The organism is Streptomyces tateyamensis, from assembly GCF_003205575.1.
Classification (GTDB): Bacteria; Actinomycetota; Actinomycetes; order Streptomycetales; family Streptomycetaceae; genus Kitasatospora; species Kitasatospora tateyamensis.
The window spans coordinates 56,061-139,166 of sequence record NZ_PYBW01000010.1 but is presented as its reverse complement, the minus strand read 5'-3'; the positions used below and the strand labels follow the sequence as shown (position 1 = coordinate 139,166).

The 83,106-nt window shown below is 73.7% G+C and carries 79 protein-coding genes, 1 tRNA gene and 1 pseudogene (1 of these 81 cut by a window edge); 44 read left to right on the top strand and 37 right to left on the bottom strand.

The features are described 5' to 3' along the window. Nucleotides 1-355 precede the first annotated feature (355 nt). The 8 genes from C7C46_RS02740 to rfbB all read right to left on the bottom strand — a co-directional run bounded on the left by C7C46_RS02740 (nt 356) and on the right by rfbB (nt 11,688). Complete coding sequence (locus C7C46_RS02740; RefSeq protein ID WP_110665237.1) at nt 356-1,609, bottom strand: TIGR02679 family protein; 1,254 nt, start codon at nt 1,607-1,609, stop codon at nt 356-358. A 14-nt stretch (nt 1,610-1,623) separates the two neighbouring features. Then, nucleotides 1,624-5,727 carry a TIGR02680 family protein gene (locus C7C46_RS02735; RefSeq protein WP_110665209.1) on the bottom strand — a complete coding sequence of 1,368 codons (4,104 nt, stop codon included), beginning with the start codon at nt 5,725-5,727 and terminating at the stop codon, nt 1,624-1,626. Further along, complete coding sequence (locus C7C46_RS02730) at nt 5,724-6,998, bottom strand: TIGR02678 family protein (RefSeq protein WP_110665207.1); 1,275 nt, start codon at nt 6,996-6,998, stop codon at nt 5,724-5,726. The genes C7C46_RS02735 and C7C46_RS02730 overlap by 4 nt, the downstream gene beginning before the upstream one ends. Next, entirely contained in the window at nt 6,991-8,589 is a 1,599-nt protein-coding gene (locus C7C46_RS02725) for a TIGR02677 family protein (protein ID WP_110665205.1), read from the bottom strand. The genes C7C46_RS02730 and C7C46_RS02725 overlap by 8 nt, the downstream gene beginning before the upstream one ends. A gap of 159 nt (nt 8,590-8,748) precedes the next feature. Continuing rightward, nucleotides 8,749-9,207 (bottom strand): PIN domain-containing protein, encoded by a 459-nt coding sequence (locus tag C7C46_RS02720; RefSeq protein WP_110665203.1) that lies wholly within the window; start codon nt 9,205-9,207, stop codon nt 8,749-8,751. Next, nucleotides 9,204-9,470: an AbrB/MazE/SpoVT family DNA-binding domain-containing protein gene (locus C7C46_RS02715; protein ID WP_146258970.1), complete on the bottom strand. Its 267-nt coding sequence runs from the start codon at nt 9,468-9,470 to the stop codon at nt 9,204-9,206. The genes C7C46_RS02720 and C7C46_RS02715 overlap by 4 nt, the downstream gene beginning before the upstream one ends. A 423-nt stretch (nt 9,471-9,893) precedes the next feature. Beyond that, a complete protein-coding gene (gene nshR, locus C7C46_RS02710) occupies nt 9,894-10,706 on the bottom strand; it encodes an NshR/TsnR family 23S rRNA methyltransferase (protein ID WP_110665198.1) in 813 nt (270 codons plus the stop codon). Nucleotides 10,707-10,716: 10 nt separating this feature from the next. Beyond that, a complete protein-coding gene (gene rfbB, locus C7C46_RS02705; RefSeq protein WP_110665196.1) occupies nt 10,717-11,688 on the bottom strand; it encodes a dTDP-glucose 4,6-dehydratase in 972 nt (323 codons plus the stop codon). A gap of 168 nt (nt 11,689-11,856) precedes the next feature. Here rfbB and aroA point away from each other — a divergent pair, with 168 nt between their 5' ends. Then, nucleotides 11,857-13,098 carry a 3-phosphoshikimate 1-carboxyvinyltransferase gene (gene aroA / locus C7C46_RS02700; RefSeq protein ID WP_110665194.1) on the top strand — a complete coding sequence of 414 codons (1,242 nt, stop codon included), beginning with the start codon at nt 11,857-11,859 and terminating at the stop codon, nt 13,096-13,098. 44 nt (nt 13,099-13,142) lie between these two features. On the opposite strand, the gene C7C46_RS02695 is transcribed toward aroA, so the two are convergent. Further along, entirely contained in the window at nt 13,143-14,054 is a 912-nt protein-coding gene (locus C7C46_RS02695) for an esterase/lipase family protein (RefSeq protein WP_110665192.1), read from the bottom strand. Between the two features lie 146 nt (nt 14,055-14,200). Then, nucleotides 14,201-15,013, bottom strand: a complete 813-nt coding sequence (locus C7C46_RS02690; protein WP_110665190.1) for an ABC transporter ATP-binding protein — start codon at nt 15,011-15,013, stop codon at nt 14,201-14,203. 146 nt (nt 15,014-15,159) lie between these two features. Here C7C46_RS02690 and C7C46_RS02685 point away from each other — a divergent pair, with 146 nt between their 5' ends. Further along, nucleotides 15,160-16,650, top strand: coding sequence for a protein kinase domain-containing protein (locus tag C7C46_RS02685; RefSeq protein WP_181442151.1), 1,491 nt, complete (start codon nt 15,160-15,162; stop codon nt 16,648-16,650). Nucleotides 16,651-16,695: 45 nt separating this feature from the next. On the opposite strand, the gene C7C46_RS02680 is transcribed toward C7C46_RS02685, so the two are convergent. Together C7C46_RS02680 and tatA are read right to left on the bottom strand one after the other, a co-directional pair. Beyond that, a complete protein-coding gene (locus tag C7C46_RS02680; RefSeq protein WP_110665185.1) occupies nt 16,696-16,893 on the bottom strand; it encodes a double zinc ribbon domain-containing protein in 198 nt (65 codons plus the stop codon). A gap of 96 nt (nt 16,894-16,989) precedes the next feature. Beyond that, a complete protein-coding gene (gene tatA / locus C7C46_RS02675; RefSeq protein ID WP_110665183.1) occupies nt 16,990-17,259 on the bottom strand; it encodes a Sec-independent protein translocase subunit TatA in 270 nt (89 codons plus the stop codon). Nucleotides 17,260-17,553: 294 nt separating this feature from the next. Here tatA and C7C46_RS02670 point away from each other — a divergent pair, with 294 nt between their 5' ends. Further along, a complete protein-coding gene (locus C7C46_RS02670) occupies nt 17,554-17,817 on the top strand; it encodes a hypothetical protein (RefSeq protein WP_146258969.1) in 264 nt (87 codons plus the stop codon). A gap of 9 nt (nt 17,818-17,826) precedes the next feature. On the opposite strand, the gene C7C46_RS02665 is transcribed toward C7C46_RS02670, so the two are convergent. Together C7C46_RS02665 and C7C46_RS02660 are read right to left on the bottom strand one after the other, a co-directional pair. After that, the gene (locus C7C46_RS02665; protein ID WP_110665179.1) at nt 17,827-19,530 is read right to left on the bottom strand and encodes a class I adenylate-forming enzyme family protein; all 1,704 of its coding nucleotides are present in this window, start codon (nt 19,528-19,530) and stop codon (nt 17,827-17,829) included. A gap of 123 nt (nt 19,531-19,653) precedes the next feature. Continuing rightward, nucleotides 19,654-20,811 (bottom strand): acyl-CoA dehydrogenase family protein, encoded by a 1,158-nt coding sequence (locus C7C46_RS02660; RefSeq protein WP_110665176.1) that lies wholly within the window; start codon nt 20,809-20,811, stop codon nt 19,654-19,656. Nucleotides 20,812-21,000: 189 nt separating this feature from the next. On the opposite strand from C7C46_RS02660, the gene C7C46_RS02655 reads away from it, so the two are divergent. Next, nucleotides 21,001-22,215, top strand: coding sequence for a TetR/AcrR family transcriptional regulator (locus C7C46_RS02655; RefSeq protein ID WP_110665174.1), 1,215 nt, complete (start codon nt 21,001-21,003; stop codon nt 22,213-22,215). Between the two features lie 76 nt (nt 22,216-22,291). Here C7C46_RS02655 and C7C46_RS02650 read toward each other — a convergent pair whose 3' ends face one another. Beyond that, a complete protein-coding gene (locus C7C46_RS02650; RefSeq protein ID WP_110665172.1) occupies nt 22,292-22,609 on the bottom strand; it encodes a hypothetical protein in 318 nt (105 codons plus the stop codon). A gap of 250 nt (nt 22,610-22,859) precedes the next feature. On the opposite strand from C7C46_RS02650, the gene C7C46_RS02645 reads away from it, so the two are divergent. From C7C46_RS02645 to C7C46_RS02615, 7 genes are all read left to right on the top strand, one after another. Next, nucleotides 22,860-24,755, top strand: coding sequence for an ATP-binding protein (locus tag C7C46_RS02645; protein ID WP_110665170.1), 1,896 nt, complete (start codon nt 22,860-22,862; stop codon nt 24,753-24,755). Continuing rightward, the gene (locus C7C46_RS02640) at nt 24,752-27,220 is read left to right on the top strand and encodes a hypothetical protein (RefSeq protein WP_110665168.1); all 2,469 of its coding nucleotides are present in this window, start codon (nt 24,752-24,754) and stop codon (nt 27,218-27,220) included. Before C7C46_RS02645 ends, C7C46_RS02640 begins: the two co-directional genes overlap by 4 nt. 231 nt (nt 27,221-27,451) lie before the next feature. Continuing rightward, nucleotides 27,452-29,182: a threonine/serine exporter family protein gene (locus C7C46_RS02635; RefSeq protein WP_110665166.1), complete on the top strand. Its 1,731-nt coding sequence runs from the start codon at nt 27,452-27,454 to the stop codon at nt 29,180-29,182. An 11-nt stretch (nt 29,183-29,193) separates the two neighbouring features. Continuing rightward, nucleotides 29,194-30,165: a hypothetical protein gene (locus tag C7C46_RS02630; protein ID WP_245984045.1), complete on the top strand. Its 972-nt coding sequence runs from the start codon at nt 29,194-29,196 to the stop codon at nt 30,163-30,165. Nucleotides 30,166-30,564: 399 nt separating this feature from the next. Further along, a complete protein-coding gene (locus tag C7C46_RS02625; protein ID WP_146258968.1) occupies nt 30,565-31,869 on the top strand; it encodes a C40 family peptidase in 1,305 nt (434 codons plus the stop codon). A gap of 41 nt (nt 31,870-31,910) precedes the next feature. Beyond that, on the top strand, nt 31,911-32,945 hold the full coding sequence (locus tag C7C46_RS02620; protein ID WP_181442150.1) for a GNAT family N-acetyltransferase: 1,035 nt from the start codon (nt 31,911-31,913) through the stop codon (nt 32,943-32,945). Nucleotides 32,946-33,040: 95 nt separating this feature from the next. Beyond that, the gene (locus C7C46_RS02615; protein WP_110665158.1) at nt 33,041-34,294 is read left to right on the top strand and encodes a GNAT family N-acetyltransferase; all 1,254 of its coding nucleotides are present in this window, start codon (nt 33,041-33,043) and stop codon (nt 34,292-34,294) included. Nucleotides 34,295-34,327: 33 nt separating this feature from the next. On the opposite strand, the gene C7C46_RS02610 is transcribed toward C7C46_RS02615, so the two are convergent. Further along, nucleotides 34,328-35,128 (bottom strand): TetR/AcrR family transcriptional regulator, encoded by an 801-nt coding sequence (locus tag C7C46_RS02610; protein ID WP_245984043.1) that lies wholly within the window; start codon nt 35,126-35,128, stop codon nt 34,328-34,330. A gap of 256 nt (nt 35,129-35,384) precedes the next feature. On the opposite strand from C7C46_RS02610, the gene C7C46_RS02605 reads away from it, so the two are divergent. Continuing rightward, complete coding sequence (locus tag C7C46_RS02605) at nt 35,385-35,915, top strand: GNAT family N-acetyltransferase (protein ID WP_110665156.1); 531 nt, start codon at nt 35,385-35,387, stop codon at nt 35,913-35,915. Nucleotides 35,916-35,924: 9 nt separating this feature from the next. Here the strand turns inward: C7C46_RS02605 and C7C46_RS02600 are convergent, their stop codons facing one another. Both C7C46_RS02600 and C7C46_RS02595 read right to left on the bottom strand, forming a co-directional pair. Beyond that, a complete protein-coding gene (locus C7C46_RS02600) occupies nt 35,925-36,407 on the bottom strand; it encodes a macro domain-containing protein (protein ID WP_110665154.1) in 483 nt (160 codons plus the stop codon). A gap of 186 nt (nt 36,408-36,593) precedes the next feature. Next, entirely contained in the window at nt 36,594-37,835 is a 1,242-nt protein-coding gene (locus C7C46_RS02595; protein ID WP_181442149.1) for an MFS transporter, read from the bottom strand. 126 nt (nt 37,836-37,961) lie between these two features. Between C7C46_RS02595 and C7C46_RS02590 the strand changes: the two genes are divergently transcribed. After that, entirely contained in the window at nt 37,962-38,933 is a 972-nt protein-coding gene (locus C7C46_RS02590; RefSeq protein ID WP_110665152.1) for a LysR family transcriptional regulator, read from the top strand. A 26-nt stretch (nt 38,934-38,959) separates the two neighbouring features. Here the strand turns inward: C7C46_RS02590 and dmpI are convergent, their stop codons facing one another. The 3 genes from dmpI to C7C46_RS02575 form a co-directional block, all read right to left on the bottom strand. After that, on the bottom strand, nt 38,960-39,142 hold the full coding sequence (dmpI, locus tag C7C46_RS02585; RefSeq protein WP_110665150.1) for a 4-oxalocrotonate tautomerase DmpI: 183 nt from the start codon (nt 39,140-39,142) through the stop codon (nt 38,960-38,962). A gap of 113 nt (nt 39,143-39,255) precedes the next feature. Then, nucleotides 39,256-40,188, bottom strand: a complete 933-nt coding sequence (locus C7C46_RS02580; protein ID WP_110665148.1) for a LysR family transcriptional regulator — start codon at nt 40,186-40,188, stop codon at nt 39,256-39,258. Nucleotides 40,189-40,294: 106 nt separating this feature from the next. Beyond that, complete coding sequence (locus C7C46_RS02575) at nt 40,295-40,915, bottom strand: YceI family protein (RefSeq protein WP_110665146.1); 621 nt, start codon at nt 40,913-40,915, stop codon at nt 40,295-40,297. A gap of 124 nt (nt 40,916-41,039) precedes the next feature. Here C7C46_RS02575 and C7C46_RS02570 point away from each other — a divergent pair, with 124 nt between their 5' ends. The 6 genes from C7C46_RS02570 (at nt 41,040) to C7C46_RS02545 (ending at nt 47,187) form a co-directional block, all read left to right on the top strand. Then, entirely contained in the window at nt 41,040-44,273 is a 3,234-nt protein-coding gene (locus tag C7C46_RS02570; protein WP_220040545.1) for a DEAD/DEAH box helicase, read from the top strand. Continuing rightward, a complete protein-coding gene (locus tag C7C46_RS02565) occupies nt 44,273-44,458 on the top strand; it encodes a hypothetical protein (RefSeq protein ID WP_110665142.1) in 186 nt (61 codons plus the stop codon). The genes C7C46_RS02570 and C7C46_RS02565 overlap by 1 nt, the downstream gene beginning before the upstream one ends. 124 nt (nt 44,459-44,582) lie before the next feature. Then, the gene (locus C7C46_RS02560; RefSeq protein WP_110665140.1) at nt 44,583-45,683 is read left to right on the top strand and encodes a DNA polymerase III subunit beta family protein; all 1,101 of its coding nucleotides are present in this window, start codon (nt 44,583-44,585) and stop codon (nt 45,681-45,683) included. Nucleotides 45,684-45,809: 126 nt separating this feature from the next. Further along, nucleotides 45,810-46,172 (top strand): helix-turn-helix domain-containing protein, encoded by a 363-nt coding sequence (locus tag C7C46_RS02555; RefSeq protein WP_110665137.1) that lies wholly within the window; start codon nt 45,810-45,812, stop codon nt 46,170-46,172. Then, nucleotides 46,172-46,711 carry a hypothetical protein gene (locus tag C7C46_RS02550; RefSeq protein WP_110665135.1) on the top strand — a complete coding sequence of 180 codons (540 nt, stop codon included), beginning with the start codon at nt 46,172-46,174 and terminating at the stop codon, nt 46,709-46,711. The genes C7C46_RS02555 and C7C46_RS02550 overlap by 1 nt, the downstream gene beginning before the upstream one ends. A gap of 110 nt (nt 46,712-46,821) precedes the next feature. Then, nucleotides 46,822-47,187, top strand: a complete 366-nt coding sequence (locus C7C46_RS02545; RefSeq protein ID WP_110665133.1) for a DUF2516 family protein — start codon at nt 46,822-46,824, stop codon at nt 47,185-47,187. Nucleotides 47,188-47,229: 42 nt separating this feature from the next. Here the strand turns inward: C7C46_RS02545 and C7C46_RS02540 are convergent, their stop codons facing one another. After that, nucleotides 47,230-48,813, bottom strand: a complete 1,584-nt coding sequence (locus C7C46_RS02540; RefSeq protein WP_245984041.1) for a PP2C family protein-serine/threonine phosphatase — start codon at nt 48,811-48,813, stop codon at nt 47,230-47,232. A gap of 362 nt (nt 48,814-49,175) precedes the next feature. On the opposite strand from C7C46_RS02540, the gene C7C46_RS02535 reads away from it, so the two are divergent. Continuing rightward, the gene (locus tag C7C46_RS02535) at nt 49,176-49,742 is read left to right on the top strand and encodes an O-acetyl-ADP-ribose deacetylase (RefSeq protein WP_110665131.1); all 567 of its coding nucleotides are present in this window, start codon (nt 49,176-49,178) and stop codon (nt 49,740-49,742) included. Between the two features lie 156 nt (nt 49,743-49,898). Here C7C46_RS02535 and C7C46_RS02530 read toward each other — a convergent pair whose 3' ends face one another. After that, nucleotides 49,899-50,621 carry a class I SAM-dependent methyltransferase gene (locus C7C46_RS02530; protein ID WP_245984057.1) on the bottom strand — a complete coding sequence of 241 codons (723 nt, stop codon included), beginning with the start codon at nt 50,619-50,621 and terminating at the stop codon, nt 49,899-49,901. A gap of 310 nt (nt 50,622-50,931) precedes the next feature. On the opposite strand from C7C46_RS02530, the gene mshA reads away from it, so the two are divergent. Next, nucleotides 50,932-52,317 carry a D-inositol-3-phosphate glycosyltransferase gene (gene mshA, locus C7C46_RS02525; RefSeq protein ID WP_425470009.1) on the top strand — a complete coding sequence of 462 codons (1,386 nt, stop codon included), beginning with the start codon at nt 50,932-50,934 and terminating at the stop codon, nt 52,315-52,317. 112 nt (nt 52,318-52,429) lie between these two features. Then, on the top strand, nt 52,430-52,945 hold the full coding sequence (locus C7C46_RS02520; protein WP_110665129.1) for a YbjN domain-containing protein: 516 nt from the start codon (nt 52,430-52,432) through the stop codon (nt 52,943-52,945). Between the two features lie 33 nt (nt 52,946-52,978). Here the strand turns inward: C7C46_RS02520 and C7C46_RS02515 are convergent, their stop codons facing one another. Beyond that, complete coding sequence (locus tag C7C46_RS02515) at nt 52,979-54,256, bottom strand: MDR family MFS transporter (protein ID WP_110665127.1); 1,278 nt, start codon at nt 54,254-54,256, stop codon at nt 52,979-52,981. 146 nt (nt 54,257-54,402) lie between these two features. Between C7C46_RS02515 and C7C46_RS02510 the strand changes: the two genes are divergently transcribed. Continuing rightward, entirely contained in the window at nt 54,403-55,161 is a 759-nt protein-coding gene (locus C7C46_RS02510; RefSeq protein WP_110665125.1) for a phosphoglyceromutase, read from the top strand. Nucleotides 55,162-55,248: 87 nt separating this feature from the next. On the opposite strand, the gene C7C46_RS02505 is transcribed toward C7C46_RS02510, so the two are convergent. Together C7C46_RS02505 and phoU are read right to left on the bottom strand one after the other, a co-directional pair. Then, nucleotides 55,249-55,428 (bottom strand): hypothetical protein, encoded by a 180-nt coding sequence (locus C7C46_RS02505; protein WP_110665124.1) that lies wholly within the window; start codon nt 55,426-55,428, stop codon nt 55,249-55,251. A gap of 150 nt (nt 55,429-55,578) precedes the next feature. Then, nucleotides 55,579-56,256, bottom strand: a complete 678-nt coding sequence (gene phoU, locus C7C46_RS02500) for a phosphate signaling complex protein PhoU (protein WP_110665121.1) — start codon at nt 56,254-56,256, stop codon at nt 55,579-55,581. 275 nt (nt 56,257-56,531) lie between these two features. On the opposite strand from phoU, the gene C7C46_RS02495 reads away from it, so the two are divergent. Both C7C46_RS02495 and phoP read left to right on the top strand, forming a co-directional pair. After that, complete coding sequence (locus C7C46_RS02495; protein WP_110665119.1) at nt 56,532-57,818, top strand: sensor histidine kinase; 1,287 nt, start codon at nt 56,532-56,534, stop codon at nt 57,816-57,818. After that, a complete protein-coding gene (gene phoP / locus C7C46_RS02490) occupies nt 57,815-58,510 on the top strand; it encodes a two-component system response regulator PhoP (RefSeq protein WP_110665116.1) in 696 nt (231 codons plus the stop codon). The genes C7C46_RS02495 and phoP overlap by 4 nt, the downstream gene beginning before the upstream one ends. 97 nt (nt 58,511-58,607) lie before the next feature. Here phoP and C7C46_RS34160 read toward each other — a convergent pair whose 3' ends face one another. Further along, nucleotides 58,608-59,291 (bottom strand): DUF461 domain-containing protein, encoded by a 684-nt coding sequence (locus C7C46_RS34160; protein ID WP_146258967.1) that lies wholly within the window; start codon nt 59,289-59,291, stop codon nt 58,608-58,610. Nucleotides 59,292-59,690: 399 nt separating this feature from the next. Here C7C46_RS34160 and C7C46_RS02475 point away from each other — a divergent pair, with 399 nt between their 5' ends. From C7C46_RS02475 to C7C46_RS02450, 6 genes are all read left to right on the top strand, one after another. Beyond that, nucleotides 59,691-60,173, top strand: coding sequence for a CarD family transcriptional regulator (locus C7C46_RS02475; protein ID WP_030244332.1), 483 nt, complete (start codon nt 59,691-59,693; stop codon nt 60,171-60,173). A gap of 398 nt (nt 60,174-60,571) precedes the next feature. Continuing rightward, nucleotides 60,572-61,306, top strand: coding sequence for a 2-C-methyl-D-erythritol 4-phosphate cytidylyltransferase (gene ispD, locus C7C46_RS02470; RefSeq protein WP_342775359.1), 735 nt, complete (start codon nt 60,572-60,574; stop codon nt 61,304-61,306). Nucleotides 61,307-61,367: 61 nt separating this feature from the next. Further along, the gene (gene ispF / locus C7C46_RS02465) at nt 61,368-61,850 is read left to right on the top strand and encodes a 2-C-methyl-D-erythritol 2,4-cyclodiphosphate synthase (RefSeq protein WP_110665112.1); all 483 of its coding nucleotides are present in this window, start codon (nt 61,368-61,370) and stop codon (nt 61,848-61,850) included. A gap of 67 nt (nt 61,851-61,917) precedes the next feature. Then, nucleotides 61,918-63,312 (top strand): cysteine--tRNA ligase, encoded by a 1,395-nt coding sequence (gene cysS, locus C7C46_RS02460; protein WP_110665110.1) that lies wholly within the window; start codon nt 61,918-61,920, stop codon nt 63,310-63,312. A 136-nt stretch (nt 63,313-63,448) separates the two neighbouring features. Further along, the gene (gene rlmB / locus C7C46_RS02455) at nt 63,449-64,441 is read left to right on the top strand and encodes a 23S rRNA (guanosine(2251)-2'-O)-methyltransferase RlmB (RefSeq protein WP_110665108.1); all 993 of its coding nucleotides are present in this window, start codon (nt 63,449-63,451) and stop codon (nt 64,439-64,441) included. A gap of 285 nt (nt 64,442-64,726) precedes the next feature. Beyond that, nucleotides 64,727-66,487, top strand: a complete 1,761-nt coding sequence (locus C7C46_RS02450; RefSeq protein ID WP_245984039.1) for a DoxX family membrane protein — start codon at nt 64,727-64,729, stop codon at nt 66,485-66,487. Nucleotides 66,488-66,619: 132 nt separating this feature from the next. Here the strand turns inward: C7C46_RS02450 and C7C46_RS02445 are convergent, their stop codons facing one another. The 3 genes from C7C46_RS02445 to C7C46_RS02435 form a co-directional block, all read right to left on the bottom strand. Next, nucleotides 66,620-67,414, bottom strand: coding sequence for a nucleotidyltransferase family protein (locus C7C46_RS02445; RefSeq protein ID WP_110665106.1), 795 nt, complete (start codon nt 67,412-67,414; stop codon nt 66,620-66,622). Between the two features lie 74 nt (nt 67,415-67,488). After that, on the bottom strand, nt 67,489-67,947 hold the full coding sequence (locus C7C46_RS02440; RefSeq protein WP_110665104.1) for a hypothetical protein: 459 nt from the start codon (nt 67,945-67,947) through the stop codon (nt 67,489-67,491). A 183-nt stretch (nt 67,948-68,130) separates the two neighbouring features. Next, nucleotides 68,131-69,222, bottom strand: a complete 1,092-nt coding sequence (locus tag C7C46_RS02435) for an ABC transporter ATP-binding protein (RefSeq protein ID WP_110665102.1) — start codon at nt 69,220-69,222, stop codon at nt 68,131-68,133. Between the two features lie 256 nt (nt 69,223-69,478). Between C7C46_RS02435 and C7C46_RS02430 the strand changes: the two genes are divergently transcribed. The 5 genes from C7C46_RS02430 to C7C46_RS02410 all read left to right on the top strand — a co-directional run bounded on the left by C7C46_RS02430 (nt 69,479) and on the right by C7C46_RS02410 (nt 71,727). Then, nucleotides 69,479-69,552: transfer RNA gene (locus tag C7C46_RS02430), tRNA-Thr, on the top strand. 160 nt (nt 69,553-69,712) lie between these two features. Beyond that, nucleotides 69,713-69,988 carry a hypothetical protein gene (locus C7C46_RS02425; RefSeq protein ID WP_110665101.1) on the top strand — a complete coding sequence of 92 codons (276 nt, stop codon included), beginning with the start codon at nt 69,713-69,715 and terminating at the stop codon, nt 69,986-69,988. Next, a complete protein-coding gene (locus C7C46_RS02420; RefSeq protein ID WP_110665099.1) occupies nt 69,988-70,383 on the top strand; it encodes a PIN domain-containing protein in 396 nt (131 codons plus the stop codon). The genes C7C46_RS02425 and C7C46_RS02420 overlap by 1 nt, the downstream gene beginning before the upstream one ends. Before the next feature lie 386 nt (nt 70,384-70,769). Continuing rightward, nucleotides 70,770-71,063, top strand: coding sequence for a hypothetical protein (locus tag C7C46_RS02415; protein WP_110665097.1), 294 nt, complete (start codon nt 70,770-70,772; stop codon nt 71,061-71,063). 208 nt (nt 71,064-71,271) lie between these two features. Then, complete coding sequence (locus C7C46_RS02410; RefSeq protein ID WP_110665095.1) at nt 71,272-71,727, top strand: cupin domain-containing protein; 456 nt, start codon at nt 71,272-71,274, stop codon at nt 71,725-71,727. A 19-nt stretch (nt 71,728-71,746) separates the two neighbouring features. Here C7C46_RS02410 and C7C46_RS02405 read toward each other — a convergent pair whose 3' ends face one another. Beyond that, nucleotides 71,747-72,364, bottom strand: coding sequence for a TetR/AcrR family transcriptional regulator (locus C7C46_RS02405; RefSeq protein ID WP_110665092.1), 618 nt, complete (start codon nt 72,362-72,364; stop codon nt 71,747-71,749). A gap of 442 nt (nt 72,365-72,806) precedes the next feature. On the opposite strand from C7C46_RS02405, the gene C7C46_RS02400 reads away from it, so the two are divergent. Beyond that, entirely contained in the window at nt 72,807-73,628 is an 822-nt protein-coding gene (locus C7C46_RS02400; protein WP_110665090.1) for an alpha/beta fold hydrolase, read from the top strand. A 116-nt stretch (nt 73,629-73,744) separates the two neighbouring features. Here C7C46_RS02400 and C7C46_RS34705 read toward each other — a convergent pair whose 3' ends face one another. Next, nucleotides 73,745-74,203, bottom strand: coding sequence for a hypothetical protein (locus tag C7C46_RS34705; protein WP_181442148.1), 459 nt, complete (start codon nt 74,201-74,203; stop codon nt 73,745-73,747). A 213-nt stretch (nt 74,204-74,416) separates the two neighbouring features. Between C7C46_RS34705 and C7C46_RS02390 the strand changes: the two genes are divergently transcribed. Further along, on the top strand, nt 74,417-75,097 hold the full coding sequence (locus tag C7C46_RS02390; RefSeq protein ID WP_181442147.1) for a response regulator transcription factor: 681 nt from the start codon (nt 74,417-74,419) through the stop codon (nt 75,095-75,097). An 8-nt stretch (nt 75,098-75,105) separates the two neighbouring features. Here the strand turns inward: C7C46_RS02390 and eccD are convergent, their stop codons facing one another. The 5 genes and pseudogenes from eccD to C7C46_RS02365 all read right to left on the bottom strand — a co-directional run bounded on the left by eccD (nt 75,106) and on the right by C7C46_RS02365 (nt 79,672). Continuing rightward, a complete protein-coding gene (gene eccD, locus C7C46_RS02385) occupies nt 75,106-76,491 on the bottom strand; it encodes a type VII secretion integral membrane protein EccD (RefSeq protein ID WP_110665084.1) in 1,386 nt (461 codons plus the stop codon). After that, nucleotides 76,491-76,805 (bottom strand): WXG100 family type VII secretion target, encoded by a 315-nt coding sequence (locus C7C46_RS02380; protein ID WP_110665082.1) that lies wholly within the window; start codon nt 76,803-76,805, stop codon nt 76,491-76,493. Before C7C46_RS02380 ends, eccD begins: the two co-directional genes overlap by 1 nt. Nucleotides 76,806-76,878: 73 nt before the next feature. After that, complete coding sequence (locus C7C46_RS02375; RefSeq protein ID WP_110665080.1) at nt 76,879-77,235, bottom strand: WXG100 family type VII secretion target; 357 nt, start codon at nt 77,233-77,235, stop codon at nt 76,879-76,881. Nucleotides 77,236-77,736: 501 nt separating this feature from the next. After that, nucleotides 77,737-78,663 (bottom strand): annotated as a pseudogene (locus tag C7C46_RS02370) (ADP-ribosylglycohydrolase family protein); the annotation flags it as partial. Nucleotides 78,664-78,718: 55 nt separating this feature from the next. Further along, complete coding sequence (locus tag C7C46_RS02365) at nt 78,719-79,672, bottom strand: aldo/keto reductase (RefSeq protein ID WP_110665078.1); 954 nt, start codon at nt 79,670-79,672, stop codon at nt 78,719-78,721. A gap of 112 nt (nt 79,673-79,784) precedes the next feature. On the opposite strand from C7C46_RS02365, the gene C7C46_RS02360 reads away from it, so the two are divergent. The 6 genes from C7C46_RS02360 to C7C46_RS02335 all read left to right on the top strand — a co-directional run. Continuing rightward, complete coding sequence (locus C7C46_RS02360; protein ID WP_110665076.1) at nt 79,785-80,666, top strand: carbohydrate kinase family protein; 882 nt, start codon at nt 79,785-79,787, stop codon at nt 80,664-80,666. Nucleotides 80,667-80,733: 67 nt separating this feature from the next. Next, a complete protein-coding gene (locus C7C46_RS02355; protein WP_110665216.1) occupies nt 80,734-81,144 on the top strand; it encodes a VOC family protein in 411 nt (136 codons plus the stop codon). Nucleotides 81,145-81,167: 23 nt separating this feature from the next. Next, complete coding sequence (locus C7C46_RS02350; RefSeq protein ID WP_110665075.1) at nt 81,168-81,626, top strand: helix-turn-helix transcriptional regulator; 459 nt, start codon at nt 81,168-81,170, stop codon at nt 81,624-81,626. Between the two features lie 248 nt (nt 81,627-81,874). Continuing rightward, a complete protein-coding gene (locus tag C7C46_RS02345) occupies nt 81,875-82,126 on the top strand; it encodes a hypothetical protein (protein ID WP_110665073.1) in 252 nt (83 codons plus the stop codon). Further along, on the top strand, nt 82,126-82,518 hold the full coding sequence (locus C7C46_RS02340) for a DNA-binding protein (protein ID WP_110665071.1): 393 nt from the start codon (nt 82,126-82,128) through the stop codon (nt 82,516-82,518). The genes C7C46_RS02345 and C7C46_RS02340 overlap by 1 nt, the downstream gene beginning before the upstream one ends. 114 nt (nt 82,519-82,632) lie before the next feature. Next, nucleotides 82,633-83,106, top strand: partial view of a VOC family protein gene (locus C7C46_RS02335; RefSeq protein ID WP_110665069.1) — the 5' portion only. It continues 141 nt past the right edge of the window; only the first 474 of its 615 coding nucleotides appear in the window; the start codon lies at nt 82,633-82,635; the stop codon falls past the right edge of the window.

Below are 83,106 nucleotides of genomic sequence, written 5' to 3'. Positions count from 1 at the left end.
CTCAGCTGCGGAACTCAGGACCATGGGAATCGGGAAAATCGGACACCCGGACTCTATGCATCGCAATGCGTAGGTCGCCGGTTCGTTGAAGTCACCGAATCCCCGGGAAACCATCTTGACCTGGGGTTTTGTCGAGGAGGGCAAGTCGGGCTCTGTGCTGGCAGAGGGTTTCGGTGGACAGCCGGTGGACGAGCGTGCATCGAGGGTGCGGATGGATGGTCGTGAGCGGGCGCGTCGTTCTTGGATGGGTTGTCCGTCATCGACAAGTGAGGGGTCGGCTGTCCGCGATCTCTCAACCTGAAAACTGACCGCTGAACGGCGGATCAACGGTGACCCGTTCGGTAGCCAGTTCCGGCTATGCAGTCTGCCGACGGAGGTCGGTGAGTAGCTGGTCGAGCAGGTGCTCCTCCTCGACGCGGACGGTGTGCTCGGTGATGGCCGGGGCGAGGCCCGGGTCCCAGGGGGTGGGGGCTGGGGTGCCGGTGGTGAGCGGGGTGCCGAGGCCGCGTTCGATGGCGGTGAGGTAGGAAGCGCTGTCGTAGCGCCAGGGGAAAGAGCCGGGGAGGCGGAGGACGCCGGTGGCGATGCGGATACCGCCCCAGTCGAAGTCGCCGTGGTACGCGAGCCGGCAGCCCTGGTCGGCGAGGTGACCGAGCAAGGTGCGGGCGGCGACGGACAGTTGGCCTTCGACGCACACCAGTGGCGGGCAGTCGGAGCCCAGTTCGTCGGCGGCGGCCGCGAGGACGGCGGGGTTCTCGCAGACGTGTACCGTGCGCTCGGCGAGGTCGAGCTCGGGCAGCTGTCGGGTGAGCTGGCGCAAGGTCAGCAGGCAGGGTTCGCCGCCTTCGCGGGCTGCGGCGAGGATGCGCCCGGTGGTGTTGGTGGTGGAACCGGGCAGGCCGAGGACGAGGACGCGGGAGGAGAGTTCGTCCAGGGCCACGCCGACGGCCGCCCAGGCCGCCCGGCGGCCTTCGGCGCCGCTGGGCAGCTCGGTGGCGGCCAGGGCGCGGACGGCGGAGTGGACGAGCGCGGTGAGCGGACGGCCCTGGTCCAGGGCGTGGGCGTCGCCGAGGGTGCGGGCGGCGAGGACGGGCAGCGTGAGTCCATCGGCGGGGAGCTGGGCGAGGACCCGTACGGCGTCGGCGGCCAGTCGGCGGGCGGCGTCGGGGTCGCCGCCCGCGAGCCGTCTGAGGAGGCCGGTGGCCGCCACCTTGGCCCGCCAGGAGGCGAGTTCGGGCCGCTCGATGACGGCGGGGTGCTCGAGCTCGGAAAGCACGCGCTGCCAGGCGGTGGCCAGGGCAGCGTCCTGTGCACGCTTGTCGGTGACCGGGCCGGTGAGCGCCACCACGGCCGCGGCGAGCCCGTCCGGGCAGGCGCCGCTGGCCCGGAGCGTGCGGTCGACGGCGGCCAGCGAGACGGACAGTGACCGGCCGGGGCGCGGGGACCGGCCCAGCAGGCGGGCGACGGCCGCCCGTGCGGCGTCGTCGGCCTCGGCCAGGGAGACCGTGCCGTCGAGCGGCTGCCCGGCTTCCAGGCGTCGGCGGGTGCGGTCGAGGAGCCAGGCGAGCTCGGGCGCGCCGAGCAGACGCTGGAGGCGGGGGAGGTCCATCGGGAGGCCCATCGTCAGACGAACAGCCCTTCCTGACGTTGCGGCGGAACCTCGCCGTCGGTCACCAGGGTGCGGTGCCGGCCGTCCCACTCCCAGCGGGTGACCAGGACGGCGGTGATCTCGTCGACGCGGGAGAGCTGGGCGATGGCGAGGCCCGGGACCTGCGGGTAGCAGCCCCACTCCCGTTCTGAGGTCATCACCACGTCCAGGTCGAAGGCGGTGAGCAGCCCGAGCGACTTGGCCCGGGAGTCGTCGTCGACGCCCGCGAACGCCTCGTCCAGGGTGACCAGGCGCGGTGCGTGCGGGTTGCCGGCGGAGGCGTAGTGCGAGGACGCGGCGGCGAACAGCGGCAGGGAGACGGAGAGCACCCGCTCGCCGCCGGAGGCCGGGCCGGTGGCGGACTGCCACCTGCCGTGCTGGTGGCGCTCGATGCCGAACTCGTGCCAGGAGCGGTAGTCCAGAGCGGTGGTGAGGTGTTCGAGCCATGTGCCGGCGGGGTTGTCGGTGCGGGCGCGGTCGATCTGGGCCTGGAGGAACTCGCCGAGGGCGGTGCGGTCGGCGGCGGTCCAGGCATCGGAGGACTGGCGCAGCAGGCGGTCGCGGGCGGCGGTCAGGCCGCCGGGCGCGTTGCGGGCGGGGCGCCAGACCAGGCGGAGCAGCATGCCGGTGCTGGTCGGGCGGTCCTTCAGTTCCTCGTTCATCTTCAGCACCTGGTGCTCGGCGGCGCTGACGAGTTCCTGGAGGGTTCCGGCCACCTCGGTGATCAGGTGGTTCTCCAGGATCTCCTGCTCGCGGGCGGAGAGCAGCTGCTGGCGGTCGGCCACCTCGGAGGTGAGGGCGCCGGAGAGCGCGGGGACGGAGCGTTCCCGGCCCTGGAAGACGACGTCGACGACCAGGCCGTCGTCCATCAAGCGGGCGGCGGCCGTGTGCCCGTGGCGGGCCAGGGCGTCGGAGAGGTCCTTGAGCTCTTCGGTGATTCTGCGCTGCACGCGCTCCCAGGCCGGGTCGGAGTCGTCGACGGACTCCAGCTCGCGCTCGACGGCGCGGGCGAGCCGGACGGCCGGCTCGGGAGCCCAGGAGTCGGAGGCATGCTCGATCTCGGGCAGGGCGACAGCGAGCAGGCCGGTAGCGGCGAAGCGGCGCAGCGCGTCGATCGCCTCCTCCCGGGTACGGACAGTGTCCTCGATCTCACCGCGTACCCGGGCGCGCAGGGCGTCGGCGGCGGCCTGGCGGCCGGTGGCGGCGTTCTGCTCACGGCGGGTGGCGCGCTCGGCCTCCTCGCAGTCGCGCAGGGCGGCCTTGACCTCGTCGAGTTGGCGTTGCAGCTCGGCGACGGCCGCGCCCACGGTGGCCTTGAGCGTCTCGTGGCGCTCACCGGCCGCGACGGCCTCCCGGGCCGCCGCGCGGGAGCGCTCGGCGAGTTCGGCGGCGTGCTCGGCGGCGCGGGTGTGGTCGGCCTCCTCGGTGGCCAGCGCGGTACGGGCCGCGCGGGTCTCGCGCACGGCCGGCCAGAGTGCCGCCAGGGCCTCACGGTAGGAGCCGAGCGCCTCGCGGATGCCGCGCAAGCCGGTGCTGCTGGTCGGCAGCCCCAACTCGTCGGCGATGGTCTGGAGTTCTTCCGCCGCCCGGTCGGCGTCGGCGGCGGCGTCGGCGGCGGCCCGGTCGGCGGCGGCGCGGCGCTCGGCGGCTCGGGTGTGCTCCTGCTGGGCCGCCGCGACTCCGGCCTGGGCGGCCCGCAGGGTGGAGTCGTCCGGCAGCGCGGCCTGCTCCGCCACGAGGGTGCGTGCGTCGGCCGCCAGGCTCTCGGACCGGGCCGACAGGTCCTGCAACCGCTCAGCGAGGCGGTCGAGTTCGGCGTTGACGGCGGCGATCCGGGCGCGCCTGGCCTGTTCGCGGGTGCTCTCGCCCAGGTACTCGGCGGTCGGCTTGGACCAGGCGCCGGTGAGTGCGCCGAGACGGAAGCGACCGTCCAGGCCCACCCAGCTGCCGGTGTCCGGGAGATCGTCGTCCGCGTCGAGCAGGCCGATCCCGCTCAGCAGCCGCGAGACCAGTTCGTCCGGCAGGGCGGCGGCGGCCGGGTCGGCGCGGTCGACCGCCGGGCGCAGGACGCCGGCCAGCGAGCGTCCGGCCGCTCGCGGGCCGGCCGTCAGCAGGGTGTCCCAGGTGCCGGCGGCGGTCAGTGCGCCGTCCGGGCCGACCCAGGCGTCGAGCAGACCGGACGCCTCCATGGCGGCCTCCAGCCCAGCGGTCTGGTGGTCCGGCAGGTGATCCGTGAAGTCGACCAGGCGCCAGAGCGGCGCGCCCGGCCGGTCCTGCCGGGCCTGGGGGGAGCGGGTGTGCGGCGCCTGCGGACCTCGCTGGCCGCCGGAGCTCAACTCCGCGAGTTCGGCGCGCAGTTCTTCCGCGCGGGTGTGAAGCTCCCGCTGCTGGAGCTCCAGTGCGGCCCGCCGGGAGGCGAGTTCGGCGCCGACTGCGGAGGCGGTCTGCTGCGCCGCCGTACGGGAGGGGTCAGGTCCGCTCAACGTCTCGACCCACTGGGCGAGTTCGTCGAGCATGCCCCCGGGGTCGGCGGGGCGCAGCAGCGTGCAGGAGGCGAAGTAGGCGCGCGCGGCTGAGAGGTAGTCCCGGCCTGTCTGTGCGGCGTTCTCCTCGGCCTCGGCCCGCAGGTCGGCCCGGCGGGTCAGGTCCTCGTCGGCATCCGCCAACTGCCGCCTGGTCCGGTCGAGTTCCCGCATCGACTCCTGAGCGGCGGCCAGCTGCTCCTCGACCAGGACGACCGAACGCAGCCGCCGGTCGGTGAACTCGGCGGAGCTCCGCTGCGCGGCCTCGGGCGGCTCCCCCGCCGCGAGCGGGCGGCTGACCCGGTCGATGTGCTCCCGCTCCACTCCGGCGGCCGTAGCCGCCTCTCCGGCCCTGGCCATGGCGGCGTCCTGCGCCCGGTCGGCGGCCTCGGAACGCGAGCGCGCCGCGCCGAGCCGGGTGACGTACCGGGTCAGCTCACCCTCGGCGCGGGTGCGGTCCGCCTCGGCGCGTTCGGCGTCCCGGGCGGTGCGTCCGGCGAGGTCGGCGGCCTGCTCCAGCTCGCGGGCGCTGCGCATCTCCGGGCCGGCCCGCAGCGCCTCGTCCCGAGCCCGCAGGCCGGAGCGCAGCTGGTCCAGCTCCTCCAGCCGGGCCTCGGCCGCCTCCAGTGCCACCCCTGCCGCCGCGAAGTCCTGCTCGGCAGTGTTCAGTTCGGTCCGCAGTGCCTCGTAGCGGGAGTGCTGCGCCCGGGGCGCGCGGGCCTTGCGTCGCGCGGCCACCCGGGCGTACCGGCGGTAGTGCTCCAGGAAGCCGGTGGCGGCGCGCTCGGCGGCCACCATGGCCGCCAGCTGCTCCTTCTCCTCGTCCAGCGAGCGGAACGCCTCGGCGACATCCGCGACCACGGCCTGGTCCATCGGCGGCAGCGACTCGGTGAGCGCCTGCGAGAGCGCCTTCTCGCTGGGCCGCTTGGACAGCTGCGGTTGGCGCAGCTGGACCAGCAGGTCGACCAGGGCCGCATAGCGCTGCTCGCCGAGGCCGAACAAGGCCTCGTCCACCGCCCGGCGGTACGCCCGCGCCGAGTCGTACACCAGGCCGCGCCCGTCCAGCGCCTCGGCCAGCCGGTCGCGGGTGACCGCGGCGCCGGTGGAGTCCAGCAGCCGCAGCTCGGGGCCGATCCGTCGGTCGGTGACGAAGTACCAGTGCCGGGCGATGCCCCGACCGCTGACCGCCTTGAGGCCGCAGCCCAGGGTGGTGTAGTGCGCGGTGCCGTCCTCGTCCAGGCGGCCGAACTCGATCCAGGTGTAGCCGAGCCGTTCGGGGTGCGGGTGCTCGCCGCCGAGCAGGAGGTTCCACTCCATGCGCTTCTTCGGGTCGGCGTCCGGCTCGACCCGGTGCGGGGAGAGGTCGCCGTCCAGCAGGAAGGGCAGGGTCAGGGCGAGCACCTTGGACTTGCCGGTGCCGTTGTTGCCGCGGAACAGCAAGCGGCCGTCGCGGAAGTGGAACTCCTCGACGTCGTAGTAGAAGAGGTCGACCAGGCCGACCCGCAGCGGCTGCCAGCGGGTGCGGCCGGGGGACGGCAGCGCGACAGTCGGGTTCATCGGGTCCTTTTGCCCTTCGTGCTCTTCGCGGACTTCTGGGTGCTCTTCCGGGGAGCGCTCTGGCCCGGCTCCAACAGGATCGTCTCGCCGACCCGGTAGCGGTCCAGCGCCGGGCGGGGACGGACGGCGGGAGTGTCGTCCGGAGTCGCCGCGCGCTCCAGCAGCCCGAGCGCGACCAGCCGTTCGACGGCCTGTTCGGTCAGCTCGGTCTCGGCGCCGGGGGTGGTCGCGCTGCGCCGCCAGAACCCGGCGTGCTCCAGCGCCCAGCCCGCCACCTGGCGGTGCAGCTCGGCGAGCGGGACGGTACCGCCCTTCCCGGCCAGGTACTCGGCGAGCAGGAGTGCCACATGGCCGTCGGTGCCCTGCTCCGGCATCCGGAGATCCGTCAGGTCGTCGTCCGGGTCCACCATGGCGATGCCCTCGGCGCGCACCTCCGGTACCAGCCCGGTGAGTTCACTGATCCGGCGGGTCAACGCACCGCGCTGGGAAGCGAGATAGGCGCTCTCGGCCTCCGACAGCCCGTCGGCGTACAGCACCGGATCGTCCAGCAGCCGCCGGGTCAGCGTGTGCCGCAGCGCCCGGTTGCGCAGCTCGTCGCTGTCCGGCAGTACCTCGGCGTTGAGTTCGGCCAGCCGCTCGGCGAAGCCGCCGGCGCGTACGGTGCTCGGGCCGCGCCGGGACACCAGCAGCCCGGCCAGCACCCGGCGGTCCACGTCGTACAGGGCGTCACCGGCCGACTTGAGGAACGCGTCCTCGTCGCCGGCGACCTTGGCCAGCACACCCCACTCCAGCAGCAGCCGGACCACCGCCACCAGGTCGGTGCGCTGCTCGCGGTCGGAGAGCGTGAAGTCGATTCCCGCTGCCCCCAGCGCCGGGTCCGCCGCCGCGAGGACCACCTGCTCGGCCAGCCGCCCCAGCGCGATCTGGTGCTCGGCACGTTCCAGCACCGCCAGGCACAGGCAGACCACGACGTAGCGCCGCCGGGAGAACGGGAGTCCGGTGCGCTGGTCCCGTGCCGGGTGGGTCGGATCGCTGTCCCGGCCCGGAATGCGGCGCAGCCGTGCCACCTCGGAGTCCACCAGCAGAGCCCAGCCGGTGTTCCGCTCGAACCAGGTGCGCAGTTCGGCCGCGTGCTGCCGGACCAGGCGGAACTCCTCGGAGTGGGGACCGCCCGCGCGCAGCAGCGGCCGGCGCAGCAGTGCCCGTGCGGCCCGGCGGAACTCCTCCGCCCGCTGCGCGGCGAGGACGTCGCCCAGGCGGTTGTCACTCATGGCCCGCTCCCGCGCGGTCGGTGGTGAGGTCGACGATCTCGACCAGGTGCTGCGGACCCCGCAGGACGCCGTCGAGGGTGTGGATCTCGGCAGTCCCTCCGCCGGGGAGGCTGGTCAACCTGATCTCCATCGTCCCGTCGTTGGTGGTGGTGGACACCGACTCCGTGCCCGGCCGCCACTTCGCCAGGGCGTCGCCGAGTAGTTGAAGGAATAGTCGGAAGGAATCCCGGTCCAACTCGTCGAGGTCGCTCAACCGGACCTCTCCCCGGGTGGCCAGCCGGGCCCGGGCAGCGGCGGCCTGCTCGGCCTGCTTGCGTGCCAGCTCGGCCAGGTACGCCTTGGCCTCGGCGCGGTCCTGCACCGCCCTGGCCCGGCCGCGCCGCTCGTAGGAACCGGTCCGGCGCAGTTGCGGGCTGATCCGCACGCCCGGTGCGTCGTACCAGGACGCGGAAGCCGGCACCGGCTCGGCGTCCCGTTCGGCGAGCGCCTCCTGGTCGATGGTCAGATGACGTGCCGAGTACAGCCCGAACGCAGACCGCCACAGTCGGTGGCGCGAGTTGTCGTCAGGCGCCTCGGCGAACCACCGGGCCAGCTCCCGGAAGTCGGCCGAGCGGTCCGACCGGCCGGCCCGGCGTTCGTTCAACGCCTGGACGACGGCGAGTAGTTGGGGAATCGCCTGGCGGGCGGCCGAGCGCAGGAGCTTGGCCTGGGAGTTGCGCCCCGGCACGCTCAGGAACCACGCCCGCAGGCCCTCCCAGCGCCCCTCCCAGCGGCGTTCGGCGGCGGCCAGGGCCTCGGCAGCGGCGTCCGGGGCCGCGTCGGAGGCCTCGCGCTCGGCGGCCAGCCGCAGCAGCGGCCCGACCGGGCCTGCCTGGGGCGTGCCCAACTCAGTCAGCAGACCGGCGATCTCGGCTCCCCGGGTGACAAGGTCCTCGATGAACCGCTCCAGGTACTCGATCAGCCGCTGCTTGTAGGCGAGGAACACCTCGACCTCGGCCTCGTGCAGGTCGACCGTCCGTTGCAGCGAGTTCATGAACGCCCGCGCGTTCTCCGCCAGGCCCGAGAAGCGGTCCACCAGTGCCAGCAGCGACAGGTGCACCACGGCCGGGTCGGGTCCGGGCTGCCCGGCCAGCGCCAACAGCGCCCGCAGCTGCACCGTGATGTCCGCCAGCGCGACCGCCTGCAGCTCACCGCGCCGGCCGAGCGCCGCGTCGTACGCGGCCAGCGCCTCCTCGGCGGCCTCGCCTGCGCGGGTGAGCTGGTAGATGTGGCGGGCGCGGTAGAAGTCCTCCAGCGCGGTGACCCGGCTGGTGTCCGGGTCGGCCCGCAGGTTACCCCACCTGGCGAGCCGCTCCAACGCGGTCGCCACCCCTTCGAGCGGCGGACGCCCTTCCGGTGGCAGCCCCAGATGTACGTCCTCCGGGCGCAGATGGACGGTGAACTCCTGCTTGGCCCGGACGAACGCCCCCATCACCTGGCGGTAGAGGGCGCAGTGCTCGGTAGTGAGGTGGGCGAACGGCTGGTACGGCCCGTCACCGCGGCCGGTGTCCCCGACCGGCGAATTCGCTTGCGGGTCGGCGATGCTGGTCATGCGGACCATTGTGTCGCACGGCCGAGTGCGCTCGGTCGGCTTGGCCGAATCGGACGGCTCCGTGGCCTGGGCTGCCGTACCATGCCGTTTGCTCCAGCCGCTGCCGCACAGGAGGCCGATGGCGCAACGGCTGACCGCCCGCCGCCAACTCGGCCGTGTTCAGCGGATGCAGGTCGTCTTGACGGTGAATCCGCCGATGAGGTGCTCGATGACCGACCAGGCCCGGTCGGTGGTCAGGACTGGGAGACCGTGACGTTCGGCGACGGCGATGCACAGCGAATCGGCGGTGGACAGGGTGCCTGGCTTGGCGGTGCGGATGTGGCGGAGATCTTCGTCGGTCCAGCGGGAGCGGGCGGTGTACGAGAAGTGGCGGAGCTCGGAGGCTCGGACCGCGTCGGCGCTGGTGAGGTCCTCCACGAGGATGAGTCCCGTGCCGACAAGGTCCTCCGCCATGCGCCGGGGAGAACTGGGGTGTCCGTACGCCTGCGCACGGCGAAGGATCTCGGTGAGGCATACCGTGGGCAGCAGGGAGCCGTCGAGGACCTTCTCCACCTGATCGGCCCCGGTCTCGTCGGCCATCCAGGCGAGCACTGCGCCGGCGTCGAGGATGTGGGTCACGCGGCGTCGCGCTCCTGATCCTCGTAGGCCTCGGCCCGGTCGTCGGCCGAGAGGTCCGTGCCGGCGGGCAGGCGGAACTTCAGTCGGCGCTTGATGTCGTCCGTAGTCTCGATGATCACTCCTCCGTGCTCGAGCACACGCAGGTGGACACGCGCGCCCTCCTGCATGTGTGCGGCCCGCTGGATGGCCACGGGGAGGATGATGCGTCCGCGATGCCCCACAGTGGTGGTGGCTTCCACCGGATGCTCATGTGTGACACTCATGGCTCATAGGTTACCTCTCGCGATGATGGTGCGCACTACTGCATTCTGCGCACCTGGATGGTACTGGCGACTCGCCAGAGCCTGGCGTCTCCACTGCGCCTCCGAATGAGCTGTGGAGAGGCTACAAATTCCCCGGGCCTGCCTTCGACATCGGGGCACGGGGCGCCCGGTGGACAGCCGGTGGACGGATGCCTTGGGACGGTGCAGTACGAGATAACCCGGCCCAACCTGCCGCATGTGCTCTGATCAGGAAGAACGACATCAGACGGCACCACGCAACACGATCCCGGATGATCTCGTAATGCGTAGGTCATGGGTTCGAATCCCATAGGCGGCTCACCAGTCGAAGGCCCGGTCAGGAATCCTGACCGGGCCTTCGTCGTGTGTCGCCCCGCTGACGGTGTGTTGGTGGGGCTGAGTTGATCAGCGCTGCGGGAGGTTCCGCGCCAGGCGTTCGTGGAGGGCGATGCCGGCGGCGACGGAGACGTTGAGGGACTCCGCGGCGGGGTTGATGGGGATGGCGACGGTGTCGGCGGCCAGGGACTCGAAGGGGGTGGAGGCGCCGGTCTTCTCGCTGCCGAAGAGGAGGGCCAGGCGCTGGTCGAGGGTGCGCAGGTCGGCGGTGGTCAGGGTGCCGTGGGCGTCGAAGGAGACCAGGCGCAGGCCGGCGGTGCGGAAGTGGGCCAGTGCTTCCTCGCGGGAGGTCAGCACGATCGGCAGCGAGAAGACGTAGCCGCGGCTGGCCCGGACCAGGCGGCGGTCGGCGATCGTGGTCAGGTCGCTGTCGATCAGCACGATGCCGGCCGCGCCGAGGGCGAAGGCGGTGCGCACGATGGCGCCGATGTTGCCGACGATCTTCACGCCGTCCAGCACGATCAGGTCGGCGGTGCTGCCGGCCAGGTCGGCGAAGGTGCGCGGGCGCGGCACCTTGGCGATGCCGAACTGCTTGGGGCGCTTGTCGGTCTTGAAGAGCTGGTTGACCAGGGCGGTCTCGATCAGCCGCACCGCGATGCCGCGCTCGCGGCAGGCGGCGAGCAGCGAGGGCGGGAACTCGGCGGTGTCGATCCCGTAGACCTCGGCGAACTCCAGGCCGGCCCGGATGCACTGCTCCAGTGGCTCCGCGTCCTCGATCAGCGCGGTCTTCACGACGGCCCGCGAGTGCTTGGTGACGTCGGCGATCCGCTGGATGGCCGGGTCGGACTTGGAGCTGATCACGTCGAGCGAAGCGCTGGTCATGCAGCGGATTTTAGTCGACTCGGGGACGCCACCAGTGCTCGTGCTCGCGGTACCACGCCACGGTGTCCGCCAGCCCGGCCTCGAAGGGCACCTCGGGGCGGTAGCCGAGCGCCCGCAGCTTGGTGTCGTCGAGCGAGTAGCGGCGGTCGTGCGCCGGGCGGTCGGCCACCGGGCGCACCGCCGACCAGTCGGCGCCGCACTGGTCGAGCAGCCGGGCGGTGAGCTGACGGTTGGTCAGTTCGGTGGTCCCGGCGATGTGGTAGACCTCACCGGGTGCGCCGTGGTCCAGTGCCACCTGCAGGCCCCGGCAGTGGTCGTCCACGTGGATCCAGTCCCGCACGTTCAGCCCGTCCCCGTAGAGCGGGACCTGGCGGCCGCGCAGCAGGTTGGTGACGAACAGCGGGACGACCTTCTCGGGGTACTGGTACGGGCCGTAGTTGTTGCCGCACCGGGTGATGGTCAGGTTCAAACCGTGGGTGCGGGCGTAGGCCAGCGCCAGCAGGTCGGCGGCGGCCTTGCTCGCGGCGTAGGGGGAGTTCGGGTCCAGCGGCGCGTCCTCGCGCCAACTGCCCTGCGCGATCGAGCCGTAGACCTCGTCGGTGGAGACCTGCAGGAGGCGCGGCAGGCCGGTCTCCAGGGCGGCCTGGAGCAGGGTCTGGGTGCCCAGCACGTTGGTGGTGACGAACGGGGCGGCGCCGGTGATCGAGCGGTCCACGTGGGTCTCGGCGGCCAGGTGGACGACCGCGTCCACCCCTGGCAGCAGCTCGGCCAGCAGCGCGGCGTCGGTGACCGAGCCGTGCACGAAGCGCAGCCGCGGATCGGCGGCGACCGGGGCCAGGTTGGCGCGGTTCCCGGCGTAGCTGAGGCTGTCGAGCACGGTGAGTGCGGTCAGGCGGGCGCCGGCCGGCTCGGCGCCGCCGAGCAGCCGCCGCACGTACGCGCTGCCGATGAACCCGGCGCCGCCGGTGACCAGGAGGTGCATGGTTCGCAGTGTGCCAGGACGGGGAACGACCGTCGTACTGACGGAGAGTCACCAGGCGTCGTTCCAGTATGCGAATATCGCGCGTCGCTTCGTGGTCGCACCGGCTAGCGTGATCGACGCCGGCCGCCGCACCCGGCTCTCCGTGCCCCACGCCAGCAAGGAGCCGCCATGACGACCACCACCCAGCCGCTGCTCGCCGAGATCCCCGGTTCGAAGAGCATCACCAACCGCGCCCTGCTGCTCGCAGCGGCCGCCGAGGGCACCAGCCTGCTCACCCGGCCGCTGGTCAGCGAGGACACCGTGGCCTTCCGGGACGGTCTGCGCGCCCTGGGCGTCGCGGTCACCGAGCACCCCGAGGGCTGGCGGGTGCGGGGTCTCGGGCGCGGGCCGGGCGGGCGGGCCGAGGTCTGGTGCGCGGACGCGGGCACCGCCGCGCGGTTCCTGCCGGTGCTGGCTGCCGCCGGCTCCGGCGAGTTCGCCTTCGACGGCTCCGAGCAGCTGCGGGCCCGTCCGCTCGGCCCGCTGACCGCGGCGCTCGAGCTGCTCGGCGCCCAGGTGCTGACGGCCGAGGGCGGCGGGCTGCCGCTGCGGGTGCGCACCCGCGGACTGCGCGGCGGCCAGCTGGTGGTGGACTCCACGACCAGCAGCCAGTACCTGACCGGTCTGCTGCTGGCCGCGCCGCTGATGGAGCGCCGGCTCAGCGTGCACGCCCCGGGCCTGGTCTCCAAGCCGTACATCGACCTGACGGTGGCGCTGATGCGCACGTTCGGCGGACAGGTCGCCGTCGGTCCGGACGGTCTGATCCAGGCCGGCCCCGGCGGCTACCGGGCCTGCGACCTGCGGATCGAGCCGGACGCCTCGACCGCCTCCTACGTCTTCGCGGCCGCGGCGGTGACCGGCCGCTCGGTCACCGTGCCCGGGCTCGGCAGCGCCGGCCTGCAGGGCGACCTGCGCTTCGTCGAGGTGCTGCGGACGGCCGGGGCCGAGGTGGAGATCGGGGCCGAGGCCACCACGGTGACCGGGGCCGGGCAGCTGCGCGGCGGCTTCGAGGTGGACATGGGCGATATCTCGGACACCTTCATGACGCTGGCCGCGATCGCCCCGCTGGCCGACGCCCCGATCACGGTGCGCGGCATCGGGCACACCCGGTTCAAGGAGTCCGACCGGATCGCCGCGACGGCCCAGAACCTGCGCCGGCTCGGGGTCGAGGTGGCGGACGGGCCGGACTGGCTGACCGTCACGCCGGGCCCGGTCCGGCCCGGGCTGGTGCGCTGCCACCGCGACCACCGGATCGCGATGGCCTTCTCGGTGCTGGGCCTGCGCGTCCCGGGGATCGAGCTGGACGACCCGGCCTGCGTCGGCAAGACCTTCCCGGACTTCCACCAGGAGTTCGGCCGGCTCTTCGGCTGAGCGGTGCACCGGTGGCCGCGCGGGGCGGCCACCGGTGGCAGCTGTCACCCCGTCAGGTTGGCCCAGCAGTCCGCCTCGCCGACGTGCGCCGGGTCCAGCGCGTGCCGGATCTCGTGCCGCACCACCGGGTCCACGGCCACCAGCACGTGGTCCGGCACGTTGGCCGGGCACAGGTCTTGGACCACCACGTTGTGCACGTCCGGCCCGGACAGGAACTGCGACCGGTACGGGGTGACCACCTCGTCGAACCGGGTGGCGATCACCGTGTAGGAGACCCCCGGCACGGTGTCGCCGCCCGCGTTGAGCCGGTTCATGGTGTCGGAGCCGGCCACCTGGTCGGCGCAGGCGGGGCACGCGCTGCCGACCAGGTCGAGCGCCCCCGGGTACGACTGGGCCAGCGTGGCCAGGCCGTCCAGGGTGGTGCCGTGGTTGCTCGGGGCCACCCCGACCAGGGTGTGCACCTTGGCCGCGCCGCCGTCGAACTTGAGGTAGTAGCGCGGCATCATGCCGCCCTGGCTGTGGCCGACGATGTCCACCTGGCCCGCGCCGGTGGCGGCCAGCACCCCGTCGACGAAGACGGACAGCTGCCGGGCCGAGTCGGCCACCGGGGCGATCGCGCGCAGCACCGGGACGCCGGGCTGCTCGCCGTAGGTCAGGACGAAGACGCAGTACCCCTCGGCGGCCAGCACGGGGGCGGTGGTGAGCCAGTTGACCGAGCCGTTGGCGAAGGTGCCGTGCACCAGCACCACCGGGCGCGGGTGCGCCGCGCCCGGGCGGCAGTTCCAGTCGTTGGCCCCGGGCACCAGCGGGGCGGCCAGCGCCTGGGCGGCGGCGACCGGGTCGGGGGTGGTGGCGGCGGCAGGGGTGGCGGCCGCGGTGGTCAGGGCGGTGGCGAGCAGTGCGCAGCCGGCGGCCGCGGCGGCGAACCGGGAGCGGGCAGGGGTGGTTCCGGGCATGGCTGTCCTCCGGGTGGGGGTGGGAGGTGCACGGGAACGCGGACGGCGCGGTGGGGGTGCGCCGTTGACTGGCCGGTAAGTTACTGCCGGGTCGAGGACTTGCCCAGACACCGCGCGGCAAGTGGCACCGGAACCACCCGCAGGTGTCAGCGCGGTACGGCCGCCCGGGCGGCCCAGCGCCCGTCCTCCCGGGTGATCCGGACCGGGTGCGCGAAGCAGGAGCTGATCAGCTCGGTGGTCAGCGTCTCGGCCACCGGCCCGCGCGCCACGCACTCGCCGTCGCGCAGCAGCAGCGCGTGCGTGGTGGAGCCGGGCAGCTCCTCCAGGTGGTGGGTGACCAGCACGCTGGCCAGCTCGGGGTGGTCCCGGCGCAGCTCGTCGAGGCCGGCCAGCAACTGCTCGCGGGCGGTCAGGTCCAGGCCGGTGGCCGGCTCGTCGAGCAGCAGCAGGCGCGGACGGGGCATCAGGGCCCGGGCGATCAGGGTGCGCCCGCGTTCGCCCTGGGAGAGCGTCGGCCAGGCGGCGTCGATCCGGCGGCTGATGCCGAGGGTGGCGATCAGCTGCTCGGCGTGCGCCACCTGGTCGGGCGTCGGGTGGCGGAAGGGGTCTGGCTCGATGCTGTTGGTCAGCCCGGTGAGCACCACCTGGCGCACCGTCAGCGGCGAGTGCAGCGGGTGCCGGGGGTTCACGTGGCCCAGGTGCGCGCGCAGCTCGCGGATGTCCACCCGGCCGAGCCGGCGGCCGAGCACCCGCACCGTGCCGTGGGTGGGGTGGGACAGCGCGCCGAGCAAGGCCAGCAGGGTGCTCTTGCCGGCCCCGTTGGCCCCCAGCAGCGCCCAGTGCTCGCCGGGCTCGATCCGCAGCGAGACACCGCGCAGCAGGTACCGTCCGTCCCGCACCACGTCGACCGCCTCGGCTTCGAGCAGCGGGCCGGACGGAACCGGTGCGGCGGAGTTCATCGTCACGCTCCTGAGGGGCGGTGCGGCGGCTGCCGGCACGCTAGCAGGCACCCGACTGTGCCCGGGGTACGGGGATGCCGGATCATGGCGCGGGTGCGCGGGCCCCCACGGTGAGTGCGGGCCGACAAGGTGAGGAGCGGGACCAGGTGATCGGTAGAGCGCTGAACGGCCGCTACGAGCTGGTCGGCACCCTCGGCGCGGGCGGCATGGCCACCGTGTACCACGGGGTCGACCGGGTGCTCGGGCGCGAGGTCGCGGTCAAGGTCCTCAACGGCGGCCTGGCCGAGGACCCGCGGTTCGCCGAGCGGTTCGGCCGCGAGGCCCAGCATGCGGCGATGCTGGTGCACCCGCGGATCGCCATGGTCTTCGACTCCGGGATGGACCAGGGCTCGCCGTACATCGTGATGGAGCTGATCCGCGGCCGCTCGCTGAGCTCGCTGCTGGCCCAGAGCGGGCCGATGCCGGTGGAGCGCGCGGTCGGCATCGCCGCGGCGGTCTGCGAGGCGCTCGCGGTGGCGCACGCCGCCGGACTGGTGCACCGCGACATCAAGCCGGGCAACGTCATGATCACCGACGACGGCGGCGTGAAGGTGGTGGACTTCGGCATCGCCCGGGCCTCGGCCTCGGGCCAGCAGCTGACCCAGACCGCCACCGTGCTCGGCACCGCGGCCTACCTGTCGCCCGAGCAGGCCACCGCCGCCGAGGTGGACGGGCGGGCCGACCTGTACGCGCTGGGCTGCGTGCTGACCGAGATGCTCACCGGCGAGCCGCCGTTCACCGCCGACACCCCGGTGGCGATCGCCTTCATGCAGGTCACCGAGGAGCCCGCGCCGGTCAGCCGCCGCCGGCCCGAGGTGCCGGCGGCGCTGGACCTCGCGGTGGCCAGGCTGCTGGCCAAGCGCCCGCAGGACCGGCCGGACTCGGCCGCCGCGGCCCGGGCCGAGCTGCTGGCCGCGGTGCCGGTGCCCGGCTCGGTGGACCGCACCTCGGAGCTGCTCGCGATGGCCGGCGACTCGCAGCACACCACGCTGCTGCCCCCGACCGCGCCGGCCGGGCCCGCCGCCACCTCGCTGCTGGCCGCGCTGCCCGGCAAGGAGTACCAGGACGGGGAGCGCCCGCGCCGGCCCCGGCGCGGGCTGGGGCTGCTGCTGGGCGGCGCCGGGCTGGCGGTGGCCGCGGTGATCGGGGTGCTCGCCTACGCGGGGAACTCCGGCAACGCCGCCCGGCACCCGCAGGCCGGACAGGCCGGGCAGTCTGCCCCGGCCCAGCCGGCCCCGACCGCCGCCCCCGCCGCCACGACCGGCCCGACCACGGCCGCTGCCTCGCCGAGCAGTACCCGGCCCAGCCCCGGCACCCCCGGCGCTGCGATCGCCGCGCTGCGCGCCGAGGTCAACCAGTCGACGCTGCCCCGGGACCGCCAGGTGGCGCTGGCCAAGACGCTGGACGTGGCACTGGTGGCGCTCGGCCAGCAGCAGCCGCAGGACGCCGTGGACGCGCTCAAGTCCGCCCAGCGCCAGGTCCACGACGCCGCCAAGAAGCACGCCCTCGACCAGGCGCAGGCCAACTCCTGGCAGCACCAGCTCAGCACCGTGCTGGCCACGCTGAACGCCGACGACGGCGGGGACAACGGGAACTGACCCGCCGACCCGCCCGCACCGGGTGGGCAGGCGGGTCGGCCGGCGCTACTGCCGGTTCCCGCAGGTGGGACAGAACGCCGCCCCCTCGGGCACCGGCTGCTCGCAGGAGCGGCAGGCCCCGGGGTCGGCCAGCTTGTGGCCGCAGGAGGCGCAGAACGCGCCCCCGTGCGTCTCGGCGTGGCCCCCGGGCACCACCGGGCGCCGGGCACTACCAAGCCCCGCGCACCACCGAGCACCGGGCATGACGAAGCCCCTGACACTCCGTGCGGCGACGGTGTGTCAGGGGCTCGGGTCGGCAGCTCGCATCCGCTTGCGCGGCTGCGGCGGGCCGGGTGGGCCTCAGCTGGCCTGTGGCTTGGTGACGTCCTCGACCTTGGTCACGGTGATCGGCTCGACGGCCGGGCGCGCCTGCTCGGTGGCGGTGGACTGCGCCTTGATGTTGTCGGCCGGCGCGTCGTCCTCACGCATGGCCTTGGTCTCGGCCTTCAGGATGCGCATCGACTTACCGAGGCCGCGCGCCATCTCCGGGAGCTTCTTCGAGCCGAACAGCAGGATGAGAACAGCCAGCACCACCAGGAGGTGCCAGGGCTCCAGACCGTTGCGGAACATCCCTGACCACCGGTCCCTTCGGATTTCTAGCCGTGTGAGGAGCCGGGCGGGCCGCCCGACACCGCCAGTATGCCTGGCTACGTCAGGCATCGTATACACCGGTCTGGAAACCGTGGTCAAAAACGGAGTGGCGCTGCGGCCTTCATGCGGTTTCGCCCGGGTGTGCCCGGGCCTGGCGAGACCGATTCGGGATGTTCGTTGCGAAATGTGCACCGCCGCGCGGCGGCCGCCGCGACGGCACCCGGTCGGACCTGTCCGGGTGCGCCGGGGTCGGGCGTGGCGCAGGGTGGCGGCATGGTTACTGAGATGAAGTTCTTCGGCGGGTTCGAGGTCAACCGCAAGATGCTCGCGGCGGGGCTGGTGCTCGGCGGCGTCGGTGCGGCCGCCGGGCTGCTGGGCACGGCGCTGGTGGGTGCGGCGCTGGTGACCGCGGGCCGCAGCTGGGTGCGTCGGCTGGAGACGGCCCCCGGCGAGCGGGCCGCCCGGACGCTGGCCCAGGCCAAGGCGGCCTCGCAGGCCGGCCTGGACGCCTGGCGCAGCAGCGCGCCGGCCAACTGACGGACCGGCTCAGCCCAGCTCGGCCTGCAGGGCGGCCCGCAGCTCGGCCTTGAGGATCTTGCCGGTCGGGTTGCGCGGCAGGTCGTCGGCGCGGAAGACCACGTGGGCGGGCACCTTGAAGGCGGCCAGCCGGCTCGCCACGTGGGCGCGCAGCTGCTCGGCGTCGGCCGTGGCGCCCGGGCGCAGCCGGACCACCGCCGCCACCTCCTCGCCCAGCTGTGGGTGCGGCACGCCCAGCACCGCGGCGTCCAGGACCGCCGGGTGCTCGTGCAGCACGCCCTCGACCTCGACGCAGAAGACGTTCTCGCCGCCGCGGATCACCAGGTCCTTGATCCGGTCGACCACGTAGACCTCGCCCTCGTGCACCCGGGCCAGGTCGCCGGTGCGGAACCAGTGCTGCGGGCCGAAGGCGGCCGCGGTGGCCTCGGGCTGGTTCCAGTAGCCGCGGAAGACCGCCTGGCCGCGCAGCCAGAGCTCGCCCACCGCGCCCTCGGGCAGCGCCCGGCCCTCCGGGTCGGCGATCCGCACCGCGATCCCGGGGGAGGGGCGGCCGATGCTGTCCGGGTGCTCCAGGTAGCGCGCGCCGACGTTGGCGATCACCCCGCCGCAGGTCTCGGTGAGGCCGTAGCCGTTGCGGGCCTCGACCCGGCCGTCGAAGCGGCGGGCGATCCGCCGGGCCAGCTCGGGCGGGGCGGCCGCGCCGCCGGTGTTCACCGTGGTGAGGCTGCCGAGCGCGGCCGGCCCGGCGGCGTCGGCCGCGTCCAGCAGGCCCAGCGCGGTGGCCGGCACCCCGGAGTAGGTGGTGATCCGGTGCTCGGCGATCAGCTCCAGGGCCAGCGCCGGGTCCCACTTGCGCAGCAGCACCGCGCTGCCGCCCGCCGCCATCAGCGGGAAGAGCGTGGTGAAGGCGGCCACGTGGAAGAAGGGGAAGGTCAGCAGCACCGTCTGCGGCTTGGCCTGGCTGAGGTCCCGGCCCGCGGTGAGCGCGGAGGTGGCGGCGAAGAACCGCGGGGAGAGGGTGGCCGCGCACCAGGCGGCCTGGGTGGCCACCACGCCCTTGGGCCGACCGGTGGTGCCCGAGGTGTACATGATGGTCGCGTCGTCCTCGGGGCGGATCAGCACCTCGGGGGCGGGGGTGCCCGGGGCCGGCGGCGGCAGTTCCTCGAACCGCTCGGTCCGCTCCCGGGTCACCGGGCCCGACACGCCGACGGTGAGCAGCCAGGGTCGCTCGGCCTGCGCGTCCAGCCAGGGGAGCACCCGCTCGGTCCGCTCCGGGTCGGTGACCAGCAGCGCGGGGGTGCAGTCGTCCAGCGCCTGGGCCAGCTCCGCGGCCTGCCACCAGCCGTTCAGCGGCACCGCGATCAGTCCGGCCAGCTGGGCGGCCCAGAACACCACCTGCCACTGCGGCAGGTTGCGCATCGCGATCGCCACCCGGTCGCCGGGGCGCAGCCCGTACTCGTCCAGCCAGCGGTGGGCCAGCGCGGCCGCGGCCGCGTGGTGCTCGGCGTAGCTGTACCCGGCGCCGTCCAACCGCAGGTAGGGGCGGTCGCCGTGGGCCAGGGTGGTGGCCAGGAAGTCCCGCAGTACGGCGGGGCCGGCGGTGTAGCGGCGGCCCAGCGGGGTGTCGACGGCGTGGAACGGGGTGCCCGGGGCCGCGAGGGCGGCCTGCACCCGGGCGACGACGGCGAGCGAGCTGCTGGGCGGGGTGGTCATCGGCGCGTCCTCGGTCCTGGTGGAGCCCGGAAACGGGGGACGGCGGCGGGCCGTTGGTGTCGGCGGCCCGCCGCCGGAGGGGACCGGACGAGCGTGGGGGCGGTCCCCGGGGAGGGGAGCCGGTTACATGCCCATCGACTTGGCGATGATGGTCTTCATGACCTCGCTGGTGCCGCCGTAGATCCGGAAGACCCGGTTGTCGGTGTAGAGGCGGGCGATCGGGTACTCCAGGATGTAGCCGTAACCGCCGTGCAGCTGGAGGCACTTGTCGATCACCACGGAGGCGGCCTCGGTGCAGAAGAGCTTCGCCTCGGCGGCGTCGGCCACCGACAGGTCGCCGGTCTGGTAGAGCTCCAGGGCCTGGTCCACGAACGCCTGCATCGCGGTGACCTGGGACTTGCAGTCGGCCAGCACGAACTTGGTGTTCTGGAAGTCGGCCACCGCCAGGCCGAAGACCTTGCGGTCCTTGACGTACTGCAGCGCGAAGTTGACCGCCGCCGCGGCCGCCGCGTAGCCGCCGACCGCGATTGCCAGGCGCTCCTGCACCAGGTTGTGGGTCAGGTAGCTGAACGCCTTGCCCTCCTCGCCGAGCAGGTCCTCGACCGGGACCTTGACGTCCACGAAGGAGAGCTCGGCGGTGTCCGAGGTGCGCAGGCCGATCTTGTGCAGCTTGCGGCCGACCGAGTAGCCCTCCAGCGTGGTGTCCACGCAGAGGATCGACAGGCCCGCGCGGCGGTTGGCCGGGTCGTACGGGCTGGTGCGGCAGACCACCAGCACCATGTCGGCCAGCGCGCCGCCGGTGATGAAGGTCTTGGCGCCGTTGAGCACGTAGTGGGTGCCGTCGGCGGAGAGCTTGGCGGTGCTGGTGATGCCGGCCAGGTCGGAGCCGGTGCCCGGCTCGGTCATGGCGATCGCGGTCATCATCTCGCCGGTGACGAACTTCGGCAGCCAGCGCTGCTTCTGCTCCTCGTTGGCGTACTCCAGCAGGTAGGGCAGCACCAGGCCGGTGTGCACGCCCGAGGAGCCGAAGCTGACGCCGGCCCGGGCCACCTCCTCGGTGATCACGGCCTGGTACTTGAAGCCGCTCTCGCCCGCGCCGCCGAACTCCTCCGGCACCTCGATGCCGAAGACGCCCAGGTCGCCGAGCTTGTTGTAGAACGCGCGCGGCGGGTGGCCCTCGGCCTCCCAGCTCTCGTAGACCGGGACGACCTCCTTGGCGATGAAGTCCCGGATGGTGGCGCGGAACGCCTCGTGGTCCTCGTTGTACACAGTCCGGCGCACGGCGGCGCTCCCTTCGGGCAGAGGGTGATCGCTGGCTAAGTTAATCCCGAGTAGCTTCGCTGTCCAGAGCCCACGCGCAGTCGCAAGATCACTGGTTGCGACGGACAGCGGCCCCGTGGCGGTGGACCTGCGGCGGCTTTATGTGAATGATTGGTAGCTGGGATCGAGCCGGTGCGAGGAGGTGGCCCGATGCAGCGCACGGCCGCCGAAGCGGCCCGCCGGCCGCGTGGGCGGCGCGGGCAGATCCTGCTGGCCGCTGCCGAGCAGTTCCACCGGCGCGGCTACCACCAGGTGGCGATGGCCGAGGTGGCCGCCGCCGTCGGGATCACCGCGCCCGCGCTCTACCGGCACTTCCGGGGCAAACCGGAGCTGCTCCGCCAGGCGGTGCGGGACGGCCTGGCCGAGCTCGCGGCGGCGGTCGCACGGGCCGCCGCGGACGCTGCGCCGCCCGCCGTCGCGGCGCCTGCCGCTGTGCGGCTGGGCGGTGCCCGGCCGCTGGCCGAGGCGCTGGCCCAGGTCGCGCTGGAGCGACGGGAGTTGGGCACCCTGTGGCAGCGCGACGCCCGGTTGCTGCCCGCGCCGCAGCGGGCCGAGCTGCGCCGCTCGCTGCGCGCCACGGTCCGTGCGGGTGCTGAGCTGCTCGGTCGGGCCCGGCCCGAACTGGCCCCGGCGCAGGCCGAGTCGGCGGTCTGGGCGGCCCTGTCGGCGGCCGGCAGCCTGTCGTACCACACCTTCGCGCCGCCCCGGCGGCTCTTGGTACAGCTGTTGCTCGACCTGCTGGAGACCGAGCTTGACGCGCCGTCAGGAACGGGTGCGGGCGCGGCTTCGGCCCGACCGGCGGCCCTGGCCGGGCGGCGCGAGGAACTGCTGGCCGCGGCGGTCCGGCTGTTCGACGAGCACGGCTTCGACAACGTCAGCACCGACCGGCTCGGTGCGGCGGTCGGCATCGCCGGGCCCAGCCTCTACAAGCACTTCCCGACCAAGGCCGACCTGCTGGCCGCCGCCCTGGTCCGCTGCCGGGAGCGGCTCTGGCACGAGGTGGCCGAGGTGCTCGCGGTGCCGGGCGAGCCGGCCGCCGCCCTGCGCCAGGGGCTGGACGCCTACCTGGAATTCGCCCGCCGGCACCACCACTACCTGGGGGCCATGGTCAGCGAGACCGAGCGGCTGGCCGAGCCGGACCGCAAGGCGGCGCTGGACTTCCGGCGCGACTTCCTGCGGATCTGGGTGGAGTTGTTGCAGCGCCTGCACCCGGAGTACGACAAGCCCGAGGCGCGGGTGCGGGTGCACGCGATGTTCGCCGTGGTGAACGACGGGGTGCGCCGCCCCGAGCAGCGGCAGAGCGGCCGACTGGAGCCCGCACTGGGCCCGCTGGCCCGCGCCGCGCTCGGCCTCGGGTCCGGCTGACGCCGAGGGGGTGGACGGGACTGACGCTGCGGGGCGGACCCGGCCGGGCCCGCCCCGCAGCGTCAGCACGCGCTGGTCACTCGCCGGCGGGCACGCCGTGCACCGCGTGGAGGTAGCCGAGGTTGCCCTGCAGGGCGCCGATGTTGCCGGAGTTCCCGGCCACCAGGGCGGAGTTGTTCTGGTTGCTGCCGCCGGCACCGGTGGCCACCTGCTGGGCGGCGTTGTTGTTGCCGGTCACGCTGCCGACCACGTTTCCGGAGCCCCAGTTGCTGACCACGCCGGCGTTCGAGTTGTTGGAGGCGCCGGAGCCGTTGTCGGCCTGGGCGCTGCCGATGCCGAGGACGAGGAAGGCGCCGAGCGCGGTGATCGCGGTGAGGGCACGGGTACGGGACACGATGACTCCTGGAAGTGCTGGTACTGCTGCGAGTTGACGCTGCCGGGGTGGCCGCCCCGGATCGCGTCGGTGACTGACGTCGCTCCGTCAGGATCACCCGGCCCGCCCTGCCGCAGCCAGCAATTCGGCCCCGATTAGCTCAATGGGGTTATTACCGCAGGAAATCCACCGGAAAAGGTTTGGTCCACCGACCGGGACGGCGCCGATAAGTGGTGGTCCGTCGATTGTCAGACTGGCAGACTGGGGCACCATGTCTGAAGGTCAGGAGAACCTGCGCAGTACCGAGGTCGACCTGGGCGGTCTGGTCAGCGTCCTCGCCACCCACCTCTATTCCACCCCGCTGGTCGCGCTGCGCGAGCTCGTGCAGAACGCCCATGACTCGCACACCCGGCGCCGGCTGGAGGATCCGCACACCACCGCGCGTCCCCGGATCACCGTGCGCGCCGACCAGGCGGCCCGGACGGTGGCGATCGAGGACACCGGGGCCGGCCTGACCGAGCCCGAGATCCACGCCTACCTGGCCACCGTGGGCACCGGCTACACCCGGCTGCTGCGCGACCTGACCGGCAACGAGGAGCTGATCGGCGCCTTCGGCCTCGGCTTCCTGTCCGCCTTCTCGGTGGCCGACCAGGTCACCGTCACCACCACCTCGCACCGCGAGCCGGGCCTGGGCCACCGCTACCGCAGCCGCGGCGGCGAGCAGTACACCGTCGAGCCGGTGGCGCCGCGCCCCGAGCCGGGCACCGTGGTCGAGCTGGCGCTCAAGGCCGAGCACGCGCACCTGGCCGACGAGGGCGCGCTGCGCGAGGTGCTGGCCCGGTACTGCGTGCTGCTGCCGATCCCGGTCTTCGTCGGCGAGGACGCGCGCCCGGTCAACGACATCCCGGTGCCCTGGCGCGAGGAGCCCGGCCCGGCCCGCGGGCACGCCGCCCGGATGGAGTTCGCCGCCACCTTCGGGCGCCGCTTCGAACCGCTGACGGCCTTCCCGTTCGAGCCCGCCGAGGGGGCCACCGACGCGGTCGGCCTGCTCTGGGTGCAGGACGGCGGCAGCTACGGCAGCTCCGACAACCGGGACCTGTCGGTCTACCTGCGCGGCATGCTGCTCAGCGAGGACGCCCGCGATCTGCTGCCCAGCTGGGCCGGCTTCGTCGGCGGGGTGATCGAGTCCAACCGGCTCACCCCCACCGCCAGCCGCGAGGACCTGCAGCGCGACGAGCACTACCGGGCGCTGCAGCGGGCGCTGGCCGACGCCGTGGTGGACGGCCTGTACGAGACCGCCCGGCTGCACCCGGCCGCCTGGCGCCGGATCCTGACCCGGCACGGCCAGGACCTGCTGGGCGCCGCGCTCTGCGACGAGCGGCTGTTCACCCTGCTCGCCGACGACGTCCCGGTGCCCAGCTCCCAGGGCGAACTGACGGCGGGTGCGCTGCGCGCGGCCGGGGACGGCGCGGTGCACGTCGCGCTCGGCTCCGGCGGCGGCTTCGAGGAGATGCTCTACCGCGCGATGCGGGTGCCGATCGCCCGCGGCGACCGCTACGCGGTGCTGCCGTTCCTGCGCCGCTACGCCCAGCTGCGCGGCTGCCGGATCGTCGAGCTGGGCAGCGAGAGCGGCAACCGCGAGCTGTTCCGCGAGCCGGAGCAGCCGCTGCCTGCCGAGGAGGTCGGCTGGCTGGCCGCCGCGCTGGCCGAGCCGGGCGAGCAGCTGGTGCCGGCCAGGTTCGACCCGCCCGGGCTGCCGCTGGTGCTGGTCCCGGACCGGGAGGCCGAGCTCAAGGCCCGGATCGAGGACGACCAGGCGGACGCCCGGATCCCGTCGGCCGCGCTGCGGCTGGCCCGCGCCTTCACCGCGCGCACCGACGGCAGCGTCAAGGCGCGGCTGTACCTGAACACCGCCTCGCCGGCCGTGCGGGACCTGCTCGGCGCCTACCGGGCCGGGCACACCGGCGCGGCCACCGCCGCCGGGCTGCTCCGCTCGCTGAAGGTGATCATGGCGGCGGCCGGGACCGACCAGGGGACCGGGGACCTGACCGCCGCGCTGGCCGGGGTGGGCACCGCGGTGGCGGCGCTGACCGCACCGGCCGGGCCGCTGTCGGTGGAGCTGGGCATGCTGTTCGACCAGGACGGGGCCGGGGAGGAGCGCGGATGAGCACGGACGTCTGGGGCTGGGTCTACGACACCCACGGCCAGCTGGTGGCGGCCGGTCAGCACCGGCTGGCCACCGCCCTGGTGGAGATCGCCGGGCACGCGGTGGACGGGCGCAACGAGCAGTTGGACGCGCTCTACCCGGAGGCGGTGGCCTCGGCCCGGGCGCTCGGCCTGCCCTGGGTGGAGGTGTTCCTGCGGCACTGGCGCCTGCAGAACCTGCTGAACAAGCGTCACCAGGGCGAGCAGGCGATGACCGAGGCGGTCTCGCTGCTGGAGTTCGCGCACCGCGAGGAGACCGCCGGCTGCCCGCAGTCGGTCTGCGCGGTGCAGGACTTCACCATCTGCCACGCCAACATCGACGGCCCCGGCTACGTGCCGGAGCGGCTCGCGGTGCTGGAGGAGACGCTGGAGCGGGTCGAGCCGTCCCGGGCCTGCTTCGACTGCCTGTCCCGGGAGTACGCCGACACGCTGGAGGACGACGGGCGCCCCGGCGAGGCGCTGGCCCACCTGGACCGGGCCAAGACCCGGATCCAGGCGGCCGGGGAGAGCGTCTCGCTCTCCTTCGGCCACGCCCGCTGCTCGGCGCTCTACCGGCTGGGCCGGCTGGAGGAGGCGCTGGCGGCGCTGGCCGCCGCCGAGCAGGCGTACACCAAGGCCGGGCACCAGCTGGACGAGGACGACCGGCGCAAAGGCGGGGTGATCCGGGCCCGGCTGCTGGCGGCCCTGGGGCGCTACGACGAGGCGCTGGAGCAGCTGCCCGAGGGCGCCGAGGCGGACGAGTTCCCGGACGTGCGGCACCGCTGGACCGAGGCGGTGGCGCTGCTGGTGGCCGCCGGCCGGTACCCGAACGACGCCCGGCTGGGCGTACGGCTGGCGCACTGGGTCTCCTACCTGGACGCGGCCGGCTCGCACCGGCCCTGCCTGGACCTGGCGCTGACGGCCGGTCGGCTGGCGGTGGCGCGCGGTGCCCGGGAGGTGGCGCTGGCGCTGCTGGCCACCGCCGAGCGCAAGCTGGCGCTGCTGCGCCGCACCGAGGCGGTGGCCGGCCAGGTGGCCGAGCTGGCCGCCGCCGCCCGGGCGCTGCCGGTGCCCCGGCTGCCGGTCCCGGCCGCCGAACTGCTGGCCCACCTGGGCGCACGGCCGCCGGAGCAGGCCGACCCGGAGGCCGAGCTGGAGCTGCTCGCGGCCGGCTGGCACGAGCTGGCCGCCGCGGAGGGGGAGGCCGCCGAGTCGGCCGCCGCGGAGGGAGAGGCCGCCGAGTCGGCCCCCGTCGAGGGGGCGGCCGGCCCCGCTGCCGGAGCCGGCCCGGCGCCCGGCGCGACCGACCTGCTGCTCGCGCTGGCCGGCCTGTTCGCCTCGCTCGGGCACGAGCAGGCCGCCGCCGCCCTGCTCTGGGGACGGCTGGAGCAGGACCCGGGCCACCAGGGCCTGGTCGGCATGCTCTGCTCGGTGCTGGTCGAGGCCCGGGACGGCGAGCAGCTGGCCCGGCTGGCCGAGCGGGTGGCCCCGGCCGACCCGGCGGGCGCGCACTGGATCCGGGCCCGCTGGGCGCTGGCCGAGAGCCGCTGGGCCGAGGCCGTCGAGCAGGTCGAGGCACTGCTGGTGCTCGACCCGGACCGGATCAACCCGCGCCGGCTGGCCGCCGCCGCGGCCACCGAGCTGGGCGACTACCCGACCGCCCAGCGGCTCTACCAGGAGCTGCTGGAGCACGCGCCGGCGCCCGAGCAGGCCGGGCCCGAGGAGCAGTACCGCACCGTGCAGGTCCCGGACCTGTGGCACCTGATCACGGTGGCCAGCGCCAACCGGGACTGGGCGGTGGTGCGGTCCACCGGCGCCCGGCTGGGCATCGAGTTCGACCGGCCGGACGGCCCGGTGGACGAGGAGTGGCAGTACATCACCGTCCGGGCCCGCCGGTCCGACGGCGGGCAGAGCGACGTGCCGGCGCTGCGCACCGGGCCGGCCACCGCGCGGATCCTGCCGGTGCTCGGCGAGGACGTCCCGCTCAACCACCGCGACCTGGTGGTCTTCAGCCCGGCGCTGCTGGAGCCGGCCCCGGCCGAGGGCGCCCCGGAGGCGGAGAAACAGCGCTGGCGGCCCGCCTTCGAGCTGCTGACGCTGCTCGACCCGGCCGGGTACACCACCTACTTCCTGGACGGCGCCTGGCCGGGCCCGCAGCGCTGGGACCAGCTGCGCGACACGCTGGGCGGGCACGGCTACGGGATCTGGGCGTACAGCGGTCAGCAGTACCGGATCCTGGACCCGACCGGGCCCGAGGAGGGCGAGGGCCTGCCCGGCATCTACGCCGCCCTCGGCGTGCCGCCGACCGCCTCGGCCGCCCAGGCGGACGCCCTGGTGGCCGAGTTGACGGCGGGCTGGACGCACCCGCTGGCCTGGCTGGAGCTGGCCAAGGCGGCCGGTGCGCAGACCGCCCGGCACGAGGAGGTCATCGAACGGTACGGCCTCTGACGGCACGTCGGCGGGCGTTGGACAGACCGGGGCCGCCCGCCGGACACTCGCAAGTCGTATCGTCGGCTCGACCGCGCCTTTGGGTGCATATGGCCTTTGTGTACATATGCGGTACCGGGTGCGGTCCGGCATGGTGGACACGAAGATCACCATGCCTGATGGCGGAGCGGACGAGGAGTGGCAGTGCCTAAGCGGGGCCGAGCGGGCGGCGGCAGGAAGCGGCAACCGGAGGTGGGGCGTGGTGCCGTCCCGGTTTCCCCCGCCGCCGCGCGGCCGACCGAGGGCCTGCTGGGCCCGGGGCCGGTCGCGCCGGCCGGATCGGTGCTGCCGGCGGCCGCCGCCGGGCTGGACCAGGACCGGGGCGAGTTCCCGATCCCGGGCGCCGATCCGGACCCGGAGCACACCGAGGAGTTCGCCGTCTTCGCCGAGCTGGGCGGCGGTTCCGAGGACACCCTGACCCCGGAGGTCTGGCGGGCCGTCGGCTACAACCCGCCCACCGGTGCGCAGGCGCTGCTGTCGCCCGGCACGGTGGGGGTGGCGCCCTGGCCGGACCGGATGCGCACCCTGCTGCGCACCCCCATGTCCGAGCGCCCGGTCCCTGAGCGGACCCCGCACGAGCCCAAGTCCGAGGCCGGCGCCCGCGGCGTCCCCCGGGTGCTCGACCTGACGCTGCGGATCGGCGAGCTGCTGCTGGCCAGTGGCGAGAGCGCCGAGGACGTGGAGGCCGCGATGCTCGGCGTCGCCCACGCCTACGCGCTGGACCGCTGCGAGCCGCAGGTGACCTTCACCCTGATCTCGATCTCCTACCAGCCCTCGCTGGTGGAGGCCCCCGTCACCGCCGCCCGGGTGGTGCGCCGACGAACCTCGGACTACACCCGGCTGGCCGCGGTCTACCGGCTGGTCGCGGACATCACCGGGGCGCAGGTGTCGATCAACGACGCCTACCGCCGGCTCGCGGTGATCCGGCGCAACCGGCACCCGTACCCGGCCTGGCTGCTGGCGCTGACCGCCGGGCTGCTGGCCGGCGCGGCCACCTTCCTGGTCGGCGGGCGGGTCGACGGCAAGGCCTGGCTGGTCTTCGTCAACGCGCTGGTGGCGGCCGTGATCGGGGACCGGCTGGCCTCCGCCGTGGCCAAGCGCGGGCTGCCGGAGTTCTACCAGTTCGTGGTGGCCGCGATGCCGGCCGCCACCTCCGGCATCCTGCTCTCCTTCAACCACCTGGGCCTGCGCGGCTCGGTGGTGGTCACCGGCGGGCTGTTCGCGCTGCTGCCCGGGCGGGCCCTGGTGGCCGCGGTGCAGGACGGCCTGACCGGCTTCTACATCACCGCCGCCGCCCGCCTGCTGGAGGTGGTCTACCTGGTGGCGGGCATCGTCATCGGGGTGATGCTGATCCTCTACCTCGGGGTCAACTTCGACGCCCAGCTGAAACCGGACGAGTCGCTGATCAGCACCCGCAACCCGCCGGTCCAGCTGGTCGCGGCGATGCTGCTCACGCTGGCCTTCGCGATGCTGCTGCAGACCAGCCGGCGCACCCTGGCGATGGTGACCCTGAACAGCGGGATCGGCTGGGCGGTCTTCGGCGTGCTGGCCTACAACGCGAAGATCTCGGCGATCGTGGCCACCGGGATAGCGGCCGGGGTGGTGGGTCTGTTCGGCCAGCTGATGGCGCGTTACCGGTACGCCTCGGCGCTGCCGTACGTGACCGCCGCGCTCGGGCCGCTGATGCCCGGTTCGGCGCTGTACCTGGGGATGCTCTCGTTCGCCCAGGGCCACCCCTCGGCCGGGCTGGTCTCGGTCAGCCGGGCGGCGGCGATCGCGATGGCGCTGGCGATCGGGGTGAACCTGGGCGGCGAGGTGGCCCGGCTGTTCATGAAGGTGCCCGGGCCCGAGGCGCTGGGCGGGCGGCTGGTGCCGTACCTGACCGGCCCGCGCCGGGCGGCCAAGCGCACCCGCGGCTTCTGACCGACCGTTAGGTGAACCGGAAGGAGGAGGGTGCCGTGCCGCTGGCCGGGCTGGTCGACAGCTACCACGAGCACATCGTGGCCGCGCACAAGCAGCCGCTCTTCCTGCTGCTGGTGGGCTTCATCTGCTCGTTCCTGCTCATCCGGTTCAGCGTGCGGATGATCCGGGCCCAGGTGCGCTGGTGGCCCGGGAACATCACGCCCGGCGGGCTGCACATCCACCACATGGTGTTCGGGGTGGGCTGCCTGCTGGTGGCCGGGATCGGGGTGTTCGCCACCAACGGCGGGCACCCGTGGATCGACTGGTTCGGGCTGCTGTTCGGGATCGGCTGCGGGCTGGTACTGGACGAGTTCGCGCTGATCCTGCACCTGGAGGACGTCTACTGGAGCGCGCAGGGGCGCAAGTCGGTGGACGCGGTGATCCTCGGGATCCTGTTCACCGCGCTGCTGCTGACCGGGTACGTGCCGCTCGGCGTGGTGCCGGGCCCGGGCACGGACGGCGGCGGGCGGTGGGGCCTGGTCGCGGTGATCTCGGTGAACGCGCTGCTGTCGGTGGTCGCGCTGTTCAAGGGCAAGATGTGGACCGGCCTGCTGGGCATCATGGTCCCCGGCATCTCCTGGATCGGGGCGATCCGGCTGGCCCGCCCGTCCAGCCCGTGGGCCCGCTGGCGGTACGCCGAGCGGCCGCGCCGGCGGGCCCGGGCGCTGCGCCGGGAGCGGCTGCTGCACGCGCGGGCGGACCGGGCCCGGACCTGGCTGTTCGACCTGATCGCGGGTGCGCCGGACAAGGTGCCTGCGCACCACACCACCACCCACCGGGTGGCGGAGGCGGTGGCGGCCCGGGCGGCCGCGCACCTGGACCCGGCGCGCTCGGCGCACCGGTCGGCCCCGCCCACGGAACGCGCCGCCGACCAGCGCCGGCGCACGGTGCAGGCGGGACGGGCCCGCTCCTACCGGTCCAGGACCGGGCGCCGCCGGGGCTGAGCCGGTCGGCTGCGAGCCGGGCCCGGTGACGTCCGGGTGCGGCCCGGTGGCGTCGGGTTGTGGCCGCTGGCCCGGGCGGCGTGGTGGGCCCGGGCCCGGCGGTGCACTGGCTGAGCCGCCGTCGGCGGACGCTGGGCCGTTCGGTCGGTTCGCCTACGATCTCACTCGCCCGGCGGCACCCGGCTGGCGCCGACGACTTGTCAGGTTTGACACTATTACGTCGAGCGACTGAATAGTCACGTCATGGGATATTTCGTTGATCTTTGAACGGCTTCTGGTGAGGGGCTGCCCGGTCGTTGGGGACCCGGCCGCCCGGTCGTCCAGAGGCGCCGCGACGACGGATGCGAGGCTGTCTTGGGTTGTGCACGAGGGGCTGTCTGGGTGCGGGTGGCGCGGCCGGTGTTCTCCTTCGCGGCGTTGGCCGGGCTGTTCGCCGGACCGGGCGTGCCCGCGGCCGCGGCCGCCCCGGTGCCGGCGCCGGTCGCGGTGCGCGGCGTCGCCCCGGCCCTGGCCCTGGGCCGGCCCGCCGCGGTGCGCGCCCTGGCCCCGGCCCTGGGCCGGCCCGCCGCGGTGCCGGCTGACGACCCCGCGCCGGACGGTCGGCCCTACCCCTCCGCCGCGGAGGTGGACCGGGCCAGGGCCGAGGCGGACCTGAAGGCGGGCGCGGCGGGCGCGATCGAGGCCCAACTGGCCGGCGCCAAGTCCGAGCTGGAGCGCACCGCGCTGCTGGCCGAGCAGGCGGTGGAGGCGTACGACGGCGCGCAGGTGCGGCTGACCGCGGCCCGCGGTGCGGCGGCCGCCGCCGCCGAGGCCGCGACCCGGGCCGAGGCGGCCCGCGCCGAGGCCGCGGAGCGGGCCGCCGGGCTGGCCGCGGCCACCTACCGGGCCGGCACCACTCCCGAGCTGTCCGCCCTGGACGCGCTGCTGAGCGCCCGCGGCCCGCGCGCCGCGAGCGAGCAGGCGGCGGCGGTCGGCGAGGCGGGCCGCAGCACCCGGCAGATCCTGGACGCCGCCACCAGCACCGCCCGGGAGGCCGCCGAGGCGGCCCGCACCTCCCGGGACTGCGCGGACGCCGCCGAGCGGGCGGTGCTGGCGGTGGCCCAGGCCAGGTCCCAGGCCCAGCAGCGGGTGGCCGAGCAGCAGTCCCAGGTCGGCCGGCTCGCCGAGCGCCGCGAGCAGCTGTTCGGGCAGCTGGCCGCGGCCCGGCAGACCACGGTCGACCTGGAGCGGCGCCGCCAGGACGCGCTGGACGCGATCGCCGCCGAGCAGGCGGCGGCCGCCGCCCGGGCCGCCGCCGAACGCGCCAACGCCGCACCGCCGCAGCCCGCCCCGTCCGCCGGGACCGGCGCGGAGCAGGCCCTCGCCTTCGCCCAGGGCAAGCTCGGCCTGCCCTACATCTGGGGCGGCGAGGGGCCGGACGGCTACGACTGCTCCGGCCTGACCATGCTCGCCTGGCGGGCCGGCGGCAAGCGGCTGACCCACTTCGCCGCCGACCAGTACGCCGAGTCCACCCCGGTGAGCTACCGCCAGCTGCGCCCGGGCGACCTGGTCTTCTGGTCCACCACCGGCCGCCCCGCCGACATCCACCACGTCGCCCTCTACCTCGGCGACGACCAGATCATCCAGGCCCCCCACACCGGCGCCACCATCACCCGGTCCAGCCTCTGGGCCCTGGGCACCCCGGATTTCTACGCCAGGCCCTGACCGGCATGATGGGTCGTCAGCCTACGTACCACGGAGATCCGGTGACCCTCGACATACGCCCGCTCGACCCGTACCGCGCCGACCAGGAGACCCTGGACGGCTACCACCTGATGCGGGCGGCGGCCTGGGCCGCCGACTTCCCGGAGGATCCGCCGATGACCCGCGAGGCCGCGGTCGGCCGGTTGCGCACCCCGCCGGTGCACGAGGGACCCGGCCGGACCTGGACCGGCCACCTCGGCGGGCGGCTGGCCGGTTCCGCCCGGGTGTCGCTGCCCGAGGCCCCGAACGAGGGGATCGCCTGGGTCGAGGTGCACGTCCACCCCGAGCTGCGGCGGCGCGGGTTCGGTACCGAGCTGCTGCGGTCGGTGCTGCCGGCGGTGCTGGAGTCCGGGCGCGGCACCGTGTTCGGTCTGCCGATGAAGCCCGACGCGGCGGCCGCCTCGTGGGTGGCCGGCCTCGGGTTCGACGTGACGCACAGCACCGTGATGCAGCTGCTGCGGACCACCGAGGTCCCGGCGCGCGGGTGGGAGGTGCCGGTGCCGGACGGCTACCGGTTGGTGCAGTGGACCGGCCCGACCCCCGAGGAGCTGGTCGAGTCGTACGCGCTGGCCCGACGGGCCGTCAACGACGCGCCGCAGGGTCGGACCAGCTACCGGGCGCCGCGCTGGACCGCGGACCAGATCCGCACCGAGGACCGCGAGGTCGCCGAAGCCGGCATCGAGCCGTGGGTGGCGGTCGCCGTCGAGGAGGCCACCGGGCAGGTGGCCGGTATGCACGTGGTGCACCACTACCAGCACCGCCCGGCGCACGCCTTCGTCCAGGACACCGCGGTGCTGGCCGCGCACCGCGGCCGCGGGCTCGGGCGGGCGGTCAAGGCGGGCCTGATGCGGCAGTTGCTGGCCCGGCGCCCGGACCTGGAGCTGGTCTTCACCACCACCGCGGCCACCAACACCCACATGATCGACATCAACCACGCGCTCGGCTACCGGACGGCACGGACGATGAACTGGGTCGAGATCCCGACGGCGCGGCTGGTCGAGCGGCTGGCCCAGCCCCTGGACGAGCGGTCGTCCTAGGGTCTTTCCGACCGCTGGGCGAGCGGCCGGGGGGCGGTGTCCGCCGGGTCGGAAATCCGGATGCCTTCGACCAGGCGCGTCCCTAGGCTGGGCGGATGAGCCAAGACGGTGCGATCGAGATCAAGGCTGTCACCGAGGAGACGCTGAGCGCCTGGTGCCATGCGGTGAACGTCGGTTTCCTGCGGGCCGGTGCTCCGCTCGCGGAGGAGGTGCGCCGGCAGCGGCTCTTCCCCGGGCGCACCCTGGGCGCCTTCGAGGGCGAGCGGGTGGTGGCCACGCTGCGCAGCTTCCCGCTGCAGCTCACGCTGCCCGGCGGCGCGTCGCTGGCGGCCTCCGCGGTCACCGCGGTGACCACCACGCAGACCCACCGGCGGCGCGGGCTGCTCACCCGGATGATGCGTCAGGACCTGGCCGCGGCCAAGGACCGCGGCGAGGCGGTGGCCATCCTGATCGCCGCGGAGTACGGGATCTACGGCCGGTTCGGCTTCGGCCCGGCCACCCGGATGGTCGGTCGGAAAATCGACCTGAAGCGGGCCGGCGGCATCCGGGCCGAGCTGGCCGGCGCGGTCGGCGGGCGGCTGGACCTGGTCTCGATGGCCGAGCTGGGCAAGCTCGGTCCCGAGCTGCACGAGCGCTGGCGCCGGCAGCAGCCCGGTGCGATCAACCGCGATGAGCAGCACTGGAAGACGGTCACCGGGGAGCTGGTCCTGCCGGTGTCCGACGGGTGGAAGGAGCCGTTCGCCGTGGCCCACCGGGACGCGGCCGGCCAGGTCACGGGTCTGGCGGTGTACCAGGTCAAGAGCGACTGGGACGGCGTGGTGCCGGACGGCACGGTGCAGGTGAAGGACTTCCTGGCACTGGACCTGCCGACCGCGGTGAGCCTGTGGCGCTACCTGACCGAGGTGGACTGGACGACCAAGGTGGTGGTGGAGAACCTCGGTCCGGACGACCCGCTGCCGCTGCTGCTGACCGACCCGCGGGCCGCGACGATCACCGAGACGGCCGACTTCACCTGGCTGCGGGTGCTGGACGTGCCGACCGCCTTCGCGGCGCGCCGCTACGCCGCGGCCGGGCGGGTGGTGCTGGAGGTAACCGATCCGGACGGCTTCGCGGCCGGGCGCTGGGCGCTGGAGGCGGACCAGGAGGGTGCGGGCCGCGCGGTGCGCACCGAGGACGAGCCGGACCTGGCGCTGTCCGCGAGCGCGCTCGGCAGCCTGTACCTGGGCGCCGAGTCGGCTTCGCGGCTCGCCGCTGCCGGTCTGGTCGAGGAGTGCCGCCCGGGCGCGGCATTCGCCGCGGACCAGCTGCTGACCACGCCGCTCAAGGCCTGGAACCCGGACTCCTTCTGACGCCGGGTCCGGATCTGCCGGCGGATCCGGTCCTCACTTCGCGGTGCGGCCGATGGTCGGCAGGATGAAGTCCTGGATCAGGCCCTTGGCGTCGCGCACGATCGGGCGGAAGACCCGGTAGCGGGACAGGTTGATCACCCGGCCCGCCATCGGGGTGGAGCGGCGGACGAACTCGCGGGTCCGCTCGGTGTCCGGGGTGCGGTCGAAGACCCAGTAGAGCACCACGATCATCAGGTGCAACCAGAGGAGTTCGGGGAGCAGGTCGGCCAGTTCGGCGTCCAGCTTGGGGGCCAGTTCGGAGCCGGTCAGCACGTCGCGGAAGAGTGCCACGGCGGTGGCCCGGGCCGGGTGCGACTCGTTGGAGAACGGGCTGAGCGAGCTGGACGGGTCGGCGGCGGTGCGGAAGAACTGGGCCGAGAACTCGTGGTACGGCGCGGCGGTGTCGATCCAGGACTCCAGGGCGATCTGCAGCCGCTCGGCGAAGTCGCGGGTGTGCGCCATCCGGCGGGCGGCGTCGGCGGCGTGATCGTGGGTCATCTGGTCGTAGAAGCCCTGGATCAGGAACTCCTTGGCCGCGAAGTAGTAGTACGCGTTGCCGACCGAGACGCCCGCCTCGGTGGCGATCGCCCGCATCGTGGTCTTCTCGTAACCGCGCTCCTGGAACAGCCGCATCGCGGTGTCCAGGATCAGCGCCCGGGTCTGCTCGCTCTTGCCGGTCTTCGGGCGGGCCCGCCCGCCCGGCAGCTCGGCGGCCTGCGGCTGGTCAGGCCCGGTGGGCCCGGCGGTCCCCGCCTGCTCGGTGTCCTGCTGGTCCATCCCGGTCTGCTCGCCCATGGCTGTCGAGCCTAGCCGAGCGGTGGCACCGCAGATCCCCTCCGCCTGCGGTGCCACCACCCGCCGAGGTGAGGTGCCATCAGCCGGCGGCCCTTCGGGACCGGATCCAACTGGTGTCGATGGGCGTACTGGCGGACGACATGGGGACCCCTCGTTTCGAACGCGTTCAATCTCCCTTGGCAGCTAGACAGTAGCGATCATCTTGAACGCGTTCAAGTCTGTTGGGCGGATCGCAGGGCGTGCCAGGATGGGAATCATGATCGAAGACGAACTTTCGATACGGCCCGGCGGTCCGGCGGACGCGCCCGCGGTGGCGGCGCTCCACGCGGAGAGCTGGCGGACCGCCTACGCCGGGATCGTGCCGCCCGCGGTGCTCGGCGACGGGCTGGCCGCGCAGCGCGCCGAGCTGTGGGAACTGCGGCTGGAGGCGGACTACGGCGAGCCGGCCGCCCAACCGGTGCTGCTGCTGGCCGAGTCCGGCGACGGCGACCTGCTCGGCTTCGGCTACCTGGTGCCGCAGCCGGACGGGCGGGTGCTGCTGGACAACCTGCACGTGCGGCCGGGGCGCACCGGCGCGGGGCTGGGCGGCGCACTGCTCGGGGCGCTGCGGGCGGAGACTGCCCGCAGCCACCCCGGCGCCCCGCTCTACCTGGAGGTGCTGGCCGACAACCACCGCGCCATCGCCTTCTACGAACGGGCCGGCGGCCACCGCACCGACTCCCGCACCACCCACTTCCCGGGCGCCGGCGAACTGCCGGAGTACGAGTACACCTGGACGCAGCCGTAGCAGCCCGGATCAGTCCTGGTCGTACACCGTCACCGGGATGCCCCGGTCGGTGAGGCGGGCGGTGACCAGCGGTTCGACCAGCTCCCAGCGGCCGCCCGCCAGCCCGCAGCCGATCCGGGGGAGGTGGACCGAGGCCTGGAGCGGGAGGACCAGGTCGGCGAGCCGGTCCAGTGCGGTGCCGATCGCCTGGTAGCGGACCGGGGCGCCGGTGGAGCGGCCGGTGCGGATGCCGCGCTGGCCGACCAGGTTGGCCACCCAGGTGTCCGGGGCCACCTGGACCAGTTGCACGGCGCCGAGCCCGAAGTCGTTGCCGGCCCGCTCGCGGTACCAGCGCCGGTAGGCCGCCTCCGGCTCGGGCCAGCGGCGGGACAGGGCCAGCACGAAACCCTTGCCCCAGCCGCCGAGGTCGTTGCAGACGTGTCCGATCACTTTCGGCCCCTTGGCCTGCGGGCTGGTGGCGTCACCGCGCCGGTACGTGATCCCGTTCCCCATGCCGGCAACGGTAGCCGGGGCCACTGACGGGCGGTCAGTGCTCGAACCGGAAGCGGTGGGGGGTCCCGGCCATGGTGCGCCGTCAGGGCTCGGATTCCCGGCGGCGGCTCGGTGCTCGGGCGCCCGGCGGCCGGTCAGCGCTCCAACTCCCGGCGGCGGCTCGGTGCTCGGACGCCCGGCGGCTGGTCAGTGCTCGAACGCCCGGCGGCCGGTCAGTGCGAGCAGCAGGGCCAGGGCTGCGGCCGCGGCGGGCAGGGCGAAGCCGGTGCCGCCCGGGGTGTGCTGGGCCGCCAGGCCGCCCACTGCGGAGCCGGCCGAGATGCCCACCACGATCCCGCAGACCGCGATCGCCATCCCCTCGTTGAGGGCGGCGGCGGGCAGGACGCGCTGGAGCAGCGTCATCCCGGTCACCATGGTCGGCGCGGTGCCGGTGCCGGCCAGGAAGAGGGCCAGGCCCAGCGGCACCGGGCCGCCGCCCAGCAGTACCACCGCGAGCGGGAGCAGCAGGGCCGCGGCCATCGCGGTCAGCCCGAGCAGCAGGCGGCGATACGGCGCGCCGTGGGCCGGGCGCAGTCCGAGCACCAGGCCGGAGAGGCCGGAGCCGGCGGCCTGGAGCCCGAGCAGCAGCCCGGTGGCCGCCTGGTGCCCGTGCGCCCGGGACCAGGCCAGGGTGGTGATCTCCATGGCGCCGAAGACGATCCCGGTGGTACCGAAGACGGCCACCAGCAGCGCGGCGCCCGGGGCGCGGAGCGGGAAGCCGGTGCCGCCGGCCGGGGCCGGCGCGACGGGTGGCTCGGTACGCCGTTGGGCGGCGAAGAGCAGCGCGCCGGCGGTGCTGAGCAGCGAGACCAGCAGCAGCCCGGCGGCCGGGCTGCCGCCGCCGCAGAGCAGTGCGCCGAGGACCGGTCCGAGGGTGAAGCAGACCTCGTCGAGGGTCTGCTCCAGGGAGTTGGCGCTGTGCAGCAGGCCGGGGTCGGCGTGGTGCAGGTGGGTCCAGCGGGCCCGGGCCATGCCGCCCAGGTTGGGCGCGCAGGAGGCGGCGAAGGCGGCCAGGCAGAGCAGCCAGCCGGGAGCCGCGAAGTGGATCAGGAACGGCGCGGCCGTGCGCGGCAGTGCGGAGCACAGGGCGGCGGGCACCGCGACGCGGCGTTGTCCGTACCGGTCGACCAACCGCCCGAGCAGCGGCAGGCCGAGTGCCACACCCGCCAGTCCGGCGGCGCTGACGGCGCCGGCCAGGGCGTAGGAGTGGCCGCTGCTGACGATGGCGGTCAGCATCGCCACGCCCAGCATCGAGTAGCCGAGCCGGCCGACCAGGCCGGCCAGGGTGAAGGCCAGGGCGCCGGGTGGGTCGAACACCCGGCGGTAGGTGGTGAACAGGGGCAGCGCGGCGGCGGTGGCAGGGGCGGCGGCGGGGGCAGGCGAGGTCACGGGGCTCCAGGCCGGAGAGGGCGTGCGGGGATGCCCCAAGCCTCGTGGCCGGTGGCCGGCGGGGTCCAACACCTGTTCCGAACTATTGACGCATCCCTGTTGTCAATCGCTGCTACGGTGGGCCGCATGCCCGTCGACCTGCATCCACGCCTGCTGCGTGGCTTCGTCGCGGTCGCCGAGACGCTGCACTTCGGGCACGCGGCGTCCCGCCTGCACCTGGCCCAGCAGGCGCTCAGCCGGGACGTCAGGACCCTGGAACGGCTGCTGGACCGCCAGCTGTTCGCCCGCACCACCCGCAGCGTGCTGCTCACCGCGGCCGGGGAGCGGCTACTGCCGCAGGCCCGCCGCCTGCTGGCGCTGCAGGAGGAGATGCTGGCCCCGGTGGCGGACCGGGTCCTGCTGCTGGACCTGAACAGCGCGGTGACCGGCGAGGACCTGACGGCCGAGCGGTTGCTGACGGCCGTTCGGGCGGCGGATCCGGAGCTGCAGCTGATGGCCCGTTACCACGGCGGTCTGGCTGCCGGGGCCCGCGAGTTGCTCGCGGAACGGCTGGACGTCTCGTTCGGCTGGTTCGCCGGGCTGCCGGCGGCGCTGCGCGAACGCCTGGTGGGCCACCCGGTCCGGCTGGAGCAGGTGGCGCTGCTCCTGCCCGAGCGGCACCCGCTGGCCGGCCGGGCGGCGATCCGGCTGGCCGAGCTGGCCGGGCACCCGGTGGACGTCTGCGCGGGCAATCCGGCCACCTCTGAGTGGACCGCTTTCGGTGAACGGCTGCTGGCGGCACACGGGTTGACCGCAGCGCCGGCGCTGCCGCCGCCGGTGGGGGCGACGGAGACGGCGCGCTACCTGGACCGGCACGGGACGCCGATGCTGACCACGGTCGGCGGCCCCGAGCTGCCCGGCGCGGTCACCCGTCCCCTGGTGGATCCGGTGCCGGTCACCCTGGTCAGCCTGGTGCACCGCCCCGGCTCGACCCCCGAGGGGCTGCCGCTGCTGCTCGAGGCGGCGGCCGAACTCGGCGAGCGGGAGGGCTGGTTGACCCCGCCGCGGGCCTGCTGGCTGGCGGCGGAGGACGCGGCGGTGGTCAACGGACTTCGGTAGCAGGCTGGTTGTCGGTTGCCTGGCCGCTACTTGTCGGCGACGAGCTTGCCGGCCGCGCCCCAGCTGTCGGTCGGTACCTCGTGGATCCAGACCTGCACGGTCTCGGCCGGGATCTGGTACGCGTCGACGAAGGCGTCGGTGATCCGGGCGACCAGCTCGCGCTTGAGCGCGACGTCGCGGGGGCCCTGCTGCACGGTGACGATCGGCATGTCTGCTCCTCGGTTCGCGGCCTCGCCGCCGGGGGTTCCGGGGCGTCTCGCCGATGGACCAAGTCCACCAGCCGAGGGCTCGCCGACCCAGACCCGAAACCGTCTGGCAGCGATCACGAATCCTGATCGTCGCTGGTGGCAGCGGGTTCCGGGGCCGATCGGCAGGCGGCGAGCAGCAGCTCGAGGGCGGGCGGGCGCGGCCCTCGGCGCAGCATCAGCGCGGTGTCCAGGGCGAGGCCGGGGTCGGTGAAGGGTACGAAGGCCACCCGGGGGACCCGCATGATTCGGGCGTTGGCGGCGTAGACCACGGTCCACATCGGGGCGCCGGTGCCGAGGGCTGCCAGGGTGTCCTGCAGGTTGCCGGTGGTGGGGCCCGGGACGGGGTCGAAGCCGGCCGCGCGGCAGCTGCCGAGCACCAGGTCGACCAGGGCGGGGTGGTTGCCGCGCTCGGTCAACCGCAGCGGGAGCTCGGCGAGTTCGGCCAGGTGCAGGGCGGGGCGGCGGGCCAGGGGGTGGCGGGCCGGCACGGCGGCCACCAGTGCGTCCCGCCAGAGCGGGAGCAACTGCAGTTCGGGGCAGTGCTCGGGGAGCGCGCCGCGGACGAAGGCGGCGTCCAGGCTGCCGTCGGTCAGGCGGGCGAGCCGCTCGCGGACCGGGACGGCGGTCAACTCCACCCGGATGTCCGGGGCTTGGCGTTCGAAGGCGTCCAGGATGCGGTCCAGCCGGTCGCCGAGGCCGGTGATGGTGCCCAGCCGGAACCGTCCGAGCCGGCCGGCGGCGCCCGCGGCGGCCAGGTCGGCGGCCACCGCGCGGGCCGAGTCCGCGGCGCCGAGTACCGCGCGGGCCGCGGGCAGGAAGGCCTCCCCGGCCGGGGTCAGGCGCACCGTGCGGGGCGAGCGGTCGAACAGCTCGACCTTCAACTCCCGCTCCAGGCGCCGGATCTGCTGGCTGACCGCGGGCTGGCCGATGACCAGGCGGTCGGCGGCGCGGCCGAAGTGCAGCTCCTCGGCCACCGTCACGAAGTAGCGCAGCTGGCGAAGCTCCACCGCGTCCCCCTTCTCTCCTGGCCCCCGGTCATCCTGCCGCATCGGCAGGTCCGGGGGCCGTCGGGAGGGCGCTCGGGGTGGTGGTCCTGGGGCGGTGGGCCCAGGGTCAGGAGCGGACGGCGGAGATGTCGAAGCTCAGCTTGACCTTCTCGCCGATCAGCACGCCGCCGGTCTCCAGCGCCGCGTTGTAGGTCAGGCCGAAGTCGGTGCGGTCGACCGTGGTGCGGCCCTCGAAGCCCAGGCGCTGCAGGCCGTACGGGTCGGTGGCGGTGCCGGTGTACTCCAGGTCCAGGGTGACCGGGCGGGTGGTGCCCTTGATGGTCAGCTCGCCGGTCATCCGGTAGGTCTCGGCGTCCAGCTGCTCGGTGCCGGTGCTGCGGAAGCTGATCAGCGGGTGGGTCTCGACCTCGAAGAAGTCACCGGTGCGCAGGTGGCCGTCACGCTGCTCGTTGCCGGTGTTGATGCTGGCGACCTGGATGGTGAGCTCGGCGGTGGAGTTGGCCGGGTTGCTGCCGTCCAGGTGCAGGACGCCCTCCCACTCGGCGAACTCGCCGCGGACGTTGGTGACCATCGCGTGCCGGACGCTGAAGCCGAGCCGGCTGTGCGTGGTGTCGATGGTGTAGTCGCCGGACAGGTGCGCGAGGTCGGCGACCGGTGCCGGGGTGGGTGCGGCGGCGACGGCGGTGGTGGCAGCGGCGGTGTCGCTCTTGCGGCTGAACAGACCCATGACGAGCTCCTCGATCGTTTGTTTAGTCTTCAACTTCTTGGCTCCACCATAGTCCTAGGTGGTTCAAAGTTCAACCACAAGCGCCGGGGATGTCTTCCGTGCTGGTTAAGGTGCCTGTGAGGAGGTGGCCCGGGTGTTCGCGGTGCACGCGCTGTGGCGGTTGGGCGGTCGGGTCGCGCTCTGGGCCGAGGACGCCCGCGCCCGCGGCGCGACCGGGCGGCCGACGGGTGGTGCGCACCCGTTCGCCTGCTCGGCCGAGCTGCTGGCCCAGGTGCTGGGCGGGATCGGTCCGGGCCACGAGTGGCTGGCCGGTCAGGCGGCCGAGCGCTGGGCCACGCTGGCCCTGCCGGCGGCCGGCGGCGGGCCCGCCGCCTCGCCCGAGCTGCTCGGCCGCGGAGACCGGCAGAGCTTGCCCGGCCCGGGGCCTCGGCAGGCCGGCCCCGGCGGAGCCGCTGCCGTCGCGCCGGGAGTACGCCGGCCCCCGGGCGGGGTGGCACTGCGGTCCTGGCGGGTGCCGGTGCTGGAGTTCGGGGCGGCCGAGAGCGCGCAGCTGCTGGGCGAGCTGTTCGATCCGCGCTGGGCGCTGACCACCTCCGAGGTACCGGAAGTCTGCCGGGTCGACGTTGCGTACGGGGCCTCACTGCGCTGGCTGACCGGCGTGCACGACCTGGCCTGGCGGCTGGCGGGCGCGGGTCAGGTACTGCCGGGCCTGGCGCGCACCCCGGACGGGGGCGGCACGGCCCGCTGGCTGCCGGCGCCGGATGCGGCGCCGCGCCGGGAGGCGGCGGCGCTGGCGGCGGGGTGCCCGCGGGTGCTGCGCGGCGAGCGGTCGGGGGCGGAGCTGCTGGACGAGGTACTGGCGGCGCTGACCGACTGCGAGGTGCGGGTGCGGCTGGCGGCGCGGCTGGGCGACGGGGGCTCGGCGGCCGAGGAGTGGTTCGCCGCACTGGGCGGGCCGGACGGTGCCGTGGCCGGGCACCCCGCGGAACTCGACCGGCTCGGGATGCAGCTGGCCCACTGGTACGGGCCCGCCGACGCCGCGGTGCGGCTCTGCTTCCGGGTGGTCGAGCCGCTCGGCCCCGATCCGGCCGACCCCGAGGGGCGGGCGGTCGGCGAGCACTGGCGGATCGACTTCCTGCTGCAGGCCGTGGACGAGCCCTCGCTGCTGGTCCCCGCCGCCGGGCTCTGGGCCGGCGGGGCGGCGCTGGCGGCCTTCGAGCGGCACACCGCCGACCCGCGGGCCGGCTTCCTGGCCGAACTGGACCGGGCCGCCCGATGCCGGCCCGCGCTGTTCGCCGGGCTGCGCGAACCGCGACCCAAGGCGCTGACCCTGGACCGCGACGAGGTGCTCGACTTCCTGCGCGAGAGCGCGCCCGAGCTCACCGAGGCAGGCTTCGGCGTGCTGCTGCCCACCTGGTGGCAGCGTCGGCCCCGGCTCGGGATGGCGCTGTCGCTGCACGGGCCGGCCACCGCGGCCGTGCCGCGCGCCGAGCGGCTGGACCGGGACGCACTGCTCGCCTTCCGCTGGCAGCTGGCCCTGGACGGCGAGCCGCTCACCGAGCAGGAGCTGGCCGAACTGGCCGCCGCCAAGCGCGGGCTGGTCCGGATCCGGGGGCAGTGGATCGAGGTGGACGCCCGGCAGCTCGGCGTGGCGGTGGACTTCCTGGCCCGGCAGGGGAGCGGCGAGGGGCCGCCGGGACCGCTGCTGCGGCTGGCGCTGGATTTTGGCGCGCTGGTGGCCGGGCTGCCGGTCGGCGCCGTCCGGGCCGCCGGGGTGTTGGGGGAACTGCTGGACGGGGGCGGGGCGGGCGGAACGGGTGCGGCGGGTGCGGCGGGTATGGCGGGTGCGGCGGACCCGGGCGTGGGCGCCGAGGTGCGCCTGCCCGCCGAGTTCGGCGCGGTGCTGCGCCCGTACCAGCAGCGCGGGGTGGCCTGGCTGGACGCGCTCAGCCGGCTGGGGCTGGGCGCGGTGCTGGCCGACGACATGGGGCTCGGCAAGACCGTGCAGACGCTGGCCCTGCTGGCCGCCGAGCACGCCCGGCGGCCCGGGGCCGCGCCCGGGGAACAGCCCACCCTGCTGGTCTGCCCGATGTCGCTGATCGCCAACTGGCGCCGGGAGGCGGCCCGGTTCGCCCCGATGCTGCGGGTCCACGTGCACCACGGCGCGGACCGCCGGCAGCACGGGGAACTGCAGGCCGCGGTGGCCGGGGCGGACCTGGTGATCACCAGCTACGGGGTGCTCCAGCGCGACGCTCCGCAGCTGCGCGCGCTGCGCTGGCACCGGGTGATCGCCGACGAGGCGCAGACCGTGAAGAACAGCGCCACCGCGCAGTCGCGCGCCCTGCGCTCGATCCCGGCGGCACACCGGATCGCGTTGACCGGCACCCCGGTGGAGAACCGGCTCGCCGACCTGCACGCGCTGCTGGACTTCGCCAACCCCGGACTGCTCGGCTCGGCCGCCGCCTTCAAGGAGCGGTACGCCGTGCCGGTCGAGCAGCAGGGCAGCCCCGTCCGCGGTGCCGAGCTGCGCCGCCGCACCGGCCCGTTCCTGCTGCGCCGGCGCAAGGACGATCCCGCGGTGCTGCCGGAGCTGCCGGCCAAGGAGGAGATGACCGTCTGGTGCTCCCTCACCGCCGAGCAGGCCGGCCTCTACCAGGCGGTGGTCGCCGACCTGCTGCACCGGCTGCGCGGTACCAAGGGTGTGGAGCGCAAGGGAGCGGTGCTGGGCGCGATCGGGCGGCTCAAGCAGGTGTGCAACCACCCGGCCCAGCTGCTGCACGACGGCTCGCCGGTGGCCGGCCGCTCCGGCAAGGTGGCCCGGTTGGAGGAGTTGCTGACCGAGGCGCTCGCCGAGGGCGACCGCACCCTGGTCTTCACCCAGTACGCCGAGTTCGGCACCATGCTCCACCGCCACCTGGCCGAGCGGCTCGACACCGAGGTGCTCCACCTGCACGGCCGGCTCGGCGCCCGGCGGCGGGAGGAGTTGATCAGCCGGTTCCAGCGTCCGGACGGCCCCGGGGTGTTCCTGCTCTCGCTCAAGGCGGGCGGCACCGGGCTCAACCTGACGGCCGCCAACCAGGTGGTCCACCTGGACCGCTGGTGGAACGCGGCGGTCGAGGAGCAGGCCACCGACCGGGCGCACCGGATCGGGCAGCGGCGCACCGTCCAGGTCCGCCGGTTCGTCTGCGCCGGGACGGTGGAGGAGCGGATCGCCGAGATGATCGAGGGCAAGCGGGCGCTGGCCCGGACCGCGGTGGCCGACGGCGAGCGCTGGCTGACCGAGCTGTCCACCGGCGAACTGCGCGAACTGCTGACGCTCTCCCAGGAGGCGCTGGCCGAGGCGGAGGTGACGGCCTGATGAGCGAGACGGACGACTACTGGCAGGGGGACTTCACGCTCCGCCAGGAGGAGGACCCGCCCGGGGCGGCGGAACCGCTGCCCGTCGAGCGGCTGGGCGCCTCGGGGATCACCGTCGGCGGGCGGGAACTGGCAGTACTGCTGGGGCCGGTCTACCGGGTGCTCACCGAGGACGTCGATGCCTGAGCCGGGAGTGCCTGAGCCGGGCGTGCCCGAGCTCGGCGTGCCTGAGGCGGGTGTGCTCGAGCCCGGCTTGTCCGGTCCCGGCGTAGTTGACCCTCGACCAGGTCGAGGCAGCAGAGTCCAGGGCATGGAGAGCGGGATGCGCAGCATCGGCCGACTGGCCCGGGAGAGCGGACTGACCGTCAGCGCGCTGCGGTTCTACGACGGCGCCGCGGTGTTCGGCCCGGCCGAGGTGGATCCGCAGACCGGGTACCGCTGGTACGCGCCCGAGCAACTGTCCACGGCCCGGCTGCTCGCGCGGCTGCGCCGCGTCGGGCTGCCGCTGGCGCAGATCCGTCTGGTGCTGGCGGCTCCGCCCGGGTCCGCCGCGGCGCACCGGGTGCTCGACGCGCACCTGCGACGGCTGGAGGACGGCCTGGCCGACGCCCGTCGCGAGCTCTCCCTCGTCCATGACCTGATCGACCAGAGGGAGCTTTTGATGACCGAGATCGTCCTGGACCGTGCGGAGTTCGCGGCGGCCCTGGCCGCCGTCCGCTTCGCCGTGAGTGCCGACCCCGGGAAGCCGGTGCTCGGCGGGATCCTGCTCGACCTGGACGGCGAGGTGCTGCGAGCGGTCGCCACCGACCGGTACCGGTTGGCGGTGGGCCAGGCCGCAGTGCGCTCCGGGGCCGACGGCGAGTTCCAGGTGCTGCTGCCGGCGGCGCTGGCGGACCGGATCCGGACGCTCGCCTTGGCGGGGGAGGGCGAGCTGCGGCTGACCGTGGAGGGCGCGCGGGTGGTGGCCGAGGTGCCGGGGGCCCAGACGGTCAGCGGCGAGCGGCTGGACCTGGACTTCCCCGACTACCGCCGACTGCTCCGGTTGGAACCCACGCACCGGGCGCTGATCGGTGCCGAGGTGCTGCGGCGCGCGGTCACGCAGGGGCCGAGCCGGCCCTACCGCCCCGAGCCGGGTGAGCCCGCGGGCGCGCCGGTCGACCTCACAGTGCTCTCGCTCGGCGGGGACGGCGAACTGCGGGTGGTAGGCGAGCCCGGGGCCGGCGAGGGCGAGGGCGAGGTGCTGCGGGTCGCGGTGAACCGGGACTTCCTGCTGGAGGCGCTGGCCGCGGGTGACGCCGGAACGGGCCAGCTGCTGCTGGAGCTGGGCGGCCCGATCGGCCCGCTGGCGATCCGCTCGGCAGCCACCGGAGCTGGCCACTACTCGGTGCTGATGCCGGTCCGGCTCACCTAGGCCCTGGCAGGAGCAGTGCGCGTACCGGGTGACGGTCCGTCCGGTGCGCCGACCTTTCGAGTCCTTGGGGGCGGCGCGCTAACTGGGGCGCTTGCTTTTGCAAGCAGTGGTAGGCAGCATGGGGGCATGGCTTCACTGAACGTGAGCTCGCTGGGGGAGTACATCCGCGAGCAGCGGCGCACCGCGCAGTACTCGTTGCGCCAGTTGGCCGAGGCCGCGGGTGTGTCCAACCCGTACCTCAGCCAGATTGAGCGAGGACTGCGTAAGCCGAGTGCGGAGATCCTGCAGCAGATCGCCAAGGCGCTGCGGATCTCGGCCGAGACGCTCTACGTGCAGGCGGGGTTCCTGGAGGAACACCCCGCGGGCGGGGCCGACCTGCGGGCCGCGATCTTCGCGGACCCGGCGATCAGTGAACGGCAGAAGCACGCGCTGCTGTCCGTGTACGAGGCTTTCGTCGCGGAGAACACGAATCACGGAAGGACGAGCTGATGCCCGGTACCGAGGAGATCAGGAACGAGATCCGCAGGACGCTGAGCGACCCGACGCCGCTGTACGCGCTCGCGGGCGCGGGTGACCTGGCGGTCGAGAAGCTGCGCGAGGTTCCGGCCCGGGTCGAGGCGCTGGCCGCCGACCGCAAGGGGACCCAGGAGGCCGCGGTGGCCCGCCTGAAGGAGGCTCAGGCCAAGGTGGTCGGCACCGTGACCACGCTGCCGACCGACCTCAAGGGGCTGCAGGAGCGGGCCCAGGAGTTCGCGCTGCAGCAGGTCGGCCGGGCGGCCGGCCTGGCGGTGCAGGCCAAGGAGGCCTACGACGAGCTGGCCGTGCGCGGCAAGGGCGTAATGGACAAGAACGTGCCCGGTCGGGCCGAGGAGCCGGCCGTGACGGTCGAGCGGGCCGAGACCGTGCCGGTGGACGCCGAGGAGGTCGAGGCCGAGGAGGTCGAGCCGGCCGCGGCGCAGCAGGCCGAGCCGGAGCAGCCGGCCAAGAAGGCTCCGCGGGCCCGCAAGCGCCCCGCCACGGAGCAGTGAAGACGCACGACCCGGCCCTGAACGGGGCCCGAGTGTGTCAGGGTTGAGGAGCGGTGCCGGGGGAAGTCAACGAGTGACTCTGACGGCACGGATCGGTTGAGGAGACCTGGGTGAGTGAGTTCCTGTCCTTCCAGTTGCTGAACCCGTTCTGGTACCTCTCGTCCGCGATCCTGCTCTTCAACGCCTACGCCTTCGTGGACGCCGTCTTCCGGCGGGAGGACGCCTACCGGGCGGCGGACAAGAAGACCAAGCCGTTCTGGCTGGTCATCCTCGGGTTGGCGCTCGGCTTCGACCTGCTCTTCGGCGCCAGCATCTTCCGCTTCCTGCCGCTGATCGGCCTGGTGGCCGCGATCGTCTACATGGTGGACGTCCGCCCGGCGATCCAGGCCGTCACCGCCGGCCGGGGCGGCACCGATCCGATCAGCCGGGCGCTGCGTGCGCTCGGCCGCCGCGGTGGCGGTCGCCCGCGCTGGTGAGCGCGCGGGCGGCCCTGCCGCGACCGCGGCAGCGGGCGGGGTTCAGCCCATCAGGACGGGCTGCTGGTTGCGCTCCAGCAGCAGCACCGCGACATCGTCGGTCAGTGCGCCGCCGTTGAGCTCCTCGACCTCGGCCAGTGCGCCGTCCACCAAGCGGCCGCGAGTCAGCCCGCCGGCCTGGTGGTCGCCGATCAGCCCGACCAGGCCGTCCTGGCCCAGCCGGCGCGAACCGGCGCCGACCCGCCCCTCGATCAGGCCGTCGGTGTAGAGGAGCAGGCTCCAGCCCGGTTCCAGCTCGACGTGCTGCGCCGGCCAGGCGGACTCCGTGTCGTCGCACGGGAGCAGCCCGAGCGCCGGACCTGCCAGCTCGCTGGGCAGCACCGCCGGCCGCCGATCGGCGGAGAGCAGCAGCGGCGCCGGGTGACCGGCCAGGTAGAGCTGGGCGTACTCCATACCGGGGCGCTCGGAAGGCAGCGGCTGCTGGCCGACCCCGGGGGCCGGGCGCGGCTCGGTCGCCCCGGCAGCGAGCTGGTCGGCCGCCCGGGCACTGCGGTGGCCGCGCGGCGCCTGCTCCGGCGGGGCGCCCGGGGTGATCACCAGCATGCACAGGGTGGCGAAGATCTCGTCGCTGCGCCGCTCGTGCTCCAGCACGTGCTGCAGGGTGGTGAGCAGCGTCTGGCCGCTCAGGCCCGCGAACACCAGGGTGCGCCACGCTATCCGCAGTGCGACGCCGAGCGCGGCCTCGTCCGGGCCGTGGCCGCAGACGTCGCCGATCACGACGTGCACCGAGCCGTCGTCGGTGCGGACCGCGTCGTAGAAGTCGCCGCCGAGCAGGGCGCGCCGCCGGCCCGGGCGGTAGCGCCGGGTGAAGGAGAGGTCGGCCCCGTCCAGCAGCGGGGTGGGCAGCAGGTGGCGTTGCAGGCGGGCGTTCTCCTGCCCGCGCAGTTCGGCCTCGACCAGGCGGCGCTGCGATTCGTCGGCCCGCTTGCGCTCCAGGGCGTACCGCAGCGCCCGGGCCAGCAGCGGGCCGTCGGTCTCGTCCCTGGTCAGCGAGTCCTGGGCGCCGGCCGCCACGGCGGCGGCACCGAGTTGGGCGTCGGCGGCCCCGGTCAGCACCACGACTGCGGCGTTCGGGGCCAGCCGGAGCACCTCGCGCAGGCCGTCCAGCGGGTCGCCCGCGGCGGCGCCGGCCGGCGGGGCGGCCAGGTCGAGCAGTACGCAGCTGTAGTCGACCCGCGGGGTACGGCTGCGCCGACCCGTGCCTGGGCGGGCCGGGGCGAGCAGCCCGGCGGCCTGGGCCAGCCCGGGCGCCCGGTGCAGTTCGATCGGGGCCCCGCCGGCGGCGACCAGCTCCTCGACCAGCCGCGGGTCGCTCGCCTCGCTCTCGATCACCAGCAGCCGGACCGGATCGGTGGCCCGCTCGGCGCCGCCGGACCGAGCGGTGGCCCGCGGTGCGGGCAGCGTGAGCGGAGCGGCCCCCGGCGCGCCGCTCTGCTCGGCGAGCTCCGAGTGGCGGGCGGCGGCCAACCCGCCCAGTTCGCCGAACGGCCCGACCGTGGTGAGGCCGTCCAGCCGGCCGAGGCCTTCGAGGGAGTCCAGTCCGTGCATCGAGCTGAGGCCGCTCATGTCGTTGAGTCCGCTGCCGACGCTCGGTGCCTTGGCCGGATCAGGGCAGGGGGCGGCAACACGCTGGCGCGGGCCAGCAGTCGCCGGGGTGCCGGACCGGCGCTGGCCGGCTCCCGCCCCGTCTCCCGTAGCGGGCACGGACGATTCCTCCTCTTCCCTGACGGGGTAACGGCTGCGATCCGCGCGCAGTGCCCGCGCGGCACTGCGAGTCAGGGAACCTTCCGCGACCATAACGTGATCTCCGAGGATTTCCTTGGCTGGTGGGCGTGGATGTGGCTATTGCCACGCTGCTGGGGGCTTGTCGGCTAGCTTGCGTGACGTGTGGCCGAGGACCGTGCCCGGCCGGGAACGAGGAGCTGACGGTGACACAGATCACATTGGTTCAGGGTGATATCACGAAGCAGCGGGTTGATGCCGTGGTCAACGCGGCCAACTCGTCCCTGTTGGGCGGGGGCGGGGTGGACGGCGCGATCCACCGGGCGGGCGGTCCGGAAATCCTGGCCGAGTGCCGAAAGTTGCGGGCCTCGCACTACGGGAAGGGGCTGCCGGTCGGTAGGGCGGTGCTGACGACGGCCGGAAACCTGCCGGCCAGGCACGTGGTGCACACGGTCGGCCCCGTCTACGGGGGCACCGAGTACGAGCGCGGGGCGGAGCTGTTGGCCTCCTGTTATCGGGAGTCGCTGCGGCTGGCGGCGCAGGCGGGTGATCGGGTGGTGGCGGTCCCGGCGGTCTCGACCGGGGTGTACGGCTGGCCGATGGCGGACGCGGCGCGGATCGCCCTGCGGGCGGTGGAGGACGAGTTGGCCCAGGGGCCGGCGGCGGAGCTGGCGGAGGTGCGGTTCGTGCTGTTCGATGCGGCGGCGCTCCGGGCCTTCGAACAGGCGAGGGACGCGCTGGAGCCCGGCCCGCGGGGAGCGGGGGAGGGGTAGGCGCGGCAGTCTGATCGAATCAAGGAGCGTCACCGGATGGGCTCCATAGTGGCCTGACGGCGCGTCAATACGCCAGAGAAATTCGATAACTCGTTCGAGTGAAATAGGTGAGGGCTCGAACGATCCCGGCCCGGAGCGGGGCGGCCCCGGGCCCGGTCAGGGCGCCAGCGCCGCCCACGGCAGCGTGACCTCGCCCTGCCGCCACCGCCCCCGCGCGTCCACCAGCGGCCAGGACCCGGCCAGCGCCGCGCACGCCGCCGCCCAGCGCTGCCGCGCCCCGAACGCCCCGTACGGCGCGGCCGCCGCCCAGGCCCGGTCGAACTCGGTCAGGAAGGCGTGCACCGGCCTCCCCGGCACGTTGTGGTGGATCAGCGCCTTGGGCAGCCGCTCGGCCAGGTCCGAGGGGCGGTCCAGCGAGGCCAGCCGCGCCGCGAAGGTGACGGTGCGCGGCCCCTCGGGCCCGAGCGCCACCCAGACGTGCCGCCGCCCGACCTCGTCGCAGGTCCCCTCGACCAGCAGGCCGTCCGGGGCCAGCCGCCCGCACAGCCGGGCCCAGACCGCCTCGACCGCCTCCTCCTCGTACTGCCGCAGCACGTTGGCGGCCCGGATCAGCTGGGCCCGGGCGCCGTCCAGCGGCACCTCGAAGCCGCCGCGCCGGAAGGTCAGGCCGGGCGGGCGGGCGTACGGCAGCGCGGCCGCCACCCGGGCCGGCTCGATCTCGATCCCGACCACCCGCAGGTCCGGGCGGACCGCCGTGAGCCGGTGGTGCAGTTCGACCGCGGTCCACGGCGCCGCGCCGTACCCCAGGTCCACCGCCACCGGCGCCACGACGGCCGCCCGCAGCCGGGGGCCGAGCGCGTGCACGATCCACCGGTCCATCCGGCGCAGCCGGTTGGTGTTGGTGGTGCCGCGGGTGACGGTGCCGACCGGCCGGGCCGCCGACCCGCGCGCCGCGACGCGGCCCTGCTCGCCGCGGCCCGCGGGGTGTCCGGACGCGCCGGGGTCGAAGGAAGCAGCCATGACGGCAGGGTACGTGGGCGGCCGTTCGACCCGGCCCGGCGCCCGCGGGCACCGGGCCGGCGCCAGGGCCGGTCCCCGTGCGGGAATGCACACGGAGCACGTGCGGTTGTCAGCCTGTTGGACCGGCAGAGTAGTAGGCGAGGCAGACCAGAGAGGCCCCAGTCAGGTGATCAAGCATCCCGTGCCGCCGGTGCGGCGCGAGCGGCAGGGCCCGTCGCGCGGGCGCCTGCACGCCCTCACCGGTGGCCGCGGCCGCGCGCCGCGCCGGATCGCGATGCTCAGCGTGCACACCTCCCCGCTGCACCAGCCCGGCACCGGCGACGCGGGCGGGATGAACGTCTACATCGTCGAGCTGGCCAAGCGCCTGGCCGCGCTCGACATCGAGGTGGAGGTCTTCACCCGGGCCACCTCCTCGGACCTGCCGCCCAGCGTGGAGCTGGCCCCCGGCGTGCTGGTGCGCCACGTCACCGCGGGTCCGTACGAGGGGCTGGTCAAGGAGGACCTGCCGGCCCAGCTGTGCGCCTTCACGCACGGCGTGCTGCGCACCGAGGCCGGCCACCGCCCCGGCCACTACGACCTGGTCCACTCGCACTACTGGCTCTCCGGCCAGGTCGGCTGGCTGGCCGCGGAGCGCTGGGGCGTCCCGCTGGTGCACACCATGCACACCATGGCCAAGGTGAAGAACGCCGCGCTGGCCGAGGGCGACACCCCCGAGCCGCCGGCCCGGGTGATCGGCGAGACCCAGGTGGTGGAGGCGGCCGACCGGCTGATCGCCAACACCGCGGACGAGGCCGGCGAGCTGGCCGGCCACTACGGCGCCCGTCCCGACCAGCTCGCGGTGGTGCATCCGGGCGTCAACCTGGACGTCTTCCGGCCGCACGCCCCCGGCACCGCTCACCGGGCGGCCCAGCGGGCCGCCCGGGCCCGGCTCGGGCTGCCGGCCGAGGCCGCGGTGCTCCTCTTCGCCGGCCGAATACAGCCCCTCAAGGCACCGGACGTGCTGCTCAAGGCGGTCGCTGTGCTGCTGGCCCGGCGCCCTGAGCTGCGCGAGCGGCTGGTGGTCCCGGTGGTCGGCGGCCCCTCGGGCAGCGGGCTGGCAGAGCCGAAGAGCCTGCAGAAGCTCGCCGCCCAGCTCGGCATCGGTGACGTGGTGCGGTTCCACCCGCCGGTCGGCCAGCCCGCGTTGGCCGAGTGGTACCGGGCCGCGACGGCGCTGGTGATGCCCTCGTACAGCGAGTCCTTCGGCCTGGTGGCGCTGGAGGCGCAGGCCTGCGGCACCCCGGTGGTGGCCGCGGCGGTCGGCGGCCTGCCGGTCGCGGTGCGGGACGGGGAGACGGGCCGGCTGGTCCGCGGCCACGACCCGGCGGACTGGGCCCGGGCGCTGGAGCCGTATGTGACGGAGCCGGAGCTGGCGGCCCGTCAGGGCGCGGCGGCAGCGGCGCACGCGGCCGGCTTCGGCTGGGGCGCGGCGGCGGCCGCGACGGCGGAGGTGTACTCGGGCGCCCTGGTCCGCCCCGCCGGTCGGCTGGCGCTCACCCGGCGCAAGCCGGCCTGAGCGCAGCCCCGAGCCGGCCTGAGCGCAGCCGTGTGCGGGCCTGAGCGCAGCCCCGAGCGGCGCCGGGGCGCGGCGTACCCGCCGACCGGTACCTGCCGGTAACGTCACCGGCATGGCTATCCGTACCAAGGACGAGGCTCTCGCACTGCTCGCCGCCGCGCTGGACGAGGCCGGCTGCGGCTGGGAGCCGGCCGTCGCCGACCCGTACACCCTGGTCGCCACCCTGCCCGGCACCCGCAAGCTGAGCACCACCTGCGCGCTGCGGGTCGGCGACCACACCCTCTCGGTGAACGCCTTCGTGATCCGCCGCCCGGACGAGAACCACGAGGGCGTCTTCCGCTGGCTGCTGGAGCGCAACACCCGGCTGTCCGGCGTCGCCTACGCCCTGGACCCGCTGGGCGACATCTATCTGACGGGCCGGCTGCCGCTGTCCGCACTGGACGAGCAGACGGTGGACCGGCTGCTCGGCACGGTGCTGGAGAGCGCTGACGAACCGTTCAACACGCTGCTCGAACTCGGCTTCGCCACCGCGATCCGGCGCGAGTGGGAGTGGCGGACCAAGCGCGGGGAGTCCACCCGCAACCTGGCGGCCTTCGCCCACCTGACCGGACCGCAGCAGGACGCCTGACCCCGCCCCCGCCCGCCCCACCCGCGCCCGCGGCTACGCGGCGGCCCGTGCCGCCACCCGGGCCGAGGCCGTGGCGTCGGCCCGGCGGCCGACCAGCAGGTAGCCGATCCCGGCCACCGTGCCCAGCACCGCGCAGCCGCCCCAGACCGCGGCCGGACCGGCGTGGTCCAGCAGCAGGCCGCCGGCGGCCGGCCCGACGCAGGAGGCCGCCGACCAGGCCAGCGAGGAGACCCCCTGGTAGCGCCCGCGGGCGTGGGTGGGCGAGAGCTCGGCGACCAGGCCCATGTTGGTCGGCACCTGGATGATCTCGCCGACCGTCCAGACCACCACGCTCAGCGCGAAGAACAGCACCGAGTGCCCGGCGAAGGCGGCCAGCGCCGCGCCCCAGCCGGCCAGCAGCGCCCCGGCCATCAGCAGCTTGGCCCGGTCGCGGCCGCGGATCGCCCAGACCACCGGGATCTGCAGCACCACGATCAGCAGCCCGTTGAGCCCGATCACCCAGCCGAACTGCGACTTCAGCCCGGCACTGCCCATCACCATCGCCAGCGTGGTGTTGCCCTGCTGCATGATCATCGCGAACAGGAAGGTCATGCTGACCAGCGCGATGAACCGCCGGTCCCGGAACACGGTGCCCAGGCTGATCTGCGGGTCCGCGGCCGCCGGCGCCCCTTCCCGCACCCGGTCCCCGCCCGGCAGCTCGGGTCGCGACTCCGGCACCTTCACGAAGACCACCAGCGCGCACAGCAGCGTGGTCGCCGCGTCGCCCAGGAAGAGCGGCAGGTAGCCGCTGAGCGCGATCAGCCCGCCCACGGCCGAGGAGACGCCGAAGCCGATGTTGATCGCCCAGTAGTTGAGCGACATGGCCCGCACCCGGTCGGCGGCCGGGACCACGTCGGCGATGATCGCCGAGGTGGCCGGTCGGGAGGCGTTGGCGCTCAGCCCGGTCAGGAAGGCCACCACGGCGATCATCAGCTGCCCCTGGGTGAAGCCCAGCGCCGCGGTGCACAGTGCGGTCAGCGTCTGCGCGACCAGCAGGGTGGGCCGGCGCCCGATCCGGTCCGCCAGTACCCCGCCGACCAGCGAGGCGACCGCCGAGCCCAGACCGAAGAGCGCGGCCACCAGGCCCGCGTAGGTGCCCGAGTAGCCGCGCTCGGCGGTCAGGTACAGCGCCATGAAGGTGACGACGAAGCCGCCCAGCTTGTTCACCAGGGTCGAGGTCCACAGCCACCAGAAGGCCGCGGGCAGACCGCCCACCGACTCGACGGCGGCGCTGCGGATCCGGGGAGGCAGCAGGGTGGCGGGTGCGGGCATCGGGGCTCCCGGGCGGCAGGGGACCCGGTCAGCGGAGTGGGGTGACCGCCCACCGGATCAGTAAGTGGCTCAGACGACGGGCACACATTACTGATTCGGTGGACGCCCCAGCCAGCGGTTATTTCCGACGCACTAAGCTGTGCGCCATGGCTGACACGACCTACCGACTGATCCTGCTCCGTCACGGCGAGAGCGAGTGGAACCAGAAGAACCTTTTCACCGGCTGGGTCGACGTCGACCTCAACGAGAAGGGTGAGAAGGAGGCCGCGCGCGGTGGCGAACTGCTCGCCGCCGAGGGCCTGTTCCCCGACGTGGTGCACACCTCGCTGCTGCGCCGCGCCATCCGCACCTCGCAGATCGCCCTGGACAAGGCCGACCGCCACTGGATCCCGGTCAGCCGCAGCTGGCGGCTGAACGAGCGCCACTACGGCGCGCTGCAGGGCAAGGACAAGGCGCAGACCCTGGCCGAGTTCGGCGAGGAGCAGTTCCAGCTGTGGCGCCGGTCCTACGACACCCCGCCGCCGGCGCTGGCCGACGACGCCGAGTTCTCCCAGGCCGGCGACGCCCGGTACGCCGAGATCCCGAGCGAGCTGCGCCCGCGCACCGAGTGCCTCAAGGACGTCGTCGACCGGATGCTGCCGTACTGGTACGACGCGGTCGTGCCGGACCTGGCCGCCGGCCGGACCGTGCTGGTCACCGCGCACGGCAACAGCCTGCGCGCGCTGGTCAAGCACCTGGACGGGATCTCCGACGAGGCGATCGCGGGCCTGAACATCCCCACCGGCATCCCGCTGGTCTACGAGCTGGACGCCGACTTCAAGCCGGTCACCCCGGGCGGCCGCTACCTCGACGCGGAGGCCGCCGCGGCCGCCATCGAGGCGGTCAAGAACCAGGGCAAGAAGTAGGGCAAGTAGCACTCAGCGCCTGAAGCAGGGCGCGACGACGCGGGTGGGCCCGGCCGAGGCGGCCGGGCCCACCCGCGTTCTGGCCGCTCAGTGGCCGCCGCAGCAGCCGCCGGTCGCGCCGCCGCACTGGCAGGGGGCACCGGACTGGCAGCCGCAGCCGCAGCCGGCGCTGCAGCCGCAGGCGCCGAGCAGGACCCGCTGCTGGGCCGGGGCACAGCAGGCGGTCGGCTCGGCGGGGGTCGGGACGGGCCGGGGGGTGGTGTTCATGGTGCGGTCTCCTCCTCGAAGACGGCAGACAGCTGCCTGCCCATCGAGTGAAGCCCGCCTGTTGACGGGGCGTCAACGGGCGCGCGGTGGTGGGGGAGCGGCCGGCCAGTGCTCCCCCACGACGGCGCGTTCGGGTTTACCGGTGGACGGTCACTCGGTCGGCATCGGGGAGTCCGGGATGTACTCGCCCGCGTGCTCCCCGGTGACCAGGAAGACCACCCGCTTGGCGACCGAGACGGCGTGGTCGGCGAACCGCTCGTAGTACCGGCCGATCAGGGTCACGTCGACGCCGGTCTCGATGCCGTGCTGCCAGCGGTCGTCGATCAGGTGGGTGAAGAGCTCGCGGTGCAGCTGGTCGATCGCGTCGTCGTCGCGCTCCAGCTGCAGCGCGGCCTCCACGTCCTTGGTCGCGATGACCTGGCCGGCCTTGGCCACCAGGCGCTGGGCGAGCTGCCCCATCTCCAGCACGATCGGGTGCAGGTCGCCGGGCACCGCGGTCTCCGGGTAGCGCAGCCGGGCCACCTTGGCGACGTGCCGGGCCAGGTCGCCGCAGCGCTCGAGGTCGGCGCTCATCCGCAGGCTGGTGACCACGATGCGCAGGTCGGTGGCGACCGGCTGCTGGCGGGCCAGCAGGTCGATCGCGCGGTTCTCCAGCTCGTGGTGCAGGTCGTTGACCTTGCCGTCGGCCGCGATCACCGACTCGGCGAGCTCCAGGTCGGCGTCGAGCAGCGCGGTGGTCGCGCGGCCCATGGCCGACCCGACCAGCCGGGCCATCTCGACCAGGCTGTCACCGATCGAGTCGAGTTCCTCGTGGTACGCGTCGCGCATGCTCTTCTCTTCTCCTCAGTAGCTGTGTCGGTGGCGGTGCCGACCGGCCACCGCACCGGCGTTCGACTGGCGCGGGGCCGCTGCGGGTGGCGCGCATCGTACGCGCGCCACGGACCCACACGGGCTGTAGCCGCAAGCCTGGGCCGTGCGGGCGACCGGTCTCGGCCAGAGCAGTAAACCAGCGGCTACTTGAAGGTGAATTCTCGGCAACGCACGGCCAATGCCTTGATCTGACACTTACAAGGCGCCCGGTGGATGCGCTTACGCTGGTCGGCATGGACGTGAATGTGGCCGCTGCCGCTGCCTGCGCCATCGCCGGGCTGGGTGTCGGCCTCACTGCTTCCATCGCGTTCCGTTGGAGCGAGCGTGAGCAGAACCGCGGTGCGGGCGGCGGCGGCAACAGGCGGAACGGTGGCGCGGTGGCGCCCAGCTCGCCGTTGCAGGAACCGGCACTGCCGCCGGGTGTGGACACCGTGCTCTCGGTGCTGCGCTCCTGCGCGATCGTGCTCGGCGACGGCGACGAGGTGGTCAAGGCCAGCTCCGCCGCCTACTCGATGGGACTGGTCCGCGGCGGCGCGGTGGCGGTCGAGCAGATGCTCGCGCTGGCCCGGGCGACCCGCCGGGACGGTGAGATCCGCCAAGTCGAGCTGGACGTGCCGCGCCCCGGCGTGCAGCGGGCCGGCGAGCCGCTGTCGGTCTCGGTCCGGGTGGCCCCGCTCGGCTCCCGGCTGGTGCTGGTGCTGGTCGAGGACCTCACCGAGCGCCGCCGGATCGAGGCGGTCCGCCGCGACTTCGTGGCCAATGTCAGCCACGAGCTCAAGACTCCGGTGGGCGCGCTGTCGCTGCTCTCCGAGGCGGTCGCGGACGCTTCCGACGATCCGGAGGCGGTGCAGCGCTTCGCCGGCCGGATGCAGATCGAGGCGACCCGGCTGGCCAGCCTGGTCCAGGAGATCATCGACCTCTCCCGGGTGCAGGACGACCGGCTGCTGATGGACCCCGAGCCGGTGCCGGTCGACGAGCTGATCGCCGAGGCGATGGACCGCTGCCGCCAGCAGGCCGCGGCCAAGCAGATCCACATGGCGGCCGGCGGCATCGCCGGCCTCTACATCCACGGCGACCGCGGCCAGCTCGCCGCCGCGCTCGGCAACCTGGTCGAGAACGCCGTCAACTACAGTCCGCCGCGCACCCGGGTGGCGATCGCCACCCGCCGGATAGCCAGCGCCGCCGCGATCGGCGAGGCGGACGGCGAGCTGATCGAGATCTCGGTGACCGACCAGGGCATCGGCATCTCGGAGAAGGACCGCGAGCGGATCTTCGAACGCTTCTACCGGGTGGACCCGGCCCGATCGCGCGCCACCGGCGGAACCGGCCTCGGCCTGTCCATCGTCAAGCACGTTGCCGCCTCGCACGGCGGCACCGTCTCGGTGTGGAGCGTCGAAGGCCAGGGCTCCACCTTCACCATCCGGCTGCCCGCCGGACAGCGCCCCGATCCGAGCAGCGGACCGGCGCTCACCGAATCTGTAACCACAACACCCCTTCCTGCCCCGGAGGCCCGATCGTGACCCGAGTACTGGTGGTCGAGGACGAGGAGTCGTTCAGCGACGCCCTGTCGTACATGCTCCGCAAGGAGGGCTTCGAGGTGGCGGTCGCCGCCACCGGCCCCGACGCGCTGGAGCAGTTCGAGCGCAACGGCGCCGACCTGGTGCTGCTCGACCTGATGCTGCCCGGGCTCCCCGGTACCGAGGTCTGCCGCCAGCTGCGGGTGCGCTCCAACGTCCCGGTGATCATGGTGACCGCCAAGGACAGCGAGATCGACAAGGTGGTCGGCCTGGAGATAGGCGCGGACGACTACGTCACCAAGCCCTACTCCACCCGCGAACTGGTCGCCCGGATCCGTGCGGTGCTGCGCCGCCGCGGTGAGGACGGCGGCGCCGGTACCGACGGCAGCGGCCCCGGCGCGCTCGAGGCCGGCCCGGTCCGGATGGACGTCGACCGCCACGTGGTGACGGTGGACGGCGCCAAGGTCGACCTGCCGCTCAAGGAGTTCGACCTGCTGGAGATGCTGCTGCGCAACGCCGGCCGGGTGCTGACCCGGATGCAGCTGATCGACCGGGTCTGGGGCGCGGACTACGTCGGCGACACCAAGACGCTGGACGTGCACGTCAAGCGGCTGCGGGCCAAGATCGAGCCGGACCCGGGCGCCCCGCGCTACCTGGTCACGGTCCGCGGCCTGGGCTACAAGTTCGAGCCGTAAGCCGCACCCCGATCACGAACGAAGGGCCGCACCCCCGGAAACGGGGTGCGGCCCTTCGCCGCGCTCGGGGGCGCGCACGCCCCCGAGCGGGACGGCGTCAGTGCGCCGAGGCGCCGGCCGAGGCGGAGCTCGAGGCCGAGGCGGAACCCGAGGCCGCGCCGGAGGGGGTGGCGCTCGGGCTGGTCGAGCCGCTCGCCGAGGCCGAGGCGCTGGGCGAGGCACTGGCCGAGGCCGAACCGCTGGCCGAGGCGCTCGGCGAGGCGGTGGTCGGGCCGAAGCTCTCGAAGATGCCGCTGGCCGAGACCACCGCGGCGGTGGTGTCGACCTTGCCTGCGGTGCTGAACGAGAAGGAGGCCGGCGCGTAGCCGCCCACCGGCAGCGCGACCGAGGCGACCCGGGCCGAGGGCTGGCCGGTGCCGCCGAGCAGCACGGCCCCGCTGGCCGGGATCACGACGCCGCCGGGCAGCGGCGCGCCGTTGGCGTCCAGGAAGGTGGCGGTGCCGCCGGCGATCGTCACGCTCTGCAGCGTCTCCGGGGCGGAGCCGATGTTGCTGATGTTCAGGGTGACGTTCGCCGGGCCGTTCTGGCCGGTGGTCTGGGTCGGGGAGACGACCACGTTGATCGCGTTCAGCCGCAGGTTCGGGCCCAGCGCGGTGGCGGGGCTGTTGGGCTTGACCTGCGTGCTCTCCGAGCTCGTCCCAGCCGAGCAGGCGGAGAGCGAGACGGCGGCGAGGGCGAGAACGATGGCGGCAGTGCCACCGCGTCGAAGGCTGCGGCTCACGGCGGCGGCATCTCCTTGATCGCGTGTCGGTATGTCAGCGCCCAGCGTACCGACCGTACTTATCCGACCCTCACGGGGTGGCCCCGTGTCGCGCCCCGAGGGCCACCCGAGGGGCGGTACCGAAGGTTCCGGAACGACCTGGAGATCAGATCACGATCAGGAAACGGTGAATATCCGGTGTCGAGTTCAAGATCGAATCCCGGTTTCCGGGACGTTGCGCACCGTTTCCAAGAGTGCGAGGAGGGCCTCCGACCTGCGGGAAGCCCCTCCGGCGGGGTGCCCGCAGCACGTCGCGGGGGTGCTTGTCAAGCCCCGAGACCCGTCCTGACCTGCGAAAACGCCCTTCGGGCGAGCGGAAAAGCGTGTTATTCTGGAAAGCCACGGAAGGGGTCCTGTCACATGACGTTCAAGGTTGGCGACACGGTGGTCTACCCCCATCACGGGGCTGCACTGATCGAGGCCATCGAAATTCGCCAGATCAAAGGTGTGGACAAGACCTACCTGGTGCTGAAGGTTCAGCAGGGAGACCTCACGCTGCGAGTCCCCGCGGAGAACGCGGAGTTCGTCGGCGTGCGCGACGTGGTCGGCCAGGAGGGTCTGGACCGGGTCTTCGAGGTGCTGCGCGCGCCGTACACCGAGGAGCCCACCAACTGGTCTCGCCGCTACAAGGCGAACCTCGAGAAGCTCGCGTCGGGTGACGTGATCAAGGTCGCCGAGGTCGTCCGGGACCTGTGGCGTCGCGAGCGCGAGCGCGGCCTGTCGGCCGGCGAGAAGCGGATGCTCGCCAAGGCACGGCAGATCCTGGTCAGCGAGCTGGCGCTCGCCGAGAACACCAACGAAGACAAGGCGGAGACGCTGCTCGACGAGGTGCTCGCCTCGTAGCGCGGCGGCGGCTCGCCCGCTCTGCCTGCAACAGCGCCCGGCGCTGCCCCCCAGCTGCGGAACCGCATGGTTCCACCGATGGGGGTGCTGACTCCGGGCGCTGCGGCATGCCCGGAGCAGTGTCTGGTCGACGTCCTGATTGAGTTGTCCTACGCGGTGCCTGAGCTGGTCGTACGCGGTTGACCCGATCGTGCGCAGCGCCGGACCGACGCCCGCTGGTCAGTCCTTCGAGTGACGGGTGCCACCTGGTACTCGTAGCGTGGGGGCGCGACACCAGTGGACACACCGGTACCCGAGAGGCGGCGCCGGGTTGGAAGGGGTCCGGTGCACCGTCTGACGGGTACGCCTGGGCCATACCCACTTCGCCGAAGGAGTGAAACCTGAACACCACAGGAGTAGTGGCAGCGGCCGTGGTTCCGGCTGCCGGGCGGGGCGAGCGGCTCGGGCCGGGCGCGCCGAAGGCGCTGCGCGAGCTGGGCGGCGCCCCGCTGCTGGTGCACGCGGTGCGTGCGCTGGCCCGCAGCCGGGCGGTCGGCCTGGTCGTGGTGGCGGCTCCGCCGCAAGGCGTGGCCGAGGTGGTCTCGCTGCTGGACAGCCACGGGCTGGACGGCAAGGACGTGCGGGTGGTGGCCGGCGGGGCGACCCGGCAGGAGTCGGTCCGCCTCGGGCTGGCCGCGATCCCGGAGCAGACCGAGATCGTGCTGGTGCACGACGCGGCCCGGCCGCTGGTCCCGGTCGAGGTGGTGGACGCGGTGGTGAACGCGGTGCGCGGCGGTGCCCGGGCCGTGGTGCCGGCGGTGCCGCTGGCCGACACGGTCAAGCGGGTCGCCCCGGGCGAGCCGGGGCGGCCGGAGCCGGTGCTGGACACCCCGGACCGGTCCACGCTGCGCGCGGTGCAGACCCCGCAGGGCTTCCGGCGCGAGCTGCTGGCCGAGGTGCACGCCAAGGCGCTGGCCGAGGCGGCCTCCGGCGGCGGTCCGGCGGTGACCGACGACGCGGGGCTGGTGGAGTGGTACGGCGACCAGGTGGTCGTGGTGCCGGGCCACGAGGAGGCGTTCAAGGTGACCAGGCCGCTGGACCTGGTGCTGGCCGAGGCCGTGCTGGCCCGCCGCAGGGCCTCCGATGGCTTCTGAGCCGCTTCCTGATGCGTTGCTGCCTGATCCGTCGTCAACTGCTGGAGTGGAGTCAGTCGTCATGCCGGTGATCCCCCGGGTCGGTATCGGTACCGATGTGCACGCCTTCGCGGACGGGGTGCCGCTCTGGCTCGGCGGCCTGCTCTGGGAGGGCCACGACCAGGGGCTGGCCGGCCACTCGGACGGGGACGTGGCGGCGCACGCTGCCTGCAACGCGATCTTCTCGGCGGCCGGGCTGGGCGACCTGGGCACCCACTTCGGCACCGGGCGCCCCGAGTGGGCCGGCGCCTCCGGGGCCACCCTGCTGGCCGAGGCGGCCCGGATCGTGCGGGCGGCCGGCTTCGAGATCGGCAACGTCGCGGTGCAGGTGGTCGGGCTCAAGCCGCGGATCGGCACCCGCCGCGAGGAGGCCGAGAAGGTGCTGTCGGCGGCGGCCGGTGCGCCGGTCTCGCTCGCCGCGGCGACCACCGACGGGCTGGGCATGACCGGTCGCGGCGAGGGCCTGGTCGGGCTGGCCACGGCGCTGGTCTACCCGCGCGGCTGACGGCGGGCGGCGGCCGGCGGGCGGGAAAGTTTCTGCGGCACCGCCCGCGCCCACTACGCTGGTCGCTGTGAGCCTTCGTCTGTACGACACCAACGCCCGCCAGGTACGCGACTTCGTCCCGCTTGTACCGGGTTGTGTCTCGATGTACCTGTGCGGCGCGACCGTGCAGGGGGCACCGCACATCGGGCACATCCGGTCCAACCTCAACTTCGACGTGCTGAGCCGCTGGTTCACCTACCGCGGCTACGACGTCACCTTCGTGCGCAACGTCACCGACATCGACGACAAGGTGATCAAGAAGGAGCACGAGCTCGGCGTGCCCTGGTGGCAGATCGCCTACGCCAACGAGCGTGCCTTCAACGACGGTTACGAGGCACTCGGCTGCCTGCGGCCGAGCGTCGAGCCGCGGGCCACCGGCCACGTGCCCGAGATGATCGACATGATGCAGGCGCTGATCGCCAAGGGCCACGCCTACGCGGCCGACGGCAACGTCTACTTCGACGTCCGCTCCTACCCCGGCTACCTGGAGCTCTCCAACCAGCAGTTGGAGAACCTGCGCCAGCCCGAGGGCGAGGGCGAGACCGGCAAGCGCGACCCGCGCGACTTCGCGATGTGGAAGGCGGCCAAGGAGGGCGAGCCGAGCTGGACCACCCCGTGGGGCAGGGGCCGGCCCGGCTGGCACCTGGAGTGCTCCGCGATGGTGCACAAGTACCTGGGCCGCGCCTTCGACATCCACGGCGGCGGGCTGGACCTGATCTTCCCGCACCACGAGAACGAGATCGCCCAGTCCAAGGCGTTCGGCGACGACTTCGCCAACTTCTGGGTGCACAACGCCTGGGTCACCATGAGCGGCGAGAAGATGAGCAAGTCGCTCGGCAACTCGGTGCTGATCTCCGAGATGGTGCAGCGCTGGCGCCCGATCGTGCTGCGCTACTACCTGGCCGCCCCGCACTACCGCTCGATGATCGAGTACAGCGAGGAGGCGATCGCCGAGGCGGAGACCTCCTTCGCCCGGATCGAGGGCTTCATCCAGCGGGCGACCGAGCTGTGCGGGCCGGTGGAGCCGGCCGCCGAGGTGCCGCCGGCCTTCGCAGAGGCGATGGACGACGACCTCGGGGTGCCGCAGGCGCTGGCCGTGCTGCACACCGCCGTCCGCCAGGGCAACAGCGCGCTGACCGCGGACGACAAGGAGGGCGCGGCCGCCCGCCTGGCCGAGGTCCGTGCGATGCTCGGAGTACTGGGCCTGGACCCGCTGGACCCGCAGTGGTCCACCGGGGCCGGCGGCGAGGACCTGCACGGCGTGGTCGACTCGCTGGTCCACCTGGTGCTGGAGCAGCGCGAGGCGGCCCGGGCCCGCAAGGACTTCGCCAGCGCGGACGCCATCCGCGACCAGCTCGGCAAGTCCGGGCTGGCGATCGAGGACACCCCGTCCGGCCCGCGCTGGACGATCACCAAGCAGTAGCTCAGAGCGGCCGCGCAGGGGAAGCAGTCACCCCCGGGCGCCCGCGCGAGGGGCGCCGCTGGGCCGTACTCTCCAGGAGTACGGCCCTTCGGCATGAAGCAGACCGCAGTTCGGCAACAGAACAGGAAGTACAGCCATGGCCGGCAACAGCCAGCGCAGGAACCGCCGCAACCCCGGATCGAAGAAGGGTGCGAGTGTCGGTACCGGCGGCCACAGCCGGAAGGCCCTGCAGGGCAAGGGCCCGACCCCGCCCGGCGAGGAGCGCAAGGGCCACCCCAAGCAGCGGGCCGCGAACGCGGCGATCAAGCGCGAGCGGGACGCCAAGGCGCGGGCCGGGATGCGCCGGGCCGGTGGCGGCGGCCGTGGCGGCCGCGGCGGTGCCGGCGCTGCCGAGCTGGTGGTCGGCCGCAACTCGGTGGTCGAGGCGCTGCAGGGCGGGGTGCCGGCCACGGCGCTGTACGTGTTGCAGTTCATCGACACCGACGACCGGGTGCGCGAGGCCTTCCAGGCCGCCAACGACCGCGGCATCCCGCTGATGGAGGCCCCGCGCCCGCAGCTGGACCAGATGACCGGCGGCCTGAACCACCAGGGCCTGGTGCTCCAGGTCCCGCCGTACGAGTACGCGCACCCGGACGACCTGCTGGCGGTGGCGGCCGATCAGGGCGAGGACGCGCTGGTCATGGTGCTGGACGGGGTCACCGACTCGCGCAACCTCGGCGCCGTGGTCCGCTCGGCGGCCGCGTTCGGGGCGCACGGCGTGGTGATTCCGGAGCGGCGTGCGGCAGGTATGACCGCCGGTGCCTGGAAGACCTCCTCCGGTGCCGCGGCCCGGCTGCAGGTGGCCCGGGCCACCAACCTGACCCGCGCGCTGGAGGCCTACCAGAAGGCCGGCGTGCTGGTGGTCGGCCTAGCGGCGGACGGCGAAACGGAGATCGGCGACCTGGAGGCGCTGACCGGCCCGGTGGCGATCGTGGCCGGCAGCGAGGGCAAGGGGCTGTCCCGGCTGGTCTCGGAGACCTGCGACATCCGGGCGCGGATCCCGATGCCGGGGCGGACCGAGTCGCTGAACGCCGGTGTGGCGGCGGGCATCGTGCTCTACGAGGCGGCGCGGATGCGGGCCAAGCGTTAGTGGCTGGTGGCCGGTAGCTGGTAGCTGGTAGCTGGTAGCTGGTAGCGCCGTCGGCCGGGTGCGGGCGGCACTAGTACAGCTGGTGGCGCGGCGTTGACAGTTGTTCGGATCAGGCGCGGTTCTGGTCGGCTCTGACTGGGCCGATCGGCATCGCGCACGAGAGTGACCGCAACCGTCAGCCCCGCCCGGGAGTTGCACCCGGGAGAGTGTCCTATCGCGGTGTCACCCGGTTAGAGGGGCGTGGACACCAGAACACGTCGGCGCCCAGGGCTGGGCGGAGCAGCCATGGAGGCGGAGCCCGGTCTCAGCACCGTCAAGGTGCCGAGCGATCCGGCCCGGCTCAGCAGTACCCAGGTCAGTTTCCGGCTCCGGCTGGCGGACCCGGTGCTGCCGATGATCGACGCACCGCCGGCGGTGGCCGCGCCCTACGCGGACGCCTTCGGCCGCCCGTACTCCGCGCACAGCTACGGCGGGCGGCCCGGGCTGGTCCGGGCCGGGGCGGCGGACGGCAGCGGGCGCGGCTCGCTGAGCGGCGCCCCGCGGCGCAAGGGCCGGGTCACCGCGGTGACCTGGAGCGGCCAGGCGGCGCCCGGCGACCTGGCGGCCAGTCAGTTGCTGGACGCGGTGCGGCTGAACACCGTGCCGGCCGGAGCCGCGGCGCTGGGCGCTTCGGTGGGCGGGCCATCGACCGGCGGCGCGCCGGGCGGGTCCTCGGTCGGGCTGGCCGACCCGGAGGCGACCCAGCCGATGGAGCTGCCCGGCTGGGACGGCTCGGGTGACGAGTACGGCTACCGGTCCGGTGGGCCCGGCACGGGCGGCGGGGCCGGCAAGCCCGGTGGGTACGGGCGCGGTGCCGCCGTGCCGCGCCAGCCGCACGGCACGCCCGGGGCTCCCGGCGGCCGCGGGCCGGCCGCCGGTCGTCCGGCCGCCGCGCCCGTCCGGCCGCTGCGCCCCGCCTGGAAGCCCGCCGGTGAGCTGCCCGAGCACTCGGCAGCGCCGGCCGGCGAGTCCAGTCGGCACGCCTGGTACCCCGGCCGCAAGGTCGACCTGGGCCTGGTGCTGCTGCCGCTGCGGCTGGTGCTCGGCTCGCTCTCGGTCTACGCCGGGTTCAGCAAGCTGTGCGACCCGGTCTACTTCGACGGCGGCGCGCGCGGCTCGATGATGCGCTGGCTCTCCTCGCTGCACCCGTGGAAGGTGGCCCAGCCGCTGCTGGACTTCGCCATGGCGCACCCGGTCGGCTCCGGGCTGGCGGTGGCGTTCACCGAGGTCGTGGTCGGCGTGCTGGCGCTGCTCGGCCTGTGGCAGCGGCTGGCGGCCGCCGCGGCGATGCTGCTCTCCGCCGCGCTGCTGTTCACCGTCAGCTGGCGCGCCGTGCCGGTCTACGACACGCCCGACCTGATCTTCCTGGCCGCCTGGAGCCCGCTGCTGATCGCCGGCGCGCCGTTCGCCTCGCTGGACGGGCGGCTCGCGCTGGAGGCCTGGCGCCGGTACGGGCCGCAGGCGCCGCGCGCGGTGCGGCGCCGGGTGCTGCGCCGCGGCACGGTGCTGGCCACCGTGGTGATCGGGCTGACCCTGCTGCTCGGCTCGCTGCTGGGCGCCGCGGTGCGCTCCAGCGCCCGGCCGCAGCCCGGCACGCCGCCGCCGACCGACTACGGCACGCCGGTCTGGCCGGGCAACGGGGTCTCCAGCCCGCCGCACCCCTCGGCCACGCCGGCGGGCCCGCCGCCCCCCCCCGCCCCGCCGTCGGCGCCCGCCACGCCGTCGGCCGCACCCAGCCACAGCGCGAGGCCGCACCCGTCCGCCAGCACCCGGGGCGGGGCGGAGACCGGCCAGGGTGGCGCCCCGACCGCGCCCGGCCAGCCCGGCGCGGGCGCCACGCCCGGTGGCGGCTCCTCCGGCTCGGGCAACCGGGCGCCCAAGCCGAGCCCGACCGGTGGCGGTCTGATCGGCGGGGTGCTGGGCAGCGGGCCGCCGCTGCAACTGCTGCCGTCGCCGCTGGGGATGGCGGGGCCCGGCGGCGGGGCGGTGCGGCATCCGGTGGTGTGAGCCGGTCGCCGGCTGGATCGACGGCTGAATGGCTGGGCGGGTGGTCCCTCTCCTGACAGAGGGGCCACCCGCCCTTTGCCCTTTGCTGTTTGCCCTCTTGCTACCCGCCCGGTCCCCGGTCCTCGTTTTCCGTCAGGAGTTGCTGCTCGCCAGCTCCTTCGCCGCCTCGCTGAGGTCCTTGGCGGTGTCGATGGCGCGCCAGTACACGCCCTGCGGCAACTGGTAGCCCGCCAGCCGCTTGGCGCGGGCGAGTTGGGGGAACGTGGTGCGCTCGTGGTCGCCGACGTCGGGGAGCAGCTCGGCGAAGCCGGGTGCGAAGACGTACAGGCCGGCGTTGATCAGGAACGGCGAGGGTGGGGACTCGATGAAGTCCAGCACGTTGCCGAACCGGTCGGTCTCCACCGCGCCCCACGGGATCCGCGGGCGGGCCAGCGCGAGGGTGGCCAGGGCGTCCCGCTCATGGTGGAAGGCGGCCATCTCGCGCAGGCTGAACCTGGTCCAGATGTCGCCGTTGGTGGCGTACCAGGGCTGGTCCGGGCGGGGCAGCGCCTTGGCGGCGAACTTCAGCCCGCCGCCCCGGCCCAGGGGCTCGGTCTCGACCACGGTGCCGGCACGCAGCGGCAGTTCGGTGCGGTCGAGCCAGTCCTGCAGCACCTCGGCCAGATGGCCGCAGGAGATCACCACGTCCGTCACGCCTTCGGCGGCCAGCCAAGCGAGTTGGTGGCCGACGATCGGGGTGCCGGTGCCGGGGATCTCGACCAGCGGCTTGGGCCGGTCATCGGTGTACGGGCGCAGGCGGGAGCCCTGACCGCCGGCCAGGATGACGGCCTGGGTGACGGTCGGAGCCACGGTCGGAGCGACGGTCTGGGCCAGCACGGGCGAGGCGGCTGGCGCGGGCGGGGTACTGGTGTGCTCGAAGCCGGTCATGGGGGCAGGATAGGCCTGCGCACCCCGCGTGAGGCGTCCTTGACCCCTCGTCAGTCGGTGCTCCTGCTCCGTCGTCAGCCTGCGATGCCGGCGGCGAACGAGCCGTCGCAGACCGGGCGGGCGAAGGAGCGGGCGCGCTGCACGTCGCCCTGGTACTTCTTCAGCGTCGCCCGGCCCAACTCCTGGGCCAGCGTGGTGCAGTACGGGGTGAGCGCGGGCTGCTCGTGCATCGAGCGCTCCAGCAGGTCCAGCGCGGAGGCGGCGCCGCGGGTGCGCAGCTCCTCCATCAGGTCGGCGCGCAGGGCGTCCTGCGGTGCCATCCCAGGATGCTGCTGGGCGGTGCTGCCGGCGCCCGCGTTGGCGCTGCGGCCGATGCCCGGGCCGGAGCCGCTCGCGGCGGCGACCACCTGCTGGTCGTCCCCGACGGGCGGAGCCCAGGCGACCCTGGTCACGGCGAGGGTGCCGGTGGTCACCAGGATCACGGGCAGGGTGAGGGCGATGGTCTGGCCGATTCGGCGAACGAGCTGCTTCACGCCAGCGAGGTTAGCGCCGTGTGAGGGTCCGCCGACACCGCGTCACACGGACGAGTGACGAAGCGGCGAGCCCCGCCGGACGGGTGTCCGACGGGGCTCGCCAAGTGTTCTAGAGCGGCACCGGCCGCGCTCGGCGGCGGGCGGGTGCTCCGTGCTCAGGTACTCGTGCTCAGGTGCTGGCGCTCAGGCGCTCAGGCGGGCACCGGTGCTGGCGGAGAAGACGTGGGGCTCGCCGCCGGTCGGGACCACGTGGATCGTCTCGCCCTTGGCCGGGATCTGACGGCCGTGCACCCGGACCACGATGTCCTTGTCCACGCCACTGACCTGGGTGGTGCCGTAGACGAAGCCGTCCGCGCCGAGCTCCTCGACCACGTTGACGGTCACCGCCACGCCCTCCAGGCCGCCGCTGGGGACGATCTCGAAGTGCTCCGGGCGGATGCCGACGGTCACCGTCTTGTCGCTGCCGACGCCGGCCAGGTCCTCGCGGGAGATGTTGATGACCGAGCCGCCGAACTTCACGCCGCCGTCCACCAGCGGCACGTCGACCAGGTTCATCGCGGGCGAGCCGATGAAGCCGGCCACGAAGACGTTGGCGGGCCGGTCGTACATCCGGCGCGGGGTGTCGACCTGCTGCAGCAGACCGTCCTTGAGCACCGCGACGCGGTCGCCCATGGTCATGGCCTCGGTCTGGTCGTGGGTGACGTAGACCGTGGTGATGCCCAGGCGGCGCTGCAGGCCGGCGATCTGGGTGCGGGTGGAGACGCGGAGCTTGGCGTCCAGGTTGGACAGTGGCTCGTCCATCAGGAAGACCTGCGGCTCACGGACGATCGCGCGGCCCATCGCGACGCGCTGGCGCTGACCACCGGAGAGCGCCTTCGGCTTGCGGTCCAGGTACTGGGTCAGGTCGAGGATCTTCGCGGCCTCCTCCACCTTCTGGCGGATCTCGGCCTTGTTGACGCCCGCGATCTTGAGCGCGAAGCCCATGTTGTCCGCGACGGTCATGTGCGGGTAGAGCGCGTAGTTCTGGAACACCATCGCGATGTCCCGGTCCTTCGGCGGCAGGTGGGTCACGTCGCGGTCGCCGATCCGGATGGCGCCGCCGTTGACGTCCTCCAGGCCGGCCAGCATCCGCAGGCTGGTCGACTTGCCGCAGCCCGAGGGGCCGACCAGCACCAGGAACTCGCCGTCCTCGATGTGCAGGTCCAGGGCATCGACCGCGGGCTTGTCCGTCCCGCTGTAGAGGCGGGTCGCCTTGTCGTACGTCACAGAAGCCATGGCTGTGCTCTCCTTCACCGGCAGGAACGTGCCGGACGATCCGAGTAAAGGTGGGGTGGTCGCGCCGCCGCCACTGGTCTACACCAGTCATCCGGCAACGCGTCCCCCGAGGCTACCCGCCGATTCGTGCGATTGTCAGCCCCCGTCCCCGTACCGTTCCGATCACGCTCTCCCACTGGTCCACCCCATGCCCCCCACCCCGCCCGCTAGACTGCCTCCGGTACCGCCGTGGCCCCGCGCCGCGGACGGTCACCGTGCCTCCTTAGCTCAGCTGGCCAGAGCACCGCTCTTGTAAAGCGGGGGTCGTCGGTTCGAACCCGACAGGGGGCTCTCGTTACCACCCTTGATGAGCTGCAGGTTTGGCCTTCTGGGGGTTCTGTCACCGGCCTCGGACGACTCGTCCGGGGCCGTTTGCGCGAGCGGCGCGGCCGGCGCACAGGGCGGTGTCGCGTCGGCCTGCCTGCATCGGGCAGTCGGTATGATGACTGGTATGGCAACGAAGAAGTACACGGTGACGCTGCCGGAGGAGCTGGCGGAGGAGATCCGCGCCGAGGTGGGGTCGGGCGGGTTCAGCCGGTACGTCGCGCAGGCCATAGAGCGTCAGCGCGAGCGGGACCACCTGCACGAGTTCGTCGGCTGGTGGGAGGGCGAGCATGGCGAGGTGACCGACGCGGAGCTGGCGGCCGCAGAGGCGGAGAGGCTCTCGCTCCAACGGCAGCACGCGGAGCGCAAGGCTCGTTCTGTGCCTCAGCGCAAGGCGGGTTGATGTCCGAGCTCGTCTATGTGCTCGACAGCGAGGGCTTGTCCCAAGCCGTTCTTGGGCACCGCGCGATGGGTGCCCGGTTGAAGGATGCGGATCGCTCCGGTATCCGGGTTGTGACCACGTCGATGACGCTCATCGAGGCCTATCACGGGCGCGTCAAGAAGGCTGCGTGGGCATGGACCCTCTCCAAGGTCGCAGTGGAACCGGTGACGAGGGAGATCGCGGGGGAGGCGATCGAGCTGCTGGAGACGGCCGGTCTGCATGGGCACAAGTACGCCATCGACGCCGCTCTTGCCGCAGTGGCGCTGCGTCAGCGTGGCGACGTCACGATCTTCACGTCCGACGAGGAGGACATGAGACTTCTCTGCGGGGATCGTGTCGTTGTCAGAGGGATCTGAAGTTGGAGAGGATCGGGACGTGAGCCGGGCCGGAAAGTCCTTGTCAGCCGGATCTGCTGCTTGAGCGATGCGTGAGCGGACGGTGTGACAGCAAGCCGGGGTGGGCAGGGCAGCCCAGGACTGCCGCATGGGGCTGGCCTGCAGGTTCAGCACCACGCGGCAGTGAATGTCATGCGCCGTCAGGATTCGGGCGGTGCTTGTAAAGCGGGGGTCGTCGGTTCGAACCCGACAGGGGGCTCAGAGTGTCAAGGGCCAGGTCAACCGGCCCTCGGGAACGCAGAGAGCCCCGGGCCGGACCGGCCCGGGGCTCTCGGGCTCCGGAGGCTGTGAGGTGATCTTCCATCGACACGGGTGCGGCCGTGCATTTGGGGGGACAAGTGGGACTCATGCTTGCTGAGGTGGCGCGGCAGGGCTCGGTGAGTGATTACCTGAGGACCGGACTCCTCACCCTGGCTATTGCCGTGTTGCTCTTCTGGATGGGACAGCTCCGCAGGAGGACCGGGCGCAAGCCGCCCTGGGTATTTACGCCCGCGGAGCGCACCGACCTGCTGGGCAGTGCCGGTCAGCAGCTCGGGCCGACCCGAGTCGATAAGGCGGGGGGTGGGGCGTTGATCGGGGTGGGGTGCTTCTTCGTCCTGGGGACCGTCATCATGTTCGGCGAAGCCCTGGCAGGACTGTAGCGGTAGGTGCCGGAACGTCGCCGACTGATCCGATCCGGCACGAGCGGACCTGCGCGCTGTCGCGTGGCACCATGTGACGGCGCGTCAAAATGTTTGGCCACTGGCAGGCTGCGTACCCCAGCGGGAGTGGGGCGGTTGCCTGCCGCCTTGCTGCTTCTGGTACTTGCCTCGGCAGTGAGCACTCGCCGATGCTGCATAGGAGTGAGCCATGAACGATGTGTCAGTCGTCGGCCCTGGTGGCGGCGAAGTGATCGACCTCGGCACCGCCCGCATCCGCATCATCGAAAGCGGCGCGACCACCGCGCACCGGCTCGGGATCGCCGAGATCACCATCCCGCCACACACGGCGGGGCCGCCCCAGCACCGGCACGCCCAGCACGACGAAGGGTTCTACGTCATCTCGGGCACCGCCCGCTTCACCGTCGGCGATACCTCGCACGACGCTCCGACGGGGACGCTTGTCATGGTGCCTCCCGGAGCCCCGCACACCTTTGCCAACCCGGGAGACCAGCCACTCGTCATGCTCAACACGTTCACGCCGGACCTGTACGTGCAGTACTTCCGGGACCTGCGCGACATGATCAGTGGCGGTCGGCAGCTGACCCCGGATTCCGTGGCTGCGGTCATGGGCCGCTATGCGACAGAGGTCGCCGCGGACATCTGAGCGTCGGCCACGCGAAGCGTCAGCCCTCGACACCGGCGCCGTTCAGGACGGCGGCCCGGGTGAGGACCGTGGCCGTGTGCACGGCGCTGGCGATCGCTGCCTCCGGATCGAGGCCCACCAGGTCGGTCAGTGTGAAGAGCGCCTCTGCGCTCATCACCACGGAGAGGTCGCGCTTGAGCTGCGTCAGCGAGCGGGCGTCCAGGCCCTGCGGCTGCGTCGTGAGAGGGGCCAGCGCCTGGTCGATGAGGCCGAACCGCAGGCCGGGGCGGGTCGAGGCCTCCCCCGGGCGGACGACCGTGGCGGCGATCATGGCGCGGACCGCTCCCTGGCGCGCCAGGATGTGGCGCAGCAGGTACTCGGTCGCGGCGGCGATCCGCTCCACGACGTCCGTGCTCTCCTCGACGTGCGCCAGCGCCTGCTCGGGCAGGGGCAGTTGGTCGGCGATGGCCTCGGCCAGCAGGCTGGCGAGGTCGGGGAAGTAGCGGTAGGCCGTGGCTTCGGACACCCGGGCGGCCTTCGCCACCTCCGGCATGGTGACCTCGCCGCCCGTGCCGGCCAGTTCAGCGGCCGCCTGGACGATCGCGGTCCGGGTGCGCCACTTCTGGTTGGCGCGACCACCTACTGTCGGCGTCTCCATGGTTCCTCCCGCCTGGGTGACCCGCAGGTCCCGGCCTCTCGCCGGGAAGGCCGCGCCCAACTGACGCGAGCACTCTTCCCTCATGAGAGCATACTCTCGCGGGCTGAGGGGCGTGAAAAGTCCGCCCTCCCAGCTCAGCAGAGTTCCTGAGCCCACTTCACTTGTGGGCGACCCGCGCATCGCAAGGGCCGAGCCCGGTCCGGGTCGCGTGGCCACGGCCCCACCTGAGGATCCCAGCCCTCGCCCTGCCCCGATCGCGCGAAGCGGCCCCGGGCATCACCGACGGCAGGCGGCACCGGGTTCCGCTCCTCGCACCGCTGCCACGTGACGGACAGAAAATGCGCTGATGCTCCCATGATGAGAGTGCACTTGCATGATGGGTGACACCAGCCTACTCTCATGAGAGTCAGCTCTCACGAAGTTGCGACAGGGAGTCCGGATCATGAGCACCCCTACCACCACCAGCACCTCACGCCTCATCACTCTCCCCACCGGGATGTCCGTCACCGTCCAGGAGTTCGGGGTCAACAGCGACGGCAGCGCAGTCCTCTACCTGCACGGCGGGGCCGGACCGCGCACGATGGCCGGCATCGCGACCGCGCTCGCCCAGCACGCTTACGGAATCGCCCCGACCCACCCCGGCTTCGACGGCACTCCGCGCCCGGACGGGTTCGACACGGTCGCCGACCTCGCCGAGGCCTACCTCGACCTGCTCGACGAACTCGACCTGACCGGCGTCATGGTGATGGGCAGTTCGCTGGGCGGCTGGATCGCGGCGGAGATGGCCCTGCGCGACACCCGCGGCCGGATCGGGTGCCTTGTCCTGCTGAACACGGTCGGCATCCGCGCCACGGGGGAGGAGCAGGTTCTGGACGTCCGCACCGTGGCCCCCGGGGATCTCGGCGCACTGTCCTTCGCGAACGACGCGTTCCGCCCGGACTTCGCCTCGTTCACCGAGGAGCAGCGCGCCGTCATGGTCGCCAACCAGCAGGCTTTGGCGACCTACGCCGGCCCCGCCTTCACGCACGACCCGAAGCTGCGCCGCCGCCTGCACCGCATCACCGTGCCGGCGCTGGTCGTCTGGGGCGAGCAGGACGGCCTCGCCCCGACCGGTTACGGACGGGACTGGGCCGAGGCACTTCCGGGCGGTCGCTTCGTCCCGGTGGCGGGCGCCGGCCACTTCCCGCACATCGAACAGCTCGGAACCACACTCGGTGCCGTCGGTGAGTTCGTCGATGCGGTCGTCAAGCCCAGCCGAGCCTGATCTACCGGTCCACTGCCGGTCGGTGTGCACCCGCAGGCTGGGCGGCGGGTCGAGACAGCCGGTCTGCATGGGCACAAGTACGCCATCGACGCTGCTCCCGCCGCCGTGACACTGCGTCAGGGCCGGCGTGGCGACGTCACGATCTTCACGTCCGACGAGGCGAGCAGGAGGCCGGCGCCGAGGGCGGCAGCGGCTGCGCGGGACTGGAGAGTCAAGGTGGTGATCCTCGTCAGGAAGACGAGCGGAGAGGGGTGGAGAGGGGTGGAGAGGGGCGGAGGCGAGGGACGGTGGCCGAGGTCGCGCAGTTCGGCGGCGTCCCGCAGCCAGGTGATGGATTCGCCGACCCGGCCGGTGCGGTGCAGTGCGGTGGCGCCGTAGCCCAGGGCCCAGCCCATCTGGAGCTGGTCGCCGAGCTCCCGGGCCACGGTCAGTGCCTCGGCCGCGGTGGCCAGCGCGTTGTGGTGGTCGTAGACGCAGGTGTTGTAGGCCCAGGCCAGGTAGTTGAGGTGGACCGCCTCGTCCTGCCGGCTGCCCAGGGCGCGGGCCGAGTCCACCGCGCACCGGAACACCTCCACCCACAGCTCCCAGTGCTGGTTGAGACTCGTGCTGCTGGGGCTCGCTCATCGACTCGTCTCCAGGAGAAAACCGGCCGTCAGGCCTGCTGCCCGAAAGGGCAGTCTGCGTACGCATGCACACCCTGGCGTGCACGGACAGTGATAGAACCGGCTGAACATGCTCCTTTGAGGGGTCATCGGAGCGGAAGAGCTAGGGCCGGGGAGAGGCTGACTGTGCCGACCGTTGGAATCGTCGAAGACCACCGCCTCACCCGCACGGGGATCGAGCAGGTGCTGGCCCGCAGTCCCCACCTGGAGGTCGTCGCCTCGGTGGGTTCGGCGGACCAGTTGGCGCTCGCCGGGCCCGCGCCCGACGGGGTCGTGCTGGACCTCGCGCAGTACCCCGCCGAGACCGCGCTGCGCGTCATCGGCGCGCTGAGCACGGAGAGCGCCGTCCTGGTGATCTCCCCGTCGGGCGAGCGGGCCGAGCTGCTGGCGGCGCTGGCCGCGGGCGCGTACGGGTGCGTGACCCGGCACACCGACGGTGCCGAGTTCCTGACGGCCGTGGAGATGGTGGCCCGCGGCGGGCTCTACCTCGCCGCCGGACTGGCCCCGCACCTGCACTTCGAGCTCGGCCGCCGGGCGGCGGGCGAGAGCCAGGTGCTGACCCGCCGTGAGGTGGAGACCCTGCGCCTGATCGCCGACGGGTACACGCACGGCCAGATCGCCAGCCGGCTCGGCCTCACCGCGGCCACCGTCAACACCTACGTGAAGCGGGTGCGCGCCAAGCTCAACGCGGGCAACAAGGCCGAACTGACCCGTAAGGCCATCGAACTGGGCTATCTGGCCGACAGCGGCCCGGCCGCCCGGGCGCGCGGCGGCCTGCGGTCGGCGGGCGTGGCGGCGGTTGCCTGACCCCGCCCTCACAGGTGGTGCCCGAGCTCGGCCAGGTAGCCGAAGACGCCGAAGGTGCCGAGCGCCAGCGGCACCGCGGCGGCCCCGCAGAGCGTGCCCAGCATGGTCACCGCCGCCGGCCGCTTCGGGAGCCCCGCCGGGTGCCGGAAGGCCCGCGCGGCGCCGGTACCGAGCATGCCGACGCCGACCACCGCGACGGCGACCGGACCGGTCCAGCCGGGTACGGCACCGAGCCACCCGGCCGCGGACAGGTCCGCCGGGATGCTCAGCAGCACGCTGAGCAGGCCGACCGTGGCGGCCGCGACCACCGGGACCACCTCGGACAGCAATCGGAACGTGCCCGCCCGCAGCAGCGCGGCGATCGCCAGGCAGCAGGCCAGCGCGGGCGGGTAGCCACCGTGCGAGGCCCCGAGCACCGCGAGCGCGGCGCCGAGCACCAGTGAGACGGACAGCGTCCAGTACAGCAGCACGGTGCGGGCCCGGTGCACCATCGCCAGCACCGCGCCGTCGTCCCTGGCCGCGGCCGGTTCGGACTCCAGCCCGAGGGCGGCCAACTGCGCGGCCAGCCAGGGGGCGAGCAGCAGCAGGGCGTACCCGGCCACCGCCACCACGGCCGCGGACTCGGCGCTGTCCGCCCGCAGGCCGGTCAGCAGGCCGACCACGGCCGCCGTCACCGCGCCGAACAGCAGCACGGCCGCGGAGGTCACGCAGGGCACCGCGCCGAGCACCGCGCCGGCGCCGACCAGCGCGCCCAGGGCCGCGGCCGACGGGCTGCCGCCGGGTACCTGCGGCAGGAACCACCCGGCCACCGCCAGGCAGGGGACCGCCCCCAGGGCACACGGCAGCGCCAGCCGGCGCGGCAACGCCGCCGGGCCGGCCGGCGAAGCCGCGCTGCCGCGGCGCAGCACCCAGGCGGTGAGCAGCAGGACCAGCCCGGCCCCGAGCGCGGTCGGCCCGCCGGCCACGGCCGACCAGCCGCCGGACAGCGTCGGCACCAGGCACCCGGCGGCCAGCCAGACCGTGCCGAGCGCCGCCATGGTGGCGGCCCGGCTACGCGGGGTCCAGCGCAGGTCGCCGAGGGAGTCGGCGGCGTCGGCGACGAGTTCCTCGACGTCGCGGACCAGCGGCTCCTCGAACTCGCCCTCGGCCGCGTCCCGCAGGTACAGGAGCTGGCCGTCCACCACGTCGGCCGCGTGCAGCGAGGAGACCGGGGTGAGCGGGCGGCCGCCGGGCGGGGCCAGCGACCAGGCCGCCGGCAGCGCCTCCAGTTCCTCCTCGCCGCACAGCCGGGCCAGCATCGTGGCGTACTCGGCGATCGGGGCGTCGGCCGGCAGTGCGAGGTCCACCCGCTTGCGTTCGCCGACCACCGTCACGCGGGTGTGCCGATCCGCCATCAGTGATGGTTCCAGGTTCGGGAGTTGGCCCACTCGGCGTCGCTGTAGTTGGCCCAGTTGACGTTCAGGGCGCGGGCGATCTGGCCCAGCACCCCCTCCGGGCCGAACAGCCCCTCGGCGGCCTGGTTCCACTCGGCCTGCAGGCCCTGGTAGTAGCCGGAGGCCGCGCCCTGCCAGAGCTCGGGCAGCTGGTTCAGGTACTGGGCCAGCCGGTTCAGCTCTTCGGAGATCTCGGCCGCCTGCGAGTTGAGGTACGGCCCGGCGCCCTCCAACTCCTGCTGGACGCTGATCGGGACGGCGTCGGAGAAGGTCATCGCGGTGCTCCTGTCGCGGGAACGTGGGGGACCCCGGGGCATCCGGGGGACAGCGGGACGGGCGGACAGTCCGTCAGAACCTGGCCGGCGGGAGCTGCACCTGCTTGAGGCCGGCGATGTTCGCCTGTTCCGACTCCGCGTAGTTGACGTAGTTGCCGCGCAGCCCGGACGCGATGTCGCTCAGCGCGTCGTGCATCATCCGGGCGTAGATGTCGTAGTCGGCCATCAGCGTCTCGAAGGCGGCGTGCGCCGAGCCCTGCCAGTGGCTGCCCAGACCCGCGACGTAGCTGCGCAGCACCGCGATCTTGGTGTCGATGTCGGCGGCCTGGGTGGTGACGTACGTGGAGGCCGCCGCGACCTCGTCGGGCGTGACCCGGTAGCCGGTCATCGCGCCGCCACCGGTGCCCGTGTTGCTGCTCTGGGTGCTCATCCCTGGCCCTCTCGGTTCACCGCCCGGATACGGGGCCAGCCTGCCGCAGTGCCGGGGGACGCCTCCAGTCACCGATTCGTGCGTCCCCCGGCCTGCGGCCCGGATACTCCCGACTGCCGGTCAGGCACTCTCGGGGCGGCCGAACAGCCACACCAGCAGCTCAAGCAGCAGCGCGGCCGCCTGCTCGGCCGTGCCGTTGTACCGCTCCCGGTCGCCCTCGTAGAACGCGGCGGTGGGGCGGTGGCCGCCCGGCTCGGCGGTGAACGCGACCTCGTACATCTGGTAACCGGTCCAGCTGCGGTGCAGGTGGAGGCGGCCGTCCGTCAGGTGGGCCAGCCACTTCTCGTCCATCGAGCGCGCCCGCACGCCGTGCCGCGCCCGCTGCCACTGGCCCGGGGTGAGCAGCAGGTCCGGTACCGCCACCGCCAGCGGCCGCCGCAGCGGGTGCAGTTCCTGCCGCACCTCGGCCGCGGTGAGGTCGTGCCCGAGCTCCTCGGCGGCCACCCAGTCGGGCAGCGGCTCCACGGCGGCCTGCCAGGCGGCGGGCACGCCGAGGGCGGTCACGTGCGCGGCGACGATGCCGCCGACGATCGCGCAGGTGGTGTCGACGTCGCCGCCGGCCGAGGAGGTCGCCCACAGGGCTTCCTGATAGTCCGTCAGATACCTTGCCGCGCACCAGAGGCTGAACGGCACGGTGTCCACCGCGCTCACCTGGCGACCGTTGCCCAGCCGGTGCGCCACGTACCCGGGGTCGGGCTGGGCCAGCAGCTCGCGCGCCTCGGCGATGCCCTCGCGCACCCGGCCGGCCGGAGTCTGCTCCAGCACCGCGGCGAGCAGGTCGGCCTGGCCGAGCCGTTCCGTCCTGGCCCGCACGGCCCAGGCGGCGGCCACCGCCACGGCCACCGCGCCGGCCACCGCCTCGGGGTGGGTGTGCGTGGTCTCGGCTGAGCGGGCGGCCTGCCAGGCGGCCTCGGCCGGGTCGACGGCGAACCAGGCGCCCAGCGGCGCGACCCGCATCGCCGCGCCGTTGCCGTACGAGCCCTGGCCGTCGAACTGCTCCCGGGCCAGCTGCCGCCAGTGGCCCTTGCCCTCCCGGAGCAGCCGGAGCATCCGGTTGGTCGCACCGCCGTAGCCGCGGTCGAAGTCGTGGTGCCGGGCGAAGGAGTCGGCCAGCTCCCACTGGTCCACCGTGCCCCGCTCGCGCAGGGTGGCGAAGACCGAGCAGGCCATCTCGGTGTCGTCGGTCCACGGCCAGACCGCCGGGGCGAGGCGCCGCTCGCGCAGCAGCGGGGCGTTGTCGGGGACGAAGAACTGGGCGCCGAAGGCGTCGCCGACCGCGAGGCCGGTGAGCGCGTCGCGGGCGGCCCGGCGGTGGTCGACGGGCGGGGCCGAGGAGGAAGGGTTCTCGGCTGGCGTGGGCGTGGTCAAATGCCGCCCATCCTGCCGGTCCGCCCCGCCCCTGACCAGCCCGGCCGCCCCGGGTTCACGCAGCGCGGGCCGCGTCCAGGCGCTCGTGCTGGTCCGCGGTGAGCTCCAGGTCCAGCGACTCCAGCGCCTCGTCCAACTGGGCCGCCGAGGTGACCCCGAGGATCGGGAGCACGCCGCCCGCCAGCAGCCAGGCGAGGACGACCTGGTTGGCGCTGGCCCCGCTCTCCCGGGCCACCTCGCCCAGGACGGCGAGCTGGGTGTGCGCGCCGGGGTGGTCGTACTGGGGCGGCAGCGGCTTGGCCGGGTCGGTGTAGGCGCCGTTGAGCAGGGAGCCGTAGGCGAGCAGGGTCAGCTGCGGCTGGGTGCGCAGGTAGGCGAGCTGGGCGTCGTCCACAGAGACCTGGTGGGGGAATTCGGCGCCGGGGGCCGGGCGCAGGTAGGTGTGGCGCTGCTGCAGCGCGCGGTAGCCGGCCGCGCCGGTCTCGGCCGCCAGCGCCTGGGAGGCGGCGAGCCGGTCCAGGTTCTGGTTGCTGATGCCCAGTTGGTCCACCGCGCCGGCCCGGACCAGCGCGTCGAAGGCGGCGACGGTCTCGGCGACGGGGACGGCCGGGTCGTCGATGTGTCCGTAGAGCAGGTCGATCCGGTCGGTGCCCAGGCGGCGCAGGCTGTGCGGCACGGCGGCGGCGATCACGGCGGCGGACAGGCCCTCGCGGTTGTCCGGCCACTCGCCCGGCCCGACGGGCAGCGCGCCGAGTTTGGTGGCCAGCACCATCTCCTCGCGGTTGCCGCGGGCCGCCAGCCAGCGGCCCAGCAGCCGCTCGCTCTCGCCGCCGTCGCAGCCGTCGAGCCAGAAGCAGTAGCAGTTCGCGGTGTCCACGAAGGTGCCGCCGCGGGCGGTGAAGCGGTCGAGCAGGGCGAAGGAGGTCTCCTCGTCCACCACCGAGCCGTAGGGCAGCGTGCCCAGGCACAGGCTGGAGACCTGACGGTTTCCCAGATTCTGATAGCGCATGCCGGGGAGCCTGCTCCTTCGGGTGCACTCGAAGTCAAGAGGTCCAGACCACTGGCCCGAAGGCGCAGGGGCCGCGTTGACGCTCCGGCGCGCGCGGTCGTACGGTCCTCGGATGCGTGAGGCAACCCCCGTCGAGTTCCTGGTCGTCGGCGAGTGCGTGGTGGACGTGGTCCGCAGCGCCAGCGCGCCGGACCGCCCGCACCCCGGCGGCAGCCCGGCCAACGTGGCCTACGGGCTGGCCAGGCTGGGCCGGCGCACCGCGCTGCTCACCCAGCTGGGCCCGGACCCGGGCGGGGCGCTGATGCGCCGCCACCTGGAGTCGGCGGGCGTCGAGCTGTACACCGACGGGACGACCGGGCCGACCCCCAGGGCGGTCGTCAGCCTGGACCAGCACGGCCACGCCTCCTACGAGTTCGCGATCGGCTGGTCGCTGCGGCCGACGCCGGTGCCGCCCGCGCGCCAGGTGCACGTGGGGTCGATCGCCGCGGTGATGGCACCGGGGGCGGCCACCGTGCACACCCTGCTGCGCGAGCAGCGGGCGGCCGGTGCGCGGATCTCCTTCGACCCCAACGTGCGCCCGGCGCTGTTCGGCGACCGGGCGGCGGGCCTGGCCGCGGTCGAGGCGTGCGTGGCGCTGAGCCACCTGGTCAAGGCGAGCGACGAGGACCTCGGGTGGCTCTACCCCGAGCTGACCGCCGCCGAGGCGGCGGCGCGCTGGCGGACGCTGGGCCCGCACACGGTGGTGGTGACCCGGGGCGCCCAGGGGGCGTTCGCGCTCACCGCCGAGGGCGGCTGCGCGGTGGACGCGGTGCCCGCCGAGGTGGTCGACACCGTCGGCGCGGGCGACGCCTTCATGTCCGCCCTGCTCAGTGCCCGGTTCGAGCACCCGCTTCCGGACGCCCTGCGCACCGCCGCCACCGCCGCCGCCCTCACCGTCGCCCGGGCCGGCGCCAACCCGCCCACCAGCGCCGAACTCGCGGCCGCGGACACGTGAGGAGCGGCCGCAGACACGTCAGGAATGGAGAAGCCCGCGGCCCGGCACCGGGACTAGCGTGACGGCCATGGACATCACCATCGACACCACGGTCCTGCCGCACGACGACCCGGACGCCTCGGTGGCCTTCTACCGCGACGTGCTCGGCTTCGAGGTGCGCAGCGACGTCGGGCAGGGCCGGATGCGCTGGGTCACGGTCGGTCCGGCCGGCCAGCCCGGCACCTCGATCCTGCTGGCCCCGCCGGCCGCCGACCCCGGCATCACCGAGCCGGAGCGGCGCACCATCCAGGAGATGATGGCCAAGGGCACCTACGGCTGGATCCTGCTGGCCACCCGGAACCTGGACGAGGTCTTCGACAAGGTGCAGGCCGCCGACGCCGAGGTGGTCCAGGAGCCGACCGACCAGCCGTACGGCGTGCGCGACTGCGCCTTCCGCGACCCGGCCGGCAACCTGGTCCGGATCAAGGAACTCCGCTGATCCGTTCCGAGGGGGGAACCGAGATGTGCCAGACCGCCTGGGCCGCCGCCCGGATCGAGGCGCAGCAGCTGGCCGACCTGGCCCGGCTGCGCCGCGTCCGGGACCGGATCGACCGCGAGTACGCCGAGCCGCTGAACGTCGAGGCGCTGGCCCGCGGCGCCCACATGTCGGCGGGCCACCTGAGCCGCCAGTTCAGGCTCGCCTACGGCGAGTCGCCCTACCAGTACCTGATGACCCGTCGGATCGAGCGGGCCACCGCCCTGCTGCGCCGCGGCGACCTGAGCGTCACCGAGGTCTGCTTCGCCGTCGGCTGCTCCTCGCTGGGCACCTTCAGCACCCGCTTCACCGAGCTGATGGGGATGTCGCCCAGCGCCTACCGCCAAGCCGTCCGCGAGCACGCGGGGGTGGCCGCCGGGGTGCCGCAGTGCGTGGTGAAGCAGGTGACCAGGCCGCTGCGGCACCAGGACGCGCTGGTGGCCTGACGCCCACTCGGGGCCCGGCGCGGAGCTGTCCGCACCGGGCCCCGAGGCATGTCCTGGCGGCCCGTAGGCCAGCAGCAGGCAGGCCGAGACGGCCTGGCGGAAGATCGCCCGGGTCCGGAGCGCGACCGCGATCCCCAGGAACGAGACGGTGCGGTGCTGGGTAGTCCGGACGGCCATCTCGCGGTCCTCGCCGATCCGGACGGCATTGACCGCTGGCTCGGTTTCCTACCACCGGTAGGATCAGGGCCATGAGTGGTAGCAAGAAATACTCGGTAAGCCTCCCCGAGGACCTGGCCGAGGCAGCACGTGCTCATGTCGGCGCCGGCGGGTTCTCGGCTTACGTCGCCGAAGCCTTGGAGCAGCGTGTTGCCATGGACAAGCTCAGGGAGATCGTTGCGGACTTCGAGACCGACAACGAGCCCCTGACGCGGGACGAGATCGAGGCGGCCCGGTCGCTGCTGCGCCATGACGGTGGGGCTGCCAAGGGGGCAGCCGCCTGATGCCCGGCACCCTCCTCCTCGGCAGTGAGGGGCTGTCAAAGCTCTACCTCAAGGACCGGATGGTCTCGACGCTGGTCCAAGCGGCGACCGAGGAAGGCGTCCGCGTGGCCACCACGGCCATGACCACTCTGGAAGCCGACTATGAGCGAATCCACCCGGCCCGCATCCGATGGGTGCTGTCCAGGATCGACGTTCAGGATGTCACCAGGGCGATCACCGACCGTGCTGCTGAGCTGCTGCGGGGCCATCGGCTGGGTGGTCACAAGTACGCGATCGACGCTGTGCTCGCTGCGGTTGCCCGGTCCGCGCCGCGGCCCGTTACGGTCCTCACGTCCGATCCCGAGGACCTGACGTTGCTCTGCGGTCCGACGGTGCAGATCATCAAGGTCTGAGGCAGCGGCCAGCCGGGCAAGGCGGCCCGGGTGGCCGCTCGGTGGGCCGGTGGGGCATGAAGCGGTCAGGATTCGAGAAGCACCGGTCGGGGGCCCACAACTACCGTCTTCTACATGACCTACATCGAGAACGTGACCCTGGACGTGGCGGACGAGACGGCCGCCGAGGAGTTCTACCGCGCGGCCTTCGGACTCGCGCCGGAGCAGCTGCGGGTGCGGGCGGCTGCCGAGCCGAGCGAGGGCTTCCGCGGCTACACGCTGTCGCTGACGGTGGCTCAGCCCGGCGACGCGGACAGCTTCGTGGCGTCGGCGGTGGCCGCCGGCGCCACGGTGGTCAAGCCGGCGGCGAAGTCCCTGTGGGGCTACGGCGCGGTGCTCCAGGCGCCGGACGGGGCGCTGTGGAAGCTGGCGACCTCGGCGAAGAAGGACAAGGGCCCGGTGACCCGGGAGATCGAGTCCATGGTGCTGCTGCTCGGCGTCGAGGACATCACGGCGAGCAAGAAGTTCTACGTCGAGCAGGGCCTGACCGTCGGCAAGAGCTTCGCCAAGACGTACGTGGAGTTCGCGAGCGGGGACAGCCCGGTCAAG

What these genes read in the sequence shown, in the direction of transcription:
- C7C46_RS02740 (WP_110665237.1), bottom strand. Translation starts at nt 1,609, where the DNA reads ATGGACCTCCCCCGCCTCCAGCGTCTGCTCGGCGCGCCCGAGCTCGCC.
- C7C46_RS02735 (WP_110665209.1), bottom strand. Translation starts at nt 5,727, where the DNA reads ATGAACCCGACTGTCGCGCTGCCGTCCCCCGGCCGCACCCGCTGGCAG.
- C7C46_RS02730 (WP_110665207.1), bottom strand. Translation starts at nt 6,998, where the DNA reads ATGAGTGACAACCGCCTGGGCGACGTCCTCGCCGCGCAGCGGGCGGAG.
- C7C46_RS02725 (WP_110665205.1), bottom strand. Translation starts at nt 8,589, where the DNA reads ATGACCAGCATCGCCGACCCGCAAGCGAATTCGCCGGTCGGGGACACC.
- C7C46_RS02715 (WP_146258970.1), bottom strand. Translation starts at nt 9,470, where the DNA reads ATGAGTGTCACACATGAGCATCCGGTGGAAGCCACCACCACTGTGGGG.
- nshR (WP_110665198.1), bottom strand. Translation starts at nt 10,706, where the DNA reads ATGACCAGCGCTTCGCTCGACGTGATCAGCTCCAAGTCCGACCCGGCC.
- rfbB (WP_110665196.1), bottom strand. Translation starts at nt 11,688, where the DNA reads ATGCACCTCCTGGTCACCGGCGGCGCCGGGTTCATCGGCAGCGCGTAC.
- aroA (WP_110665194.1), top strand. Translation starts at nt 11,857, where the DNA reads ATGACGACCACCACCCAGCCGCTGCTCGCCGAGATCCCCGGTTCGAAG.
- C7C46_RS02695 (WP_110665192.1), bottom strand. Translation starts at nt 14,054, where the DNA reads ATGCCCGGAACCACCCCTGCCCGCTCCCGGTTCGCCGCCGCGGCCGCC.
- C7C46_RS02690 (WP_110665190.1), bottom strand. Translation starts at nt 15,013, where the DNA reads ATGAACTCCGCCGCACCGGTTCCGTCCGGCCCGCTGCTCGAAGCCGAG.
- C7C46_RS02680 (WP_110665185.1), bottom strand. Translation starts at nt 16,893, where the DNA reads ATGCCCGGTGCTCGGTGGTGCGCGGGGCTTGGTAGTGCCCGGCGCCCG.
- tatA (WP_110665183.1), bottom strand. Translation starts at nt 17,259, where the DNA reads ATGTTCCGCAACGGTCTGGAGCCCTGGCACCTCCTGGTGGTGCTGGCT.
- C7C46_RS02670 (WP_146258969.1), top strand. Translation starts at nt 17,554, where the DNA reads ATGGTTACTGAGATGAAGTTCTTCGGCGGGTTCGAGGTCAACCGCAAG.
- C7C46_RS02665 (WP_110665179.1), bottom strand. Translation starts at nt 19,530, where the DNA reads ATGACCACCCCGCCCAGCAGCTCGCTCGCCGTCGTCGCCCGGGTGCAG.
- C7C46_RS02655 (WP_110665174.1), top strand. Translation starts at nt 21,001, where the DNA reads ATGCAGCGCACGGCCGCCGAAGCGGCCCGCCGGCCGCGTGGGCGGCGC.
- C7C46_RS02645 (WP_110665170.1), top strand. Translation starts at nt 22,860, where the DNA reads ATGTCTGAAGGTCAGGAGAACCTGCGCAGTACCGAGGTCGACCTGGGC.
- C7C46_RS02640 (WP_110665168.1), top strand. Translation starts at nt 24,752, where the DNA reads ATGAGCACGGACGTCTGGGGCTGGGTCTACGACACCCACGGCCAGCTG.
- C7C46_RS02615 (WP_110665158.1), top strand. Translation starts at nt 33,041, where the DNA reads ATGAGCCAAGACGGTGCGATCGAGATCAAGGCTGTCACCGAGGAGACG.
- C7C46_RS02610 (WP_245984043.1), bottom strand. Translation starts at nt 35,128, where the DNA reads ATGGGCGAGCAGACCGGGATGGACCAGCAGGACACCGAGCAGGCGGGG.
- C7C46_RS02605 (WP_110665156.1), top strand. Translation starts at nt 35,385, where the DNA reads ATGATCGAAGACGAACTTTCGATACGGCCCGGCGGTCCGGCGGACGCG.
- C7C46_RS02600 (WP_110665154.1), bottom strand. Translation starts at nt 36,407, where the DNA reads ATGGGGAACGGGATCACGTACCGGCGCGGTGACGCCACCAGCCCGCAG.
- C7C46_RS02590 (WP_110665152.1), top strand. Translation starts at nt 37,962, where the DNA reads ATGCCCGTCGACCTGCATCCACGCCTGCTGCGTGGCTTCGTCGCGGTC.
- dmpI (WP_110665150.1), bottom strand. Translation starts at nt 39,142, where the DNA reads ATGCCGATCGTCACCGTGCAGCAGGGCCCCCGCGACGTCGCGCTCAAG.
- C7C46_RS02575 (WP_110665146.1), bottom strand. Translation starts at nt 40,915, where the DNA reads ATGGGTCTGTTCAGCCGCAAGAGCGACACCGCCGCTGCCACCACCGCC.
- C7C46_RS02565 (WP_110665142.1), top strand. Translation starts at nt 44,273, where the DNA reads ATGAGCGAGACGGACGACTACTGGCAGGGGGACTTCACGCTCCGCCAG.
- C7C46_RS02560 (WP_110665140.1), top strand. Translation starts at nt 44,583, where the DNA reads ATGGAGAGCGGGATGCGCAGCATCGGCCGACTGGCCCGGGAGAGCGGA.
- C7C46_RS02555 (WP_110665137.1), top strand. Translation starts at nt 45,810, where the DNA reads ATGGCTTCACTGAACGTGAGCTCGCTGGGGGAGTACATCCGCGAGCAG.
- C7C46_RS02550 (WP_110665135.1), top strand. Translation starts at nt 46,172, where the DNA reads ATGCCCGGTACCGAGGAGATCAGGAACGAGATCCGCAGGACGCTGAGC.
- C7C46_RS02540 (WP_245984041.1), bottom strand. Translation starts at nt 48,813, where the DNA reads ATGAGCGGCCTCAGCTCGATGCACGGACTGGACTCCCTCGAAGGCCTC.
- C7C46_RS02530 (WP_245984057.1), bottom strand. Translation starts at nt 50,621, where the DNA reads ATGGACCGGTGGATCGTGCACGCGCTCGGCCCCCGGCTGCGGGCGGCC.
- C7C46_RS02520 (WP_110665129.1), top strand. Translation starts at nt 52,430, where the DNA reads ATGGCTATCCGTACCAAGGACGAGGCTCTCGCACTGCTCGCCGCCGCG.
- C7C46_RS02515 (WP_110665127.1), bottom strand. Translation starts at nt 54,256, where the DNA reads ATGCCCGCACCCGCCACCCTGCTGCCTCCCCGGATCCGCAGCGCCGCC.
- C7C46_RS02510 (WP_110665125.1), top strand. Translation starts at nt 54,403, where the DNA reads ATGGCTGACACGACCTACCGACTGATCCTGCTCCGTCACGGCGAGAGC.
- C7C46_RS02505 (WP_110665124.1), bottom strand. Translation starts at nt 55,428, where the DNA reads ATGAACACCACCCCCCGGCCCGTCCCGACCCCCGCCGAGCCGACCGCC.
- phoU (WP_110665121.1), bottom strand. Translation starts at nt 56,256, where the DNA reads ATGCGCGACGCGTACCACGAGGAACTCGACTCGATCGGTGACAGCCTG.
- C7C46_RS02495 (WP_110665119.1), top strand. Translation starts at nt 56,532, where the DNA reads ATGGACGTGAATGTGGCCGCTGCCGCTGCCTGCGCCATCGCCGGGCTG.
- C7C46_RS02475 (WP_030244332.1), top strand. Translation starts at nt 59,691, where the DNA reads ATGACGTTCAAGGTTGGCGACACGGTGGTCTACCCCCATCACGGGGCT.
- ispF (WP_110665112.1), top strand. Translation starts at nt 61,368, where the DNA reads ATGCCGGTGATCCCCCGGGTCGGTATCGGTACCGATGTGCACGCCTTC.
- rlmB (WP_110665108.1), top strand. Translation starts at nt 63,449, where the DNA reads ATGGCCGGCAACAGCCAGCGCAGGAACCGCCGCAACCCCGGATCGAAG.
- C7C46_RS02450 (WP_245984039.1), top strand. Translation starts at nt 64,727, where the DNA reads ATGGAGGCGGAGCCCGGTCTCAGCACCGTCAAGGTGCCGAGCGATCCG.
- C7C46_RS02445 (WP_110665106.1), bottom strand. Translation starts at nt 67,414, where the DNA reads ATGACCGGCTTCGAGCACACCAGTACCCCGCCCGCGCCAGCCGCCTCG.
- C7C46_RS02435 (WP_110665102.1), bottom strand. Translation starts at nt 69,222, where the DNA reads ATGGCTTCTGTGACGTACGACAAGGCGACCCGCCTCTACAGCGGGACG.
- C7C46_RS02425 (WP_110665101.1), top strand. Translation starts at nt 69,713, where the DNA reads ATGGCAACGAAGAAGTACACGGTGACGCTGCCGGAGGAGCTGGCGGAG.
- C7C46_RS02420 (WP_110665099.1), top strand. Translation starts at nt 69,988, where the DNA reads ATGTCCGAGCTCGTCTATGTGCTCGACAGCGAGGGCTTGTCCCAAGCC.
- C7C46_RS02415 (WP_110665097.1), top strand. Translation starts at nt 70,770, where the DNA reads ATGCTTGCTGAGGTGGCGCGGCAGGGCTCGGTGAGTGATTACCTGAGG.
- C7C46_RS02410 (WP_110665095.1), top strand. Translation starts at nt 71,272, where the DNA reads ATGAACGATGTGTCAGTCGTCGGCCCTGGTGGCGGCGAAGTGATCGAC.
- C7C46_RS02405 (WP_110665092.1), bottom strand. Translation starts at nt 72,364, where the DNA reads ATGGAGACGCCGACAGTAGGTGGTCGCGCCAACCAGAAGTGGCGCACC.
- C7C46_RS02400 (WP_110665090.1), top strand. Translation starts at nt 72,807, where the DNA reads ATGAGCACCCCTACCACCACCAGCACCTCACGCCTCATCACTCTCCCC.
- eccD (WP_110665084.1), bottom strand. Translation starts at nt 76,491, where the DNA reads ATGGCGGATCGGCACACCCGCGTGACGGTGGTCGGCGAACGCAAGCGG.
- C7C46_RS02380 (WP_110665082.1), bottom strand. Translation starts at nt 76,805, where the DNA reads ATGACCTTCTCCGACGCCGTCCCGATCAGCGTCCAGCAGGAGTTGGAG.
- C7C46_RS02375 (WP_110665080.1), bottom strand. Translation starts at nt 77,235, where the DNA reads ATGAGCACCCAGAGCAGCAACACGGGCACCGGTGGCGGCGCGATGACC.
- C7C46_RS02365 (WP_110665078.1), bottom strand. Translation starts at nt 79,672, where the DNA reads ATGCGCTATCAGAATCTGGGAAACCGTCAGGTCTCCAGCCTGTGCCTG.
- C7C46_RS02360 (WP_110665076.1), top strand. Translation starts at nt 79,785, where the DNA reads ATGCGTGAGGCAACCCCCGTCGAGTTCCTGGTCGTCGGCGAGTGCGTG.
- C7C46_RS02355 (WP_110665216.1), top strand. Translation starts at nt 80,734, where the DNA reads ATGGACATCACCATCGACACCACGGTCCTGCCGCACGACGACCCGGAC.
- C7C46_RS02350 (WP_110665075.1), top strand. Translation starts at nt 81,168, where the DNA reads ATGTGCCAGACCGCCTGGGCCGCCGCCCGGATCGAGGCGCAGCAGCTG.
- C7C46_RS02345 (WP_110665073.1), top strand. Translation starts at nt 81,875, where the DNA reads ATGAGTGGTAGCAAGAAATACTCGGTAAGCCTCCCCGAGGACCTGGCC.
- C7C46_RS02340 (WP_110665071.1), top strand. Translation starts at nt 82,126, where the DNA reads ATGCCCGGCACCCTCCTCCTCGGCAGTGAGGGGCTGTCAAAGCTCTAC.